The sequence below is a fragment of the Pseudomonas sp. VA159-2 genome (genome assembly GCF_024126635.1).
In the GTDB taxonomy this organism is placed as follows: Bacteria; Pseudomonadota; Gammaproteobacteria; order Pseudomonadales; family Pseudomonadaceae; genus Aquipseudomonas; species Aquipseudomonas muyukensis.
Genome location: NZ_JAMYBV010000011.1, coordinates 1 through 114,591 on the forward strand (window position 1 = coordinate 1; position 114,591 = coordinate 114,591).

At 64.4% G+C, this 114,591-nt stretch carries 100 protein-coding genes; 61 read left to right on the forward strand and 39 right to left on the reverse strand.

What is annotated here, in order from left to right; genetic code table 11:
* Positions 1-277: 277 nt before the first annotated feature.
* From NJG22_RS12860 to NJG22_RS12875, 4 genes are all read right to left on the reverse strand, one after another.
* Positions 278-1,036 carry a collagen-like protein gene (locus NJG22_RS12860; RefSeq protein ID WP_253094977.1) on the reverse strand — a complete coding sequence of 253 codons (759 nt, stop codon included), beginning with the start codon at positions 1,034-1,036 and terminating at the stop codon, positions 278-280.
* Positions 1,029-1,304 carry a DUF1145 domain-containing protein gene (locus NJG22_RS12865; protein ID WP_217853331.1) on the reverse strand — a complete coding sequence of 92 codons (276 nt, stop codon included), beginning with the start codon at positions 1,302-1,304 and terminating at the stop codon, positions 1,029-1,031. The genes NJG22_RS12860 and NJG22_RS12865 overlap by 8 nt, the downstream gene beginning before the upstream one ends.
* 100 nt (positions 1,305-1,404) lie before the next feature.
* Positions 1,405-2,124, reverse strand: coding sequence for an OmpA family protein (locus NJG22_RS12870; protein ID WP_253094978.1), 720 nt, complete (start codon positions 2,122-2,124; stop codon positions 1,405-1,407).
* A gap of 89 nt (positions 2,125-2,213) precedes the next feature.
* A complete protein-coding gene (locus NJG22_RS12875) occupies positions 2,214-2,906 on the reverse strand; it encodes an OmpA family protein (protein WP_253094980.1) in 693 nt (230 codons plus the stop codon).
* A gap of 160 nt (positions 2,907-3,066) precedes the next feature.
* On the opposite strand from NJG22_RS12875, the gene NJG22_RS12880 reads away from it, so the two are divergent.
* From NJG22_RS12880 to pdeM, 10 genes are all read left to right on the forward strand, one after another.
* Positions 3,067-3,561 (forward strand): DUF6231 family protein, encoded by a 495-nt coding sequence (locus NJG22_RS12880; protein ID WP_217853328.1) that lies wholly within the window; start codon positions 3,067-3,069, stop codon positions 3,559-3,561.
* Positions 3,562-3,565: 4 nt separating this feature from the next.
* Entirely contained in the window at positions 3,566-4,042 is a 477-nt protein-coding gene (locus tag NJG22_RS12885) for a YchJ family protein (protein WP_253094982.1), read from the forward strand.
* Positions 4,043-4,044: 2 nt separating this feature from the next.
* A complete protein-coding gene (locus NJG22_RS12890; RefSeq protein WP_253094984.1) occupies positions 4,045-4,521 on the forward strand; it encodes an LEA type 2 family protein in 477 nt (158 codons plus the stop codon).
* Positions 4,522-4,528: 7 nt separating this feature from the next.
* Entirely contained in the window at positions 4,529-4,732 is a 204-nt protein-coding gene (locus NJG22_RS12895; protein WP_217853325.1) for an SEC-C metal-binding domain-containing protein, read from the forward strand.
* Positions 4,733-4,903: 171 nt separating this feature from the next.
* Entirely contained in the window at positions 4,904-7,339 is a 2,436-nt protein-coding gene (locus tag NJG22_RS12900; protein ID WP_253094986.1) for a penicillin acylase family protein, read from the forward strand.
* A 150-nt stretch (positions 7,340-7,489) separates the two neighbouring features.
* Positions 7,490-8,506, forward strand: coding sequence for a ligase-associated DNA damage response exonuclease (locus NJG22_RS12905; protein ID WP_253094987.1), 1,017 nt, complete (start codon positions 7,490-7,492; stop codon positions 8,504-8,506).
* A complete protein-coding gene (locus NJG22_RS12910) occupies positions 8,503-10,161 on the forward strand; it encodes an ATP-dependent DNA ligase (RefSeq protein WP_253094988.1) in 1,659 nt (552 codons plus the stop codon). Before NJG22_RS12905 ends, NJG22_RS12910 begins: the two co-directional genes overlap by 4 nt.
* Positions 10,162-10,247: 86 nt before the next feature.
* Positions 10,248-11,363 (forward strand): succinylglutamate desuccinylase/aspartoacylase family protein, encoded by a 1,116-nt coding sequence (locus NJG22_RS12915; protein ID WP_253094989.1) that lies wholly within the window; start codon positions 10,248-10,250, stop codon positions 11,361-11,363.
* A gap of 64 nt (positions 11,364-11,427) precedes the next feature.
* The gene (locus tag NJG22_RS12920) at positions 11,428-13,896 is read left to right on the forward strand and encodes a ligase-associated DNA damage response DEXH box helicase (protein ID WP_253094990.1); all 2,469 of its coding nucleotides are present in this window, start codon (positions 11,428-11,430) and stop codon (positions 13,894-13,896) included.
* Complete coding sequence (gene pdeM, locus NJG22_RS12925; protein WP_253094991.1) at positions 13,884-14,540, forward strand: ligase-associated DNA damage response endonuclease PdeM; 657 nt, start codon at positions 13,884-13,886, stop codon at positions 14,538-14,540. The genes NJG22_RS12920 and pdeM overlap by 13 nt, the downstream gene beginning before the upstream one ends.
* Here the strand turns inward: pdeM and NJG22_RS12930 are convergent, their stop codons facing one another.
* Both NJG22_RS12930 and dcd read right to left on the reverse strand, forming a co-directional pair.
* Positions 14,541-14,780 (reverse strand): hypothetical protein, encoded by a 240-nt coding sequence (locus tag NJG22_RS12930; RefSeq protein WP_253094993.1) that lies wholly within the window; start codon positions 14,778-14,780, stop codon positions 14,541-14,543.
* A gap of 97 nt (positions 14,781-14,877) precedes the next feature.
* Positions 14,878-15,444, reverse strand: a complete 567-nt coding sequence (dcd, locus tag NJG22_RS12935) for a dCTP deaminase (RefSeq protein ID WP_050704036.1) — start codon at positions 15,442-15,444, stop codon at positions 14,878-14,880.
* A 329-nt stretch (positions 15,445-15,773) separates the two neighbouring features.
* Between dcd and NJG22_RS12940 the strand changes: the two genes are divergently transcribed.
* Entirely contained in the window at positions 15,774-15,983 is a 210-nt protein-coding gene (locus tag NJG22_RS12940; protein WP_003254922.1) for a cold-shock protein, read from the forward strand.
* A 138-nt stretch (positions 15,984-16,121) separates the two neighbouring features.
* Here NJG22_RS12940 and apbC read toward each other — a convergent pair whose 3' ends face one another.
* Positions 16,122-17,216: an iron-sulfur cluster carrier protein ApbC gene (gene apbC / locus NJG22_RS12945; protein ID WP_253094995.1), complete on the reverse strand. Its 1,095-nt coding sequence runs from the start codon at positions 17,214-17,216 to the stop codon at positions 16,122-16,124.
* Between the two features lie 158 nt (positions 17,217-17,374).
* On the opposite strand from apbC, the gene metG reads away from it, so the two are divergent.
* From metG to NJG22_RS12985, 8 genes are all read left to right on the forward strand, one after another.
* Positions 17,375-19,417 carry a methionine--tRNA ligase gene (gene metG, locus NJG22_RS12950; RefSeq protein ID WP_253094996.1) on the forward strand — a complete coding sequence of 681 codons (2,043 nt, stop codon included), beginning with the start codon at positions 17,375-17,377 and terminating at the stop codon, positions 19,415-19,417.
* Positions 19,418-19,502: 85 nt separating this feature from the next.
* Positions 19,503-20,030 (forward strand): Rnf-Nqr domain containing protein, encoded by a 528-nt coding sequence (locus NJG22_RS12955; protein ID WP_253094998.1) that lies wholly within the window; start codon positions 19,503-19,505, stop codon positions 20,028-20,030.
* Positions 20,027-20,779 carry an RnfABCDGE type electron transport complex subunit B gene (locus NJG22_RS12960; RefSeq protein WP_366518795.1) on the forward strand — a complete coding sequence of 251 codons (753 nt, stop codon included), beginning with the start codon at positions 20,027-20,029 and terminating at the stop codon, positions 20,777-20,779. Before NJG22_RS12955 ends, NJG22_RS12960 begins: the two co-directional genes overlap by 4 nt.
* Positions 20,766-21,737, forward strand: a complete 972-nt coding sequence (locus NJG22_RS12965; protein WP_253095000.1) for an RnfABCDGE type electron transport complex subunit D — start codon at positions 20,766-20,768, stop codon at positions 21,735-21,737. The genes NJG22_RS12960 and NJG22_RS12965 overlap by 14 nt, the downstream gene beginning before the upstream one ends.
* Entirely contained in the window at positions 21,734-22,336 is a 603-nt protein-coding gene (locus tag NJG22_RS12970; protein ID WP_253095002.1) for an RnfABCDGE type electron transport complex subunit G, read from the forward strand. The genes NJG22_RS12965 and NJG22_RS12970 overlap by 4 nt, the downstream gene beginning before the upstream one ends.
* Entirely contained in the window at positions 22,333-22,857 is a 525-nt protein-coding gene (locus NJG22_RS12975) for an Rnf-Nqr domain containing protein (protein ID WP_253095003.1), read from the forward strand. Before NJG22_RS12970 ends, NJG22_RS12975 begins: the two co-directional genes overlap by 4 nt.
* 4 nt (positions 22,858-22,861) lie before the next feature.
* Complete coding sequence (nth, locus tag NJG22_RS12980) at positions 22,862-23,500, forward strand: endonuclease III (protein WP_217853314.1); 639 nt, start codon at positions 22,862-22,864, stop codon at positions 23,498-23,500.
* Positions 23,501-23,604: 104 nt separating this feature from the next.
* Entirely contained in the window at positions 23,605-23,781 is a 177-nt protein-coding gene (locus NJG22_RS12985) for a PA3496 family putative envelope integrity protein (protein WP_217853313.1), read from the forward strand.
* Between the two features lie 40 nt (positions 23,782-23,821).
* On the opposite strand, the gene NJG22_RS12990 is transcribed toward NJG22_RS12985, so the two are convergent.
* Positions 23,822-24,448 (reverse strand): response regulator transcription factor, encoded by a 627-nt coding sequence (locus NJG22_RS12990; protein ID WP_217853312.1) that lies wholly within the window; start codon positions 24,446-24,448, stop codon positions 23,822-23,824.
* 365 nt (positions 24,449-24,813) lie between these two features.
* Between NJG22_RS12990 and NJG22_RS12995 the strand changes: the two genes are divergently transcribed.
* Positions 24,814-25,344 carry a hypothetical protein gene (locus NJG22_RS12995; protein ID WP_253095004.1) on the forward strand — a complete coding sequence of 177 codons (531 nt, stop codon included), beginning with the start codon at positions 24,814-24,816 and terminating at the stop codon, positions 25,342-25,344.
* A 54-nt stretch (positions 25,345-25,398) separates the two neighbouring features.
* On the opposite strand, the gene NJG22_RS13000 is transcribed toward NJG22_RS12995, so the two are convergent.
* A complete protein-coding gene (locus NJG22_RS13000; protein WP_217853310.1) occupies positions 25,399-26,616 on the reverse strand; it encodes an argininosuccinate synthase in 1,218 nt (405 codons plus the stop codon).
* Between the two features lie 134 nt (positions 26,617-26,750).
* Complete coding sequence (locus tag NJG22_RS13005) at positions 26,751-27,713, reverse strand: OmpA family protein (RefSeq protein WP_253095005.1); 963 nt, start codon at positions 27,711-27,713, stop codon at positions 26,751-26,753.
* A gap of 130 nt (positions 27,714-27,843) precedes the next feature.
* Between NJG22_RS13005 and pyrC the strand changes: the two genes are divergently transcribed.
* On the forward strand, positions 27,844-28,890 hold the full coding sequence (gene pyrC, locus NJG22_RS13010) for a dihydroorotase (protein ID WP_253095006.1): 1,047 nt from the start codon (positions 27,844-27,846) through the stop codon (positions 28,888-28,890).
* Positions 28,887-29,561: a ribonuclease T gene (gene rnt / locus NJG22_RS13015; RefSeq protein WP_217853307.1), complete on the forward strand. Its 675-nt coding sequence runs from the start codon at positions 28,887-28,889 to the stop codon at positions 29,559-29,561. Before pyrC ends, rnt begins: the two co-directional genes overlap by 4 nt.
* Before the next feature lie 158 nt (positions 29,562-29,719).
* Here the strand turns inward: rnt and NJG22_RS13020 are convergent, their stop codons facing one another.
* The gene (locus NJG22_RS13020) at positions 29,720-30,322 is read right to left on the reverse strand and encodes a peroxiredoxin (protein WP_009684560.1); all 603 of its coding nucleotides are present in this window, start codon (positions 30,320-30,322) and stop codon (positions 29,720-29,722) included.
* 215 nt (positions 30,323-30,537) lie between these two features.
* On the opposite strand from NJG22_RS13020, the gene NJG22_RS13025 reads away from it, so the two are divergent.
* Both NJG22_RS13025 and bfr read left to right on the forward strand, forming a co-directional pair.
* A complete protein-coding gene (locus tag NJG22_RS13025) occupies positions 30,538-30,759 on the forward strand; it encodes a bacterioferritin-associated ferredoxin (protein WP_011532520.1) in 222 nt (73 codons plus the stop codon).
* A 202-nt stretch (positions 30,760-30,961) separates the two neighbouring features.
* Complete coding sequence (gene bfr / locus NJG22_RS13030) at positions 30,962-31,435, forward strand: bacterioferritin (protein ID WP_217853306.1); 474 nt, start codon at positions 30,962-30,964, stop codon at positions 31,433-31,435.
* Positions 31,436-31,705: 270 nt separating this feature from the next.
* Here bfr and grxD read toward each other — a convergent pair whose 3' ends face one another.
* Both grxD and NJG22_RS13040 read right to left on the reverse strand, forming a co-directional pair.
* Positions 31,706-32,041, reverse strand: a complete 336-nt coding sequence (grxD, locus tag NJG22_RS13035; protein ID WP_027918973.1) for a Grx4 family monothiol glutaredoxin — start codon at positions 32,039-32,041, stop codon at positions 31,706-31,708.
* A gap of 91 nt (positions 32,042-32,132) precedes the next feature.
* Complete coding sequence (locus NJG22_RS13040) at positions 32,133-34,241, reverse strand: molybdopterin oxidoreductase family protein (protein WP_253095007.1); 2,109 nt, start codon at positions 34,239-34,241, stop codon at positions 32,133-32,135.
* Positions 34,242-34,605: 364 nt separating this feature from the next.
* Between NJG22_RS13040 and argF the strand changes: the two genes are divergently transcribed.
* Positions 34,606-35,526, forward strand: a complete 921-nt coding sequence (gene argF, locus NJG22_RS13045; protein ID WP_253095008.1) for an ornithine carbamoyltransferase — start codon at positions 34,606-34,608, stop codon at positions 35,524-35,526.
* On the forward strand, positions 35,523-36,632 hold the full coding sequence (locus NJG22_RS13050; RefSeq protein WP_253095010.1) for an ABC transporter ATP-binding protein: 1,110 nt from the start codon (positions 35,523-35,525) through the stop codon (positions 36,630-36,632). Before argF ends, NJG22_RS13050 begins: the two co-directional genes overlap by 4 nt.
* 88 nt (positions 36,633-36,720) lie before the next feature.
* On the opposite strand, the gene NJG22_RS13055 is transcribed toward NJG22_RS13050, so the two are convergent.
* A complete protein-coding gene (locus NJG22_RS13055) occupies positions 36,721-37,500 on the reverse strand; it encodes a PhzF family phenazine biosynthesis protein (protein ID WP_253095012.1) in 780 nt (259 codons plus the stop codon).
* A 99-nt stretch (positions 37,501-37,599) separates the two neighbouring features.
* Positions 37,600-38,070 carry a Cys-tRNA(Pro) deacylase gene (ybaK, locus tag NJG22_RS13060; protein WP_217853301.1) on the reverse strand — a complete coding sequence of 157 codons (471 nt, stop codon included), beginning with the start codon at positions 38,068-38,070 and terminating at the stop codon, positions 37,600-37,602.
* A 304-nt stretch (positions 38,071-38,374) separates the two neighbouring features.
* On the opposite strand from ybaK, the gene NJG22_RS13065 reads away from it, so the two are divergent.
* The 4 genes from NJG22_RS13065 (at position 38,375) to glpD (ending at position 43,500) form a co-directional block, all read left to right on the forward strand.
* Positions 38,375-39,226 carry an MIP/aquaporin family protein gene (locus tag NJG22_RS13065; protein WP_217853300.1) on the forward strand — a complete coding sequence of 284 codons (852 nt, stop codon included), beginning with the start codon at positions 38,375-38,377 and terminating at the stop codon, positions 39,224-39,226.
* Between the two features lie 78 nt (positions 39,227-39,304).
* Positions 39,305-40,804 carry a glycerol kinase GlpK gene (gene glpK, locus NJG22_RS13070; protein WP_253095014.1) on the forward strand — a complete coding sequence of 500 codons (1,500 nt, stop codon included), beginning with the start codon at positions 39,305-39,307 and terminating at the stop codon, positions 40,802-40,804.
* A gap of 153 nt (positions 40,805-40,957) precedes the next feature.
* The gene (glpR, locus tag NJG22_RS13075; protein WP_253095016.1) at positions 40,958-41,713 is read left to right on the forward strand and encodes a DNA-binding transcriptional repressor GlpR; all 756 of its coding nucleotides are present in this window, start codon (positions 40,958-40,960) and stop codon (positions 41,711-41,713) included.
* Between the two features lie 248 nt (positions 41,714-41,961).
* Positions 41,962-43,500, forward strand: coding sequence for a glycerol-3-phosphate dehydrogenase (gene glpD, locus NJG22_RS13080; protein WP_253095017.1), 1,539 nt, complete (start codon positions 41,962-41,964; stop codon positions 43,498-43,500).
* A gap of 20 nt (positions 43,501-43,520) precedes the next feature.
* Here the strand turns inward: glpD and NJG22_RS13085 are convergent, their stop codons facing one another.
* The gene (locus NJG22_RS13085; RefSeq protein WP_253095019.1) at positions 43,521-47,654 is read right to left on the reverse strand and encodes an NEL-type E3 ubiquitin ligase domain-containing protein; all 4,134 of its coding nucleotides are present in this window, start codon (positions 47,652-47,654) and stop codon (positions 43,521-43,523) included.
* A gap of 335 nt (positions 47,655-47,989) precedes the next feature.
* Between NJG22_RS13085 and NJG22_RS13090 the strand changes: the two genes are divergently transcribed.
* From NJG22_RS13090 to NJG22_RS13115, 6 genes are all read left to right on the forward strand, one after another.
* Positions 47,990-48,907 (forward strand): glutamate/aspartate ABC transporter substrate-binding protein, encoded by a 918-nt coding sequence (locus NJG22_RS13090; RefSeq protein WP_217853295.1) that lies wholly within the window; start codon positions 47,990-47,992, stop codon positions 48,905-48,907.
* A gap of 143 nt (positions 48,908-49,050) precedes the next feature.
* Positions 49,051-49,797 (forward strand): amino acid ABC transporter permease, encoded by a 747-nt coding sequence (locus NJG22_RS13095; protein ID WP_253095021.1) that lies wholly within the window; start codon positions 49,051-49,053, stop codon positions 49,795-49,797.
* Positions 49,798-50,469, forward strand: coding sequence for an ABC transporter permease subunit (locus NJG22_RS13100; RefSeq protein ID WP_253095023.1), 672 nt, complete (start codon positions 49,798-49,800; stop codon positions 50,467-50,469).
* Complete coding sequence (locus tag NJG22_RS13105; protein WP_038706667.1) at positions 50,466-51,200, forward strand: amino acid ABC transporter ATP-binding protein; 735 nt, start codon at positions 50,466-50,468, stop codon at positions 51,198-51,200. The genes NJG22_RS13100 and NJG22_RS13105 overlap by 4 nt, the downstream gene beginning before the upstream one ends.
* A 60-nt stretch (positions 51,201-51,260) precedes the next feature.
* Positions 51,261-53,165 (forward strand): ATP-binding protein, encoded by a 1,905-nt coding sequence (locus NJG22_RS13110; RefSeq protein ID WP_253095025.1) that lies wholly within the window; start codon positions 51,261-51,263, stop codon positions 53,163-53,165.
* Complete coding sequence (locus tag NJG22_RS13115) at positions 53,162-54,490, forward strand: sigma-54 dependent transcriptional regulator (protein ID WP_290444893.1); 1,329 nt, start codon at positions 53,162-53,164, stop codon at positions 54,488-54,490. Before NJG22_RS13110 ends, NJG22_RS13115 begins: the two co-directional genes overlap by 4 nt.
* A gap of 78 nt (positions 54,491-54,568) precedes the next feature.
* On the opposite strand, the gene NJG22_RS13120 is transcribed toward NJG22_RS13115, so the two are convergent.
* Positions 54,569-55,564, reverse strand: a complete 996-nt coding sequence (locus NJG22_RS13120) for an alpha/beta hydrolase (protein ID WP_253095027.1) — start codon at positions 55,562-55,564, stop codon at positions 54,569-54,571.
* 191 nt (positions 55,565-55,755) lie between these two features.
* Here NJG22_RS13120 and NJG22_RS13125 point away from each other — a divergent pair, with 191 nt between their 5' ends.
* Positions 55,756-61,188: a DUF6543 domain-containing protein gene (locus NJG22_RS13125; protein ID WP_253095029.1), complete on the forward strand. Its 5,433-nt coding sequence runs from the start codon at positions 55,756-55,758 to the stop codon at positions 61,186-61,188.
* A 116-nt stretch (positions 61,189-61,304) separates the two neighbouring features.
* Entirely contained in the window at positions 61,305-62,222 is a 918-nt protein-coding gene (gene metR, locus NJG22_RS13130) for a transcriptional regulator MetR (protein ID WP_134693470.1), read from the forward strand.
* On the opposite strand, the gene NJG22_RS13135 is transcribed toward metR, so the two are convergent.
* Both NJG22_RS13135 and NJG22_RS13140 read right to left on the reverse strand, forming a co-directional pair.
* Positions 62,206-62,619: an NUDIX domain-containing protein gene (locus tag NJG22_RS13135; RefSeq protein WP_253095031.1), complete on the reverse strand. Its 414-nt coding sequence runs from the start codon at positions 62,617-62,619 to the stop codon at positions 62,206-62,208. The two genes, metR and NJG22_RS13135, sit on opposite strands and share 17 nt — an antisense overlap.
* A 312-nt stretch (positions 62,620-62,931) precedes the next feature.
* Positions 62,932-63,189: a type B 50S ribosomal protein L31 gene (locus NJG22_RS13140; RefSeq protein ID WP_253095033.1), complete on the reverse strand. Its 258-nt coding sequence runs from the start codon at positions 63,187-63,189 to the stop codon at positions 62,932-62,934.
* A 181-nt stretch (positions 63,190-63,370) separates the two neighbouring features.
* Between NJG22_RS13140 and NJG22_RS13145 the strand changes: the two genes are divergently transcribed.
* Positions 63,371-64,990, forward strand: coding sequence for an FMN-binding glutamate synthase family protein (locus NJG22_RS13145; protein ID WP_253095035.1), 1,620 nt, complete (start codon positions 63,371-63,373; stop codon positions 64,988-64,990).
* Between the two features lie 145 nt (positions 64,991-65,135).
* Here the strand turns inward: NJG22_RS13145 and NJG22_RS13150 are convergent, their stop codons facing one another.
* Positions 65,136-66,554, reverse strand: a complete 1,419-nt coding sequence (locus NJG22_RS13150) for an amino acid permease (protein ID WP_253095037.1) — start codon at positions 66,552-66,554, stop codon at positions 65,136-65,138.
* Between the two features lie 425 nt (positions 66,555-66,979).
* Here NJG22_RS13150 and NJG22_RS13155 point away from each other — a divergent pair, with 425 nt between their 5' ends.
* The 3 genes from NJG22_RS13155 (at position 66,980) to NJG22_RS13165 (ending at position 71,534) form a co-directional block, all read left to right on the forward strand.
* On the forward strand, positions 66,980-70,099 hold the full coding sequence (locus tag NJG22_RS13155) for a transglycosylase domain-containing protein (protein ID WP_253095039.1): 3,120 nt from the start codon (positions 66,980-66,982) through the stop codon (positions 70,097-70,099).
* A 113-nt stretch (positions 70,100-70,212) separates the two neighbouring features.
* On the forward strand, positions 70,213-70,776 hold the full coding sequence (locus tag NJG22_RS13160) for a PadR family transcriptional regulator (RefSeq protein WP_253095041.1): 564 nt from the start codon (positions 70,213-70,215) through the stop codon (positions 70,774-70,776).
* Entirely contained in the window at positions 70,773-71,534 is a 762-nt protein-coding gene (locus NJG22_RS13165) for a siderophore-interacting protein (RefSeq protein ID WP_253095043.1), read from the forward strand. Before NJG22_RS13160 ends, NJG22_RS13165 begins: the two co-directional genes overlap by 4 nt.
* Positions 71,535-71,670: 136 nt before the next feature.
* Here the strand turns inward: NJG22_RS13165 and NJG22_RS13170 are convergent, their stop codons facing one another.
* Positions 71,671-72,303 carry a Pr6Pr family membrane protein gene (locus tag NJG22_RS13170; RefSeq protein ID WP_253095045.1) on the reverse strand — a complete coding sequence of 211 codons (633 nt, stop codon included), beginning with the start codon at positions 72,301-72,303 and terminating at the stop codon, positions 71,671-71,673.
* Positions 72,303-72,524 (reverse strand): VF530 family protein, encoded by a 222-nt coding sequence (locus NJG22_RS13175; protein WP_253095047.1) that lies wholly within the window; start codon positions 72,522-72,524, stop codon positions 72,303-72,305. Before NJG22_RS13175 ends, NJG22_RS13170 begins: the two co-directional genes overlap by 1 nt.
* 300 nt (positions 72,525-72,824) lie before the next feature.
* On the opposite strand from NJG22_RS13175, the gene NJG22_RS13180 reads away from it, so the two are divergent.
* The 7 genes from NJG22_RS13180 (at position 72,825) to cmoB (ending at position 83,992) form a co-directional block, all read left to right on the forward strand.
* Positions 72,825-74,876 (forward strand): TonB-dependent receptor, encoded by a 2,052-nt coding sequence (locus NJG22_RS13180; RefSeq protein ID WP_253095049.1) that lies wholly within the window; start codon positions 72,825-72,827, stop codon positions 74,874-74,876.
* A gap of 277 nt (positions 74,877-75,153) precedes the next feature.
* Entirely contained in the window at positions 75,154-76,500 is a 1,347-nt protein-coding gene (locus tag NJG22_RS13185; protein WP_253095050.1) for a carbohydrate porin, read from the forward strand.
* Between the two features lie 31 nt (positions 76,501-76,531).
* Positions 76,532-78,943, forward strand: a complete 2,412-nt coding sequence (locus tag NJG22_RS13190; protein WP_253095052.1) for a glucose/quinate/shikimate family membrane-bound PQQ-dependent dehydrogenase — start codon at positions 76,532-76,534, stop codon at positions 78,941-78,943.
* Between the two features lie 201 nt (positions 78,944-79,144).
* Positions 79,145-81,565: an endopeptidase La gene (gene lon / locus NJG22_RS13195; RefSeq protein ID WP_253095054.1), complete on the forward strand. Its 2,421-nt coding sequence runs from the start codon at positions 79,145-79,147 to the stop codon at positions 81,563-81,565.
* A 248-nt stretch (positions 81,566-81,813) separates the two neighbouring features.
* Positions 81,814-82,206: a protease inhibitor I42 family protein gene (locus NJG22_RS13200; RefSeq protein WP_253095056.1), complete on the forward strand. Its 393-nt coding sequence runs from the start codon at positions 81,814-81,816 to the stop codon at positions 82,204-82,206.
* An 89-nt stretch (positions 82,207-82,295) separates the two neighbouring features.
* Positions 82,296-83,039, forward strand: a complete 744-nt coding sequence (gene cmoA, locus NJG22_RS13205) for a carboxy-S-adenosyl-L-methionine synthase CmoA (protein ID WP_253095058.1) — start codon at positions 82,296-82,298, stop codon at positions 83,037-83,039.
* Complete coding sequence (gene cmoB, locus NJG22_RS13210) at positions 83,036-83,992, forward strand: tRNA 5-methoxyuridine(34)/uridine 5-oxyacetic acid(34) synthase CmoB (protein WP_217853274.1); 957 nt, start codon at positions 83,036-83,038, stop codon at positions 83,990-83,992. Before cmoA ends, cmoB begins: the two co-directional genes overlap by 4 nt.
* A gap of 69 nt (positions 83,993-84,061) precedes the next feature.
* Here cmoB and NJG22_RS13215 read toward each other — a convergent pair whose 3' ends face one another.
* Positions 84,062-84,265, reverse strand: coding sequence for a hypothetical protein (locus tag NJG22_RS13215; RefSeq protein ID WP_253095060.1), 204 nt, complete (start codon positions 84,263-84,265; stop codon positions 84,062-84,064).
* A gap of 318 nt (positions 84,266-84,583) precedes the next feature.
* Here NJG22_RS13215 and NJG22_RS13220 point away from each other — a divergent pair, with 318 nt between their 5' ends.
* Together NJG22_RS13220 and NJG22_RS13225 are read left to right on the forward strand one after the other, a co-directional pair.
* Positions 84,584-85,258 carry a heavy metal response regulator transcription factor gene (locus NJG22_RS13220; protein WP_253095062.1) on the forward strand — a complete coding sequence of 225 codons (675 nt, stop codon included), beginning with the start codon at positions 84,584-84,586 and terminating at the stop codon, positions 85,256-85,258.
* Positions 85,255-86,640, forward strand: a complete 1,386-nt coding sequence (locus tag NJG22_RS13225; protein ID WP_253095065.1) for a heavy metal sensor histidine kinase — start codon at positions 85,255-85,257, stop codon at positions 86,638-86,640. Before NJG22_RS13220 ends, NJG22_RS13225 begins: the two co-directional genes overlap by 4 nt.
* 75 nt (positions 86,641-86,715) lie before the next feature.
* Here NJG22_RS13225 and pdxJ read toward each other — a convergent pair whose 3' ends face one another.
* The 10 genes from pdxJ to rpoE form a co-directional block, all read right to left on the reverse strand.
* Complete coding sequence (pdxJ, locus tag NJG22_RS13230; protein ID WP_253095070.1) at positions 86,716-87,456, reverse strand: pyridoxine 5'-phosphate synthase; 741 nt, start codon at positions 87,454-87,456, stop codon at positions 86,716-86,718.
* Positions 87,457-87,500: 44 nt separating this feature from the next.
* Entirely contained in the window at positions 87,501-88,184 is a 684-nt protein-coding gene (gene recO / locus NJG22_RS13235) for a DNA repair protein RecO (RefSeq protein ID WP_253095074.1), read from the reverse strand.
* Positions 88,185-88,347: 163 nt separating this feature from the next.
* Positions 88,348-89,250, reverse strand: coding sequence for a GTPase Era (gene era / locus NJG22_RS13240; protein ID WP_028690122.1), 903 nt, complete (start codon positions 89,248-89,250; stop codon positions 88,348-88,350).
* Entirely contained in the window at positions 89,243-89,932 is a 690-nt protein-coding gene (gene rnc, locus NJG22_RS13245) for a ribonuclease III (protein ID WP_134693448.1), read from the reverse strand. The genes era and rnc overlap by 8 nt, the downstream gene beginning before the upstream one ends.
* Positions 89,933-90,093: 161 nt before the next feature.
* Complete coding sequence (gene lepB, locus NJG22_RS13250) at positions 90,094-90,948, reverse strand: signal peptidase I (protein WP_253095076.1); 855 nt, start codon at positions 90,946-90,948, stop codon at positions 90,094-90,096.
* 5 nt (positions 90,949-90,953) lie between these two features.
* The gene (lepA, locus tag NJG22_RS13255) at positions 90,954-92,753 is read right to left on the reverse strand and encodes a translation elongation factor 4 (protein ID WP_253095078.1); all 1,800 of its coding nucleotides are present in this window, start codon (positions 92,751-92,753) and stop codon (positions 90,954-90,956) included.
* A 285-nt stretch (positions 92,754-93,038) separates the two neighbouring features.
* Positions 93,039-94,472, reverse strand: coding sequence for a DegQ family serine endoprotease (locus NJG22_RS13260; protein ID WP_217853268.1), 1,434 nt, complete (start codon positions 94,470-94,472; stop codon positions 93,039-93,041).
* Between the two features lie 167 nt (positions 94,473-94,639).
* Positions 94,640-95,605, reverse strand: coding sequence for a MucB/RseB C-terminal domain-containing protein (locus NJG22_RS13265; RefSeq protein ID WP_253095080.1), 966 nt, complete (start codon positions 95,603-95,605; stop codon positions 94,640-94,642).
* 12 nt (positions 95,606-95,617) lie between these two features.
* Entirely contained in the window at positions 95,618-96,208 is a 591-nt protein-coding gene (locus NJG22_RS13270) for an RseA family anti-sigma factor (protein ID WP_253095082.1), read from the reverse strand.
* Positions 96,209-96,239: 31 nt separating this feature from the next.
* Entirely contained in the window at positions 96,240-96,821 is a 582-nt protein-coding gene (rpoE, locus tag NJG22_RS13275; RefSeq protein ID WP_010220971.1) for an RNA polymerase sigma factor RpoE, read from the reverse strand.
* A 437-nt stretch (positions 96,822-97,258) separates the two neighbouring features.
* Here rpoE and nadB point away from each other — a divergent pair, with 437 nt between their 5' ends.
* Positions 97,259-98,872, forward strand: a complete 1,614-nt coding sequence (gene nadB, locus NJG22_RS13280; protein WP_253095084.1) for an L-aspartate oxidase — start codon at positions 97,259-97,261, stop codon at positions 98,870-98,872.
* Positions 98,873-98,990: 118 nt separating this feature from the next.
* Here nadB and NJG22_RS13285 read toward each other — a convergent pair whose 3' ends face one another.
* Together NJG22_RS13285 and NJG22_RS13290 are read right to left on the reverse strand one after the other, a co-directional pair.
* Complete coding sequence (locus tag NJG22_RS13285; protein ID WP_253095085.1) at positions 98,991-99,446, reverse strand: protein YgfX; 456 nt, start codon at positions 99,444-99,446, stop codon at positions 98,991-98,993.
* On the reverse strand, positions 99,430-99,684 hold the full coding sequence (locus NJG22_RS13290; protein WP_134691421.1) for a succinate dehydrogenase assembly factor 2: 255 nt from the start codon (positions 99,682-99,684) through the stop codon (positions 99,430-99,432). Before NJG22_RS13290 ends, NJG22_RS13285 begins: the two co-directional genes overlap by 17 nt.
* A 133-nt stretch (positions 99,685-99,817) precedes the next feature.
* Here NJG22_RS13290 and NJG22_RS13295 point away from each other — a divergent pair, with 133 nt between their 5' ends.
* Complete coding sequence (locus tag NJG22_RS13295) at positions 99,818-100,759, forward strand: folate-binding protein YgfZ (RefSeq protein WP_253095088.1); 942 nt, start codon at positions 99,818-99,820, stop codon at positions 100,757-100,759.
* Positions 100,760-100,814: 55 nt separating this feature from the next.
* On the forward strand, positions 100,815-101,621 hold the full coding sequence (locus NJG22_RS13300; protein ID WP_253095090.1) for an HDOD domain-containing protein: 807 nt from the start codon (positions 100,815-100,817) through the stop codon (positions 101,619-101,621).
* A gap of 36 nt (positions 101,622-101,657) precedes the next feature.
* On the opposite strand, the gene NJG22_RS13305 is transcribed toward NJG22_RS13300, so the two are convergent.
* Entirely contained in the window at positions 101,658-103,037 is a 1,380-nt protein-coding gene (locus NJG22_RS13305; RefSeq protein WP_253095092.1) for a sensor histidine kinase, read from the reverse strand.
* Entirely contained in the window at positions 103,030-103,701 is a 672-nt protein-coding gene (locus NJG22_RS13310; RefSeq protein ID WP_217853260.1) for a response regulator, read from the reverse strand. Before NJG22_RS13310 ends, NJG22_RS13305 begins: the two co-directional genes overlap by 8 nt.
* A 201-nt stretch (positions 103,702-103,902) precedes the next feature.
* Between NJG22_RS13310 and NJG22_RS13315 the strand changes: the two genes are divergently transcribed.
* The 6 genes from NJG22_RS13315 to NJG22_RS13340 all read left to right on the forward strand — a co-directional run bounded on the left by NJG22_RS13315 (position 103,903) and on the right by NJG22_RS13340 (position 109,840).
* Positions 103,903-105,192, forward strand: a complete 1,290-nt coding sequence (locus NJG22_RS13315) for an OprD family porin (RefSeq protein ID WP_253095094.1) — start codon at positions 103,903-103,905, stop codon at positions 105,190-105,192.
* Between the two features lie 45 nt (positions 105,193-105,237).
* Positions 105,238-106,218: a tripartite tricarboxylate transporter substrate binding protein gene (locus NJG22_RS13320; RefSeq protein ID WP_217853258.1), complete on the forward strand. Its 981-nt coding sequence runs from the start codon at positions 105,238-105,240 to the stop codon at positions 106,216-106,218.
* 168 nt (positions 106,219-106,386) lie between these two features.
* Positions 106,387-106,845, forward strand: a complete 459-nt coding sequence (locus NJG22_RS13325) for a tripartite tricarboxylate transporter TctB family protein (RefSeq protein ID WP_253095096.1) — start codon at positions 106,387-106,389, stop codon at positions 106,843-106,845.
* 3 nt (positions 106,846-106,848) lie between these two features.
* Positions 106,849-108,363 carry a tripartite tricarboxylate transporter permease gene (locus NJG22_RS13330; RefSeq protein ID WP_253095098.1) on the forward strand — a complete coding sequence of 505 codons (1,515 nt, stop codon included), beginning with the start codon at positions 106,849-106,851 and terminating at the stop codon, positions 108,361-108,363.
* The gene (locus NJG22_RS13335) at positions 108,356-109,381 is read left to right on the forward strand and encodes an AbrB family transcriptional regulator (protein ID WP_253095100.1); all 1,026 of its coding nucleotides are present in this window, start codon (positions 108,356-108,358) and stop codon (positions 109,379-109,381) included. The genes NJG22_RS13330 and NJG22_RS13335 overlap by 8 nt, the downstream gene beginning before the upstream one ends.
* 93 nt (positions 109,382-109,474) lie before the next feature.
* The gene (locus NJG22_RS13340) at positions 109,475-109,840 is read left to right on the forward strand and encodes a thioredoxin family protein (protein WP_253095102.1); all 366 of its coding nucleotides are present in this window, start codon (positions 109,475-109,477) and stop codon (positions 109,838-109,840) included.
* A gap of 1 nt (position 109,841) precedes the next feature.
* Here the strand turns inward: NJG22_RS13340 and NJG22_RS13345 are convergent, their stop codons facing one another.
* The gene (locus NJG22_RS13345) at positions 109,842-111,713 is read right to left on the reverse strand and encodes an autotransporter outer membrane beta-barrel domain-containing protein (RefSeq protein ID WP_253095104.1); all 1,872 of its coding nucleotides are present in this window, start codon (positions 111,711-111,713) and stop codon (positions 109,842-109,844) included.
* A gap of 22 nt (positions 111,714-111,735) precedes the next feature.
* On the opposite strand from NJG22_RS13345, the gene NJG22_RS13350 reads away from it, so the two are divergent.
* Positions 111,736-111,999: a hypothetical protein gene (locus NJG22_RS13350; RefSeq protein WP_253095106.1), complete on the forward strand. Its 264-nt coding sequence runs from the start codon at positions 111,736-111,738 to the stop codon at positions 111,997-111,999.
* Between the two features lie 447 nt (positions 112,000-112,446).
* Here NJG22_RS13350 and NJG22_RS13355 read toward each other — a convergent pair whose 3' ends face one another.
* Positions 112,447-114,522 (reverse strand): hypothetical protein, encoded by a 2,076-nt coding sequence (locus NJG22_RS13355; RefSeq protein WP_253095108.1) that lies wholly within the window; start codon positions 114,520-114,522, stop codon positions 112,447-112,449.
* Between the last annotated feature and the right edge of the window lie 69 nt (positions 114,523-114,591).

The window sequence follows — 114,591 nt, forward strand, 5'->3', positions numbered from 1 at the left end:
TGCCCGTCAAGCGCTGGGGCCCAGGATGGGCCCTACAGCGCGGTCCTCCCGGGAGCAAGGCCGGAGTGAGGGAACCCCGGAGCGCAGCGTAGGGGCCGGATGAATGGAGCGAGGATTTTTTGGTGACTTTTTGATCCTTCAAAAAGTTACCCGCCGTAAGGGCGGAAAGGTGATTATGCGTCGCCATCACAAATGAATGCGTATACAACTACCAAAACCAACCAACTAACCAACTAACCAGTTAACCAACTAACCAAAAAACCCTATTCAAACCCATTCACAACCGCTGCAGAATCAACTCCCCGGAAGCCCCAGCCAACCCAGGCTGTCCGGCCTGCCCAGGCCGCCCATTGGCCCCCGCATCCGTGCTATAGACCAGACACCCCTTGCTGGCCCCACCCCGCCCCGCCTTGCCCGCAGCCCCCGGCTTACCCGGCGCACCGCCATCGAGCCGTACCACGATCCGCTCCTGGGCGAACCCCTCAGGCACGCTCAAGCGAATCCGCCCACCCGCAGCGCCATCATGGCCATTGCCCCCATCATCACCATTGGCCCCCCGGCTAGCCTGACCCCAGGTGCAACCACCCGGCGTGCCATTGGCGCCATCGAGCCCGAAATACCCAGGCGCCCCCGCCCCGCCCCGGGCATCGATGGCCACCCGCTCAGCCTCCAGCGCCTCCAGGCGCAGATCCAGGTTGCGCCCCGGCCGCGCCGCCCGCTCGTAGGTACCCGGCGCTCCCGGCGCGCTGAACTCGCTGCCTTCGGCCAGCGCCGCATGCGCCGCCACGATATTCAGCTCATGCTCGGCCGGGGCAATGGCAATGCGCGCATCACGCCCCAGTTCGAGCCGGTCGATCTTCAATTCAGTCAGGCTGGCCGGCAACAGCAAGGTCGCCGAATCGGCCACGCGCAACTGCTCTAGGTGCACGCTGGCCGACTTGTTGGGCAGGCGCAGCATCGAATGGGCGGCAACTTCAAGGCTCTCGGCCTGGGCCAGGGGGGCGGCCAATGCGGCCAACAACATCAATTTACGCATGGCTCGGCGCCTCCTGCGGCCGTGGGATGGACATGACGTGGAAAATGCCGGTCAGCAAGATCTGCAACCGATCGAACCAGCGATGGCTGCGCCCACGCAGGCTGCCATTGAAAAACAGCACCTCGAGCGCATGCAAGCCGAGCAGGAAAACGCCAGCGGCGTTGATCAGCAGGTTGAACGGCAAGGGCTGCGGCATGAACAGATTGACCAGCACCACCCACCAGAAAACCACCGTCAGGGCCTTGCCCAGGCCCAGGATGAACTTCATAGCCCCGCCCCCAAAGAATTGTTGTTATGTCGGCGCGGCCCGTTCGAGCGGGCCGTGCCGACAACAGTAACCCTACAGCTGGGGCTCGCGCCAGAGGGGCTCAGTTCAGGTGCAACTCCACCCGTCGGTTGTGCCCGCGGCCTTCGTCGGTGTCGTTGTCGGCCACCGGCTCCGCCTCGCCACGTCCCTGGCTGGTCACCTTGGTCGGTGCCAGGCCCTGGCTGATCAGGTATTCGGCCACACTGCTGGCACGCCGTTCGGACAGCTTCTGGTTGTAGCTGTCCGAGCCTACGCTGTCGGTGTGCCCGACCACCTTGACACGGGTCACGCTGGGATCGTTGAGCTTGGGCAACAGGCTGTGCAGCCGCTGCTGGGCGCCGCCGGTCAGCTCGGCGGAGTCGAAGGCGAACAGCACCTGGCCCTGGTCGTCCAGGGTGATCACTTCAGGTGTCGCCACAGGCGTCGGGGCCGGCGCCGATGCAGGGTACTGCGGCAACGGGCAGCCCATGTGATCGACCTGCGTCCCCGTCGGCGTGTCCGGGCAGCGGTCGCGGCGGTCGAAGACCCCATCACCATCCTCGTCGCCGTCCTGGGCGTAACAGATCAAACCACCGGCAATGGCCCCGGCAACACCGGCGCCGGCCGCCCAACTGGAACTCTCGATGGCGCCCAGGCCACCCCCGACCAGCCCGCCCAGCAGGCTGCAGATGGGCCAGGTCCTTTGATTGAGGGGCGCACTGCCGTCGCTGTGGGTGGCGCAACCTGCCAGCAGGCTGGTGGCCACTACCAGCGGCAGTGCCGCCTTCGACAAAACACGCATGGTGAATGCTCCTGTGTCACCGGCCGCTACCGGTCACACAGGAGTAAAGACGCGCCCGCGCCACTTCTCAAGGTACAGGCGCTACGCCATCAACGCTGGATCTTGATCTCGGTGCGGCGGTTCATCGCGCGGCCATCGGCCGTGGCGTTGTCGGCCACCGGCTGGGTCTCGCCGGCACCCACCACCGAAACGAAGCTGGCACGCGGCACACCGCTTTGCACCAAGTAGCTGGTCACCGACTGGGCGCGACGCTCGGAGAGCTTCTGGTTGTAGCTATCGGAGCCGACGCTGTCGGTATGGCCACTGACGCTCAAGCGGGCGCTGGGGGCCTCCTGCTTGAGGCGCGTGGCGACGGTGTTGAGGCGCTCCTTGTCGGTGGCGGTCAGGCGCGCCGAGTCGAACTCGAAGTGCACATCGCGAATGACGATGACTTCTTCCTTCTGCACCACGACTTCCTCGACCACCGGCGCAGGCGCAGGCGGGCAACCGTTGGCGTCGACCTGCACCCCGCGCGGCGTGCCCGGGCACTTGTCGCGGCTGTCCGGCACGCCATCGCCGTCTTCGTCGCCATCGCCATGGGCCCAGCAGTAGCCAGCCGCCAGGCCGCCACCGAGCAAGGCGCCCCAGCCGGCCCAGCTGGAACTCTCGATCGCGCCCAGGGCCGCGCCGCCCACACCCCCGACGGCAGCGCATTTCGGCCAGTCGGTTTTCTGCAAACCTGCACAACCAGTCAACACACTGGTGAGCAGAACCAGGGGTATCGCTGTGCGTACTATGCTCATCTTGTTGCTTCTCCTAGGGGGAATCGGTGCAAAACCGATGCTCTGGGAGTAAAGACCGCCGCTTCCCGCTCTGCCAGCAATAAGCCACGACGCGGCACGCCGCCTCTTTGCCGACACGGCGGGGGCCGTTAGTCTTGAGCGACCTGAACGAGGATTGGCAATGACCGACGCTTTCGCCCAACGCACCCCCCAACAGGCCCTGGCCGCCCTGCTCGAACGCTTCGCGCCGCGCCGCCTGCTGCTGGTGGGTACGCGCTTCCCGGCGCTCGACGCCTTCGCCGCGGCCCATCCACACAGCCACATCGAACTGGCCGCGCCCGGGCCCTTGCCTGCGGCGCTGGCCGGCCAGCGTTTCGACCTGGCGCTGCTGGTCGACTGCCTGGAGCACCTGCCCAAGCGCACCGGCCTGGAGCTGCTGGGCGGCATCCGCAACCTCAACGCCAGCCGGGTCGCGGTGCTTGCCGACCTCGCCGCCTGCGGCTGGCAGGCCACGGACTTCTTTGCCCTGGCCCTCTCGGCCAACGAAAAATTCCAGCGCGACGAGCAGGTGTTGAGCTTGTTCACCTATGATTTGCATGACTACAAACAGGTCCCGGACTGGCTCAACGCCAGGTTCTGGGCCAACCCGGAAAATTTTGGCAAGTACTGGTGGTGATTCAATGAGTGTCTCGGTCTGCCCTTGCGGCAGTGGCAACTTGCTCGACGCCTGCTGCGGGCATTATCACGGCGGCACCCCGGCGCCGGACGCCCAGGCCCTGATGCGCTCGCGCTACAGCGCCTATGTGCTGGGGTTGGTGGACTACCTGGTGGCCACCACCCTGCCGGCCCAGCAGGCCGACCTGGACCGCGCCGGCATTGCCGCCTGGAGCGCCCAGAGCACCTGGCTGGGGCTGGAGGTGGAAAGCGCCGAGGTGCTCGGCGGCCAGCCCGAACATGCCTTCGTCACCTTCACCGCGCGCTGGCACGACCAGCAGGGCGATCACCAGCACCGCGAGCGTTCGGCCTTCGTCCAGCACGCCGGGCGCTGGTACTTCATCGACCCGACGGTGCCCTTCAAGGCCGGGCGCAACGACCCCTGCCCCTGCGCCAGCGGGCAGAAGTTCAAGAAATGCTGCGCCAGTTACCTCGGTAGCTGACCATGCGCGCCCTGGCCCGCCTGCTCACCCTCGGCCTGCTACTGGCCTGGCTGGCGGGCTGCGCTAGCTGGGGCGGCGATGACTGGCGCGAGCCGCAGGTGCACCTGTTGCAGGTCGAGCCGGTCAAGCTGCGCCTGCACCAGCAAGCGTTCGTCCTGCACCTGCAGGTCGACAATCCCAATGGCGGCCGCCTGTTCATTCGCAACCTGGCCTATTCGGTCAAGCTCGGCGACCTGTTGCTGGCCGAGGACCAGGCCAGCCTCTGGCGCAGCGTCGGCGGCCATGCCCGGCGCACCTTCAAGATCACTGCGTACACCAACCTCTGGCAGCACCTCAAGCCGCTGGCCAAGCTGCTCAAGGGCGGGCAACCGGTGCAGTACCAACTGCGCGGCGAGCTGGCCACCGGGCTGATCGTGCATCGGGACCTGCACATGACGCAAAGGGGTGAGATAATCCCCGGCGATCTTCAACCGGAGTAACAGCGCAATGACCCAGCAACCCCATGTCCATGGCCCCGACTGCAACCACGATCACGACCACCAGCATGCTCATGATCACGGCCATGTGCACGGCCCGCACTGCAACCACGGCCACCAGGAGCCGGTGCGCAACGCCCTGAAGGACGTCGGCCGCAACGACCCTTGCCCATGCGGCAGCCAGAAGAAATTCAAGAAGTGCCACGGCGCCTGACCGACGCATCACCGCTCCCCGGCAAATGCCGCGGGAGCGGGCCTGCCCCACGCTCGACACGCCCCGCCACGACCGCTGGTAAATAAAGCTCCCCGGCACCTTGCACGGCGACTGCGCGCTCACTACCTTAGCGCCTTTCACAACCCCGCCACGCCCTGCAGGAGCCTAGTCATGGCCGCCCCCGTCCTTCCACCTTCGCGCCCCCACTTCGGCAACACCGCCGTGTTGCTCGGCATGCTCGCGCTCGCCGGTTGCCAACTGGGCGGGCAGCAGGACAGCGTGCCGCCGAGCACCGGCGTGCAGCCGCTCAAGGGCCTGGCGCAGAACGTCTCGGTGCGGCGCAACGCCATGGGCGCGGCGCTGATCGAAAGCAGCAACTTCCATGACGCACTGTTCAGCCTGGGCTACGTGCATGCCGGCGACCGCATCGGGCAGATGGTCGCCATGCGCCTGCTGGCCCAGGGCCGCCTGGCGGAACTGGCCGGCAGCGAGGCGCTGGAGATCGACCGCCTGATGCGTACGGCCAACCTCAAGCAGAACGCCGGGCAGCTCTATGCCGACGCCTCGCCGCGGCTCAAGCGCTTCTTCGAGGTGTATGCCCGCGGGGTCAACGCCTACCTGTTCCGCTACCGCGACAAGCTGCCGGTGGAGCTGGCCCGCAGCGGCTACCGCCTGGAGTACTGGAAGCCCGAGGATTCGGCGTTGATCTTCAGCCTGTATGCCTTCAGCCAATCGGTGAACCTGCAAGAAGAGCTGGCGGCCCTGACCCTGGCGCAGAAGGTCGGCGCCGACAAGCTGGCCTGGCTGCTGCCCGGCGCCCCCGACGAACCCCTGGCCGAGGCCGAGGTGGACAAGCTCAAGGGCCTGAACCTGGCCAGCCAGCTACCGGGCCTTGCCGCCCTGGCGGGCAGCGGCCAGCGCCTGGCCGACCTCGGCCTGCTCGGTGCCCCGGGCTCGTCCAACCTGGCCCTGGCCCCCCAGCGCAGCCGCAGCGGCAAGAGCCTGCTGGCCAGCGACAGCCGCGCCACCTGGGCCCTGAGCCCGGTGCAGATTCACACCGGCAAGTACCAGGTCGCCGGCCTGTCGCTACCCGGCCTGCCGATCGTGCTGGCCGGCTACAACGGCAAACTGGCCTGGAGCGCCAGCGCGGTAATGGCCGACAACCAGGACCTGTTCCTCGAACAAGTGCGCCGCCAGGGCAACCAGCTCAGCTACCTGGTCGACGGCAAGTGGCAGCCAGCCCGGGCGCGCAACGAAACCTTCTTCGTCCGCGGCCAGCGCCCGCAGCGCGAGGTGCTGTACGACACCCGCCACGGCACCCTGCTACCGGGCCATGGCAGCCTGGCACTGGCGCTGCACCTGCCGCATCTCAAGGACGACCGCAGCCTCGATGCGCTGTTCGACCTGACCCGCGCCAGCAACCTCGAGAAAGCCTTCGACAGCACCCGCGAGGTCGGCGCCGCGGCGCTCAACTTCGTCTTCGCCGAGCCGGGGCATATCGGCTGGCAGGTCAGCGGCCGCTACCCCAACCGCCGCGAAGGCCAGGGCCTGCTGCCCTCGCCGGGCTGGGACGGGCGTTACGACTGGGACGGCTTCGCCGACGCCATGCTCCACCCCTACGACCAGGACCCACCGGCCGGCTTCATCGGCCACGCCAACCAGCGCAGCCTGCCCAAGGGCTATGGCATGCAGTTGTCGAGCAGCTGGTACTACCCCGAGCGTGCCGAACGCCTGGCCCAGCTGGCCGGCAACGGCCGCCACGACAGCCGCAGCCTGATGGCGCTGCAGAACGACCAGGTAACGCCGCTGGCCGCCAAGCTCAAGCAGATGTTCGACGCCCCCGGCATGGCCCAGCCGCTCAAGCAGGCCATCGATGCCCTGCCCGCCGCCCAGCGCGACAAGGCCCGCGACGCCCTGGCCCGGCTCAAGGCCTTCGATGGCCGGTTGAGCCCGGTGTCGGCCGATGCCGCGCTGTATGAACTGTTCCTCCACGAGGTGACCCGGCAGACCTTCCTCGACGAACTGGGCCCGGAGTCCAGTCCGGCCTGGCAAGCGTTCGTCGGCAACGCACAGCTGTCCTACTCGGCCCAGGCCGACCACTTGCTGGGGCGCGAGGACAGCCCGTTCTGGGATGACCGTGGCACCGCGCAAAAGGAAGACAAACCGGCCATCCTGGCCCGCAGCCTGGCCGCCGCGATCGACACCGGCACCGCGCAACTGGGCGCCGACCGCCGCGCCTGGCAATGGGGCAAGCTGCACCAGTACCGTTGGCCGGCACCGAACTACCAGGGCCTGGGCGACAACCTGAAGCGCGCGCCGCTGGCCGCCGGTGGCGACTTCAGCACCCTGGCCCTGACCCCCTACGCCTGGGGCAGCCGCTTCGACACGCAACTGCCAGCCTCGGCGCGCATGATCGTCGACTTCGGCCAGGCCGAGCCGCTGCAAGTGCTGACCAGCAGCGGCCAATCCGGCAACCCGGCCAGCCGTCACTACAGCGATGGGCTGGAGGCCTGGTTCAAGGGGCGCTTCATGAGCCTGCCGCTGCAGCCGCAGAACTTCGCCAGGGCCTATGGCAACCAGCGCCTGACACTGACGCCAGGCCGCTAGGCAATCGCGAGAAGGCCGCCGCCACTGGCCGCGAAACCGCCGGTGGTAGCGGGCTTGTCCGGCGATCGAGCCGGTTCGGGTAGAAACCTGCCCGAACTTTCGCGCCCCCACGCCGCTCCCACGTTGTAGGCCCTAACCGATCCCTACACCATGGACCTCGTCATCGCCCGTCCCGAAGGCCTTTATTGCCCGCCCGGTGATTTCTACATCGACCCGTGGCGCCCTGTGGAGCGCGCGGTCATCACCCATGGCCATGGTGACCACGCGCGCACGGGCAATCGCCACTACCTGACCGCCACCCCTGGCGCGGGCGTCCTGCGCAGCCGCCTGGGCGCGGCGGTCGACCTGCAGACCTTGCCCTACGGCGAACCCCTGCTGCACCACGGCGTGACCCTGAGCCTGCATCCGGCCGGCCATGTGCTGGGCTCGGCCCAGGTACGCCTGGAATATCAAGGCCAGGTCTGGGTCGCCTCGGGCGACTACAAGGTCGAGCCCGACGGCACCTGTGCTGCGTTCGAGCCCGTGCGTTGCCACACATTCATTACCGAGTCGACCTTCGGCCTGCCCATCTACCGCTGGCCGCCGCAAACCGAGGTGTTCGCCGACATCGACGCCTGGTGGCGCGGCAATCGCGACCAAGGCAAGGCCAGCGTGCTGTTCTGCTACGCCTTCGGAAAAGCCCAGCGGATTCTCCACGGCCTGGATGCCAGCATCGGCCCAATCCTGGTCCACGGCGCGGTCGAACCGCTTAACCGGGTGTATCGCCAGGCCGGCATCGCGCTACCGCCCACCCAGTACGTCGGCGACTTGCCCCGCCAGGACCCTCAACTGCGCCAGGCCCTGGTGCTGGCACCGCCGTCTGCGGCCGGCAGCAACTGGATGAAACGCTTTGGTGAGTACAGCGACGGTTTCGCCAGCGGCTGGATGCGCTTGCGCGGCACGCGCCGCCGGCGCGGCGTCGACCGCGGTTTCGTGCTTTCCGACCATGCCGACTGGCCGGGCCTGCTCTGGGCCATCGAGCAGACCGGCGCCGAACGGGTGATGGTCACCCATGGTTCGGTGAACGTGCTGGTGCGCTACCTCTGCGAGCGGGGCCTGGATGCCCGCGGCTTCGTTACCGAATACGGCGAGGAAGATGACGCTACAGTGCCGGAGCCGAACCCATGAAGGCCTTCGCCGACCTCTACCTGCGCCTGGACGCGACCACCTCGAGCAACGCCAAGCTACAAGCCTTGCGTGACTACTTCGCGGCCGTCCCGCCGGGCGACGCGGCATGGGCAGTGTACTTCCTGGCCGGTGGCCGTCCCCGGCAACTGGTGCCCACCCGCCTGCTGCGCGAACTAGCCACGCGTCAAGCGAACCTGCCGGACTGGCTGTTCGAGGAAAGCTACCAGGCCGTGGGCGACCTGGCCGAAACCGTTTCACTGTTGCTGCCCGAGCAACCCCACCGTAACGACGACGGGCTGGCTGAGTGGGTCGAACAGCACCTGCTGCCGTTGCGCGGCCAACCCGCCGAAATACTTCACGAGCGCCTGCCTGCGCTCTGGGCAAAACTCGACCGGGCAAGCCTGATGCTGTGCCTGAAGCTGGTCACCGGCAGCTTGCGCGTCGGCGTCTCCAAGTTACTGGTGACCCGCGCCCTCGCGCAGTTGGCCGGGCTGGACAGCAAGCGCGTCGCGCAGCGCCTGGTGGGTTTTACCGACCTGGGCCATCGACCGACCGCGGACAGCTATCTGCGGCTGATCGCCGTGGAATCACCCGACGAGCACCAGCAACGCGGCGGCCAACCTTACCCGTTCTTCCTCGCCCACTCGCTGCAGGCGCCCTGCCAGCAGTTCGACGACCTGCTGGGTCCGCCCGAACAGTGGCAGATCGAATGGAAGTGGGACGGCATCCGCGCGCAAGTGGTCAAGCGCGATGGCCAACTGTGGATCTGGTCGCGCGGCGAGGAACTGGTGACCGAGCGCTTTCCCGAGCTGCACAGTCTGGCCGCGACCCTGCCCGACGGCGTGGTCCTCGACGGCGAGATTCTGGTCTGCAAACCCGCCCCCCTTGCGCAGGCCATCGCCGTGCAGCCCTTTGCCCTGCTGCAACAACGCCTTGGCCGCAAGCGCCTGGGCAAGCAGCTGCTGACTGAAGCTCCGGTGATCCTGCTGGCCTACGACCTGCTTGAGTGGCAAGGCGAAGATTGGCGCAACCGCCCCCTGCATGAGCGCCGTCAACAGCTCGAGCACCTGCTCGCGCAGTACCCATTGGCGGCGGTCCGGCTGTCGCCGTTGCTGACCGGCAAGGACTGGAACGACCTGGCCCACCAGCGCGAAGCGTCGCGCGCCCGGGGTGTCGAAGGCTTGATGCTCAAGCAGCGCGAGGCACTCTACGGGGTGGGCCGGACCAAGGACATGGGCCTGTGGTGGAAATGGAAAATCGACCCGTTCAGTGTCGATGCGGTGTTGATTTATGCCCAACGCGGCCATGGTCGTCGCGCTAGCCTGTACAGCGACTACACCTTCGCCGTGTGGGACGGCCCGGCCGGTGCGCCCGAACGCGCACTGGTGCCTTTCGCCAAGGCCTATTCAGGGTTGAGCGATGACGAAATGCGCCGAGTGGACGCGATCATCCGCAAGACCACGGTGCAAACCTTCGGCCCGGTACGCAGCGTGACGCCTACGCTGGTCTTCGAGCTGGGCTTCGAAGGCATCGCCCTGTCGAAGCGCCACAAGAGCGGCATCGCCGTGCGTTTTCCGCGGATGCTGCGCTGGCGCCACGACAAGCCCGTCGAGCAAGCCGATGACCTGGCGACATTGCAGGCACTGCTGGGCTGAACGCACGGCGAGGATGCGCTCGCCGTGAAGTTGTGCTTCTATCCATGATCCCAGCCCTTCTCGCAGACCGCTTCGTCAGGACTTCCATGCATCATTCGACCCACGAGCTGCTATCTCCCGTCCCCGGCGTCGCCCGCCAACTGCATAGTTTCCATTTCGGTCCGCGCGGTGGCGCCAAGGTTTACATCCAGGCATCGCTGCACGCCGACGAACTGCCGGGCATGCTGGTGGCCTGGCACCTCAAGCAGCGCTTGGGGGAACTGGAGCGTCAAGGCCGGCTGCTGCGTGAAATCATCCTGGTCCCGGTGGCCAACCCCGTGGGCCTGGAACAAGTGCTGCTGGATGCGCCCCTGGGCCGCTTCGAACTGCAAAGCGGCGAGAACTTCAACCGCCGCTTCGTCGACCTGTCCGACAACATAGGCGACCAGATCGAGGCCCATCTGAACCAGGATGCGGCGCACAACCTGGCGCTGATCCGCGAGTACCTGCGCCGCGGCCTGGACGCCCACCCCGCGCGCACGCCGCTGCAGTCCCTGCGCCTGACCTTGCAACGTTTGGCCTGCGACGCCGACATGGTGCTCGACCTGCACTGCGACTTCGAAGCCGTCGAGCACTTGTACACCACACCCGAAGCCTGGCCACAGGTCGAGCCCCTGGCCCGGTACCTGGGCGTGCAGGCCAGCCTGCTGGCCACGGACTCGGGCGGGCAGTCGTTCGACGAGTGCTTCAGCCTGGTCTGGTGGCAATTGCAACAACGCTTCGGCAAACGCTTCCCGATCCCCCAGGGCAGTGTCTCGGTGACTATCGAGCTGCGCGGCCAGGCGGACGTCAGCCATGCCCTGGCCACTCGCGACTGCCAGGCGATTGTGGATTTCCTCACCCACAGCGGCGTGATCGAAGGCCAGGCCGCCCCCTTGCCCGGCCTGCGTCACCCCGCCACGCCGCTGGCCGCCGTGGAACCGGTCACCGCGCCGCTGGGTGGCCTGCTGGTTTTCCATGCCAATCCTGGCCAATACCTCGAAGCCGGCCAGTTGATCGCCGAGGTCATCGATCCACTCAGCGACCGGGTGACGCCACTGCGCAATACCCACGCCGGGCTGCTGTATGCCCGCAGCATCCGACGCATGGCTACCGCGGGCATGGTTGTCGCCCATGTCGCCGGAGACCAGGTGTGCCGCAGCGGCTATTTGCTGGGCAACTGATCCGATAAAACCAAACGCCTCGGCAGGCGGTCACTAGAGGCACAGCCTGAGAGACCGCTAGCCGATGCCTGCCCGCACCGATCTTGCCAACGCCTGGTTCGCCGCACGCCACTGGACACCGTTCGCGTTCCAGCGGCGCCTCTGGGCGGCGGTCGGGCGCGGCGAGTCGGGCCTGCTGCATGCCAGCACCGGCGCAGGCAAGACCTATGCCGTCTGGTTGGCCGCGCTGCGCGCCTGGGCCCAGCCCGGCCCACGCCGCCAGCCGGTGCCCTTGCAGGTGCTGTGGATCACGCCGATGCGGGCCCTGGCGGCCGATACCGCCAGGGCGCTGCAGGCCCCGATTGACGAACTCCAGCTGCCCTGGAGCGTCGGCGTACGCAGTGGCGACACGGGCAGCGCCGAACGCGCCCGCCAAGCCAGGCGCCTGCCCAGCGTACTGATCACTACCCCCGAAAGCCTGACCCTGCTGCTGACGCGTGCCCAGGCCGAAACCGACTTCGCCGGGCTGAACATGGTGGTGGTGGATGAGTGGCATGAACTGCTGGGCAACAAACGTGGTGTGCAACTGCAACTGGCCCTGGCACGGCTGCGGCGCTGGCGGCCACACTTACTGGTGTGGGGTTTGTCCGCCACATTGGGCAACCTGCAACATGCCCAGGACGTACTGCTGCCGCAGGGCGGCCAGCTGATTCACGGGCGCCAAGACAAGCGGCTGCAGGTCGACACGCTGCTGCCCGCACAGCTGGAACGCTTTCCGTGGGCGGGGCACATGGGCTTGAAGATGCTGGAGCAGGTGGTCGCCGAACTGCAGGCCAGCACCAGCAGCCTGGTCTTTACCAACACCCGCGCGCAGGCTGAGCTCTGGTACCAGGCCTTGCTCGAGGCCCGGCCCGAATGGGCGGGGTTGATTGCCCTGCACCATGCCTCGCTGGCGCGATCGAGCCGCGACTGGGTGGAGCGCAGCCTCAAGCAGGGTAGGCTCAAGGCGGTGATCTGCACCTCCAGCCTGGACCTTGGGGTCGACTTCCTGCCAGTCGAACGCGTGCTGCAGATCGGTTCGGCCAAGGGCGTCGCCCGGTTGATGCAACGTGCCGGGCGCTCTGGCCATGCGCCGGGGCGGGCCTCGCGCATTACCCTGGTACCGACCCACAGCCTGGAGCTGGTGGAAGCGGCTGCGGCACGCAAAGCCCTGGCCGCCGGGCAAATCGAAGCGCGCTGCTCGCCGCGCCTGAGCATGGATGTGCTGGTCCAGCATCTGGTCAGCATGGCCCTGGGCAGCGGCTTTGAGCCAGAGCAACTGCTTGAGGAGGTCCGTAGCACCTGGGCGTTTCGCGACTTGCGTGACAGCCAATGGCAATGGGCGCTCGGCTTCGTCCGCCACGGCGGCAGCGCCCTGGGCGCCTACCCCGACTACCAGCGAGTCGAGGTCGGCGCCGACGGCATCTGGCGGGTGGCCAGCGAACGCCTGGCACGGCGCCACCGCATGGGCATCGGCACTATCGTCAGCGAGGCCAGCCTGCAATTGAAGTACTGGAGCAAGGGTGGCGCTGGCAAGCACCTGGGCAGCGTGGAGGAGGCATTCATCGCCCGCCTGCGGCCGGGCGATACCTTGGTGTTCGCAGGCCGGGTACTGGAACTGGTACGGGTGGAAAACATGACCGCCTACGTGCGTCGCAGCACCGCGCGCAAGGCCGCCGTAGCGCGCTGGAACGGCGGGCGCATGCCGCTATCGAGCGAGCTGGCCGAGGCCTTGGTCGGGCAGCTCGACGCGGCGGCGCAGGGTCGTTTCGAAGGGGAAGAGATGCGCTGCGCACAGCCGTTGCTGGCGCTACAGGCGCGCTGGTCGGCGCTGCCGACGCAAGATACGCTGCTGGCGGAAACCTTGTCCTCTCGGCAAGGCTCGCACCTGTTTCTCTATCCCTTCGCCGGCCGCATGGCCAACTTGGGACTGGCCAACCTGATCGCCTGGCGGGTGAGCCGCGAGCAACCGCTGTCGGTCTCCATCGCAGTCAATGACTATGGCTTCGAATTGCTCAGCCCCAGCCCTGTGGACTGGGCCAGCCAGCTGCCTGCGACACTGGACAGCGAACAGCTTCTGGACGATGTGCTGGCCAGCCTCAACGCCGGCGAAATGGCTTTGCGGCGCTTTCGCGAAATCGCCCAGATCGCCGGCCTGGTGTTCGGCGGCTATCCGGCTGCGCAGAAGAGCACACGGCAGATACAGGCCTCGAGCGGGCTGTTCTACGAGGTATTTCGCAAGCATGACGCCGATAACCTGTTGCTGGGCCAGGCCCGTGACGAAGTGCTGAACGAGGAGCTAGACATCGAGCGGCTGCGCCGGCAATTGCGCAAGATGGCTACCCAACGCCTGGTACTACGAGCCCTGCAACGCCCCGGCCCGCTGGCATTTGCCCTGTTGGTGGACGGCATGCGCGAAACCCTGACCACCGAGAAACTGGCCGACCGGATCGCGCGCATGGTCAACGAGCTGGAAAGAGCCGCGGCAAAAGAGGCCCAAGCATGCAACCGCTGACCATCGAACATTGCGGTGAGACCTTGTGGTTGCTACCGGACAAGGCGCTGTACTGGCCTGCACGCCAGGCGTTGCTGGTGGCCGATGTGCATATCGGCAAGGCTGCCAGCTACCGCGCCCTGCACCAGCCCGTGCCGCGCGGTACCACCCTTCAAACCCTCGAGCGCCTGGACAGGTTGTTGGCGAGCTGTGCGTGCTCGACGCTGATCATACTTGGCGACTTCCTGCATGCCCGTACAGGTCGCGCGGCAGCCACGCTCGCGGCCGTGCAAGGATGGCGAGAACGCCACCGGCAGTTGCAGATCGTCCTGGTCAGGGGCAATCACGACCTGCATGCCGGCGATCCGCCGGCCGCACTGCGCATCCAGGTGGAAAACCAGCCGTGGCCGCTAGGCCCCTTCGCCCTGCAGCACGAGCCACTGCCCCACGCAGAGCGCCCGGTGCTCGCCGGCCATGTCCACCCTGTGTTCGTCTTACGTGGCCGCGCACGGCAACGCCTGCGCCTGCCATGCTTCGTGGTCGGCCAGCAGGTGACGCTGCTGCCAGCATTTGGCGCATTCACCGGCGGCTACGCAGTGACGCCCAACGCCGGCGACCAGGTATACCTCGCGGCAGCGGGACAGGTCTGGCCGGTGACCGGCTGATCAGGCTACCGGTGCTGGCGGTGGCTCGTCGGGCAGGGTCGGCTCACCCGGCTCCATGGGCTGTTCGCCGGGGTCGCCAGGCTGAGGCGTGTCGGGATCGGGCTGGTGCGGCACGCCGCCGGCGTGCAATGGGATCGACGCATGGACAGTGGGGTGCGCCAACAGCGACCAGGCCAGCAATCCGATCTGGTTCGGCTGCAGGACGGCCAGCTTGGCGCTGATTGCGGGGTCGAGTTTCATAGGCAGCTCCTCACGAGAGCCGACGCGCTTCATGCGCGGCGGGACTGTCTTTGCTTGGAGTGCCGAACGGAGAAACAATTCCCCGCACTTGGTCGGCTCAGGTGCGCGGCAGGGTGACGCCGCGCTGGCCCTGGTACTTGCCGCCACGGTCCTTGTACGAAACTTCGCATGCTTCGTCGGACTGCAGGAACAGCATCTGCGCCACGCCTTCGTTGGCATAGATCTTCGCCGGCAGCGTGGTGGTGTTGGAGAACTCCAGGGTCACGTGGCCTTCCCACTCGGGCTCCAGCGGGGTGACGTTGACGATGATGCCGCAACGGGCATAGGTGCTCTTGCCCAGGCAGATGGTCAGCACGTCACGCGGGATGCGGAAGTACTCGACGGTGCGGGCCAGGGCGAAGGAGTTGGGCGGGATGATGCAGACGTCGCTCTTGATGTCGACGAAGCTGCCGGCATCGAAGTTCTTCGGATCGACGGTGGCCGAATTGATGTTGGTGAACACCTTGAATTCATCGGCGCAGCGCACGTCGTAGCCGTAGCTGGAGACGCCGAAGGAAATCACTCGGCTGTCCTGCTCGCCACGCACCTGGCGCTCGACGAAGGGTTCGATCATGCCGTGTTCCTGCGCCATGCGGCGAATCCACTTGTCCGATTTGATGCTCATGGCGGGGTGTCCTGAAAGAGTGCGGGGTGAAAAACCAGATGCGCATCTTACCGGTCCCGACGCCCAGGTTAAAGTTTCCTTGCCCGATCCCGCGCCGGACGGGGGCTGCACAGGCCGCCGATCCGAATTTCATCAAAGCGCTTCTTGGCCATTGGCAGGTTGTGGAAAGTGGGTTAAGGTGGCGCCACTGTGCTGCACGTGACACCGAGAATCTCTAGTTTGATGCACGATCCTGATCGGCCCATCGCTGAATTTTCTGCTCTCTTTGCGCTCAGTCCCGGTCAGGGTGTTTCCTGACCGTTATCAACTTTGTCCAAGGAGACAGAAAAATGTCCAACCGTCAATCCGGTGTTGTCAAGTGGTTCAACGATGAGAAGGGCTACGGCTTCATCACCCCTCAGTCGGGCGACGACCTGTTCGTGCACTTCAAAGCCATCCAAGCTGACGGCTTCAAAACCCTGAAAGAAGGCCAGGCTGTTACTTTCGTCGCTACCCGCGGCCAGAAAGGCATGCAGGCTGAAGAAGTTCAGATCGCCTAAGTCGATCTCGCTTTTTAGCTTTCAAAAAAACCCGCCTTCTGGCGGGTTTTTTTATGCCTGACCGAAACACATGCGCGGTCCTGTGGGAGCGGCCTTGTGCCGCGAAAGGGTCGCGACACAAGGCCGCTCCCACAGGGATCAGTCTTCGCTGATGGTGATGCTAGGCATCGCCGGCGCAGCCGCTTCCTGCAGCACAATCCGTGCACCCACCTGACGGGCCAACTCCTGGTAGACCATGGCAATCTGGCTCTCAGGCTCTGCAATCGCCGTCGGCTTGCCGCTGTCGGCCTGCTCGCGGATCAATATCGACAGCGGCAGCGAAGCCAGCAGCTCGACGCCGTACTGCGCCGCCAGCTTCTCGCCGCCGCCTGCACCGAACAGGTGCTCGGCATGACCGCAGTTCGAGCAGATGTGCACGGCCATGTTCTCCACCACGCCCAGCACCGGGATATTGACCTTGCGGAACATTTCCACGCCTTTTTTCGCATCCAGCAGCGCCAGGTCCTGAGGCGTGGTCACGATCACCGAACCTGCCACCGGCACTTTTTGCGCCAGGGTCAGCTGGATGTCGCCAGTGCCCGGCGGCATGTCGATCACCAGGTAGTCGAGGTCGTCCCAGGCGGTCTGGGTCACCAGTTGCAACAAGGCGCCGGACACCATCGGGCCGCGCCAGACCATCGGCGTGTTGTCGTCGGTGAGGAAGGCCATGGACATCACCTCGACGCCGTGGGCCTTGATCGGTACGAACCACTTCTGCTCGCGGATCTGCGGGCGGGTGCCTTCGGCGATACCGAACATCACGCCCTGGCTCGGGCCATAGATGTCGGCGTCGAGAATACCGACCCGGGCACCCTCACGGGCCAGGGCCAGGGCCAGGTTGGCCGCGGTGGTCGACTTGCCCACCCCGCCCTTGCCCGACGCCACGGCGATGACGTTCTTCACGTTGGCCATGGCCGGCACCTGGGCCTGGGCTTTGTGGGTAGCGACCACGCAGTCGATGCTCACCTGGGCCGAGGCGACCCCCTCCAGGTTCTCGATGGCGGTCTGCAGCACCTGGGCCCAGCCGCCCTTGAACAGGCCGGCGGCATAACCCAGTTGCAACTGCACCTTGACCTGCCCGCCGTGGATATCGATGGCGCGCACGCACCCGGCGCTGACCGGGTCCTGGTTCAGGTAGGGGTCGGTGTACTGGCGAAGCACGCCTTCGACGGCGGCACGGGTGACGGCACTCATGGAGGCTCCCATTGGCAAACGGAATACGAAACAGGCGCCTATGCTAACCCGTCAATCGTCAGCAGATGCGCACGCGGGGTGAAATAAATTCGCCAGCCCTTTATAGTGGCCGATCATCCTTATTTTTACCCCGTCGCCAGATAAGTAGCCGAGCCACCATGTCCGAGCCACGTCAGATTCTCGTCACCAGCGCCCTGCCCTACGCCAATGGATCCATCCACCTTGGCCATATGCTCGAGTACATCCAGACGGACATGTGGGTGCGCTTCCAGAAACTGCGCGGCAACCAGTGCATCTACGTGTGCGCCGACGACGCCCACGGCTCGGCCATCATGCTGCGCGCCGAGAAGGAAGGCATCACCCCCGAGCAGCTGATCGCCAACGTCCAGGCCGAGCATGCCGGCGACTTCGCCGACTTCCTGGTGGACTTCGACAACTTCCACTCCACGCACAGCGAGGAGAACCGCGAGCTGTCGAGCATGATCTACGGCCGCCTGCGTGATGCCGGCCACATCGCCACCCGCTCGGTCACCCAATACTTCGACCCTGAAAAGGGCATGTTCCTCGCCGACCGCTTCATCAAGGGCACCTGCCCCAAGTGCGCGGCCGAGGACCAGTACGGCGACAACTGCGAAAAATGCGGGGCCACCTACGCCCCGACCGAGCTGAAGAACCCCAAGTCGGCGATCTCCGGTGCCACCCCGGTGCTGCGCGACTCGCAGCACTTCTTCTTCAAGCTGCCGGACTTCCAGGCCATGTTGCAGCAGTGGACCCGCAGCGGCACCCTGCAGGACGCCGTAGCCAACAAGCTCGCCGAGTGGCTGGACGCCGGCCTGCAGGAATGGGACATCTCCCGTGACGCGCCGTATTTCGGCTTCGAAATCCCCGGCGAGCCGGGCAAGTACTTCTATGTGTGGCTGGACGCGCCAATCGGCTACATGGCCAGCTTCAAGAACCTCTGCGCACGCCGCCCGGAGCTGGACTTCGACGCATTCTGGAACGAAGGCTCGCAGGCCGAGCTGTACCATTTTATCGGCAAGGACATCGTCAACTTCCACGCCCTGTTCTGGCCAGCCATGCTCGAAGGCGCGGGTTTGCGCAAGCCGACCGCGGTCAATGTGCACGGCTACCTGACCGTCAACGGCGCGAAGATGTCCAAGTCGCGCGGTACCTTCATCAAGGCGCGCACCTACCTCGACCACCTGCAACCGGAATACCTGCGCTACTACTACGCCGCCAAGCTCGGCCGCGGCGTCGACGACCTCGACCTGAACCTCGAGGACTTCGTGCAGAAGGTCAACTCCGACCTGGTCGGCAAGGTGGTCAACATCGCCAGCCGCTGCGCCGGCTTCATCCACAAGGGCAATGACGGCCTGATGGTTGCGGGCGATGCCGCGCCAGAGCTGAGCGAAGCCTTCCTCGCCGCCGCGCCGTCGATTGCCGAGGCCTACGAAGGCCGCGATTTCGGCCGCGCCATGCGCGAAATCATGGCCCTGGCCGACCGCGCCAACGCCTGGATCGCCGACCAGGCGCCGTGGTCGCTGGCCAAGCAGGAAGGCAAGCAGGACGACGTCCAGGCCATCTGCGCCCAGGGCGTCAACCTGTTCCGCCAGCTGGTGATCTTCCTCAAACCGGTGCTGCCGCTGTTGGCCGCCGACGCCGAGGCCTTCCTCAATGTCGCGCCGCTGACCTGGAACGACCTGCAGTCGCGCCTGGAAAACCACAAGCTCAACCCGTTCAAGGCGCTGATGAGCCGCATCGAGCCGGCCAAGGTCGAAGCCATGGTCGCCGCCAGCAAGGAAGACCTGCTGGCCGCCGAAGCCAAGGCCGCCCCGGCAGGTAACGGCGAGCTGGCCAAGGATCCGCTGTCGGCCGAGATCGAGTTCGACACCTTCGCTGCGGTAGACCTGCGCGTGGCCCTGATCGTCAAGGCCGAGGCCGTACCCGGGGCCGACAAGCTGCTGCAACTGACGCTGGACATCGGCGACGAGCGCCGCAATGTGTTCTCGGGCATCAAGTCGGCCTACCCGGATCCGTCCCTGCTGGAAGGCCGGCTGACCATGATGGTGGCCAACCTCAAGCCCCGCAAGATGCGCTTCGGTATCTCCGAGGGCATGGTCATGGCCGCCGGCCCTGGCGGGGAGGAGATCTACCTGCTCAGCCCCGACAGCGGCGCCAAGCCTGGCCAGCGTATCAAGTAAGCTTTGCCCCGGCCACTGGCCGGGGCATTTGCATCGGCCGCGCGCTGCGGGATAATCAGGTTTTCCCGCAGAGCCCGGCATTTCCATGAGCGACTACGTTCTGGTCCTGGTCAGCGCCGCGCTGGTCAATCACCTGGCCCTGCCGGGCGAACCCGTCGCGCGTGCCCGCGTGCACCTGCTGGGGCTATGCAGCGGGCTGATGCTGCTGGCGCTGCCCATCGGGCTGCTGCTGCCGGCGGCATGGCGCGACCTGCAATTGCTCCTGTTCCTGCCGTTGCTGGGCGCCTTGGCCTGGGCACTGCCGACTTTGCTCGGCCGCTGGCGGCCCGATTGGCCCATGGACGGCCTGCGGCCGTTGCTGATGGGCAATGCCGTGGTGCTAGGCTTGCTGTTGCAGCTTGCCAGTGATGCCAGCAGCATCGGCCAGGCGCTGAGCTACAGCGTTGGCGCGGCACTGGGCTTCTGGCTGGCCCTGGTGCTGTTCGCCGACCTGCGCGTACGCAGTCGCCACCCTGACCTGCCACTGGCGCTGCGCGGGCTGCCGATCGAACTGATCGGTGCCGGGGTCATGGTCATGGCATTTTCCGGGTTCAACGGATTATTCACACAATGAGTCTGATACCACGCATCGATGCCCTGCTGCCGCAAACCCAATGCGGCAAATGTGGCCACGGCGGCTGCCGGCCCTATGCCGAAGGCCTGGCTGCGGGCGAAGCGATCAACAAATGCCCGCCCGGCGGCCGCGAGACCATCGCTGCCCTGGCCGCGCTGCTGCAGGTACCGGTGATCGCGCTCGACCCACAACGCCCACCGGGCCCCTCGCAGGTGGCATTCATTCGCGAAGCCGAATGCATTGGCTGCACCAAGTGCATCCAGGCCTGCCCGGTGGACGCCATCGTCGGCGCGGCCAAGTTGATGCATACCGTGATCGCCAGCGAGTGCACCGGTTGCGACCTGTGCCTGGCGCCCTGCCCCGTCGACTGCATCGACCTGTTACCGCTGCCGGCCAATGCTGTTCCCATCGTCGGCGACCTGGCCCACGGCGCCGAGCAACGCCTGGCGCGCAACCAGCGACGCGACCGCGCGCGCCAGCGCCACGAACAACGCCAGGCGCGCCAGCGCCGGGAGCAAGCCCTGCGCCAGGCGCAACGCCAGGCGCGGCAACAGCCTGTCGACAACGATGCCGCCCTCAAGCAGGCGAAGATTGCCGCGGCCATGAGTCGCGCTCAACTGAGCAAGGCCCGCAACGCCTTGGGCGCCACCCCCGAGGCGCAACAGCTCGCGCAACTCCAGGCTCTTGAGGCCGCCGCTGAGCAAGCGCGCCAGCACCTTGAAGCGCTGCAAGCCCATGCCAGTACCTGACCCGCGCCTGCGCAGCGCCATGAACCTGGTGCTGCTGGCCTGCTTGCCAGGCTTGCTGGTGCTGTTCTGGCTGCATGGCTGGGGGGTATTGATCAACCTGCTGCTGTGCGGCGCCGCCGCGTTGGCGACCGAAGCCCTATTGCTGCGCTGGCGCAGGCTGCCGGTAGCCGTGGCGCTCGGCGATGGCAGTGCGTGGGTCAGCGCCGTGCTGTTGACCGCGGCCCTGCCCGCCCAGGCACCCTGGTGGTTGCCTGTGGTTGCGGCGAGCGTCGCCATCGGCCTGGGCAAGCAAGCCTACGGCGGTGTCGGGCGCAATCCGTTCAACCCGGCGATGGTCGGCTACGTCTTCGTTCTGCTCAGTTTCCCGCTGCAGATGCACCACTGGCCTGGCCACACCCCGGGCCTGCTGGACAGCCTGCACCTGAGCTTTGCCGCCAGCGAACAGATCGACGCCTGGGCCAGCCCGACGGTCCTGGACGTGCTGCGCCACAACCGCAGCCTGACCGTCGACGAACTGTTCAGCACTCATACCGCTTTCGGGCACGTGGGTGGCAAAGGCGGCGAATGGGTCAACCTCGCCTTCCTGCTCGGCGGCCTGTTGCTGCTGCAGCGCAAGGTGTTCAGCTGGCACGCGCCGGTCGGCCTGCTCGGTGGGTTGCTGCTGTTCAGCCTGCTGGCCTGGAACGGCGCCGGGTCCGATTCCAACGGCTCCCCCCTGCTGCACCTGTTTTCCGGCTCGACCATGCTGGCGGCGTTCTTCATTGCCACCGAACCGGTCTCCGGTTGCAAGCGCCCGCTTGGCCGCTTGCTGTTCGGCTGCGGCGCCGGCCTGCTGATCTACCTGATTCGCACCTGGGGCGGCTTTGCCGACGGCACGGCATTCGCCATCTTGCTGATGAACCTGGCCGCGCCTGCCTTGGACCGCTTGGCAGAAGCCCGCGAGCGGGTGCGCGCATGAATGCCCGCTGGCGCAGCCAGCTGCTGCTGCTGGTGCTGATAACCGCACTGGCCTTGGCTGCCACGCTCACCTGGCGACACTGGACCGCCAGCCCGATCGCCGAAGCCACGCAGCAGTGGAAGGAACGGCAATGGCTGGCGGTGCTTCCCGCAGGCAGCTACGACAACCGTCCACTGGCCAATCCCTTGCCCCTGGCGCAACCGACACTGGCGCACAGCCGGCTGCTCGCCGCCTACCGTGCCAGCCTGGCCGGCATGCCGGTGGCTATCCTGCTGCACAGCAGCTTCCAGGGCTATGCCGGCCCAGTCGAGCTGGCGATCGCCATCGACAGCCAAGGCCGCCTGGTCGGCGTGCATGTGCTCAAGCAGCAGGAAAGCCCGGGGTTGGGCGACCAACTGGTTGACCCAACCCTGCATTGGCTGGAGCAGTTCACCGGCAAGACCCACGACCAAGCCTGGGCGATCAAGCGCGACCATGGCGTCTTCGACCAGATGGCGGGCGCCACGGTGACCTCGCGCGCGGTGATCGATGCGCTGCAAGATGCCTTGCGCTATTTCGACGCGCAGCGCCCGACACTGCTTGGCGAGGCGACCCCATGAGCTCACCGTGGTTTTTGCTGGCCGGCCTTGCACCGCTGCTAGGCGCCACCGCCAGCGCGGCCCAGGGTGCCGCCATCGGCTTGTGCGCGCTCGTGCTCGCAGGCCTGCATCAGGTACTGATGGCCCCTCTGCGCCGCCACCTCGACAGCGCCACCCTGCCCTGGGCCAACATCGTGCTGGTGAGCACCCTGACCAGCTGCCTGCTGCTGGGCCTGCGCGCCTGGGCCCTGCCCCTGGCCGTGCAACTGGGCCACTATCCCGCCCTGCTGGCCCTGAGCTGCCTGGCCATCGACCCGCTGCTGCCACAACGCAAGCGCTGGCGGGCACTGTGCATCGGCCTTGGCGGCCTGCTGGCAGCCTGCATCGCCTTGGGCGCCTGCCGGCAGCTGCTGGCCCAATCGCTTGGCCTGCATGTTGCCGAACTGGCGCCAGGCGCCTTGATACTCCTCGGTCTGCTACTGGGCTTGTACAATCACCTGCGCCCACGGATCCACCCCTCACGCCGTCAAGGAACCCGTTGACCCCATGAATGCCGCCAAACGCCTGGAGATCTTTCGCAGGCTGCATGAAGACAACCCCGATCCAAAGACCGAACTGGCCTACACCACTCCATTCGAACTGCTGATCGCCGTGATTCTTTCGGCCCAGGCTACCGATGTCGGGGTCAACAAGGCCACCGCCCGGCTGTACCCGGTGGCCAATACACCACAGGCGATCCATGCCCTGGGCGTGGAAGGCCTGAGCGAATACATCAAGACCATTGGCCTGTACAACAGCAAGGCCAAGAACGTCATCGAGACCTGCCGCCTGCTGGTCGAGCAACACGGCGGCGAGGTTCCGCAAACCCGCGAAGCACTCGAAGCGCTGCCAGGCGTTGGGCGCAAGACCGCGAACGTGGTCCTGAACACGGCTTTCCGCCAGCTGGCCATGGCCGTCGATACGCACATTTTCCGCGTGAGCAACCGCACCGGCATTGCCCCGGGCAAGACGGTGCTCGAGGTGGAAAAGAAACTGCTGAAGTTCGTCCCCCGCGATTACCTGCTCGATGCCCACCATTGGTTGATCCTGCACGGCCGCTATGTATGCCAGGCGCGCAAGCCACGGTGCGGGAGTTGCCGGATCGAAGACCTGTGCGAGTACAAGCACAAGACCTCGGACGATTGAGGCAATAGTGAATTACGCCCCGCAACGATTGAAAAAATCTTTTTTACCCGCTCTGCGAATCCCGTTATAAGGACGGCCAATGGCCCTTTGGCTTGGAGTGACGCATGAGCACCGATAAAGAAGACCTGGCTATCGACGAAGAATTCCAGAGCGTGGACGAAGACGAAGAGCCTCAGGCCGAACCGGCCAAGACCAACCTCAGCAAACGCCGCACCATCGACAACATGCTCGAAGAGCGGCGACTGCAGAGGCAACTGGCCGATTTCGACTACGACCTGTAACCCTGAAAAGCCTCCGCCATGGGGGCTTTTTCAATCACGCTCAGGCCAGGCCATGGCGCTGGGCCAACTCGATGAGGTCGACCAGGGAACGGGCATTGAGCTTGAGCAACAGTCGGGTCTTGTAGGTACTGACGGTCTTGTTGCTGAGGAACATGCTATCAGCGATTTCCTTGTTGCTTTTGCCCCGCGCCAGTTGCTGCAGCACCATCATCTCTCGCCCAGACAGACGCTCGACCATCTCGCTTTCCGTCGCGCCGCCGACACCGGAGCGCCCCTTGTGCAGCGCCTGGTTGGGGAAGTAGCTGTAGCCGGACAGCACCGCCTTGATTGCGCTGAGCAACTCGGTCAATTCCTGCTGCTTGCATACGTAACCCGCCGCCCCCGCCTGCATGCAGCGCATCGAGAAATGCCCCGGGGTCTGCGATGTCAGTACCAACACCTTGCTCGCCGGGCTCAGCAGGGCCAGCCGAGCTATCACCTCGAGCCCATCCAGCTTGGGGATCCCGATATCCAACACGACGATGTCCGGTAGATACTCCCGCGAAAGTTGCAGGGCATCCACACCATTGTCGCTCTCCGCCACCACCTCGTAACCATGCCGTTCCATCAGCATGCGTACGGCCAGGCGAATGACCGGGTGATCATCCACGATCAGCACTTTATTCATGCGATATCCATTGATTCGTTATTTTCAATTCGCCAGGCCACCTTAACCGACCTTGCCGCCGATTAGTTATGAAGTTCCCCTGACAGATACATCAAAAGAAGAGGACTACAACTATTGAGGATTAATCCTACGCACGTCTATTTCACAAAATGTAATAGATTCGCGCCTGAATTAACCGTCACAAAAATTAACAGCCCCGCCAATGGGATCCAAGTACCGACCCATTACATAGCTCGCAGGAAATTTCACTTATAGGCACAGGATAAAGGTTGAAGGAGATTCATTTCCAATAATGGAAGCGCCTCACACTGCTGTCGGGAAAAGAAACAACGTACAGATGAGCGACGCTCGACCGGATACTCATCATGAACCAAGAATCCCTTAGTCCCCTGACCCTTATCGCCGTGTTTGCCGGCGTCATCGAAGCCTCGGCACTGGCCTCCCTGCCCTTTCTCAGTGAGGAGAGCCAGAGTATCTACACCTGGTTTCTGGTGGGGTTTCCGTTTTTCCTGACGGTGTTGTTCTTCCTCACCCTCAACTTCAACACCGGCTCATTGTTCGCCCCCGAGAAACACGAGCCCGGTTCAAGTTGTCAGCCGCCCTCTTCTGCCTCCGGCCCAAGCGCCGAACAGGCAACGGCAACGCACAGCCCCACGATGCCCGCTGAAGCCATCAGGCCCTCCAGCCAAGATCAAGGCGCAATGATCATCGCCATCTCCGGCTCGGAAAGCCGCAAGATGATCGAAAACCATGTACTGCGCATGCTCGAGCGGCCACCGTCCTCGACGCGGCGCTGGGTCCTGTACAACCTGGATGCACGGGTATGCATTCACCTGTCGGTGGAACCTATGCTCGACAATGCTGCAACGGCATTCGACGGAGAACATCAAGCATGAGGCCCAGGCACAAAAAAACCCGGCACTGGCCGGGTTTTTTCTGCAACCGCCTGCTTAGAGCAGCGCACGCCCCTTGTTGGCAGCAATCCGCATGCGCAGGGCATTGAGCTTGATGAAGCCTGCGGCATCAGCCTGGTTGTAGGCCCCGCCGTCTTCCTCGAAGGTCGCGATGTTGGCGTCGAACAGCGAGTCGTCCGACTTGCGGCCGACGACGGTGACATTGCCTTTGTACAGCTTCAGGCGCACGACACCGTTCACGTTGACCTGGGAGGCGTCGATCATCTGCTGCAGCATCAGACGCTCCGGGCTCCACCAATAGCCGGTGTAGATCAGGCTGGCGTACTTCGGCATCAGCTCATCCTTAAGGTGAGCGACTTCGCGATCCAGGGTGATCGACTCGATGGCACGGTGGGCCTTGAGCATGATGGTGCCGCCCGGGGTCTCGTAGCAGCCGCGCGACTTCATGCCGACATAGCGGTTCTCGACGATGTCGAGGCGGCCAATGCCGTTGGCGCCGCCGATGCGGTTGAGGTCGGCCAGGACCGTGGCCGGGGTCTTCTCGACGCCGTCGATGGCGACGATATCACCGTTGCGATAGGTCAGCTCGATGTAGGTAGCCTGGTCCGGCGCGTTCTCCGGCGAGACGCTCCATTTCCACATGTCTTCCTCGTGCTCGGTCCAGGTATCTTCCAGGACGCCGCCTTCGTAGGAAATGTGCAGCAGGTTGGCGTCCATCGAGTACGGCGACTTCTTCTTGCCGTGGCGCTCGATCGGGATACCGTGCTTCTCGGCGTAGTCCATCAGCTTCTCGCGGGACAGCAGGTCCCATTCGCGCCATGGGGCGATGACCTTGACGCCGGGCTTGAGCGCATAGGCACCCAGCTCGAAGCGCACCTGGTCGTTGCCCTTGCCGGTTGCGCCGTGGGAAATGGCATCGGCGCCGGTTTCGTTGGCGATCTCGATCAGGCGCTTGGCGATCAGCGGGCGGGCGATGGAAGTACCCAGCAGGTACTCGCCTTCGTAGACGGTGTTGGCGCGGAACATCGGGAACACGAAATCACGCACGAATTCTTCGCGCAGGTCGTCGATGTAGATTTCTTTCACGCCCATTGCCTGGGCCTTGGCGCGGGCCGGCTCGACCTCCTCGCCCTGACCGAGGTCGGCGGTGAAAGTCACCACTTCACAGTTGTAGGTGTCCTGCAGCCACTTGAGAATCACCGAAGTATCAAGGCCGCCGGAATACGCCAATACGACCTTTTTTACGTCCGCCATGCCATCACTCCACGGGGTTGTACGGAAAGCCGACGATTCTACCGGCCTTGCCGAAAAATTTACAATGGGGCGACAGCTTGTGACGACAAAGCGACAGGAATTGTCGAGAGCGCGACCCGCGGTCGCACCCTGGATTATTTCCCTGGCGCGGGCTGCGCGGCCCCTGCCGGGACCGCGGGTGCAGCAGCAGGGGCTGCGGCCGGCGGGGCCTGCACCGGCGGCTGCTCGACGGGCTTGTCCACCGGTGTCACCCGGTCAAGCTGAATGTTGACTCGGCGGTTGCGCGCACGGTTGGCTGGGGTGTTGTTCTTGGCCAGTGGGTAGCGTTCGCCATGGAAGCGCACGGTGATCTGCTCGTCCGGCACGCCATGGGCCTTGAAATATTCGGCCACCGCCAGGGCCCGCCGCCGCGAGGTATCGCGATTGGTCAGGCGATTGCCGCTGTTGTCGGAGTGGCCATTGAGCTCGATGTGATTGACCGACGGATCGGCTTTCAGATAGTCGAGGATCACGTCCAGGCGCGCGCGCGCCGAGCTGTCCAGTTCGATGCCGCCACCGGGAAAGCCGACCTGGGTCTGGCGGATCTGGTCGTAGTTCATCGGCAGCAATTTGGCCGCGCAGAGCTGGTAGTCGCTGTAGGCCTTGGCAAAACTCACCGGCATCACATGCACCTCCATGGCCCGCCCGCCTTCACCGGCGTAGTTGCGCACCACGCTGCTGCGCCCATCGAGCAGGCCGTTGATCAGGCGACTGGCCTGCCCTTGGCTGGAGGTGAACAGCACACCACTGCGGGCCATGCGCACCGCACCCAGGTTGATATCGCCGCGCCCGGGCTGCCAGGGCGCCGCCGCGGCCAGCAGGGTGGCGGAGCCGGCCCCCAGCACGTTGCTGTCCGAGCGCAGCTGGAAAGTCGGCTGCTCACCGGCGCGGCGCACGAACTCACCGCTACCGAAACCGTCGATCGGCTGGATCAGGCGGCATTCGAACTGGTCCCCCTCGACTTTCCAGGCGACGTTCTCCACGCGGGTCTGGAAGGTCAATGCCCCAGCCGGCAGGCTGGCGACAAGGGTGAACAGGGCTAGGTAACGCTGGCGCACGGGCGGCTCCACAGATTCTGACGGCTTACCTCAAGGCTATCGGACGCCCGTGGGAAAACTTGATAGCCGTGCTCGACAAGGGGTTTTCCGGTAGCATTGAGGTCTGAGTTCGACCCGCCTGGAATTCCCAATGTCCGATCGCCTGACCCTCCTGCGCCCCGACGACTGGCACATCCATCTGCGCGATGGTGCCGTCCTGCCACATACCGTCGGTGACGTGGCGCGCACCTTTGCCCGTGCCATCATCATGCCCAACCTCGTGCCGCCGGTGCGCAACGCCGTCGAGGCTGGCGCCTACCGCGAGCGCATCCTTGCCGCCCGCCCGGCCGGCAGCCGCTTCGAGCCGCTGATGGTGCTGTACCTCACCGACCGCACCAGCCCCGAGGATGTCCGCGCGGCCAAGGCCAGCGGCTTTGTGTACGCCGCCAAACTGTACCCGGCCGGCGCCACCACCAACTCCGACTCGGGCGTGACCAGCATCGACAATATTTTCCCGGCGATCGAGGCCCTGGCCGAGACCGGCATGCCTTTGCTGGTGCACGGTGAAGTCACGCGCAGCGAGATCGACGTGTTCGACCGCGAGAAACGCTTCATCGACGAGCACATGCGCCGTCTGGTCGAGCGCTTCCCGACCCTCAAGGTGGTGTTCGAGCACATCACCACCGGCGACGCCGCGCAGTTCGTCAGCGAGGCCCCGGCCAACGTCGGCGCGACCATCACCGCCCAGCACCTGCTGTACAACCGCAACCACATGCTGGTCGGTGGCATTCGCCCGCACTTCTATTGCCTGCCGATCCTCAAGCGCAACACCCACCAGGTGGCGCTGCTGGACGCCGCCACCAGCGGCAACCCGAAGTTCTTCCTCGGTACCGATTCGGCCCCCCACGCCAAACACGCGAAAGAAGCCGCCTGCGGCTGCGCCGGCTGCTACACCGCCTATGCCGCGATCGAGCTGTACGCCGAGGCGTTCGAGCAGCGCAACGCGTTGGACAAGCTCGAAGGTTTCGCCAGCAAGCACGGCCCGGATTTCTACGGCCTGCCGCGCAACACCGACACGATCACCCTGGTGCGTGACGAGTGGACCGCGCCGGACAGCCTGCCGTTTGGTGATAACACCGTGATTCCGTTGCGCGCAGGTGAAAAGCTGCGCTGGCGCCTGCTGGAGGACAACGCGTGAGCGAAGACCTCTACGACGACGAACAGGACAGCCCGGTCAGCAGCGGCTCGCGGCACCCGATGGCCGAGCGTTTCCGCGGCTACCTGCCGGTGGTGGTGGACGTCGAGACTGGCGGTTTCAACAGCGCCACCGACGCCCTGCTGGAAATTGCCGCGGTCACCATCGGCATGGACGAGAAAGGCTTCCTGTTCCCCGAGCACACCTACTTCTACCGGGTCGAGCCGTTCGAGGGGGCCAACATCGAGGCCGCCGCGCTGGAGTTCACCGGGATCAAGCTGGACCACCCGTTGCGCATGGCCGTGGCCGAGGAAAGCGCGCTCACCGATATCTTCCGCGGTGTGCGCAAGGCATTGAAGGCCAACGGCTGCAAGCGGGCGATTCTGGTCGGTCACAACAGCAGCTTCGACCTGGGCTTTCTCAATGCGGCGGTGGCGCGCAACGACATCAAGCGCAACCCGTTCCACCCGTTCTCCAGCTTCGACACCGCCACCCTGGCCGGCCTCGCCTATGGCCAGACCGTGCTGGCGCGGGCCTGCCAAAGCGCCGACATCGACTTCGACGGCCGTGAGGCGCATTCGGCGCGCTACGACACCGAGAAGACCGCCGAGCTGTTCTGCGGCATCGTCAACCGCTGGAAAGAGATGGGCGGCTGGCGCGATTTCAACGATTGAACTCGCCCTCTGTAGGAGCCTTGCCGGCGAACACCGGCAGCGCCGGTGCCATCCACTGCGCTGGCTGGTTCGCCGGCAAGGCCGGCTCCTACAGGGTTAAACTTGACCGTTGGAATAAAAAAACCGGCCACCAGGGCCGGTTTTTTTACGCATGGCGATTACAGCTTGCCAGCGTTCTCGCTCAGGTAGGCGGCAACACCTTCCGGCGAAGCGTTCATGCCCTTGTCGCCTTTCTTCCAGTTGGCCGGGCAGACTTCGCCGTGCTCTTCGTGGAATTGCAGGGCGTCGACCAGGCGCAGCAGCTCGTCCATGTTACGGCCCAGCGGCAGGTCGTTGACGATCTGCGAACGAACGACACCGTTGGTGTCGATCAGGAAGGCGCCACGGAACGCCACGCCGCCTTCGGACTCGACGTCGTAGGCCTTGCAGATTTCGTGGGTCATGTCGGCCGCCAGGGTGTACTTGACCTGGCCGATGCCGCCGTTGTTGACCGGGGTGTTACGCCAGGCGTTGTGGGTGAAGTGCGAGTCGATCGACACGCCGATCACTTCCACGTTGCGGGCCTGGAAGTCCGGGATGCGGTGATCCAGGGCGATCAGCTCGGACGGGCAGACGAAGGTGAAGTCCAGCGGGTAGAAGAACACCAGGCCGTACTTGCCTTTGATGGCCGAGGCCAGGTTGAAGCTGTCGACGATTTCGCCGTTGCCCAGCACAGCCGGTACGGTGAAGTCAGGGGCTTTCTTGCCAACGAGTACGCTCATTCGATTTCTCCTGATGAGGGGTGAAGAAGCTTGCCCGGGCAGAACGCATTCCCCCGGATCCAGCAAAGGTTGACCATCATACACAGCTTTGCGTGACAGGCCGAATCTGTACCACCGGTCGCTCAAGCACGGCCCTTTCAGAAAGTGCTTTGACAAGCATTCTCATTACCATTACTCTCCAACCCATCGACTCAACCCCGCGATGGTCAGCCTTTATGTATGTGTGTCTTTGTGTCGGTGTCACCGACGGACAGATCCGCGATGCGATCTACGAAGGATGCTGCAGCTACAAGGAAGTTCGAGCCGCGACCAACGTCGCCAGCCAGTGTGGCAAATGTGCTTGCCTGGCCAAGCAGGTGGTGCGTGAAACGCTCACCGAACTGCAACTGAGCCAACAGGCCGTGCTGCCCTACCCTGTGGAATTCAACGCCGCCTGACCTGGCAGAATTCAAAGAACCGGACCTCGTGTCCGGTTTTTTTATGCCTTCAATTCAATAACTTAGCGCCCGAACGCGGTTCACAAACATTCTTATTCCTATTAATTTTCACTTATTATTCAATAACTTAGGTTTGACATGGATAGTAGTCGGGCTCAAACTTGATTTCATTGGCTCAACTTCCACAGGGCAGGACCCCATCATGAAAGGCGACGTAAGCGTCATCCAGCATCTCAACAAGATCCTCGGAAACGAGCTGGTCGCGATCAACCAGTACTTCCTGCATGCGCGCATGTATGAAGATTGGGGCCTGAACAAGCTGGGCAAGCTCGAGTACAAAGAGTCCATCACCGCGATGAAGGACGCTGACAAACTGATCAAGCGTATTCTCTTCCTCGAAGGCATCCCCAACGTCCAGGACCTGGGCAAGCTGATGATCGGCGAGCACACCAAGGAGATGCTCGAGTGCGACCTGAAGCTTGAGAAAAAGGCTCACGCCGACCTGAAAGCCGCCATCGCCCATTGCGAAACCGCTGGCGACTTCGGTTCCCGTGACCTGCTCGAAGATATCCTCGAGTCCGAGGAAGAGCACATCGACTGGCTGGAAACCCAACTGGGCCTGATCGACAAGATCACCCTGGAGAACTACCTGCAATCGCAGATGGGCGAAGAATAAGTTTTACCTCGGTCAGACAAAGCATCGCCAGCAGGTGATCGCGTAACCCTGGAGCGGCCTTGTGTCGCGAAAGGGCCGCGTAGCGGCCCCAGGATATCGGTACCATGCAAAATCGCCGGGGCTGCTTCGCAGCCCTTTCGCGACACAAGGCCGCTCCTACACAAGCCGCATGCAGCCGGCGAATTGTGGCCTAGCAATTGCTGACGATGTTTGGCCAACAAAAAGCCCCGCTATCGCGGGGCTTTTTGCGTGCTGGCGAAAAGACCTGAATCAGGCTTCGGAAGCCTTGGCCTTGGCGGCCGCTTCCTTGATCAGGGTCTGCAGCTCACCCTTTTCGAACATCTCCAGCATGATGTCGCTGCCACCGACCAGCTCACCGGCCACCCACAGTTGCGGGAAGGTCGGCCAGTTGGCGTACTTGGGCAGGTTGGCGCGGATTTCCGGGTTCTGCAGGATGTCGACATAGGCGAACTTCTCGCCACAACCCATCACAGCCTGCGAAGCACGGGCCGAGAAGCCGCACTGCGGGGCATTCGGCGAGCCTTTCATATAAAGCAGAACGGTGTTGTTGGCGATCTGCTCTTTGATTGTTTCGATGATATCCATGAAGCACCTCGGCTGAACTTTCCGACGTGATCGTCGGCACGGTGGCGCATTGTAACGGAAAGCCGAGCAGCGTGCTCGGCCTTGCCGTACATCAGGCGGCCTCCACCTGCACCGGTACGCCATTGAGCGCGGCATTGCCGGACACGCCGTCACGCAGGCGCTCATCGGTCAGGTCGTTGGCACTGACCCCAGGCAAGACGGTCGCCACCTGCAGACGCGCCCCTTGGCGGGCATGGCCAAAACCATGGGGCAGGCTGACCACCCCCGGCATCATGTCCTCGCTGGCCTGCACCTGCACCTCCAGCACCCCGGTGCGCGAGCGAACCCGCACGGTCTGGCCATCGTGCAGGTGTCGCTGGCGCAGGTCGTCCGGGTGCATCAGCAACTGGTGGCGCGGCTTGCCTTTGACCAGGCGCTGGAAGTTGTGCATCCAGGAATTGTTGCTGCGCACATGGCGACGGCCGATCAACAACAACTGGCCAACCTCCGGCGGCCGATATCGAGCAAGACGCTGCAGGTCATCGAGCAACACCTGCGGTGCGGCCTCGACCGCCTGGCTGGCAGTGCGCAGGCGGCCAGCCAGGTTCGGCTGCAACGGCCCAAGGTCCAGGCCATGGGGATGCCGCTCGAGCGTCTGTAGCGAGAGCTGCCAGGCCGAGCCGTCGCCATGACGCCCCCTACGCAGCGCCTGATCGATCATCTGCGCTGGCGGCAAGGTCGCTTTAAGCTCGAGCTGGGCGCGCGCGGCAAACGCCTTGGCCAGCCCCACGAAGATCTCCCAGTCGTGCAGCGCCCCCTCGGGCCTGGCCAGGATCGCCCGGTTGAAACGGGTGACGTTGCGCACGGCCAACAGGTTGAAGGTCGAGTCGTAGTGGTCGTTCTCCAGGGCCGAGGTCGACGGCAGGATCAGGTCGGCATGGCGCGTGGTCTCGTTGATGTACAAATCGATGCTGAGCATGAAGTCCAGGCCTGCCAGGGCTTGATCCAGCTGCCGGCCATTGGGCGTGGACAACACCGGGTTGCCGGCGACCGTGACCAAAGCCCGCACTTGCCCCTCGCCAGGCTCGAGAATTTCTTCAGCCAGGGCCGACACCGGCAGTTCGCCGCCATACTCGGGCAAGTCCGAGACGCGGCTGCGCCACTGGTCGAAGTGCCCGCCCGCGGTACTGGCCACCAGGTCCACCGCTGGCTCAGTACACAACGCGCCACCCACGCGGTCGAGGTTGCCGGTCACCAGGTTGATCAGCTGCACCAGCCAGTGACACAGCGTGCCAAAGGCCTGGGTCGACACCCCCATGCGGCCATAGCACACGGCCTTGTCGGCAGCGGCGAAATCGCGGGCCAACTGGCGGATAGCCTCGGCCGGGATGCCACAGCAAGCACTCATGGCATCGGCAGCGAACGGCGCCAGGGCGGCGCGCAGTTGTTCCAGGCCGCTGACCGGCAAATGCGTTCCACGGGCAAGGTCCTCGGCAAACAGGGTATGCAGCAGCCCCGCCAGCAGCGCCGCATCGCCACCGGGGCGGATGAACAGGTGCTGGTCGGCCAGCGCCGCCGTCTCGCTACGGCGCGGGTCCACCACCACCAGGCGCCCGCCCCTGGCCTGCAACGCCTTGAGCCGCTTCTCCACATCAGGGACCGTCATGATGCTGCCGTTGGAGGCCAACGGATTGCCGCCAAGGATCAGCATGAACTCGGTATGGTCGATGTCCGGGATCGGCAGCAGCAGGCCGTGGCCATACATCAGGTGGCTGGTCAGATGCTGCGGTAGCTGGTCGACCGAGGTCGCGGAAAAGCGGTTGCGCGTCTTGAGCAGGCCGAGGAAATAGTTGCTGTGGGTCATCAGGCCATAGTTGTGCACGCTGGGGTTGCCCTGGTACACCGCCACGCTATTGCGCCCGTGCGCCTGCTGCAGCGCCCACAACCGTTCGGCGGCCAATTCGAATGCCTGCTCCCAACTGATCGGTTGCCAGCTGTCGCCCACTCGCCGATGCGGCTGGCGCAAGCGGTCCGGGTCTTCCTGGATGTCCTGCAGGGCCACCGCCTTGGGGCAGATATGGCCACGGCTGAACGGGTCCTGCGGGTCTCCCTTGATCGAACTGATGCGCGCCCGGCCATCGGCCTCATGGCTGACTTCGATGCTCAGGCCGCAGATGGCCTCGCACAGGTGACAGGCTCGGTGATGCAGGGTCTTGGTCATGGCCGCCTCTGCCTTGTTGTTCTGGACGCTCGACTATGCGCCGCGCCATCGCGGCGTGCCAGCGCGCTTCGCCGCGTGAATCGGGCGACATCAGGCCGGCGATTCACGACAGCGGGTTTGCCAAAGCCGCGCCAAGCCGTGTACAACCTCTGTAGCAAATAAAAAACGGCTGCCTGCCAAAGGCTTACGACACCCTTTGAAACAGTGGCAGCGTTTCCCCTCTTGGTTTCAGGCGACATTTAATTATAGTATTGCGCCTTTCCCTATTCCGTCCGCCCCGTGCGGCTTACGCCGCAGGTCACCTCCGTTGTCAACAAAAACCATACGGTCGACCTGCAAAACGTTGCAGATAAGGTAGTCAATCATGAGCGCTAGGCACTTTCTCTCCCTGCTGGATTTCACCACCGACGAATTGCTCGGTGTGATCCGCCGAGGCATCGAGCTGAAGGACCTGCGCAAGCGTGGCGTGCTGTTCGAGCCGCTGAAGAACCGCGTGCTGGGGATGATCTTCGAGAAATCCTCGACCCGCACCCGGGTGTCGTTCGAAGCCGGCATGATCCAGCTCGGTGGCCAGGCCATCTTCCTGTCGCCGCGCGACACCCAGCTGGGCCGTGGCGAGCCGATCGCCGACAGTGCCATCGTGCTGTCGAGCATGGTCGACGCGGTGATGATCCGCACCCACGCCCACAGCACCCTGACCGAGTTTGCCGCCCATTCCAAGGTGCCGGTGATCAACGGCCTGTCCGATGAATCGCACCCCTGCCAATTGCTGGCCGACATGCAGACCTTCGTCGAGCATCGCGGCGCGATCCAGGGCAAGACCGTGGCGTGGATCGGCGATGGCTTCAACATGTGCAACTCGTATATCGAGGCGGCCCTGCAGTTCGACTTCCAACTGCGCATCGCCTGCCCGGAAGGCTACGACCCCGACCCACGCTTCCTGCAACTGGGCGGCGAGCGCGTGCAGATCGTCCGTGACCCCAAGCAAGCGGTGCGTGGCGCCCACCTGGTGACCACGGATGTCTGGACTTCCATGGGCCAGGAAGAGGAAACTGCACGGCGCCTGGCGCATTTCGCGCCTTACCAGGTCACCCGCGAACTGCTCGACCTGGCGGCACCCGACGCCCTGTTCATGCATTGCCTGCCCGCCCACCGCGGTGAGGAAATCAGCCAGGACCTGCTCGACGACCCCCGTTCGGTCGCCTGGGACGAGGCTGAAAACCGCCTGCATGCACAGAAGGCCCTTCTGGAATTCCTTGTAGAACCGGCTTACCACCACGCATGAGTCAATCCCTGCTGCTCAACCTGCGCGACCTCGCCTGTGGCTATGGCGACCAGCGCATCGTCCAGAACCTCAACCTGCACCTGAACGCAGGCGACATCGGTTGCCTGCTGGGCTCCTCGGGCTGCGGCAAGACCACCACCCTGCGCGCCATCGCCGGTTTCGAGCCGGTACACGAGGGCGAGATCCAACTGGCCGGCGAGGTCATCTCCCGCGCCGGCTTCACCTTGGCCCCGGAGAAGCGCCGGATCGGCATGGTGTTCCAGGACTACGCGCTGTTCCCCCACCTCACCGTGGCGCAGAACATCGCCTTCGGCATCGGCAAGCACCCCAAGCAGGCCGAAGTGGTCGAGGAAATGCTCGCCCTGGTCAAGCTCGACGGCCTCGGCGGGCGTTACCCGCACGAGCTGTCCGGCGGCCAGCAACAGCGCGTCGCCCTGGCCCGGGCATTGGCGCCGGAGCCGCAATTGCTGCTGCTCGACGAGCCTTTCTCCAACCTCGACGTCGAGCTGCGCAGACGCCTGAGCCACGAGGTGCGCGACATTCTCAAGAGCCGCGGCACCAGCGCCATCCTGGTTACCCACGACCAGGAAGAAGCCTTCGCCGTCAGCGACCATGTCGGGGTGTTCAAGGAGGGCCGCCTGGAGCAATGGGACACGCCCTACAACCTCTATCACGAGCCTCAAACGCCGTTCGTCGCCAGCTTCATCGGCCAGGGTTACTTCATCCGCGGCCAGATGAGCAGCCACGAGGCGGTAACCACCGAGCTCGGCGAGCTGCGTGGCAACCGCGCCTATACCATGGCCCCCGGCAGCTCGGTGGACGTGCTGCTGCGCCCCGACGACATCATCCACGCGCCCGACAGCACCTTGCGCGCGCAGGTCACCGGCAAGAGTTTTCTCGGTGCCTCGACCCTGTATCGCCTGCAGTTGCCCACCGGCAGCCAGCTCGAAGCGATCTTCCCCAGCCATAACGACCACCCGGTCGGCCAGGAGGTCGGCATTGCCGTGGCGGCCGATCACCTGGTGCTGTTCCCGGTGCCCGGCAGCGTTGCCGCGCAGTTGGCACGCCATGACAACGGGGTACGCCGGGTCAGCTCGGCGCCCTGACTCGTGTCATTGCCTGCAAGGCTGGCCCTACCAGACCGGGAGGCGCCAGCCTTGCAGGCGAAGCGAGCGACGCCATGCCCTGGATAGATCACAGCATCAGCGTGCCACTGGCCACCCGCCGGGCCATACCACCGATCTTCACCCGCGCCCCTTCCAGGCGGCAGAACAACTCCCCGCCCCTGGCCGAGCGCTGGAAGGCACGCAACTCGGACTTGCCCAGACGCGCCGCCCAGTACGGGATCAACGAACAGTGGGTCGATCCGGTAACCGGGTCCTCCGGGATGCCAATGCCGGGTGCGAAATAACGCGACACGAAATCATGTTGCTCGCCTGGGGCGGTGACGATCACCCCTAGCCCTGGCAAATCTGCCAGCGCCGCCATGTTCGGCGCACAGTCACGCACGGCCTGCTCCGAGGCCAGCACGACCATCAGCTCCTTGGTCTGGTACACCTCCTGCACCTCGCAACCCAAGGCCTCGGCCACCGCCAGCGGTTCTGCCAGCGGTTGCGGATCGATCCGCGGAAAGTCCAGCCACAGGTGCTCGCCTTCGCGGCTGACGCTCAGCGGACCGGAACGGCTCTGCAAGTCCAGGCGCGAGGCCGTTTCGCCATACACCTCGAACAACACGTGGGCGGTGGCCAGCGTGGCATGGCCGCACAGCGGCACCTCGGTGCTCGGGGTGAACCAGCGAATCCGGTAGCCCTGGTCTTCGGCCACCACGAAGGCGGTTTCGGCCAGGTTGTGCTCGGCGGCGATCTGCTGCATCAACCCGTCGTCGAGCCACTGTTCCAGGTGGTAGACCATGGCCGGATTGCCGGCGAAGGGGCGGTCACTGAACGCGTCGACCTGATGAAAATGCAGCTGCATGCCACGACTCCTGTGTTCGGCGAGAAAGGCCCAGAGCATGGAGTAATGCCCCGGGACCGAACAGTGACAGAGTCGTGGAATTTGAATCAGTACAGATGATCAGCCGCGGCCAATTTCGGCAAATTGCCCCTGGGTGTGGGTCGCCAGCACCGCTGCCGCCAGTTCCACCTCCAGGCCACGGCGCCCAGCGCTGACATGAATGGTTTCATATTGTTGCGCCGATTGATCGATGAAGGTGCGCAGGCGCTTCTTCTGGCCCAGCGGACTGATCCCACCCACCAGGTAGCCGGTGGCGCGCTGGGCGGCCTGGGGGTCGGCCATCTCGCATTTTTTCACCCCCGCCGCATGGGCCAGGGCTTTCAAATCGAGGCTGCCGACCACGGGCACCACCGCCACCAGCAACTCGCCTTTTTCGCTGCTGGCGAGCAAGGTCTTGAACACCTGTTGTGGGTCAAGACCGAGCTTTTCCGCGGCCTCCAGGCCATAGGAAGCGCTCTTCGGATCGTGTTCGTAGCTGTGCACGCGATGCTCGGCACGGGCTTTCTTCAACAGGTCCAGGGCGGGGGTCATGGCGGCTCCAGTGGCTCACAGGTCGGCGGCTACTTTAGGGCAAATCCATCACGCCAGCCAGCGCGAGCCCCAGGTTAGAGCAGCGGCCATGGATTCATGCCCAGGCCTGGCAGTCAGATTGTGGCCAGACGTTCATTTTCGACCTTTGACATCAGCGTTTCTTGTCTATATTTTTTCGTTTATGAATAAATGGTGCACTTATAAGGTGCACTTCCTGTACCCGCCCGTCGTCAATGGGGATTGATGCCGGGCATTTTGCTGTCGAGCGCCCAGCGCCTCACAACAACAAGAACCGAGGTCATACATGACGACTGCACTGCGACAACCGACATTATCCGCCCAATGCCTGGCCGAGTTCCTCGGCACCGCCCTGCTCATCTTCTTCGGCACCGGCTGTGTCGCCGCGCTCAAGGTCGCCGGCGCCAGCTTCGGCCTATGGGAGATCAGCATTATCTGGGGGGTCGGGGTGAGCATGGCGATCTACCTCACCGCCGGCGTTTCCGGCGCGCATCTGAACCCGGCAGTGAGCATCGCCCTGGCGCTGTTCGCCGGCTTCGACAAGCGCAAGCTGCCGTTCTACATGCTGGCCCAGGTCTGTGGCGCGTTCTGCGGCGCCGCGCTGGTGTACTTCCTGTACAGCAACCTGTTCTTCGATTTCGAACAGAGCCACGCCATGGTCCGTGGCAGCCAGGCCAGCCTCGAGCTGGCCTCGACCTTCTCCACCTACCCGCACCCGGCGCTGTCCACCGGCCAAGCCTTCCTGGTCGAGGTGATCATCACCGCCATTCTGATGGCCGTGATCATGGCCCTGACCGACGACAACAACGGTCTGCCACGGGGTGCCACCGCGCCCTTGCTGATTGGCCTGCTGATCGCCGTGATCGGCAGCGCCATGGGTCCGCTGACCGGCTTCGCGATGAACCCGGCACGTGACTTCGGCCCAAAACTGATGACATTCCTGGCCGGCTGGGGTGAAGTGGCCTTCACCGGCGGCCGCGATATTCCATACTTCCTGGTGCCGATCTTCGCACCGATTCTCGGCGCCAGCCTGGGTGCGGCCTTGTACCGCGGCCTGATTGCCCGCAACCTGCCGAGCGCGCACGCCGAAACAGCCCAGACAAACGATAATCCCCAGGGTGACACCCAGGTTTCCTGATGCCCACGCCGTGCCCGAGGCCAATCAGCCCGCACCGCCACGCCCTGACCTACTCCAATTTCTTGCAAGGCCATCGACATGACAGACACCCTGGACAAGAACTACATCATTGCCCTGGACCAAGGCACCACCAGTTCGCGGGCGATCATCTTCGACCGTGACGCCAACGTGGTCGGCACCTCCCAGCGCGAGTTCGCCCAGCACTACCCGCAGGCCGGCTGGGTCGAGCACGACCCAATGGAAATCTTCGCCACCCAGAGCGCCACCATGGTCGAGGCCCTGGCCCAGGCCGGCATCAGCCACGCCCAGGTCGCCGCCATCGGTATCACCAACCAGCGTGAAACCACGGTGGTATGGGACAAGGAAACCGGGCGCCCGGTGTACAACGCCATCGTCTGGCAGTGCCGGCGCAGCACCGAGATCTGCGCCCAGCTCAAGCGCGACGGCCACGAGCAGTACATTCGCCAAGCCACTGGCCTGGTCACCGACCCGTACTTCTCCGGCACCAAGCTCAAGTGGATCCTCGACAACGTCGAAGGCGTGCGCGAGCGTGCCGAACGTGGCGAGCTGCTGTTCGGCACCGTCGATACCTGGCTGATCTGGAAGTTCTCCGGCGGCAAGGTGCATGTCACCGACTACACCAACGCCTCGCGCACGCTGATGTTCAACATCCATACCCTGCAGTGGGACGAGAAGCTGCTCGATATCCTCGGTATTCCACGCCAGATGCTGCCTGAGGTCCGTCCGTCGTCCGAGGTCTATGGCAAGACCAAGAGCGGCATCGACATCGCCGGTATCGCCGGCGACCAGCAATCGGCGCTGTTCGGCCAGATGTGCGTCGAGCCAGGCCAGGCCAAGAACACCTACGGCACCGGTTGCTTCCTGCTGATGAACACCGGCGACAAGGCGGTCAAGTCGTCTCACGGCCTGCTCACCACCATCGCTTGCGGCCCGCGCGGCGAAGTGGCCTATGCCCTGGAAGGCGCGGTGTTCAACGGCGGCTCCACCGTGCAGTGGCTACGCGACGAACTGAAGATCGTCAACGACGCCTACGACACCGAGTACTTCGCCAGCAAGGTCAAGGACAGCAATGGCGTGTACCTGGTGCCAGCCTTCACCGGCCTCGGCGCGCCCTACTGGGACCCGTACGCCCGTGGCGCGCTGTTCGGCCTGACCCGCGGCGTCAAGGTCGATCACATCATTCGCGCAGCCCTGGAGTCGATTGCCTACCAGACCCGTGACGTGCTCGACGCCATGCAGCAGGATTGCGGCCAGCGCCTGTCGGAACTGCGCGTGGACGGTGGCGCGGTGGCCAACAACTTCCTCATGCAGTTCCAGGCCGACATCCTCGGCACCTGCGTCGAGCGCCCGAAAATGCGCGAAACCACTGCCCTTGGCGCCGCCTACCTGGCCGGCCTGGCCTGTGGCTTCTGGAGCGGCCTGGACGAGCTGCGCGACAAGGCGATCATCGAGCGCGAGTTCAGCCCGCAACTGGATGAAGCCGCCAAGGAGAAACTGTACAAGGGCTGGCGCAAGGCCGTGGACCGCACCCGCGACTGGGAAGACCACGACGCCTGAGGCTCGAGGTATACCGAGGCAAGCCCGCCCCCACCTGATCGGTGGTGGCAGCGGGCTTGCGGCGATGGCCCTTTAGGCAATTACCAGGCTGGTCCTACACCCCGAGCTACGGCATCATTGCAGAATTTGTCCGGCTGCCCCAAAGGACCGCCCATGAATCTGCCTCCTCGCCAACAACAAATCCTCGAGCTGGTCCGTGAACGCGGCTATGTCAGCATCGAGGAGATGGCGCAGCTGTTCGTCGTCACCCCGCAGACCATCCGCCGCGATATCAACCAGCTCGCCGAGGTCAACCTGCTGCGCCGCTACCACGGTGGCGCGGCCTACGACTCGAGCATCGAGAACACCGCCTACGCCATGCGCGCCGACCAGATGCGCGACGAAAAGCAGCGCATCGCCGAAGCCGTGGCCCAACAGATCCCCGACCATGCCTCGCTGTTCATCAATATCGGCACCACCACCGAGTCCATCGCCCGCGCCCTGCTCAACCACAGCCACCTGAAGGTCATCACCAACAACCTGCATGTGGCCGCGATCCTCGCCGCCAAGGACGACTTCGAGGTGCTGGTGGCGGGCGGCACGGTGCGCCGCGATGGCGGCGTGGTCGGCCAGGCCAGCGTCGACTTCATCAACCAGTTCAAGGTCGACTTCGCCGTGGTGGGCATCAGCGGCATCGATGAAGACGGCAGCCTGCTGGACTTCGACTACCAGGAAGTGCGCGTATCCCAGGCGATTATCACCAATGCCCGCCAGGTCATCCTCGCCGCGGACTCCAGCAAGTTCGGCCGCAATGCCATGGTACGCCTGGGCTCGATCAACCTGGTCGACTGCCTGGTGACCGACCAGGCTCCTTCGGCCGCCCTCAGCCAGTTGCTGAACCAGTACAAGATCCGGCTTGAGGTGGTGTGAGGGCCACTGAGCGCATGCCAAGGGCCGTTGGTCGACGGTGAGATCGTGCGCCGCCCGCACGGCGCTCGGTCTCCCCCCTGAAAATCTGAAACCGTTCACCTGTGCTTTTCACAAATGTTCATTTCCCTGTCATCCGATCAATTTTTTCTATAAAGACTGACTGGCAGCCGCCTGTTCATTGCGCTAGTATTTTCGAAAACGAACATCAATGTTCGCATTCGATGCGAATGCCCCAGGAGGCCTTGCCCGTGTCCCAGCCCGTTTCGTCCCAGCCCCCCCTGCACGACTGCTACGACCTCGCCGTGATCGGCGGTGGCATCAACGGCGTGGGCATCGCTGCCGATGCCGCCGGGCGTGGCCTCAAAGTGTTCCTTTGCGAAAAGGACGATCTGGCCCAGCACACCTCCTCGGCCAGCAGCAAGCTGATCCACGGTGGCCTGCGCTACCTGGAGCACTACGAGTTCCGCCTGGTGCGTGAAGCCCTGGCCGAGCGCGAAGTGCTGCTGGCCAAGGCGCCGCATATCGTCAAGCCGATGCGTTTCGTGCTGCCGCACCGCCCGCACCTGCGCCCGGCCTGGATGATTCGCGCCGGCCTGTTCCTCTACGATCACCTGGGCAAGCGCAAGCGCCTGGGCGCCTCGCGCAGCCTGCGCTTCGGCCCGGGCTACCCGCTCAAGCCGGCAATCACCCGCGGCTTCGAATATGCCGACTGTGCCGTCGACGATGCCCGTCTGGTGGTGCTCAATGCCATGGCCGCCCGGGAAAAAGGCGCCGACATCCACACCCGCACCCGTTGCCTGCGTGCCGAGCGCATCGACGGTCTGTGGCAGGTGGAACTGCAACACGCCGACGGCAGCCAGCAGACCATCCGTGCCCGCGCCCTGGTCAACGCAGCCGGCCCGTGGGTGGCCAGTTTCATCAAGGACGACCTCAAGCTCGATGCGCCGTACGGTATCCGCCTGATCCAGGGCAGCCACCTGATCGTGCCGCGCCTGTACGAAGGCGAACATGCCTACATTCTGCAGAACGAAGACCAGCGTATCGTTTTCTGCATCCCGTACCTGGAGCGCTTCACCTTGATTGGCACCACCGACCGCGAATACAGCGGCGACCCGGCCAAGGTGGCGATCACCGAGCAGGAGACCGACTATCTTCTACAGGTAGTCAATCAGCACTTTAACCATCAGCTCAGCCGCAGTGACATCCTGCACACCTACTCCGGCGTGCGCCCTTTGTGCAACGATGAATCGGACAACCCTTCGGCCATCACCCGCGACTACACCCTGGCGCTGTCGGCCAGTGAAGGCCAGGCACCGCTGCTGTCGGTATTTGGCGGCAAGCTCACCACCTACCGCAAGCTGGCCGAGTCGGCCATGGCCGAGCTCAAGCCACACTTTCCCCAGATGCGTGGAAGCTGGACCGCCAAGGCACCGCTACCGGGCGGCGAAAACATGACCACCGTGCAAGCGCTGATCGATGCCATGCTGGCGCGCTGCGGCTGGTTGCCGGTGGAAATAGCCAAACGCTGGGCACTCACCTATGGCTACCGCGTATGGCAGTTGCTCGATGGCGTGCAGGGGCCGGATGACCTGGGCCAGGCCATCGGCGGTGGGCTCTTCAGCCGGGAAGTGGAATACCTGTGCGGCCAGGAATGGGCGTGCGACGCCGACGATATCCTCTGGCGCCGCACCAAGCTGGGCTTGTTCACCAGCGCGAGTGAACAGCAAGTGCTCAAAGACTACATGCAACAGCGCCCGCAGCATCAGGCTCGCGTCCAGGCCGCCTGATCCTGCAGGCTTCGTAGCGCTCAGCCCTGTGATCGCTGGCGCGCCCAGGCTTCGGTGGTCAGGTTGCGCATCAATGCAAGCTCGTCTGCCTCGTGCTCGTGCATCAATGCCTGAGCACGCCGGGCGTAGTCGCTTTCCTGACCCAGGGTGGCCTGGGCCTCCAGCGATTCCAGGCGCTCATGGAAGGGCGCAGCCAGGGCCTGGAAACGTTCTGGGTAGGTGTCGCGCAGGTAGTTCTGCCAGTAAGGGCGCTGCACCAGCGCCTCGAGCATGGCCACCGACGTGTCCGCCCTCAGCACTTCCAGTTGCGCATGGCTCAGGTCGGCCAGGCTGACGTGGGCAAACGAGGCGAAATGCATCTGGACCGAGGAGGCCGGTAAATCGAGGGCGCTTGCCAGGCGGAAACGGTAGTAGAGCCGCGTTTCGATTTCGTCGACCTCGACCACTCGCTCCGCGCGCATGCGTTGCACATGACGTGCGGCAATTTCATCGAGCAGGTCCAGGCGGTGCAGCTGTCGACCCAGTCGCAAGAAGCGGGCTTCCCGTACGGCTACCGGTACGCCTTCGATTCCTTGATAGGCCAGGATGCCTACCTCCATCTGATTGAGCATCAACAGCAAGCGGTCATCGCAACTGCGGGGGGCATCCGCCTCGCGGAACAATTGCTCGCGCAATGCTTCGTTGTGTTCGCAGGCGTCGAGAATATGCCAGATACGACGACGATAATGACGAGGATGGGCTTCAAAATCCTCGCTCGCGGCAAAATCCGCAAGGAAACGAAACAACCCTGCCGATCCAGGCTCCTCCTGCAAGCGGTCCCAACTGGATTCGCGGCGGCTGCGTAGCGCTTCGTCGCGGCTGGTCACCCATGCAATGCGAGTCTGCGCATCCACTGGTTCATGCGCGTAGGACGCACCGCCCCGGGCCTCGGGCTGGGTGACCTCACGGGCCTCGTCGAGAAACGTCACGCTGCCTTCACTGAGCGGATTGTCATGCAAGTTGAGCCGTTGCAGACGTAGGCGCAACCCCCGCATTTCCCGCTGCAATTCGCTGATCCGGTTGTCACGAAGATCGATATGCGCACGCAATGCGACCCGCTGGTGGACCAGTTGCATATCGCTCTGTCCAGTGGCGCGCAAGCGCACGTCACGCACGTGCGGCAATGCAGAGAGGTCGGGCATGCCGTTGAGCGGGTTATAGTTGAGAATCAGCGTGTCGAGCAGTTGCAACCCTGCCAGACGGCGGCCGCCTGCCTCATCCAGGATGATCTGATTATTGCCCAGATCAACCCTTCTCAACTGGGTAAGCCCTTCGATGCCTTCAGGCACGCTGCTCAGCCGATTGCCGCTAAGATCGAGATCGACGACATTGGGAAACAACCTGAGGAACGAGGCGTCGATGCTCTGTAGCTGCATGTTGCGCAGCACCAGCCTGCGCACGTGCACGTAATCGACTCCCTCAGGCAAGCTGGGCAACGCATCGACCTGCTCGCCGTCTATGCTCAGCTCGTACTGGTCGTTTGCATCCACCAGCTTACGTCGCCAACTACGGCGCAGCGTATCGGCCACACGGCGACGGCGGATGGCGTCAATCGGCGTTTGCCAATCGGCCTGCCATTGGCGCAGGGACTCGCGCAGCTGGGTAAGCTGGCGCTGCAACATCTGATAGTGATCCCACAGGTTTTCACCGCGCTGGCGCACCGCATCCATGTAAGCTTCCAACTGCAGTTCACTCAGGGTAGGGAAAATCTGATGGATACCTCGCCGTATCGCCTGACGACTGCTTTCGCCTGCGCCGCTGAGCCGATAAGCCAGGCGTCCATCGGCAAAGCGGCGTGGCGCTCGTACGCCGGCCCCTTCAGGGACAAGGCCTATCAGCTTCGCGGCTTGCTCACGCTCCTTGGCTGCGATCTCGAGCACCGCATCGCGTAATTGAGCCACCTGCAGATCGGCATTATCCAGCGCTACCTTCTGGTCAGGTTCAAGGCACTGCAACACCGATTGAAGCAAGGAACCGCGGCTGCCTGTCGGTTGGCCAGCCAACGCGTAGTTCTGGTCATGCTTGATGATCACCTTCGTCTCGCTTGCCGCCTCGGCCTGGCTTGCGAACAACAAAAGACCTTCTGGACTACCCGAACGCAATTCGACACGTACCGAACTCGGCCAAGGCGCCTTGCGCTCGATCAGCCCCAATAACAGTTTTTCCCCATCAGCATTGAGCATCTTCGGCAACCGAATACCCAGGCAGGCCCGGTCAACCCGGCTGTCACGGACGTACCAACGCGCGCGTTCGGCCATCGCAAGCGGCACCTTCGATCCGCTAAGCAGTTGCTGCTGCAGCTCAGAACTGCTGTGGTCGATGATTTCCTGAGCGCCCCTGGGCGTCAAACCGGCGAAAGCCGCCATCAGTTTGGCGGGCCCAGGCGCAGGCGGCTCACGCATCTGCTGCAGCGCCTGCTCCAGTGCCGGGCCCCGCAGCTCGGGTTGCGTTGCCTGTAGTTCAAGACGCTCGTGCATGTCCAGCAGTCGGGCCGGCACTGCACCACGCTCAAGGTTCAACCGCCGCAGTTGGTCGATCTGCAGGCCGGTCGCATCCATCAGCACACGCCCCCTGGATGAATGCAAATGGTCGAAATGGCCGCCCGGCAAATCCTGCAGCAGCACCAACGGGTCGTCTTCGAGGGGCGGATAGTGCGGATTGCGCGTCAGCCTGAGCCCGCCTCCCGGTACCACCTTGGGCTCCAGCGCGTCCACCGACGCCAAGCGTTTGATGCCGTGAAGCACGCCGGCAGTCGCCCCCGCCAGCACCACCCCCTGGACAACGTTGAACAGATGATCCAACGCGCCCTGGCGATCACCCAGTCGCCAGTCCTGGTAGCCTTCATAGACCTCATCGAGCAACTGCACAGCATTGACCACCAACAGCAACTCGCCCACGACCGGCACCACGAACGCCGCCAAGCCCAGCAGCTCCAACCCTGCCGACTGCATCGCCTGCAAGCGCTTGTGCCTGCTCAAGCGGTCTTCTTCATCGGTAGGCACCGCGATGAAACGCGCATCATCATAAAGCCTGGCTTGGACCTGTGCCTGCGCATGGGCGAACACCTCGCCCTCAACCGGCAGGTTGCGCCCATCCAGCTCCAGCGGCTCTCCCGCCACCACACGCTTCTGTGCGCGCGACAGTGCCGCCTCGAAGCGCTGTCGATCCCGAGCCTTGACGAATCCGCGGATGAAGCGCTGGAACGACTTGTCTTGCAGGCGCGTCCCCATATCGGCATACAGCTCTTCCCACGAGTCGTAATGCCGCAGGCTTTTCTCCGGGTCGCCAGGTATCCAGGCGATCACTTCGTCGACGGGCGCATCCGGGGCAGGTAGCCATTGCAACGTGATGATCCCGACCATGCAGATGCCCAGCACATACAATTGGCGCGGGATCAGGGCGCCGCCCTGGTAGGCTGGCAGTGGCGGCCGCTCCAGCACGGGCAACAGGCGCTGCAAGTCCCGCTCGTCCAGTTGGCCTTTTATCCTTCCCTCGTACAGGGCCGCTTTCATTTGCGTGCGCAGGCTGTCCTGAAACAGCTGGTCGATGGCCTTGCGAGCCTGATCCGCCGGTTGGCCGCGGCCCGCCTTGGGTTGCAGCACGGTCTTGAGCAGCGCCTGGTACTGCCCACCAATGTCCAGCGTGCGGCTCAGGGTGACAAAACGCTCGTAAGACAGCTTCACCTTGACCTTTTTGGCGTCGACCAGGCGGGCCTTGCGCAGTAGCCAAGGTTCGGCCTCTTGCGCTTCAAAATTGTGCATCGCCGATGCAAGCAGCGACTGGCGGGTGGTATAGGTAATGGTCGGCCGGTGAAGCTTTGGCGCCGCCGACGGGAGCGGGAACTCTTCAGTGACCACCGTGAATGCCTGCCGCGAATCGACATGCGCCAGCCCGGCCTCGGCCAGAGCCTTTTCCAGCAACGGCGCGGCGAAGTCTTCAAGGCTCGGTATGCGGCTCAACACAAGGCGCAACTGGTCGGCAACCTGCTGCTGTGCATTCAACGCCTTTCGATAGGGCTCTAGATGTCGCGTTTGAGCCTCGCTCAGCCAAACGGGCAACTGCCGGGCGATCAAATGATCGACCGAGGCGCACGGGTAAGGGTTGGCAGACGGCATGGCGGTATCTCCTGGCTTGAAAGACGCAAGGACATCACGCGCGACGTCGACAACGGTGGTACTTATTGCGGCGCAGCGGCGCCCGACCATTCATTCGGATTACCGAACGATAAAAATGCCTGCGTTCGGAAACCCGGCCGCTTTCCAGTGGCATAGAAATAGTTATGAAAGAGGGATGCCCCGCAATTTCACGGCGTTATGATCGGCATCAGGGCTTGGCACGAGTCATGCTCTACACTTGGTAGCCGAATGCACCACGCTTCATGCTGTATTCGTTGAACGAAAGAGTCCGCCAACGGCTCCATAAAAAAAACAAACACGTCGAGGAAAATTTGATGCGCATCGTTCGTCAATTGCTGGGCGCCGCCATCGCGGCCGCTGTCATCGCATCGCCGGTCATGGCCGAAGAGCTCACCGGTACTCTGAAGAAGATCAAGGATTCGGGCACCATCACCCTGGGCCACCGCGACTCCTCCATTCCGTTCTCCTACCTGGCCGGCAAGCCAGAACCAGTAGGCTATTCCCACGACATCCAGCTGGCCGTCGTCGAAGCCCTGAAAAAGCAACTGGGCACCGACATCAAGGTCAAGTACAACCTGGTCACCTCGCAAACCCGCATCCCGCTGGTGCAGAACGGCACCGTGGACCTGGAGTGCGGCTCCACCACCAACAACGTCGAGCGCCAGCAGCAGGTCGGCTTCTCGGTGGGCATCTTCGAGGTCGGCACCCGCCTGCTGACCAAGGTCAAGGATGGCCAGCCGTCCTATAAGGACTTCGCCGACCTGGCCGGCAAGAACGTGGTGACCACCGCCGGCACCACCTCCGAGCGCATCCTCAAGGCGATGAACGCCGACAAGCAGATGAAGATGAACGTGATCTCGGCCAAAGACCACGGCGAAGCCTTCAACATGCTCGAAAGCGGCCGTGCCGTGGCCTTCATGATGGACGACGCCCTGCTGGCCGGTGAAATGGCCAAGGCCCGCAAGCCGTCCGACTGGGTCATCACCGGCACCCCGCAGTCGTACGAAATCTATGGCTGCATGGTGCGCAAGGAAGACGCGGCGTTCAAGAAAGCGGTCGACGAGGCCATCGTCGCCTACTTCAAGTCCGGTGAGGTCAACAAGAGCTACGACAAGTGGTTCCAGCAGCCGATCCCGCCAAAGGGCCTGAACCTGCAGTTCCCGATGAGCGACGAGCTGAAGAAGCTGATCGCCGAGCCGACCGACAAGGCCGCGGACGAGAAGAAGTCCTGACCGGCAAATAGTGGCCTGGCGCCCATCCGCGCGAATCGATCCGACAGGCCACTCATTAAGTGTCTAACCTTTCATCCGAGGGTGCCCTGCACCTTCGGATGCTCGAGAGTGCCCGTGAAACAATCGTCTGAGGGGAAATCCCGATGAATTACAACTGGGACTGGGGCGTGTTCTTCAAGTCCACCGGCGTGGGCAGCGAAACCTACCTGGACTGGTACATCACCGGTCTGGGCTGGACCATCGCCATTGCCGTCACCGCCTGGATCATCGCCTTGCTGCTGGGGTCGATCCTCGGCGTGATGCGTACCGTGCCCAACCGTCTGGTGTCAGGGATTGCCACCGCCTACGTGGAACTGTTCCGCAACGTGCCGCTGCTGGTGCAGCTGTTCATCTGGTACTTCCTGGTGCCGGACCTGCTGCCCGAGGGCTTGCAGGCGTGGTTCAAGCAGGACCTCAACCCGACCACCTCGGCGCTGATCAGCGTGGTCATCTGCCTGGGCCTGTTCACCGCCGCCCGTGTCTGCGAGCAGGTGCGCACCGGCATCCAGGCCCTGCCCCGCGGCCAGGAGTCAGCCGGGCGCGCAATGGGCTTCAGCCTGACCCAGATCTACATGAACGTACTGCTGCCCCAGGCCTACCGGATCATCATTCCGCCGCTCACCTCGGAATTTTTGAACGTGTTCAAGAACTCCTCGGTGGCCTCGCTGATCGGCCTGATGGAGCTGCTGGCGCAGACCAAGCAGACCGCCGAGTTTTCCGCCAACCTGTTCGAGGCGTTCACCCTGGCCACGCTGATCTACTTCACCCTGAACATGGGCCTGATGCTGCTGATGCGCATGGTCGAGAAGAAAGTCGCCGTGCCTGGCCTGATTTCCGTGGGGGGCAAGTAAATGGAAATGGATTTCAGCGAAATCATCCCCGCGCTGCCCGCCCTGTGGGACGGCATGCTGCTGACCCTGCAACTGATGGTCATGGGCGTGGTTGGCGGTATCGCCCTGGGCACCCTCCTGGCGTTGATGCGGCTGTCGTCGAGCAAGCTGCTGGCCAACGTCGCCGGCGCCTACGTCAACTACTTCCGCTCCATCCCACTGCTGCTGGTGATCACCTGGTTCTATCTGGCGGTGCCTTTCGTCCTGCGCTGGATCACCGGTGAAGACACCCCGGTGGGTGCGTTCACCTCCTGCGTGGTGGCGTTCATGATGTTCGAGGCGGCGTACTTCTGCGAGATCGTCCGCGCCGGCGTGCAATCGATCTCCAAAGGCCAGATGGGCGCCGCGCAAGCGCTGGGCATGAGCTACGGCCAGTGCATGCGCCTGATCATCCTGCCCCAGGCGTTTCGCAAGATGACCCCGCTGCTGCTGCAACAGAGCATCATCCTGTTCCAGGACACCTCGCTGGTCTACACCGTGGGCCTGGTCGACTTCCTCAATTCGGCTCGCGCCAACGGCGACATCATCGGGCGCTCCCACGAGTTCCTGATCTTCGCCGGTGTCATCTACTTCATCATCAGCTTCTCCGCTTCCTGGCTGGTCAAGCGCCTGCAAAAAAGGATCACCGTATGATTTCCATCAAGAACGTCAACAAGTGGTACGGGGACTTCCAGGTACTGACCGACTGCAGCACCGAGGTCAAGAAGGGTGAAGTGGTGGTGGTCTGCGGCCCTTCCGGCTCGGGCAAGTCGACCCTGATCAAGTGTGTCAACGCCCTGGAGCCGTTCCAGAAAGGCGACATCGTGGTCGACGGCACCTCCATCGCCGACCCGAAGACCAACCTGCCCAAGCTGCGCTCGCGGGTCGGCATGGTGTTCCAGCACTTCGAGCTGTTCCCGCACCTGAGCATCACCGAGAACCTGACCATCGCCCAGCGCAAGGTGCTCGGCCGCAGCGAGGCGGAAGCCACCAAGAAGGGCCTGGCCCTGCTCGACCGCGTCGGCCTCGGCGCCCACGCCAAGAAGCACCCCGGCCAGCTGTCGGGCGGCCAGCAGCAGCGCGTGGCGATCGCCCGCGCATTGTCGATGGACCCGATCGTCATGCTGTTCGACGAACCGACCTCGGCGCTGGACCCGGAAATGGTCAACGAAGTACTCGACGTGATGGTCGAACTCGCCCACGAAGGCATGACCATGATGTGCGTGACCCACGAGATGGGTTTTGCACGCAAGGTCGCCAACCGGGTGATCTTCATGGACAAGGGCAACATCATCGAGGACTGCCAGAAGGAAGACTTCTTCGGCAACCCCGAAGGCCGCCACGAGCGCACCCAGCACTTCCTCAGCAAGATCCTGCAACACTAAGCAGGCGCCGCTGCCCGGCCCAGCCGGGCAGCCGATGCTGGTGGTGACAAGGCCACTGTGATGAAATGCGACCCTTCGCTCCTTCGCCCTGCCCAGCCTGCCGTGAAATCCCGTCTGATCCGCCAATTGCTCGTCCCGCCCCTGGTCATCCTGCTGATGGTCGGTCTGGGCTTGGCCGGCTTCCTGATCAGCGAGAGCAACGGCATCCGCACCCTCAGCGAAACCGGCGAACGCCAGTTGGAGCTGCACGCGCGCACGGTCGAGAGCGAGATCAGCAAATACACCTACCTGCCCAGCCTGCTCGAGCTGGAAGACAGCGTTTCGCGCCTGCTCACCGACCCCGACGCCGGTGACCGCCAGGCCGTCAACGAATACCTCGAGGGCCTGAATCGGCGCAGCCGCAGCCGGGCGATCTTCGTCCTCGACACTTCCGGCCGGGTCCAGGCCACCAGCAACTGGCGCGATGCCGACTCGTTCCTTGGCGAAGACCTGGCCTTCCGTGCCTACTTCCAGGTTGCCGTGCGCGGCGAGCCAGGGCGTTTCTACGGCATCGGCAGCACCACCGGCGAGGCCGGCTACTACCTGGCCCATGGTCTGGAGGAGCACGGCAAGATCATTGGCGTGGCGGTGATCAAGGTACGCCTGGACACCCTCGAGGAGCGCTGGCAGCGCGCGCGCCTGGAAGCCTTCGTCAGCGACGAGAACGGCATCATCATCCTCTCCAGCGACCCCACGCGGCGGCTGAAGTCGGTGCGTCCGCTCAACCCGCAGATCAAGGAGCGCCTGGCGCGCAGCCTGCAGTACTACTGGTGGCCACTCAACGAACTGCAACCGCTGGCCCGGGAAACCCTGGCCGACGGCGTGGAAAAGCTCACCTTCCCGGCCAACAGCGAGACCGAGCACGGCAAGCAGCGCGAGGTGGCCTATCTGGCCCAGACCCGACGACTGGCCGACACGCCCTGGCACTTCACCCTCCTCACCCCGCTGCAGGACTTGCGCCGCGAATCGATGGTGCAGGGCATCCTGGTGGGTGTCGCCTTCGCCTTGCTGGCGATCCTGGCCATTGCCTGGAACGAGCGGCGCAAGGTGATCGCCACTCGCCTGGCGGCCCGTGAAGCACTGGAAGAGGCCAATAGCCAACTGGAACGCAAGATCACCGAACGCACCGCCGACCTGCGCGCCAGCAATGAACGCCTCAAGGGTCAGATTCGCGAACGCCGCCATGCCGAGCAAACCCTGCGCCATGCCCAGGACGAACTGGTCCAGGCGGGCAAATTGGCCGCCATCGGGCAGATGTCCACCAGCATCGCCCATGAGCTCAATCAACCACTGGCGGCGTTACGCACCTTGTCCGGCAACACCGTGCGCTTCCTCGAGCGCGGCGCCCTGGAAACCGCCAGCGCCAACCTGCGCACCATGAACGACCTGATCGACCGCATGGGCCGTATCACCGCCAGCCTGCGGTCGTTCGCCCGGCGCGGCGACGACAGCGGCCAGGCCTCGCTGGACAAGGCGGTGCAGGCCTCGCTGCAGGTACTGGGCAATCGCATCAGCGCCTGCCACCTGCAACTGCACGCGCAATTCGACGACCAGCAACTGGCCATCGACCAGACCCGCCTGGAGCAGATCCTGGTCAACCTGATCGGCAACGCCCTCGACGCCATGGCCACCCAGCCCCTGCCACAACTGTGGCTGGAGGGTGAGGCACAAGGCGACAAATACCGTCTGCGGGTGCGCGACAACGGCCACGGCATCGACGCCGAGGCGCGCAAGCACCTGTTCGAACCCTTCTTCACCACCAAACCGGGCGAGCACGGCCTGGGCCTGGGCCTGACCCTGTCGGCGAGCCTGGCCGCCGCCGCCAAAGGCACCCTGAGCGTCGAACACCCCGCCAGTGGCGGTACTGCGTTCGTCCTGGCCCTGCCCCTGGTCACGCCCCCTAGCGAACTGGCTGAACCCCTATGAACCAAGCGCCTCTTACCGTTCTGATCGTCGAAGACGACCCGCATGTGCTGCTCGGCTGCCAGCAGGCGCTGGCCCTGGAAGACATCGCCTGCGAAGGCGTCGGCAGCGCCGAGCAGGCCCTCGAGCGCATCGGCGACGACTTCGCCGGTATCGTGGTCAGCGATATCCGCCTGCCGGGCATCGATGGCCTGGAGCTGCTCAACCGCCTCAAGGCCCGCGACCGTAGCCTGCCGGTGGTGCTGATCACCGGCCATGGCGACATCGACATGGCAGTCGGCGCCATGCGCAACGGCGCCTACGACTTCATGGAGAAACCGTTCTCCCCGGAGCGCCTGGTCGACGTGGTACGCCGCGCCCTGGAACAACGCGGGCTGTCTCGCGAGGTATTCGCCCTGCGCCGCCAACTGGCCGAGCAAAGCAGCCTGGAAGGTCGCATCATCGGCCGCTCGCCAGCCATGGAGCAGTTGCGCGAATTGATCGCCAACGTCGCCGATACCTCGGCCAACGTGCTGATCGAAGGCGAGACCGGCACCGGCAAGGAGCTGGTCGCCCGCTGCCTGCACGATTTCAGCCGACGCCAGGGCCAGCCGTTCGTGGCGCTCAACTGCGGCGGCCTGCCGGAGAACCTGTTCGAGAGCGAGATCTTCGGCCACGAGGCCAACGCCTTCACCGGCGCCGGCAAGCGCCGCATCGGCAAGATCGAACACGCCAATGGCGGCACGCTGTTCCTCGACGAAGTCGAAAGCATGCCGGTCAACCTGCAGATCAAACTGCTACGCGTATTGCAGGAGCGCACCCTGGAGCGCCTGGGTTCGAACCAGAGCATCCCGGTGGACTGCCGGGTGATCGCCGCGACCAAGGCCGACCTCGCCACCCTTGGCCAGAGCGGCCAGTTCCGCAGCGATCTGTACTACCGGCTCAACGTTGTCACCCTCGAGCTGCCGCCGCTGCGCGAACGGCGCGAGGACATCCTGCAACTGTTCGAGCACTTCCTGCTGCAATCGGCGTTGCGCTTCGACCGCGAGGCGCCGGCCCTAGACAGCCAGACCCTGTCACAGCTAATGGCCCATGACTGGCCAGGCAACGTGCGCGAGCTGCGTAACGTTGCCGAACGCCACGCCCTGGGCCTGCCCGCATTCAAGAAGGGTTCCGGCGGCGGCGCCAGCCAGGGGCTGGGCTTCGCCGAGGCGGTGGAGGCGTTCGAACGCAACCTGCTCAGCGATGCCTTGCAACGCACCGGTGGCAACCTCAGCCAGGCCAGCCAGGAACTGGGCATGGCCAAGACCACGCTGTTTGACAAGGTGAAGAAGTACGGGCTTGGGTGAAAGCTTCGAATGCAAGAGGCCCCGCGACACCGGAAAAGCCGGTGCTATCCATCGGGCAACCCCGATACCACGCCCTTCTCAAAGCCCGGCGATATGAGTTACATCCTGCCTGTGCGCTTGCAGGTATGGCAGCACCGCCCCCAGCAACGGCGCCTTGAACGGCTCCTGGAAGCGGTGAGCCAGCCCTGGAATCAGTCGCAACTGGCTGCCCTGAATATGCGCCGCCAAGTGCACGCCATGCATCACCGGCAGCAACGGGTCGGCCGTGCCGTGCACCACCAGCGTCGGCACCCGCAGTTGGTTGAGCAACTCGACCCGGCTCGGCTCAGCCAGGATCGCCATGATCTGCCGCTTCACCCCGTCAGGGTTGAACGCCCGGTCATAAGCGTGCGCCGCCTGCTGGCGCAACACGGCGCGATCGTCACTGACCTGTGGGCTGCCCAGCGCCGCCAGCAGGTCGGCCTGCTGCTCGATCGCCACCTCGCGACTCGGCGCGCCGCGCCGCGCCAGCAATTGCACCAGCGCCGGGTTCGGCGCCGGCAGGCCGGCAGCCCCCGAGCTGGACATCACCAACGTCAAGCTACGCACCCGCTGCGGCGCCATGGCGGCGATGTGCTGGGCAATCATGCCGCCCATGCTGACGCCCAGCACATGAAATTGACGAATCTGCAGCGCGTCCATCAGGCGCACGCCGTCATTGGCCATGTCGGTCAGCGTGTAAGGCGCCGACACCGGCAACCCCAGCTTGTAGCGCAGCAACTCGACGGTCAGGTTGGCCGACGCCGGTAGCTGGTTCCAGCGCGACAGGCCGACATCGCGGTTGTCGTAGCGGATCACCCGAAAGCCCTGGAGGCACAGGGCCTCGACCACGTCGTCCGGCCAGTGGATCAACTGCCCACCCAGGCCCATCACCAACAGCAGGGCCGGGTCGCGCGGTGCACCGACGCTCTGGTAGACCAGGCTCAACTCACCCAGCTCGGCCCGTTGCACCGGCGCAAGAACGTCGCAGCGGCCCTCTGCAAAGCTTGCTGGCACGCTGCCCAATAGAAAGAAGAAAAGTAAAAACGCCCGCATGAAAGAAACACCAGAATGCAGATCCCCAGTAGAGCGCGAGTCTGATGAAATCAGTTCGGGCGCGCTGCCACAAAACCGTGACAATTTCGTGAACCCTGCCCAGTGGTCGCGTACATATCCCAGTACCTCAATCGTCTCCAGCAAAGCCTCTTCAATGCTCAGCCTACAACCACTGCATTGAAGGCGTCCGCATGCCAGATTCAACCCTCCCCTTTTTACCCTACACCCTCGATACCAGGTTGCTGCGCGCCCGCCTTGCCGATACGCCAGCGACACGCCGAGCCCTGGTCGAATGGCACAGCGCACGGCAAACCTTCAACCGCCTGCTGGCTCTGGCCCCCAGCGTGCGCCAGGTGATCAACGAGCTGTTGCACGACACCCTGGGCAGCGACCCGGAACACACAGGCCTGCGACTCAGGCAAGGCAGCCAGGCGCATTTCGTGAACCTCACCCAGCTGTGCCTGTTCGCTCACCACTACCCCACCCCAAGCGCTGACCTGGACGCACGCGCCAGCATAGAGGGCGACAACCGTAAAATTACCGAGCTAAGGCCTAGCGAGCTGTATACCCGCCTGGCTGGGCACGACCTGCCGGGGAGGCTGCGTGACCGCTGGAAGGCTTACTGGGGCGCCCGCGCGCAAGGCACCGCGTCGAGCCGGCTGGCATACGCCCAAAAACAGTACCGCGCGCATTTTCTGGCTACGCTGGAGGTCGCGCTGATTCAAGGCACGCTGGGCACCGAGCATCAGCGCGCGCTCCTGGGGCTGCTGGAAAACCCCGAATGGTTGATCCATGACAATCACCAGGTACTGATCGAACTGCCCTCCAGCCACCCCGGCGCGATCATCGTCAGCCTCGCGGATGAACCGCCCCAGGTGCTATACGATCCGTCCCAGCCCCAAGCTTTCACCGGCTACGCCACACGCGAAGCCCTCGAGGTAGTACTCGCCACCGCCGGGCACGAAGCGCTTTCCTACACCTCGGTCGACAGTATCAGCCTAGGTTTCACACCCTTGTTCGAACAGCTGGAAAGCCAACTGCTCGGCACCTTGGCTCAACAACCGGACGGTCGCCTCGAACACCACGCCGCCAGCAGCTTGAGCCCGGCCGAACACTTGGCGCAGTCATGGCGCAACAGCCAGGTCTTCGCCCAGCCCCCTGCCGATGATTGGGCGCAGCTGACGAACGACTCGCGGCCGTCCCTGTTCGATTTCGGCAACCTGGGATTGGAGTTGGCACCCGTGCAACGTAAACAGTTGATCAGTCGGCAACTCGATTTGCTGGATGCGCTGTCGGAGGACCGGTTTGCGCAATGCAAGCAATTGCAAGCGTCCATCGCCGACGCCCGCAACACCGCGCAGGTGCAGATCAGCACATTGACCTCATCAGCCAAATGGCACTCCGACGCCAAGCCCACCGCAGCCGGAGAAAGCCTGGTTCAGACGCATCGCGACGGGCTGCTCGCCCATGCCCGGCTCCAGCATGCGCTGGGACTACTGGATGCCCCACAACTCGGCTGGGTGCAATCGGTGCTCGACGGCAGCGGCAACGACGCAGTCGCCGCGCAGATCGAACTGCTGCCGCCCACGGAGGATGGCACTGACGCCAGCGCGGTGAAGTCCATCCTGGTGGGGGCGTTTGCGATCACCGCCAATACGGGCGCAAACACGTCAGATAAGCCTTCCGACGTGCTGCTTTACTGGCTTGGCGAACAGGGTGGGCTGTTGCGCTTCGAAGATCGCCAGCAACTGGAAACGAGCCTGAACGCCGGCATGCCGGTGGCACTCTCAGAGCTTGCCAAGGATGCTATCGCGCACACCCTCGACGCCGTACTCGCCGCTGGCCGCCAGGAAAAAAACGCAGTCCAGGAGAAGGCTGGGCTTGACGCCGTGGCGACGGCATTGCCGTGGCTGCGTGAAAAACTTGGCCTGAGCCTGCAAGTGCCTCGCCACGCAGCACGTGAAATTTCGCTAAGCCTGCGCGACGAGCAACAACAACTCATAGCTCGAACCAACGCTTCGCTGGGCAGTTTGGCAAAGATCCCCGCCACTCAACGCCAAGCGCTGCTGATACTGGTCAACGACTATCTCGCGGCGCTGCGCAACGCCCAAGCCTTGATTGCTCGTGATGTTCCTGAACGCCGCATTTTTTGCCAGCGCCTTGTCGAGAAACGTCTCAGACGCGATTTTGACGGACTCAACGGCCATGCGATCACCCTGGACTTGCCCGCAAGCGTTGCCCATGTCAAGGACTTGATCGTGGGCAGCGGCGCGCCGGGAACGCCGACCAAGCTTGTGCCCAAACCAAGTGAAGAGCGGGTGAGCCTGGCCCTGGAAACCCTGCTCCTGGACCAGATCGACGACAGCATGTTCAGCCGATTGGGGTTCATGCAACTGAACGTCACGCCTGCCGACGAAACGCTGCGCCAGGCCTTGCAAAGCGGTATCGACGCAACTTACCTGCGTGCACTGGCCCAGGAACTGGACCTTGCGCAACGCTATGAAAGCGAGATTATCGAGGCCTTCCAAGGTATCGATGAACCCGCATACAGCCATGCCTTCAGACGCGAATGCCTGGTCGAGCCCCATCGCCTGATCCTTCGGCTACAGAACCAGCTGTTCGGCATCAGCGGCCATCTGGATCGCAACGGCCAGGCCATGCTGGCGCAAGTGATCGATGCCCGCAGCAAGGCCGACTACCACGACAATGGCTACGACCTGCGCCTGTTGCCAGCGATGCTGACCAGCGGTGGCCCGGACACCGATGGACAACCTGTGTCCCTGGCGGGTATCACCTTCATCGAGGACCGAACCCGCAAGACCACCATACTCTATCGCCCCGACCACCCCAGTAGCCCGCTGCGCCAATTTCCCGACCTGGAATCGGCACGCCTGAGCCTGTTCGAAGGCAGTGTCGATAGCTGTGAACGCGACTACCTCGCCAATCGCGCGCTCAAAGGCAACCCCGCGGCCCATCGTTCGCGCCTGGATCAAGCCCACGCCCACCGGTTCAAAGGCATTATCGGTATCGGCATGCAGTGGCCGGCAACACGATCACTGGCGCAGTTGCAGCTCGACACGCACATGGGGCAATTGCTCGAAGCTCACCGTAGCAGTTCACGGAGCAATCTTGACGTACACCTGGAGAACCTGGCCGCGCAAGCCGGCAAACTCCTGATCGGCTTCAAGGTTGCCCTGGGCTTGATCCCCGGCCTTGGTCTGCCGGTCAGCCTCTATGACCTCTACAGCGCTTCCGTCGACCTGGTCAAGGCCATTGCCGAACAGGGTACTGCCGATGTTCTCGAGGCCATCCAGAACATATTTGTGAGCATCCTCGACATTGGCATGGACCTGCTCGGCGGGAGCGCCGCCATCAACACCGCCGGCCTACGTCGCTCGGTCAAACGCCACCAGCTCGGCAAGTTGCGCCTATCGCGCGCCACGCCAATGTCCGCAGACAACAGCGCTCAAAGCCCACTTGCGGGCCTGCAGGGCTATCAGATGACCGACCCCGTGTCCCTGGCAGGGCTGTCGGTGGGCAAGGAGGGCCGATACCGAGGCATCTATCGTCATGCTCAGAGCAACTACATCCAAGTACAAGGCCGCCAATACCAGGTGCTCTGGGACCAGACCAGCCATACCTGGGAACTGGCGGGCAATGCCAGCCACCGCTTCAAACGCGCCATTGCCCTGGACGAGCAGGGACAATGGGACACCCACCTGACGCTGTACGGCGTACATCGCCTCGGCGGCGGGGTCGGTGGCGGCCAGGTACTGGGACAGCTTGCCGATACGCTGGACCCGCTCTGGCCGGCTCCCATCAAGGAACGTCTCCCTCGTTGGTGGCGAGACCAGGCCTACCGCCGACACAACCGCTTGCGCGACAGCCTTCATCGAGACTTGCCTGAACTTCAGGCCAGAAGCGCGGCCATCAACCAGCGCATGCATCGCTCATTTGCCTTGCAGGATGCCCATGACGCATCCCTGAGCAACGCCCTGCAAACCTGTATCGAAGACGCCAAACGCCTGCATGCCGACTGCCTGGCGTTCACCGAGGTATCCAGCGGCCGACTCCGCCACGACGCGCAGGCCCAGGCCAACGATCTGGCAATGTTGATCTGCGATAGCCACAACCGCCTTAGCCAAATGGCCCAACGACGTATCAACGAAGCCTTGGATGACATTACCCGGCTACGTCAACAAGCCCGCGACAACGCCCACAAAATAGTGCCAGGCATGGATGCACAACGCGTCCTCGCCCTCTCCCACAAAGCCCTCGCGTTGCGCTCGAGCCTGTACAGTACTCGCAGCACGGCCCTGACCGAACTCGATGAACTGCGCCGGCAGGTCCAGGCCATGCGCACCTGGCGCCGCCAGATCAACCAGATAAGTGCACACCGTGAGGCGTTCCAGCATATCGACAGCGAACTGGCCAAGCTCACCGATCCTGTCTTGGACTACATGGACATCGGTCAGTTGCTGGGCTTGCTCACCCGGACACCCGAGAATCTCGACGGCACCTGGATCAACCTGCAGTACCTCATGCGTGATCCTCGCGCCGAACTCGATCGCACACTGTATGCCTTGCATCAACTGGCCAATACCCGGGCCAGTATGCGTCAGCGCAAAGCCATCCTGGACAGGTCGATCGAGCAGATCCGGCAATTCAAAAACCGCCTGCGCTACTGGAAAACCAGCTATTCCAGGTATTTCGATCAATCGTCGCTCGAGCGTTTCAGCAGCACGCTCGACGCCCACGAACGCCATGCCAGAACGTTGCAACCGAGTGCGCCAGCCACCCGGCCAAGCGTCAGAGCAGGGCGACAACAGCCCCGCGTGTTCGAGACCTCGCAGCAACATTACCTGATCGGTGAACCGGATCAGCAACAGCCCAATACCTACCGTATCACCGGAGTGAACGGACGCACCGAGATCTACCGCCAGGACGCTTCGGGTAAATTCACCCTCACCAACCCGGATACCAGCGATCTGCCCACCGTGCACCGCGCCACGCTGACACAGTTGCGCAGCGAAGCCACACGCCACCTCGATGAGCTGGACGCGTTCACCCGACAGGTCCGCCAGTACGCGGCGCAGAACATGGCGGGCACGAGCCTGGAAGACCTGATGCTGTTCAAGGTCGCCGACCTCGACTCCATGGCGACCCGCATTGCCGAGCAAGCGCCGCAAGACCCATTACTACTACGACTGCGCAGCGCTTCACGACAACTCACCGGACAGGGACGGACCCTGCGCATAGAGCAGATCATGAACACCCATGAGCCCAATGGCGGACAACTGGACTACCTGGTCGAGCAAGACGTCCTGGCCATCGAGAAAGTCGGCAGCCTGGTCGAACTGCGGCGTACCGCCGAAGGGCGCCGCGATTTCCTCCAGGAGTTCGTGATTCACGACAGGCGCCAGGAGCCCCCCCGCCCACTGTGGTATGCCCATGTGCATTTCAACAAGCCATCACCCGGGTTCGACGAGTTCGTCAAGGCACACCTGAAGACACCGGCCCAGCGCTACCTGGGTCAGGAATGGCAGGCAAGCCATATCGAACGTATCTGGCGAGGCGATCTAAGCCGCCCCCAGGCCCTGAAACATTTGGCCGGGCATTTTTAAGCGGCCACAGGGCATCGTGCAGATGCCCTTCTTTTTCCATACATCGACATCTGCTTTAACATGAGGGAAACTCAACACCGGCCTACGCTTACCCAAAGATTTCACCAGGAGTCACCGTGCTGGAAATCCGCCACTTGAAAACCCTTCATGCCTTGCGCGAAGCCGACAGCCTCGTGGAGGCCGCCGAACGCCTGCACCTGACCCAGTCGGCGCTGTCGCACCAGTTCAAGGAACTGGAAGAACGCCTGGGCCTGCCGCTGTTCGTGCGCAAGACCAAGCCGATCCGCTTCACCAGCGCCGGCCTGCGCCTGCTGCAACTGGCCGACGCCACCCTGCCGCTGCTACGCGGCGCCGAGCGCGACATCGCCCGCCTGGCCGGCGGCACCGCCGGACGCCTGCACATGGCCATCGAGTGCCACAGTTGCTTCCAGTGGTTGATGCCGACCATCGACCAGTTCCGCGACGCCTGGCCGGAGGTGGAACTGGACCTGGCCTCAGGCTTCGCCTTCGCCCCGCTGCCAGCCCTGGCCCGCGGCGACCTCGACCTGGTGGTGACCTCCGATCCGCTGGACCTGGCCGGCATCACCTATGTGCCGCTGTTCACCTACGAGGCCATGCTCGCCGTGGCCAACCAGCATGCGCTGGCCAGCAAGCCGTACATCGTGCCCCAGGACCTGCTCGACCAGACGTTGATCACCTACCCGGTGGAACGCGACCGCCTGGACATCTTCACTCGCTTCCTGGAACCGGCCGACATCGAGCCGGCCGCGGTGCGCACCTCGGAACTGACGGTGATGATGATGCAACTGGTGGCCAGCGGCCGTGGCGTGTGCGGCATGCCGCACTGGGCGCTGCACGAGTACAGCTCGCGGGGCTACGTGAAGGGCAAGCGCCTGGGCGAGAAAGGCCTGTTCGCCACGCTCTATGCGGCAGTGCGTACCGACATGCTCGATGCGCCGTACATGCGCGACTTCCTGCTGACCGCCAAGGACACCTCGTTCGCCACCCTCGACGGGGTCAGCGCGGTGCGCTGAGGCTGTCGCGCCACAACGGCAAGATCAGGTCGCGGGTCAGCGGGGCCAGGTTCAAGGTGCTGGCCTGGTCGGCGGCCAGCCAGGTCACTTCCTCGATTTCCGCGGCCGGGGCCACGGCAGCGAGGCAGTCGACGCGAAACAGCTCGGCGTTAACCTCGAAGCCCGGCTCGTTGGCGGCCGGGGCGCTGAACTGGCCCAGGTGCACAGCCTGGGCCGGGTCGACACGCAGGCCCAACTCCTCATGCAGCTCGCGCACCAGCGCCTGGGCCGGCGACTCACCCGCGTCGATCTTGCCGCCCGGCTGCATGAAGGCCTGGGTGCCGCGCTTGCGTACCAGCAGGGTACGGCCCTGGGCGTCGATGAGCAGGGCGGCGGCGATGTGGATGATCTTGGACATGACAGGCTCGTGATGGGATGGGGCGACGCAGGATACCTCGTTGCATCATTTCACACACCTTAGGCGCCAGCCTTGCTGGCGAACCCAGCGCCGCAGCCGGCAAGGCCTGCGCCTCGCCCGCGAACACTCCACGCTCCTGGTGTTCGTCAACAACCGGCGCCTGGGCGGGGTCTTGATTGCTGGGGCTGCCTTGCAGCCCTTTCGCGACACAAGGCCGCTCCTACAGGAACACGCCGTGCGGTCCCCTGTAGGAGCGGCCTTGTGTCGCGAAAGGGTCGCAAAGCGACCCCAGCAAGGCCAAGCGGTCCGCACTCAGCGCGTGGCCTGGAACCCGGCGAAGCGCTTGTTGAACCCGGCCACCCGCCCTTCCACGGTGGTCTTGCGCTGCTGCCCGGTATACACCGGATGCGAAGCGCTGGAGACATCCAACACCACGTACGGATAGGTCTGGCCGTCGCTGTGCACCTGGGTGCGGTCGGTGTCCACCGTCGAACCGATCAGGAAATACACATCGGCGGCCGTGTCGTGGAACAGTACCGGACGATACTCGGGATGGATGCCAGCTTTCATGATGCAATCTCCTGAAGATCAAATTGATACTTTATAACATACTACGACGCGAATGATTTTCGATACCCTAATTTTCATTTTTCCATTCCCCTGCACGCTGGCAAAGCGCCGCCCAACCGGGCTATGGTCGGGCTTTGCCCCAGGCCCCTGAGCCTGACCGCGCCATTCGCAAGGACCCCGTATGAGCCTGTCACTTCTCAGCCGTTACGCCTTTTTCGCCGCCTGCGTGCTGTTCACCCTCGCCAGCCTGCCATTCCTCGCCCACGACTGGCTGTGGCCCTTCGCCCTGACCACCGGGGTGCTCAGCCTGGTCGGCCTGTTCGACCTGCTGCAACAACGCCACGCGGTGCGCCGCAACTACCCGATCCTCGGCAATATCCGCTACCTGGTCGAAGGCATCCGCCCGGAGATCCGCCAGTACCTGCTGGAGTCCGACAGCGATGCGCTGCCCTTCTCCCGCGCCCAGCGCTCGCTGGTCTACGCCCGGGCCAAGAACGAAGCCTCGGACAAACCCTTCGGCACCCTGATCGATGTCTACGAGTCGGGCTTCGAATTCATCGGCCACTCCATGCGCCCGGCGCCGCTGGCCGACCCAGCCAGCTTCCGCGTGGTGGTCGGCGGCCCGCAGTGCAGCCAACCGTACTCGGCGTCGATCTTCAACATTTCCGCCATGAGTTTCGGCTCGCTCAGCGCCAACGCCATCCGCGCCCTCAACCAGGGCGCCAAGCTGGGCAACTTCCACCATGACACCGGCGAGGGCAGCATCAGCCCCTATCACCGCGAACACGGCGGCGACCTGGTCTGGGAGCTGGGCAGCGGCTACTTTGGCTGCCGTACCCCGGACGGGCGCTTCGACCCCGAGCGCTTCGCCAGCCAGGCGCAGAACCCGCAAGTACGGATGATCGAGATCAAGATGAGCCAAGGCGCCAAGCCCGGCCATGGCGGCATCCTGCCCAAGCACAAGGTGACCGAGGAAATCGCCGAGACCCGCGGCGTGATGATGGGCGAGGACTGCATTTCACCCTCGCGCCACAGCGCGTTCTCCACCCCCATCGAAATGATGCAGTTCATCGCCCAACTGCGTGAGCTGTCTGGCGGCAAGCCGGTGGGCTTCAAGTTCTGCCTGGGTCACCCGTGGGAATTCATGGGCATCGCCAAGGCCATGCTGGAGACCGGCATCCTCCCCGACTTCATCGTCGTCGACGGCAAGGAAGGCGGTACCGGCGCGGCCCCGGTGGAGTTTACCGACCATATCGGCGTGCCCCTGCGCGAAGGCCTGTTGTTCGTGCACAACACCCTGGTGGGCCTGAACCTGCGCGACAAGATCAAGCTCGGCGCCAGCGGCAAGATCGTCAGCGCCTTCGACATCGCCAGCGTGCTGGCCATCGGCGCCGACTGGGCCAACTCGGCGCGCGGCTTCATGTTCGCCATCGGCTGCATCCAGTCGCAGAGCTGCCACACTAACAAGTGCCCGACCGGCGTGGCCACCCAGGATGCCCTGCGCCAGCGCGCCTTGGTGGTGCCGGACAAGGCCCAGCGGGTACTGAACTTCCACCACAACACCCTGCGCGCCCTGGCCGAGATGCTTGCCGCGGCTGGCCTGGAGCACCCGGCGCAACTGGAGGCCAAGCACCTGGTGCGGCGGATCTCGGCCACCGAAATCAAGCTGTTCTCGCAGATGCACGTGTTCCTCAAGCCCGGCGAGTTGCTCACCGGCGAGGTCAATGGGCAGTTCTATTCGCGGATGTGGCAGCTGGCCCGGGCCGACAGCTTCGAGCCACACAGCGAGGTGGCGGCCTGATCGTTTTTTCGACAGATCACTGTAGGCGCCGGCCTTGCCGGCGAACACCGGCGCAGCCGGTGCCATTGGCCAGCAAGGCTGGCTCCTGCAGCGTGCAAGCCGACCCACAAAAACAAAGCCCCGGCACTGGCCGGGGCTTCGTTCATCAGGAGGCGGTACTCACCACGCCCTGGGCCTCTTTAGGCGCCAGGCGGAAGGTGTAGTACAGCGCCGTCAGCAGCACCAGGAACGCCGGGCCGATGTACAGCGCCACGCGGGTGTCCGGGAAGTACGCCATCAGCCCCACCACCAGCACCAGGAACGCCAGGGCCAGGTACGAGCTCAGCGGCCACAGCCACATGCAGTACTTCAGCGCGTTGCGCTCGGCGCTGCTCAGCCCGGCGCGGAACTTCAGCTGCGCCAGCAAGATCATCACCCAGGTCCAGATCGCGCCGAAGGTGGCGATCGAGGTCACCCAGACGAACACCTTCTCCGGCACCAGGTAGTTGGCCAGCACGCCCAGCAGCAGCGCGCCGATCGACAGCAGCAGCGCATTGCGCGGCACGCCGCTCTTCGAGGTGCGGGCGAAGGTGGCCGGGGCCTGGCCGTTCTGCGCCAGGCTGTAGAGCATGCGCCCGGTGCTGAAGATGCCGCCGTTGCACGACGACAGCGCGGCGGTGATCACCACGAAGTTGATGATGCCGGCGGCGGTCTTGATACCGAGGCGCTCGAAGGTCATGACGAACGGGCTGCCCTGGCTGCCGATCTCGTTCCACGGGTAGATCGACAGGATCACGAACAGCGCCCCCACGTAGAACAGCAGGATGCGCCAGAACACCGAGCCAATGGCCTGCGGGATGGTCTTCTGCGGGTTGCGTGCCTCACCGGCGGTCAGGCCGATCATTTCCACGCCCAGGTAGGCGAACATCACCATCTGCAGCGACATCAGCACGCCAGTCACGCCGTTGGGCATGAAGCCGCCGTTGCTCCACAGGTTGGAGATGCCCATGGCCACGCCGTCGTTACCGAAGCCGAAGGCGATGATGCCGATGCCGCCGAGCACCATGGCGATGATGGTGACGATCTTGATCAGGGCGAACCAGAACTCGAACTCACCGAACGCCTTGACCGCGATCAGGTTGATCGCGCCCATGCTGCCCAGGGCCATCAGCGCCCAGATCCAGCGCGGCACGTCGGGGAACCAGATGCCCATGTAGATGGCCACCGCGGTGATCTCGGCAACGCAGGTCACCAGCCACAGGAACCAGTAGTTCCAGCCGGTGAGAAAACCGGCCAGCGGGCCAAGGTAGTCTTGCGCGTAACGGCTGAAGGAGCCTGCGACCGGGTTGTGCACGGCCATCTCGCCGAGGGCGCGCATGATCACCAGGATGGCCAGGCCACCGATGATGTAGGACAGCATGATGGCGGGGCCGGCCATTTCGATGGCCTTGGCCGAACCGAGGAACAGACCGACGCCGATACAAGCGCCAAGGGCCATCAGACGGATGTGCCGTTCGCCCAGCTCGCGCTTGAGCGGGCCGCCTTGGGCGGACTCGCCATGGGCAGGGTGGTTGCCGACGGACATAGCAATACAACCTCATTTTGTTATTGGATTTGACCTTCGTGCAGCACCGGCCCGACCGATAGGCGGGGCGTCGTCACGCCAGGCGGCCTTGTGGGCCAACCCGTCCACCGGGCACGGGGCGCCGGCAGGTCGAAGGGGTCGAGCAGTATAGGAAGGCACCTGTAGGGCTTTTCACTATATAAAGCAGGAAATTTGGCGAGAATTCTCGGCCAAAAGCCCTGGCACGGAGGGGCATTTCGGCCTCGCTCCGCCCATGCACAGGAATGGGGCAGCTACCTTAACAACATTGCCGAAGAATGGAAGTCGCACCAAAGGCGCATTTTTTTACATAGCGATCCGATGCGTCCGACAATTTTTTCAACAAATCCGGCCACCGTCTAAGCTTCAGGCAAGCAACGCGAAAATACTTGGCCGGACTCAAGACTATGGGCGCACTGTGGCAATCGGAACCAACCAGAACGGAAGCACCCAAAGCACCTCAGGCTGAAGCCCCCTTGCCCAAGACCCCACGCCAGCGTCGCCTGTGGTGGCGGCTGATCTTGCTGATCCTGCTGGTGGCCATGGTCGCCGTGGGCTTTGCCGTCTATGACGAAGTCCAGACCTCGCGCGTGCAGTCCCGCGAATTCAGCCGCCTGGCCAGCACCCTGACCTACGCCCTGGAGCCCGGCCCCAGCGACGCCATCGTCTATCCCGGCGAGGGCCCGTTCGACAAGCGCCTGGGCTACAGCGCCCTGGGCGAGTTCCTGCCGCGGTTGCTCAAGCGCGATTACCTGATCAACCAGCAGGTACGCTTCTCCCCGGCGCTGATGAACTATGTCGAGCACGGCCTGTTCGTGCCCTACATCGAGAAGATCCAGGCCGGCCTGTCGATCACCGACTGCCGCGGCGACACGCTGTATCAGTACAACTACCCGCAGCACCTGTACCCGAACTTCGCGGCGATCCCGCCGGTGATGGTCAACAGCCTGCTGTTCATCGAGAACCGCGAGCTGCTCGACCCGAAGGACCCGCAGAACAACCCGGCGGTGGACTGGCCGCGCTTCGCCAAGGCTGCCTACAGCCAGGTGGCCAAGTACCTGGCCCTGCCCGGCCAGTCCGCCGGCGGCAGCACCCTGGCCACCCAGTTGGAGAAGTACCGCCACTCGCCGGACGGGCTGACCGTCTCCGGCGCCGAGAAGATCCGCCAGATGCTGTCGGCCAGCGTGCGGGCCTACCAGGGCGGGCCCGACACCACCGAGGCGCGCGAGCGCATCGTGCGCGACTACCTCAACAGCGTGCCGCTGTCGGCGGTGCCCGGCCATGGCGAGGTACATGGCATGGCCGAGGGGCTGCGGGTGTGGTACGGCGCCGACTTCGACCAGGTCAACCAGGCGCTCAATGGTACCGCCACCGATGACAAGAGCCTGGCCGAGCGTGGCCTGGCCCTGCGCCAGGTGCTGTCGCTGATGATCGCCCAGCGCCGCCCTTCGCATTACCTGTCCAAGGGCCGCCTGGAGCTGGCCGAGCTCACCGATTCGCACATTCGCGTGCTGGCGGCCAACGCCATCATCGACCGGCCCCTGGCCGACGCCGCCCTGGCCAGCAAGGCGGTGTACCGCGACTGGGTGGCGCAGCCGACCATCGTGCCGATCATCACCAACAAGGGCATCAGCCTGGCCCGCAACCGCCTGGCGGCCATGCTCAACCGCCCGCTGTACGACCTCGACCGCCTCGACCTGTCGGCCACCAGCACCCTGCAGGCCGACCTGCAGGTGCAGGTCAGCCAGTACCTGAAGAACCTCGCCGACCCCCAGTTCGCCGCGCAGATCGGCCTGATCGGTGAACGCCTGCTCACCGCCAAGACCACCGACCAGGTGAGCTACAGCTTCACCCTGTTCGAACGCACCGCCGACGGTTCGCGGGTGCGGGTGCAGACCGACAGCACCAACCAGCCCTTCGACATCAACGAAGGCAGCAAGCTGGAGCTGGGTTCCACCGCCAAGCTGCGGGTGCTCACCACCTACCTGGAGATTGTCGCCGAGCTGCACGACAAGTACGCCGGCAAGCCCGCCGCCGAGCTGAAGAAGGTGCCGGTGGCCGAGCTCGACCGCATCAGCCAATGGTCGCTGGAGTGGCTGAGCCTCAACGGCAAGAACCAGAGCCTGGATGCCATGCTCGACGCGGCGCTGGAGCGCAAGTACTCGGCCAACACCGGCGAGGCCTTCTTCACCGGCGGCGGCATGCATGTGTTCAACAACTTCCGCAAGGAAGACAACGGCCGCAACCCTACCCTCAAGGATGCCCTGCGCGAATCGATCAACCTGCCGTTCATCCGCCTGATGCGCGACATCGTGCGCTATGTCACCTACCAGCAGCCGTTCAACCGCGAGCCCCTGCTCAAGGACGACACCGACCCGCGCCGCCAGGAATACCTGGCGCGCTTCGCCGACCGCGAAGGCACCAACTACATGATGCGGTTCTGGAAGAAATACCAGCGCAAGACCTCGCAGCAACGCCTGGACACCTTCCTCGACAGCCTGCGGGTAACCCCGCAGCGCCTGGCCGCGGTGCACCGCTACCTGTTCCCCGAGGCCGGCCAGGAAACCTTCAACGCCTTCGTCCGCGCCCACAGCAAGGGCGACAAGCTGGCCGCGGCCAAGCTCACCGACGGCCGCCTGGTGGAGATGTACGATGCCTATGGCCCCGGCAAGTACGACCTGCCCGACCAGGGCTACATCGCCAAGGTCCACCCGCTGGACCTGTGGATGCTCGGCTACTTGCTGAAGAACCCCGGCGCCTCGCTCAAGGACACCCTCAACGCCAGCCGTTTCGAGCGCCAGGAAGTCTACGGCTGGCTGTTCAAGAGCCGCCACCAGGGCGCCCGCGACAGCCGCATCCGCACCATGGTCGAGATCGAGGCCTTCACCGACATCCACCAGCGCTGGAAACGCGTCGGCTACCCGTTCGACCACCTGGTGCCGTCGCTGGCCACCGCCATCGGCAGCTCCGGCGACCGCCCCGCCGCCCTTTCCGAGCTGGTGGGAATCATCCAGAACGACGGGGTACGCCTGCCGACCCTGCGCATCGACACCCTGCACTTCGCCCAAAACACGCCCTACGAGACCCAATTGATCAGCGACCCCGACCGCGGCCAGCGAATCCTCCCGGTGGAAGTGGCGCGGGCCCTCAAGGGCGCCATGTCGCAGGTGGTCGATGCCGGTACCGCGCGGCGCATCTCCGGCAGCTTCAAGCTGCACGACGGCACGCCGCTGGTGATGGGCGGCAAGACCGGCACCGGCGACAACCGCATCGAAAGCTTCGGCGCCGGCGGCCGGCTGATCGGTTCGCGCTCGCTGAACCGCACCGCCACCTTCGTGTTCTTCCTCGGCGACAACCACTTCGGCACCCTGACAGCGTTCGTCCCGGGGCGCTCGGCCGAGGCGTTCAAGTTCACTTCGGCGCTGCCGGTACAGGTGCTCAAGGGCATGGCACCGATCCTCATGCCTTACCTGGAGCCGGGCAACCCTAACGCCTGCAAGGCACCAGAGGTGGCCGCGCAGCCATGACGGCAGCTACCTATCGATTAATCAGATAGTAATAATTCGTATTCAAGGGCTTGTATTGAGATATATCTTGAGTAATATCTTGCGATATATCTCACCACCACGAGACCCGCACCATGCGCGACCATTCCTCCCATGATGTCCACGAGCGCCGCCACGGTCGTGGCGAGCGCGAGCACACCCGTGGCGAACGCGGCCCACGGGTATTCGCCCCAGGCGACCTGAAACTGCTGATGCTGGCGATGCTCGCCGAGCAGCCCGGCCACGGCTACGACCTGATCCGCCAGATCGAAAACCTCTTCGACGGCAGCTACAGCCCCAGCCCCGGTGTTATCTACCCGACCCTGAGCTACCTCGAGGAAGCCGAGCAGATCAGCGGCATCACCCAGGGCAGCAAGCGCCTCTACACCATCACCGACACCGGCCGTGCCGCGCTGACCGAACAGGCGACGGCACTGGAAGGCGTGCGCATGCGCCTGGAAGTGAGCAAGCGCGCCCTGCGCGGCCACGACCGGCCGGCGCAAATCCATGAGGCCGTCGGCAACCTGCGCCACGCCCTGCACATGCACAACGGGCGCTGGACGCCCGAAGAAATCGAGCGGGTACGTACCCTGCTCAACGACACCGCCAAGGCCATCGCCTCCGGGCCGGCCGCACCTGTTAAGGAAGACACCCCATGAGCGACAGCATCCACCGCGTCAACCACGAGATCCGCCAGCGCCGCCTCGACGTACTGCGGGTCACCGAGCTCACCCCGCGCATGCGCCGTATCACCCTCGGTGGCGCGGAACTGGCCGGTTTCACCAGCGTCGGCAGCGACGACCACGTCAAGCTGCTGTTCGCCGCCAATGCCGCAGAGCAAAAGGCCATCGACGCCCGCAACCTGGGCCGCGACGGCGGTGCCCGGCCGACCATGCGCGAGTACACGCCACGGCGCATCGACCTGCTGAACAACGAGCTGGACATCGACTTCGTGCTGCATGGCGACGGCCCGGCGTCCACCTGGGCGGCCCAGGCCGCGCCCGGCCAGACCCTGGACATCGCAGGCCCGCGGGCCTCGATGGTGGTGCCGGACATCTTCGACAGTTACCTGCTGATCGGCGATGAAACGGCGATCCCGGCCATCGCCCGGCGCCTCGATGAACTGCCGGCGGGCCGCCAGGTACTGGCGGTGATCCAGATCGAGGACGAACAGGAACGCCAACCGTTGCCGAGCAAGGCGCAGGTCGAGGTGATCTGGGTACGCCGGGACCAGGAAGATGTGCTGGACAAGGTCAAGCACCTGGCACTGCCCCAGGGCCGCCTGTATGCCTGGGTCGCGCTGGAAAAAGGCCTGACCCGCCAGGCCAAGGCGCTGCTGCTGGACAAGGGCGTTCAGGAAGAGGCCTTGAAAGCGGTCGCCTACTGGCGTGCCGACGGTACCGCTGACGACGAGTGATCGCCTGCGGCCATGCACCGCGCGCCAGCATGGCTGGCGCCTACAGCTCGCACACGGCGTAGGATCCAGCCTTGCTGGCGAACCAGGCAACGCGGTGCCTGGCACCGGCCATGCCGCTGTTCGCCCGCCAAGGCGCCTACGCCCGCCCGCGCCCCAGCCAGCGGTCCACGCCCAGCAACACCGCGGCGATGCCCCAGAACCCCGCCAACACCGCCAGCGCGTTCACCATCACCTGCCCATAGCCCAACCGCGCCACGTCCACGAACGGGTAGGGATACACCCCGATCTCATGCCCGCGCAGCAGCACGAAGGCGAAGTACAACGCCGGGTACAACGCCCAGGCCACCAGGTGCCAGAGCCGCAGCTGCCCCTTGGGTACCACGCGCCACCAATACACGACGAACAGCACCGGCATCACATCGTGCAGCAGCTCGTCCGCCAGCCATTGCCAACCCTGGGGCTGCCACAGGTGACGCAACAGCAGGCTGTAGGCCAGGGCCACCAAGACGATGCTGGCGGTGACGCCTGCACTGATCGCCGGGGACAGCCACCAGCGCCGCGCCGCCGATTCACGGCCAAACGCGGCCTGGCTCAGCACGGTCGCCACCAGGGTATTGGTCAGCACCGTGAAGAAGCAGAACAGGTTGACCAGCCCACCGAGCAGGCTGGCCTGCTCCTGCCAGCGCGCCAGCAGCACCAGGTACAGCTGGATCGCCAGCCCCGTCCAGCCCAGAACGGCAGCCAGGGTCAGCCAGGGGCGGCGTGGCATCAGCCTGTGCGCTGCAGCTTCACGTACAGCTGCTCGACCTTCTCCCGGGCCCAGGGGGTCTTGCGCAGGAAGGTCAGGCTCGACTTGATGGTCGGGTCGCTCTTGAAGCAGCGAATGTCGATGCGCTCGGCCAGGCCCTGCCATTGGTAGTGCGCCACCAGCTCGGTGAGGATCTGCTCGAGGGTCTTGCCGTGCAGCGCGTTGTGATTGGCCGTGCTCATGCCAGTGCTCCAGGTTCGGGAAGGTGCGCACCTTACACGAGTGTAGTGGGGTAGTGGCAGCTGCGGCCTGTACAACTGCGCCCTGTAGGAGCGGCCTTGTGTCGCGAAAGGGCTGCAAAGCAGCCCCGGCAATTGATGCGTAAACGCTGAAAGCCTGGGGCCGCTTTGCGGCCCTTTCGCGACACAAGGCCGCTCCTACAGACAGCTGTGCAGGCCACAAAGTACTGGCCAGTGGCAAACAGCTTGTGATGAAATGTTATACAGTAACAATTAACATTTCTGCCAAGGACCGTCACTTCCATGCGTCACATGCCGCTTCACCTCTCGCCCCTCGCCGTTGCGCTGTGGCTGGCCTCACCCGCCAGCCAAGCGGTCGAACTGCAACCCCAGGTCATCACCGCCAACCCCCTGGGCAACGCCCAGCTGGCCGCGCCGAGCACCGTGCTCGAGGGCGACGCCCTGCTGCAGCAACAGCAAGGCAGCCTGGGTGAAACCCTCAACAAACAACCCGGCGTCGCCTCCACCTGGTTCGGCCCTGGCGCCAGCCGCCCGGTGATCCGTGGCCTGGACGGCGACCGCATCCGGATCCTGCGCAACGGCGTCGGCGCCCTGGACGCCTCGTCGCTGTCCTACGACCACGCCGTGCCGCTGGACCCGGTCACCGTCGAGCGGGTCGAGATCGTGCGTGGTCCGGCCGCCCTGCTGTATGGCGGCAATGCCATCGGCGGTGTGGTCAACACCTTCGACAACCGCATCCCCGACGCGCCCATCGAGGGGATCCACGGCGCTGGCGAACTGCGCTACGGCGGCGCCGACACCACCCGCAGCAGCGCCGGCAAGCTGGAAGCCGGCAATGGCGCCTTCGCCCTGCACCTGGATGCCAACAGCCGCCAGTTCAACGACCTGCGCATCCCCGGCTATGCGCGCAGTTCGAAGGTGCGCGATGCCGACGAGCCCGGCCGCAAGCACCGCCTGGAAAACAGCGACGGCCGCCAGGACGGCGGCGCCATCGGTGGCGCCTACCACTGGGACCACGGCTATGCCGGCCTGTCCTACAGCCGCTACGACAGCAACTACGGCTCGGTGGCCGAACCCGGCGTGCGCCTGGACATGCAGCAGGATCACTACGGCTTCGCCTCGGAACTGCGCGACCTCGACGGCCCGTTCAGCTCGGTCAAGGTCGATGCCGGCTACACCGATTACCAGCACCGCGAGATCGAAAGCGGCGAGGTGCACACCACCTTCAAGAACAAAGGCTACGAAGCGCGTATCGAGGCCCGCCACCAGCCACTGGGGCCAGTGGAAGGGGTGATCGGCGCCCAGGTCAGCCGCAACGAGTTTTCCGCCCTGGGCGAGGAAGCCTTCGTCCCGCACACCGACACCGACAGCCTGGCGCTGTTCCTGCTCGAGCAATGGCAAGCCACCGAACGCCTGAACCTGAGCCTGGGCGCACGCCTGGAGCACACCCGTGTCGACCCCGACGCCAAGGGCAACGCCACCTTCGTCGGCGCCGACAGCGCCAGCAGCTTCAACGCCTTCAGCCTGTCGTCCGGCGCCGTGTACCAGCTCGACCCGGTATGGTCGCTGGCCGCCAACCTCGGCTACACCGAGCGCGCCCCGACCTTCTACGAGCTGTACGCCAACGGCGCCCACGTGGCCACCGGCGCCTACGAGATCGGCGACCCGAACCTGAACAAGGAAAAAGCCATTTCCACCGACCTGGCCCTGCGCTTCGACAATGGCACGCACAAAGGCAGTGTCGGCGTGTTCTACAGCCACTTTCGCAACTACATCGGCCTGATCGGCACCGGCAACCTGCGCGAGGGCCACGATCACGACCACGATGATCACGATCATGACCATGATCACGACCACGACCACGGCGACATCCCCGAATACGCCTACCAGGGCGTGCGCGCACGGTTCTATGGCATCGAGGCGCAGGACCGCTGGCAGCTGCTGGAGAACCGCTATGGCAGCTTTGCCCTGGAGCTGTCCGGCGACTACACCCGGGCCAAGAACCTCGACAGCGGCGAGCCGTTGCCGCGCATCGCCCCGCTGCGCCTGAACAGCGGCCTGGTGTGGACGCTGGACCGCTGGCAGGCGCGGGTCGACGTGCAGCATGCCGCCGGACAGCACCGCAAGCCGGCCAACGAGACCAGCACCGAGGGCTACACCACCCTGGGGGCGAGCGTCGGCTACCGCTTCGACATCGGCCACAGTGAATGGCTGGCGTTCGTGCGCGGCGAGAACCTCACCGACCAGACCGTGCGCTATGCCAGCTCGATCCTGCGCGATATCGCGCCGGCGCCGGGGCGCAGCGTGCAGGTCGGCTTGCGCACCTCGTTCTGATGACATCGCGGGGCAAGTCGCATCGGCGCACCGCCGCTCCCCCCGAGGCAGTGGCGGTGCGCCGATGCGACTTGCCCGGCGATGGGCCAGGTAACTGTTACCCCATCAGCAACAATCCCCTGCGACATTTTGTCTTTTTTTCTTACAACTTCCGCTATATCCTCCCCGTCGCAAGCTGAATCGCTTCACTTTCCATCCCAAGCAGCCATTTCCCTTCGAAGACCCGCGCTTCGTTGCGCTTGCCGTTTACTCAACAATCAAAAGATAGCGCTATCTCATGTTGCAACTGCCCATTACCCGTTATGCCGGCTTCGCCCTCGCCACCCTGATCGGCGGCCTGTCCCCCACCACCAGCGCCCACGAGCTGTTCGCCAAGGACTCACCGTGGATGCTCGGCGACTGGGGAGGTACTCGCAGCGATCTGTTGGAAAAAGGCTACGACTTCACCCTCGGCTACACCGGCGAGATGGGCAGCAACCTGCATGGCGGCTACAGCCACGATCGCACTGCGCGCTACAGCGACCAGTTCACCTTCGGCGTGAACATGGACCTGCAAAAGCTCCTCGGCTGGCATGACAGCGAGTTCCAGCTGACCCTCACCGAGCGCCACGGCGACAACATCAGCAACGACCGCATCAACGACCCACGGGTCGGCGGCTTTACCTCGGCCCAGGAAGTCTGGGGCCGCGGCGAAACCTGGCGGATCACCCAGATGTGGATCAAGCAGAAGTATTTCGACGGCGCCCTGGACGTGAAATTCGGCCGCTTCGGCGAGGGCGAGGACTTCAACAGCTTCCCCTGCGACTTCCAGAACCTGGCGTTCTGCGGCTCGCAGGTGGGCAACTGGGTCGGCGGCATCTGGTACAACTGGCCAGTCAGCCAATGGGCCCTGCGCGTGCGCTACAACCTGAACGAGCAGCTCTACGCCCAGGTCGGCGTGTTCGAGCAGAACCCCTCCAACCTGGAGAGCGGCAACGGTTTCAAGCTCAGCGGCAGCGGCACCCAGGGCGCGGTAATGCCGGTGGAACTGGTGTGGAGCCCACGGATCAATGATCTGAAAGGGGAATATCGCGCCGGCTACTACTACAGTAATGCCAAGGCACAGGATGTTCTCAAGGACAGCAACGGCCAGCCGGCCGCCATCAGTGGCGCCGCCTACCGCAGCAGCTCCAGCAAGCACGGCTTGTGGCTCGGCGCCCAGCAGCAGGTGACTGCGCAGGCGTCCGACCAGTCGCGCGGCCTGAGCCTGTTCGCCAATGCCACGGTGCACGACAAGAAGACCAATGCCATCGACAACTATGTTCAGGCCGGTTTGGTTTACAAGGGGCCCTTCGATGCCCGCGCCAAGGACGACATCGGTTTCGCCCTGGCTCGCGTGCACGTCAACCCCGGCTACCGCAAGAATGCCCGCCTGCACAACCAGGTCGCCCAGCAGGACGACTACGACAACCCCGGCTTCCTGCCGGTGCAGGACACCGAATACAGCGCCGAACTCTACTACGGCATCCATCTGGCCGACTGGCTCACCGTACGCCCGAACCTGCAGTACATCCGCCATCCGGGCGGGGTGTCGCAGGTCGACGACGCGTTGATCGGTGGCCTGAAGATCCAGAGCAGTTTCTAACCCGACCCTTTCACACTACGGAGAACAGACGATGAGCACTGACGGTGCCGAGAATGGAACCCGCTGGCTACCCCGCCTGCTGGGCGTGCTGCTGTTGCTGATGGGCCTGGCCCTGCTGGCCGGCGGCATCAAGCTGAGCCAGCTGGGTGGTTCGCTTTACTACCTGATCGCCGGTATTGGCTTCGCCCTATCCGGCGTCCTGCTGCTGGCCATGCGCCGCATCGCCCTGGGCCTGTACGGCCTGGTTCTGCTGGGCAGCACGGTCTGGGCGCTGCTGGAAGTCGGCCTGGACTGGTGGCAACTGGTGCCACGCCTGGCCATCTGGTTCGCCATCGGCGTGGTCCTGCTGCTGCCGTGGGCGCGTCGCCCGCTGGTAGGCCCGGCCGCGAAGCTCAACACCGCGCTGCTCAGCGTCGCCGTGGTCGCCTCTGGCGCCAGCGCCGTGGGCAGCCAGTTCACCCACCCGGGCGAAGTGTTCGGCGAGCTGGGCCGCGACAGCAGCGAGATGGCCAGCGCCGCGCCGTCGATGCCCGACGGCGAATGGCAGGCCTACGGGCGCACCGAGCACGGCGACCGCTACTCGCCGCTGCGCCAGATCACCCCGCAGAACGCCTACCGCCTGGAAGAAGCCTGGCGCATCCGCACCGGTGACCTGCCGACCGAGAACGACCCGGTGGAGCTGACCAACCAGAACACCCCGCTGAAGGTCAACGGCATGCTCTACGCCTGCACCGCCCACAGCAAGGTACTGGCCCTGGACCCGGACACCGGCGCCGAGATCTGGCGCTTCGACCCGCAGGTCAAGAGCCCGGTGGGCACCTTCAAGGGCTTCGCCCACATGACCTGCCGCGGCGTCTCGTACTATGACGAGAACAACTACGTCAGTCGCGACGGCCGCCCCGCGCCGAAAATCACCGATGCCGGCCTCGCCGTGGCCCAGGCCTGCCCGCGCCGGCTCTACCTGCCCACCGCCGACGCCCGCCTGATCGCCCTCAACGCCGACACCGGCAAGGTCTGCGAAGGGTTCGCCAACCAGGGCGTGATCGACCTCACCCGCGGCATCGGCCCGTTCACCGCCGGTGGCTACTATTCCACCTCGCCGGCGGCGATCACCCGTGACCTGGTGATCATCGGCGGCCACGTCACCGACAACGAATCGACCAACGAGCCGTCGGGCGTGATCCGCGCCTACGACGTGCACGACGGCCACCTGGTGTGGAACTGGGACAGCAACAACCCGGACGACACCAAGCCCCTGGCCGACGGCAAGCAGTACAGCCGCAACTCGGCCAACATGTGGTCGATCGCCAGCGTCGACGAAGACCTCGGCATGATCTACCTGCCGCTGGGCAACCAGACCCCCGACCAGTGGGGCGCCGACCGCACCCCGGGCGCCGAGAAGTACAGCGCCGGCATCGTCGCCCTGGACCTGGCCACCGGCAAGGCGCGCTGGAACTACCAGTTCACCCACCACGACCTGTGGGACATGGACGTCGGCAGCCAGCCAACCCTGGTTCACCTGAAGACCGACGACGGCGTCAAGCCGGCGGTCATCGTGCCGACCAAGCAGGGCAGCCTGTACGTGCTCGACCGCCGCGACGGCACGCCGATCGTGCCGATCCGCGAGATACCGGTACCGCAGGGCGCCGTCAAGGGTGACCACACCGCGCCGACCCAGGCGCGTTCCGACCTCAACCTGCTCGGCCCCGAACTGACCGAACAGGCCATGTGGGGCGCCACGCCGTTCGACCAGATGCTCTGCCGCATCCAGTTCCGCAGCCTGCGCTACGAAGGCCAGTACACCCCGCCGTCCGAACAGGGCAGCCTGGTCTACCCGGGCAACGTCGGCGTGTTCAACTGGGGCAGCGTGTCGGTCGACCCGGTGCGCCAGCTGCTGTTCACCTCGCCGAACTACATGGCCTTCGTGTCGAAGATGATCCCCCGCGAGCAGGTGGCCGAAGGCAGCAAGCGCGAAAGCGAGACCAGCGGCGTGCAGCCGAACGCCGGCGCGCCGTACGCGGTGACCATGCACCCGTTCATGTCGCCGCTGGGCATCCCCTGCCAGGCCCCGGCCTGGGGTTATGTGGCGGCCATCGACCTGTTCACCAACAAGGTGGTGTGGAAGCACAAGAACGGCACCACCCGCGACAGCACCCCGGTGCCGATCGGCATGCCGGTGGGCGTGCCGAGCATGGGCGGCTCGATCGTCACCGCCGGTGGCGTGGGCTTCCTCAGCGGCACCCTCGACCAGTACCTGCGCGCCTATGACACCGGCAACGGCAAGGAGCTGTGGAAAGCCCGCCTGCCGGCTGGCGGCCAGGCCACGCCGATGACCTACACCGGCAAGGACGGCAAGCAATACGTGCTGGTGACCGCGGGCGGCCATGGCTCGCTCGGCACCAAGATGGGCGACTACATCATCGCTTACAAATTAGCTGAGTAAACGCTGCCCCACAGGTACAGCCCTGTGGGAGCGGCCTTGCGTCGCGAAAGGGCCGCGAAGCGGCCCCGGCAATCCGTGCAGTGTTGCTGGAGTTCCGGGGCTGCGTTGCAGCCCTTTCGCGACGCAAGGCCGCTCCCACACCATTGAAACCTGCCCCGCCCCGCCCCATCTAAGCACCATAGCCATTCACGCAGGTGCCCCATGAGCGACCAGCAGGATTTCCCGGAACACCCCGACGAACACAGCGCAGTCGATCACCTCGATCCCGCGGCCGAACCCGGCCACCATCTCGCCCTGCCCGGCCAGCAGCTGCCGGAAAAGGTCTATGTGATCCCGATCCACAACCGCCCGTTCTTCCCCGCGCAGGTACTGCCGGTGATCGTCAACGAAGAACCCTGGGCCGAAACCCTCGACCTGGTCGCCAAGACCCCGCACCATTCGCTGGCGCTGTTCTTCATGGACACCCCGGCCGAAGACCACCGCCACTTCGACACCCAGGCCCTGCCCGAATACGGCACCCTGGTGAGGGTGCATCACGCCAGCCGCGAAGGCGGCAAGCTGCAGTTCGTCGCCCAGGGCCTGACCCGGGTGCGCATCCGCACCTGGCTCAAGCACCATCGCCCGCCCTACCTGGTCGAAGTGGAGTACCCGCGCCAGCCCGCCGAGCCCACCGACGAGGTGAAGGCCTACGGCATGGCCCTGATCAACGCGATCAAGGAGCTGCTGCCGCTCAACCCGCTGTACAGCGAAGAGTTGAAGAACTACCTCAACCGCTTCAGCCCCAACGACCCGTCGCCGCTCACCGACTTCGCCGCCGCCCTGACCTCGGCCACCGGCAACCAGTTGCAGGAAGTGCTCGACTGCGTGCCCATGCTCAAGCGCATGGAGAAGGTGCTGCCGATGTTGCGCAAGGAGGTCGAGGTCGCGCGCCTGCAGAACGAGATTTCCGCGGAGGTAAACCGGCAGATCGGCGAACATCAGCGTGAGTTCTTCCTCAAGGAACAGCTCAAGGTCATCCAGCAGGAACTCGGCCTGACCAAGGACGACCGCAGCGCCGACCTGGAGCAGTTCGAGCAGCGCCTGCAAGGCAAGACCCTGCCCGACCAGGCGCAAAAGCGCATCGACGAAGAAATGGGCAAGCTGGCCATCCTCGAGACCGGCTCGCCGGAGTACGCCGTCACCCGCAACTACCTCGAATGGGCCACCGCCCTGCCCTGGGGCGTGTACGGCAAGGACAAGCTCGATCTCAAGCACGCGCGCAAGGTGCTCGACCGCCACCACGCCGGGCTCGACGACATCAAGGCGCGTATCCTCGAGTTCCTCGCCGTCGGCGCCTGGAAGGGTGAGATCAGCGGTTCCATCGTGCTGCTGGTGGGCCCGCCCGGGGTGGGCAAGACCAGCATCGGCAAGTCCATCGCCGAATCCCTTGGCCGGCCGTTCTACCGTTTCAGTGTCGGCGGCATGCGCGACGAGGCCGAGATCAAGGGCCACCGCCGCACCTACATCGGCGCCCAGCCGGGCAAGCTGGTGCAGGCGCTGAAGGAGGTCGAGGTGATGAACCCGGTGATCATGCTCGACGAGATCGACAAGATGGGCCAGAGCTACCAGGGCGACCCGGCCTCGGCACTGCTGGAAACCCTCGACCCCGAGCAGAACGTCGACTTCCTCGACCACTACCTGGACCTGCGCCTGGACCTGTCCAAGGTCTTGTTCGTCTGTACCGCCAACACCCTCGACTCGATCCCCGGCCCATTGCTCGACCGCATGGAAGTGATCCGCCTGTCCGGCTATATCACCGAAGAGAAGCTGGCCATCGCCAAGCGCCACCTGTGGCCCAAGCAGCTGGACAAGGCCGGCGTGGCCAAGACCAGCCTGAGCATCAACGACGCCGCCCTGCGCGCGGTGATCGAGGGCTACGCCCGCGAGGCTGGCGTACGCCAGCTGGAAAAACAGCTGGGCAAGCTGGTGCGCAAGTCGGTGGTCAAGCTGTTGGAGGATCCCGACGCCAAGCTCAAGATCGCCGCCAAGGACCTCGAGCCCGCCCTGGGCATGCCGGTGTTCCGCAGCGAGCAGGTGCTGGCCGGCAAGGGCGTGATCACCGGCCTGGCCTGGACCAGCATGGGTGGCGCGACCCTGCCGATCGAGGCCACGCACATCCACAGCCTGAACCGCGGCCTCAAGCTCACCGGGCAGTTGGGGGAAGTGATGAAGGAATCGGCAGAAATCGCCTACAGCTACATCAGCTCGAACCTCAAGCAGTTCGGCGGTACGCCGGGTTACTTCAACGAAGCCTTCATTCACCTGCACGTACCCGAAGGCGCCACGCCCAAGGACGGCCCCAGCGCCGGGGTGACCATGGCCAGCGCCCTGCTGTCCCTGGCCCGCGATCAAGCGCCGAAAAAAGGCGTGGCCATGACCGGCGAGCTGACCTTGACCGGCCAGGTGCTGCCGATTGGCGGAGTACGCGAGAAAGTGATCGCCGCGCGGCGGCAGAAGATCTTCGAGCTGATCCTGCCTGAGGCCAACCGCGGTGATTTCGCCGAGCTGCCGGATTACTTGAAGGAAGGGCTGACCGTGCACTTCGCCAAGCGCTTCGCCGACGTCGCGAAGGTGCTGTTCTGATCACCCTGCCGGATGCGCCTGAGGGTTTGCACATCTCCCTGTAGGAGCGGCCTTGTGTCGCGAAAGGGCCGCAAAGCGGCCCCAGCTATCTCCAAGTGAGCCAGAGATCCTTGGGGCGCTGCGCACCCCTTTCGCGACACAAGGCCGCTCCTACAGGGATCGCGCGTGGCAATAGGGCGCCAACACTGCCATCACAAACTTTCACCGGCTTCGGTTATCCTCAGGCCATTCCAGCTTCAGGAGCCAACATGTCCCTACCTCGCCTGCTCGTTCCCGCCGCCCTTGCCTTGCTCGCCGCCTGCGCCCAGCAGCCACAACGTACTGTCGAACTGGACGGCGAAAGCGAATGCCCCAAGCGCCTGGTCGTCGGCCAGAGCATGACCCTCACCCTGCCCAGCAACCCCACCACCGGCTATCGCTGGCTGGTGCAGAACCCCGCCTCGGAGATCCTGCGCAGCCTCGGCCCCGAGGTGTACAACTCCCCTGAGCAAGCCGGCCTCGTCGGCAGCGGCGGATTGTCCACCTGGCGCTTCCAGGCCAAGGCCGCAGGCGAGGGCCACCTGATCCTGGTCTACCAGCAACCTTGGGCCCCGGAAGTGCGCCCGGTGCAGACCTTCGATTGCGCCATCCGCGTGCTGTGAACGGACGGCGCCGGTCAGCCAGTCATGCAAGCGCGCCGCGGTTTGGCTAGAATGCCGCCCCTGTAGATTGCCAGCCGCCTGGACCCACCGTGAGCAAACAACCCGACCGCCTATTCGCCCAACCCCTGGAGCAGGTGCCTGACTTCGTCTTCAACGAAGACGTGGTGCAGGTGTTCCCGGACATGATCAAGCGCTCGGTGCCCGGTTACCCGACCATCGTCGAGAACCTGGGCGTGCTGGCCGCGCGCTTCGCCCAGCCGCACTCGGCGCTGTACGACCTCGGCGCCTCGCTGGGCGCGGTGAGCCAGGCCCTGCGCCGGCACGTGCGCGCCGAGGGTTGCCGGGTGATCGCGGTGGACAACTCCGCGGCCATGGTCGAACGCTGCCGCCAGTACCTCACCGCCCAGGACTCGATGTTCCAGGAGCTGCTGGCGGTGCAGGTGGTCGAGGCCGACATTCTCAGCCTGCCCTTCGAGCCTGCCTCGGTGGTGGCGATGAACTTCACCCTGCAGTTCATCGCCCCCGAACAGCGCCTCGAGCTGCTCGGGCGCATCCGCCAGGCCCTGTTGCCCGGCGGCGCGCTGATCCTCTCGGAAAAACTGCGTTTCGCCGACGAGCAGCAACAGCAACTGCTCAACGACCTGCACCTGGACTTCAAGCGGGCCAATGGCTACAGCGAACTGGAAATTGCCCAGAAACGCAGCGCCATCGAGCACGTGATGAAGCCCGACACCCTGGAAACCCATCAGCAGCGCCTGCGCGCCGCCGGGTTCTCCAAGGTGGTGCCCTGGTTCCAATGCCTCAACTTCGCCTCGCTGATAGCCCTGCCATGATCGATCTGTCCCCCCTCGTCCGCCGCCTGGCGGGCACGCCCCTTGCCACCTGGTCCCAGGGCCTGCAGGCGCAACTCGCAACCAAGCTGGAAAAGGGCCACGGCGACCTCGATCGCTGGCGCGGCGCCCTCGAGGCACTGCCACGCCTGACGCCCAGCGAAATCGACCTGGTCGACGGGCTGCGCCTGGATTGCCCCTGCGACGATGCCACCCGGGCGCAGATGCGCCAGGCACTGATGGGCCTGTCGCCCTGGCGCAAGGGCCCGTTCGAGCTGTTTGGCGTGCATGTCGACACCGAATGGCGCTCGGACTGGAAATGGTCACGGGTCGCCCCGCACCTGGACCTCAAGGGCAAGCGCGTGCTCGACGTTGGCTGCGGCAATGGCTACTACCAGTGGCGCATGCTCGGTGCCGGCGCCGACATGGTCATCGGCGTCGACCCCAACTGGCTGTTCTTCTGCCAGTTCCAGGCGGTGCAGCAGTACCTGCCTGAGCTCCCGGCCTGGCACCTGCCGTTCGCCCTGGAGGAACTGCCGGCCAACCTCGAAGGCTTCGACACCGTGTTCTCCATGGGCGTGTTCTACCACCGTCGCTCGCCCATCGAGCACCTGTTGGCACTCAAGGACTGCCTGGTCAAGGGCGGCGAGCTGGTACTGGAAACCCTGGTGATCGAAGGTGACGAAAACCAGGTACTGGTGCCCGAGGACCGCTACGCACAGATGCGCAACGTGTGGTTCCTGCCGTCGGTACCGGCGCTGGAGCGCTGGCTGCGCCGCGCCGGCTTCAGCGATGTGCGCTGCGTCGACGTCAGCGTTACCAGCGTCGAGGAACAGCGCAGCACCGAGTGGATGCGCTACCAGTCCCTCGGCGACTTCCTCGACCCGGCCGACCACGGCAAGACCCTCGAAGGCCTGCCGGCACCGCGCCGCGCCACCCTGCTGGCGCGCAAATAAAAAAGGCGCCCCAAAGGGCGCCGCAAGCCCCCTGCGCCGTGGAGCTGTCGCGGCGCAGGGGTGTACGACTCAATCCTTGGCCAGCTCGCGGGCCTTCTCCTCGGCCTTGCGTTCGCGCTCGGCCACGGCCTGTTGCTGGTCGCCATGCAGGCGCGCCTGGTCATCGCGGAACGCCTGCCAGAATTGCTTCGAACGCTCCGCGCCACCCTCGGCGAAAACGCTGGTGCTGCCCAGGGCGAGGGTCGCCAGCAGCAGGTACTTGGTCAGGTTCATCGTGCTTGCCTCGTGCTAACCGTATCGACAGGGCCAGCATGCCAAGGCGCAGCTAACAGCAAGGTGAGCCAGACATTACAGTGCTGCAAGGTCAGGTGCATTCGCCAGCAAGGCTGGCTCCTACAGTGTTGCCGCCGATCCTGTAGGAGCCAGCCTTGCTGGCGAACGCGGCGGGCCCTGTCACCCAGATGACCCCCACATTACAAATACGCAATCCCCGCCGCTTGCCCATTCGCATCCAGTAACATCCCCAGCGCTTGACCCTGATGTCGCTACAGGGTCGAGAATCGTCCCCCTTTCTCCGAACCGAGCCCGAGCATGCGCCTACTGATCATCGAGGACGAACCGCGTACCGCCGACTACTTGCAGCAAGGCCTGCGCGAGAACGGCTATGTGGTCGACTGTGCCCACACCGGCACCGACGGCCTGCACCTGGCCCGTCAGCAGGCCTATGACCTGGTGATCCTCGACGTCAACCTGCCCGAGCTGGACGGCTGGGGCGTGTTGCAGCGCCTGCGCGCCGAGTCCGCCACGCGGATCATGATGCTCACCGCCCACGGCCGCCTGGCCGACCGGGTCAAGGGCCTGGACCTGGGCGCCGACGACTACCTGCTCAAGCCGTTCGAGTTCCCCGAGCTGCTGGCACGCATCCGCAGCCTGCTGCGGCGCAACGACCAGCACCTGCAGCCGAGCACGCTGAAGGTCGCCGACCTGGAGCTCGATCCCGGCCGTCACCGCGCCTGGCGCGGCGGCCAGCGCATCGACCTGACCGCCAAGGAGTTCGCCCTGCTGCACCTGCTGATGCGCCAGAGCGGCGAGGTGCTGTCACGCACGCAGATCATCTCGCTGGTGTGGGACATGAACTTCGACTGCGACACCAACGTGGTGGAAGTGTCGATCCGCCGCCTGCGGGCGAAGATCGACGACCCGTTCGAGGACAAGCTGATCCACACCCTGCGCGGCGTCGGCTATGTACTCGAGGCCCGCGCGTGAAGCGCTCGAGCCTGTCGCTGCGCCTGGGCCTGACCGTCACCCTGATGGGCGCGGCGCTGGTGCTGCTGCTCGCCACCCTGGCGGTGTTCGCCCTCGACCACGAACTGGACAGCCGCGCGCGCAAGGACCTGGCGCGCAAGATGCAGCAGGTCGAGCACAACCTGCGGGTCGACCTGCGCAGCGACGACCTCGGCGCCCGCGCCCACCCGCTGCTCGACCTGGTCATGGGCCATGACAACCTCAGCCTCAGCGTGCTGGCGGTCAACGGCCGCCACCCGGCCCTGCTCAGCCTGGGCCCGGCGTTGCAGTCGCAGCAGCTGCTGGCCCTGGATGCCGCCAACCGGCTGACCTTTCACGCCTGGCGCGACGGCGACGACAACCAGATCCTCACCGCCAGCCGCCTGATGCGCCTGCGCGACGACACCCCGGTCAAGGTGCTGATGTCGCTCAACCGCCGCGACGACAACAGCCTGCTGCAAGCCTACCTGCACTCGACCCTGCTGGCCCTGCCGCTGCTGCTGCTACTGATCGGCATCGCCGCCTGGAAGCTGGTGCAACGCGGCCTGCGACCACTGCGCCACTTTCGCCGGATCGCCGGGCAGGTCTCGGCCCACGACCTCGCCCACCGCCTGCCCGACAGCGGCCTGCCGGCGGAGCTGGCCGAGCTGGCCCGGGCCATCAACGTGATGCTCGACCGCCTCGACCAGGGCGTGCGCCAGCTGTCGCAGTTTTCCGATGACCTGGCCCATGAACTGCGCACACCGATCGGCAACCTGATGGGCAAGGCCCAGGTCACCCTGGCCCGCGAGCGCGATGGCGACAAGTACCGCGAGGCGCTGGAAGACAGCGTCGAGGAACTGACCCGGCTCAGCCGCATCATCAACGACATGCTGTTCCTCGCCCAGGTCAGCCAGCCGCAAACCCAGGTGGCGCTGGTGCCGGTGGCGCTGGCAGACGAGGTGGCCCGGGTCAGCGAGCTGTTCGCCTGCAGCGCCGAGCTCAAGGGGATTTCCCTGCACCTGCAAGGCTGGGGCACGGCGCTGGCCGACAAGCTTATGTTCCAGCGCGCCCTGTCCAACCTGCTGAGCAATGCGATACGCCATGGCCCGCAGGGCAAGCCGGTGGCCGTTGGCATCGAGCGGCAAGGCAACGAGATGGCCGTATGGGTAGAGAACCAGGGCACAGGTATCGGCGAGGCGCACCTGCCGCACCTGTTCGAGCGCTTCTACCGGGCAGGCGCCGGGCGTTCAAGGCTGGAGGGCGGCACCGGGCTGGGTTTGGCGATCGTGAAATCGATCATGCAGTTGCATGAGGGGCGCGTCGAGGTGAGCAGCCAGGCCGCTGGGCCGACGCGGTTTACCCTGGTCTTCAAGGCCGAGTGACGGCATGGCGGGACAAACCCGCTCCCACAAGGCGCAAACCACTGCTTGCGGGAGCGGGCTTGCCCCGCGACTGGCTTAGCGCGAGGCCGCGACGATCAGCGCTTTCATCTCGGCCACCGCGGCCTTGAAGCCGACGAACAGCGCATGGGCCACCAGCGCATGGCCGATGTTCAGCTCGTTGATGCCCTGGATTGCCGCCACCGCCTCGACGTTGTGGTAGTGCAGGCCATGGCCGGCATTGACGATCAGCCCTTGGCCGACGCCGAAGGCCACGCCATCCTTGATGCGCTGCAACTCGTCGGCCACTTCGCTCGGGGTTTGGGCATCGGCGTAGCGGCCAGTGTGCAACTCGATGGCGGGGGCGCCGACACGGCGCGAGGCCTCGATCTGCCGTTCGTCGGCGTCGATGAACAGCGACACCTCGGCGCCGGTGCGCGCGAGGCGCTCCACCGCGGCCTTGATCCGGGCTTCTTGGCCGGCAACGTCCAGGCCGCCTTCGGTGGTCAATTCCTGACGGGTTTCCGGCACCAGGCAAATGTGCGCCGGACGGATCTTCTCGGCGAACGCCATCATTTCTTCGGTGACGCCCATCTCGAAGTTCATGCGGGTCTGCAGCACGTCCTTGAGCAACAGCACGTCGCGCTCCTGGATATGCCGGCGGTCTTCGCGCAGGTGCACGGTGATGCCATCGGCACCCGCCTCCTCGGCGTCCAGGGCGGCCTTGACCGGGTCCGGATAGCGGGTGCCCCGGGCCTGGCGCAGGGTCGCCACGTGGTCGATGTTGACGCCGAGAAGCATGCGGTTGCTGTGAGTCACGAAGGGGCACTCCTGAGGGTTGAGGCCGACAGCATACGTGCTGATCAGCGCTTGCGAAACAGTTCCCGGCTGACCAGCGGCTTGGGCCCCAGGTGCACCGCCAGGGCCTGGCGCATCAGGCGCTTGGCGGCAAGCAACGTGCCGGGAGCCTCCCACTCGGCCTGGGCCAGGGCCAGCAGCTCGGCCCCCTTGAACAGGCCGGGCTGGAACAGCTCGACGCGCTCAAGGCCTGCGTCCACCTGCAAGCGGTACAGGCCATCGCCGACCACCGGCAGGCCGTTGGCGTCGTGATCCAGGGCGAAGGCATAGCCCAGCTCGTCCAGCAGGCGCCATTCGAACGAGCGCAGCAGCGGCTCCAGCGGCCGGCCGGCGGCCAGGGCCTGAAGGGTCAGGGTGTAGTGTTCGAACAGCGCCGGATGCGGCGCCTCGGCGGGCAGCAGGCGCATCAGCAGTTCGTTGAGGTAGAGGCCGCTGAACAACGCGTCGCCGTGCAGCCAGGCAGCGATACCGCTGCTGTCCAGGCGCCCGACGTTCTTCAGCTCGCCACGCCCGCGCAGCTCGACTTCCAGCGGCACGAACGGGCGCACCAAGCTGCCACCCTTGCCCCGCGCCCGGCGCAGCACCGCTCGCACTCGCCCCTGGGGGGTGAGGAAGTCCACCAGCGCGCTGGTTTCCTTGTAGGCGCGGCTGTGCAGCACGTAGGCGGGTTGGGCGGCTGGTTGTTCCATGACAATCTCTGAACCCAGGTTTGACGCCCCTCCTGTAGGAGCGGCCTTGTGTCGCGAAAGGGCCGCGCAGCGGCCCCTGGGATCTACGTATTAGTCGAGATCTGGGGGCCGCTGCGCAGCCCTTCGCGACACAAGGCCGCTCCTACAGGAGGGAGTACGGGGCTTACAGGTCGCCGTAGCCCAGCGAACGCAGGGCGCGCTCGTCGTCGGACCAGCCGCCTTTCACCTTGACCCAGAGGTTGAGCATGACCTTGGAGTCGAACAGCACTTCCATGTCCTTGCGCGCCTCGGAACCGATGCGCTTGATACGCTCGCCCTTGTCGCCGATGATGATTTTCTTCTGCCCGTCACGCTCGACCAGGATCAGCGCATGGATGTGCAGCACATGGCCCTGCTGCTTGAATTCCTCGATTTCCACGGTGATCTGGTACGGCAGCTCGGCACCGAGCTGGCGCATGATTTTCTCGCGTACCAGCTCGGCGGCGAGGAAACGGCTGCTGCGATCGGTGATCTGGTCTTCGGGGAAAAAGTGCTCGTTTTCCGGCAGGTGCTTGGCGATCTGGGCTTCCAGCGCTTCGAGGTTATGCCCCTGCTGCGCGGAAATCGGCATCACTTCGGCGTTCGGCAGTTGCTCCTGCAGCCATTGCAGGTGCGGGATCAGCTCGGCCTTCTCTTCCATGCGGTCGGTCTTGTTGACCGCGATGATCAGCGGGCCGGTCACGTACTGCACACGCTCCAGCACAAGCTGGTCCTCGTCGGTCCACTTGGTACGGTCGACCACGAAAATGACCACGTCGACGTCCTTCAGGGCCGCCGAGGCATTGCGGTTCATGTAGCGGTTCAGGGCCTTGTCGTTGGCCTTGTGCATGCCGGGGGTGTCGACGTAGATCGCCTGCACGTCACCTTCGGTCTTGATGCCGAGCATGTTGTGGCGGGTGGTCTGCGGCTTGCGCGAGGTGATCGCCAGCTTCTGCCCGAGGATGTGGTTGAGCAGCGTGGACTTGCCCACGTTGGGGCGACCGACGATGGCGACATAGCCGCAGCGGGTCGAAGTGTTCTCAGTCATTGCCATTCTCCACGCCCAGGGCGATCAATGCGGCGGCAGCGGCGACCTGCTCGGCGATACGCCGGCTGACGCCCTGCCCACGGCTTTTCTTGTTCAGCAGCACCACTTCGCATTCGACGAAGAAGGTCCGGCAGTGCGGTTCGCCCTGGATATCCACCACTTCGTAGCGCGGCAGGTCGCAGGCACGCGACTGCAGGAACTCCTGCAGGCGGGTCTTGGGGTCCTTGTTGGTGTCGACGAGCGTGAGGCCGTCGAACTCGTCGGTCAGCCAGGCCAGGATACGCTCGCGGGCGGTCTGCATGTCGGCGTCCTGGTAGATCGCACCGATCAGCGCCTCGAGGGCGTCGGCAAGGATCGACTCGCGACGGAAACCACCGCTCTTGAGCTCGCCCGAGCCCAGGCGCAGGTACTCGCCCAGGTCGAAGCCACGGGCCAGGCGGGCCAGGGTCTCACCCTTGACCAGGCGTGCGCGCAGGCGCGACAGCTGGCCTTCGCGGGCCTGTGGAAAGCGCTCGAACAGCGCCTCGCCGACCACGAAATTGAGGATGGCATCGCCGAGGAACTCCAGGCGCTCGTTATTGCGCCCGGCATAGCTGCGATGGGTCAGGGCCAGCAGCATCTGGTCCTGGTTCTTGAAGGTGTAGCCGAGCTTGCGCTCCAGGCGATCAAGGGAAGCACTCATGGGGCCACCCCGGCAATGTTCAACGCGTTGTTCAAATCAACATCCTGAAAGACGGTTTGACTGTGGTCCTGCGCCGGCAACGGCGAAAGCCCTCGCTCCCTGAGAACACAGCCTATGTCATAAATGCAAGCGGCGCCGTCCGTGGACAGCGCCGTCGTTACTCAATGGATCAGCCCGACCCGCGACAGGTTCGGGAAGTGGCTGAGTTTCGGCTCCGGCCAGCTCATCCAGACCGCGAAAGCCTTGCCGACGATATTGCGGTCCGGAACCATGCCGTGCAGTTCCTTGGGAATGTTCGGATCGTCCCAGAAACGGCTGTCGTTGGAGTTGTCGCGGTTGTCACCCATCATGAAGTAGTGACCCGCCGGCACGGTCCATTGCTGGTCCGGCGGCATGCGGTAGCGGGTCATTTCCTTGCGGATCAGGTGCTCGGCTTCGCCGAGTTTCTCCTTGTACAGCTCGGCGCTGCCCAGCGTGCCCGGCTCGCTGCCGACCAACTGCTCGGCAATCGACTGGCCGTTGACGAACAGGCGCTTGTCGCTGGTATAGCGGATCACGTCGCCCGGCAGGCCGACCACACGCTTGATGTAGTTGACGTTCGGGTCGCTGGGATAGCGGAATACCATCACATCCCCGCGCTGCGGGTCACCGACCTCGATGACCTTCTTGTCGATCACCGGCAGGCGGATGCCGTAGGAGAACTTGTTCACCAGGATGAAGTCGCCCACTTCCAGCGTCGGCTTCATCGAGCCCGACGGGATCTGGAACGGCTCCACCAGGAACGAGCGCAGCACCAGCACGATGAACAGCACCGGGAAGAACGACTTGCCGTATTCAACCAGCAAGGGCTCCTTGTTCAGGCGTTCGACCACGGCCAGTTCGGGCTGGCTGACGCTGCCCTGGTAGTTGGCGATCGCCGCGCGCCGGCGCGGGGCCAGGAACAGCAGGTCGAGCAGACCCAACAGACCGCAGACGGCAACGGCGATGACGAGCAACAGCGGGAAATTTAGCGACATAGGACCTAGCTATCCAACCTGAGCACGGCGAGGAAGGCTTCCTGTGGAATCTCCACGTTACCCACCTGTTTCATGCGTTTCTTACCGGCCTTCTGCTTCTCCAGCAGTTTCTTCTTACGGCTGACGTCACCACCGTAGCACTTGGCCAGTACGTTCTTTCTGAGCGCCTTGACGGTCGTCCGCGCGATGATCTGGCCGCCAATGGCTGCCTGGATCGCCACGTCGAACATTTGCCGAGGGATCAGTTCCTTCATTTTCTCGGTCAACGCACGGCCTTTGTAGGCCGCGTTGTCGCGGTGCACGATCAGCGCCAGGGCATCGACCTTGTCGCCGTTGATCAGCACATCCAGCTTGACCAGGTTGGCCGACTGGTAGCGGTCGAAATGGTAGTCCAGCGACGCGTAGCCGCGGCTGGTGGACTTGAGACGGTCGAAGAAGTCCAGCACCACCTCGTTCATCGGCATGTCATAGCGCACCTGCACCTGGCTGCCGAGGAACTGCATGTCGCGCTGCACGCCGCGTTTCTCGATGCACAGGGTGATGACGTTACCCAGGTGCTCCTGCGGCACCAGGATGGTCGCGGTGACGATCGGCTCGCGGAAGTCGGCGACCGCCGAGACGTCCGGCAGCTTCGATGGGTTGTCGACGACGATGGTTTCGCCGGTCTTGAGCTCGAGCTCGTAGATCACGCTTGGCGCGGTGGTGATCAGGTCCAGGTCGTATTCGCGCTCCAGGCGCTCCTGGATGATCTCCATGTGCAGCATGCCGAGGAAGCCGCAGCGGAAGCCGAAGCCCAGGGCGTCGGAGCTTTCCGGCATGTATTGCAGCGACGAGTCGTTCAGGGTCAGCTTCTGCAGGGCGTCGCGGAAGTCCTCGAAGTCGTCGGAGCTGACCGGGAACAGGCCGGCGTAGACCTGTGGCTGGATCTTCTTGAAGCCCGGCAGCACTTCGACTTCCGGGGTGTTGGACAGGGTCAGGGTGTCGCCCACCGGGGCGCCATGAATGTCCTTGATGCTGGCGATGATGAAGCCCACTTCACCGGCCTTCAGGTCGGCGGTCTGGGTGTGTTTCGGGGTGAACACACCGACGCTGTCGACCAGGTGCACCTTGCCGGTGGACTTGACCAGGATCTTGTCGCCTTTCTTGACGCGGCCGTGGCGCACGCGCACCAGCGAGACCACGCCCAGGTAGTTGTCGAACCAGGAGTCGATGATCAGCGCCTGCAGCGGCGCGTCGATCTCACCCTCTGGCGCGGGGATGGTCTGTACCAGGCGCTCGAGCACCTCGTCCACGCCCATGCCGCTCTTGGCGCTGCAAGCCACGGCGTCGGTGGCGTCGATGCCGATGATCTTCTCGATCTCGTCCTTGACGCGGTCCGGGTCGGCCTGGGGCAGGTCCATCTTGTTCAGCACCGGCATGACTTCCAGGCCCTGCTCGATGGCGGTGTAGCAGTTGGCCACGGACTGGGCCTCGACGCCTTGGCCTGCGTCGACCACCAGCAGCGCGCCTTCACAGGCCGCCAGCGAACGCGAGACTTCGTAGGTGAAGTCGACGTGGCCTGGGGTGTCGATGAAGTTCAGCTGGTAGACCTTGCCGTCCTGCGCCTTGTAGTTGAGCGTGACGCTGTGGGCCTTGATGGTGATGCCGCGTTCGCGCTCCAGGTCCATGGAGTCGAGGACCTGGGCTTCCATTTCGCGCGCCGACAGGCCACCGCACATCTGGATGAAACGGTCGGCCAGCGTCGACTTGCCATGGTCGATGTGGGCGATGATGGAGAAATTGCGGATATGACTCAAATCACTCACGGGTCAACACTCGAAAAGGCTGCGAGCCGGACGCCCGCCGAAAAATAGCCGGGAATTGTACCTCAAGCTGCGGGGATATGGGAGATTCCTCTATCAGTTGCGCCCGTGTTCGCCGGCAAGGCCGGCTCCTACAGCATTTGCAGCCTGCCCGGTCCCGTAGGAGCCAGCCTTGCTGGCGAAGCAGGCAACGCGATGGATGGATGACGCCCACCTGGAACAGGGGCTGATTGTTTGCTTTACGAAAAAAGGCAGCCGAAGCTGCCCTTTTCCTACCCTTTATCCCGCTTATTCAGCCAACTTGAAGGTAATGAAGCTGGCGCGCCCCTGACGCAGCACGCGCATCGACACCGAACGGTTCTTCGGCAGCTCCTTGGCGATTTCGGTGAACTGCTTGGCCGAGATGATCGCCTGGTTGTTCAGGTGGCTGATGACATCGCCCGGACGCAGGCCGATCAACGCTGCCGGGCCGTCCTGGACTTCCTTGATGACCACGCCGCCCTTGAGCTCCAGGGACTTTTTCTGCTCGGCCGTCAGGTCGGTGACCGAAACGCCAAGGCGATTGCTGCTGCGCTCGGCGCCACCCTGGCCGCCGGTGCCAATGTCGGCATCCTCTTCTGGCAAGGCACCAACGGTGATGTCGAGGTTCTGGCGTTTGCCGTTGCGGATGATCTCAAGCTTGGCCTTGGCGCCATCCTTGAGGCTGCCCACCAGGTGCGGCAAGTCGGCGGACATGACGATCGGCTGGCCGTTCATGCTCAGGATCACGTCGCCCACCTGCAGGCCGCCCTTGGCTGCCGGGCCGTCTTCCAGCACCTGGGCCACCAGCGCGCCGGCCGGCTTGTCCAGGCCGAACGACTCGGCCAGGTCCTTGTTGACCTCCTGGATCACCACGCCAAGCCAGCCGCGGCTGACCTTGCCGTCTTTTTTCAGCTGGTTGGACACATCCAGCGCCACGTCGATCGGGATGGCGAACGACAGGCCCATGAAGCCGCCGGAGCGGGTGAAGATCTGCGAGTTGATGCCCACCACCTCGCCTTTCATGTTGAACAGCGGGCCACCAGAGTTGCCCGGGTTGATGGCCACGTCGGTCTGGATGAACGGCACATAGGTGTCGTTGGGCAGGGTGCGCCCCTTGGCGCTGACGATGCCCTTGGTCACCGAGTGGTCGAAGCCGAACGGCGAACCGATGGCCAATACCCACTCACCGACCTTGAGTTTTTCCGAATCGCCCAGCTTGACGATCGGCAGGTTCTTGCCTTCGACCTTGAGCAGGGCCACGTCGGTGCGCGGGTCGGTGCCGACCAGCTTGGCCTGCAGCTCGCTGCGATCGGACAGGCGGACGATGATCTCGTCGGCGTCGGCGACCACGTGGTTGTTGGTCAGCACGTAGCCGTCGCTGGAAATGATGAAGCCCGAGCCCAGCGACTGGGCCTCACGCTGGCGGTCGCCGCGAGGCGAACGTGGTTGCTGCGGCATGTTGCGCTCGAAGAACTCGCGGAACATCGGCGGCAGGCCTTCGAGGTCGGGCATCTGCCCGGCGGCGACGCGGCGGTCCGGCAGCTTTTGCTTGGTACTGATGTTGACCACCGCCGGCGAGGCCTGCTCGACCAGGGTGGTGAAGTCCGGCAGGGACTCCTCGGCCTGGGCGCTGAGCACCTGGCCGAGCATGAGCACGGCGGCGAACATCGATAGGTAGGTTTTCAAGCGTGGTATTGACATACGGCTCCCGTCACAACGAGCGTAGTTAACAGTAAGGTCCCTGCAAACGCAGGAAAGGCCAGACTCCGAGAAGCCTGACCTATAGAAAATTTGCGGCTGGATTGCAAATGACAATGCTTTAATTTCATGTCAGCTCTGTGTAACAAGAGCTGTCAAAGGCTGTGCCGTCATTGCCGGGCCTGAACATCCTGGGCCCGCATCGACAGGGCGACGCGCTCGGCGGTACCCAACGGGATCTCCCCGACCACCGTGACCATCACCTTGCCTTTGGGGGTGTTCAGCCGTCGCGAAACGGCAACGGTCGGGCCCAGCTGGGCACGGGTGTCGACGCCGGACTCGTTGCCGATGGGTTCGAGGAACACCGAGAAGCGGGCCAGGCCGTCGTCGTACATCAGGCTGCTGACCGTGTGCTTGCTCGAGGGATCACGACGCTGCGCGCTGTTGACCAGCTCGAAACCCGGCGGCAGCCAGTCCGAGCGCCAGCCGGCGACGGCCAGGGCCGCATTGGAAGCGCCTCGTTCGACCGGCTTGCAGGCGGCGCTGGCCGTGAGGTCGGCGGCGCTGGGCGAGGTGTCTGTGTCCAGGCGGGTCATCTGGAAACGTTCGAGCAACTGGCCCTTGTCGTTGAGCATCAACGAGCGCAGCGGCAGGCCGGAACGGCGGTCCAGGTGCAATTCGAAGGCGTAGCGATGCTGGTCGCGCGGAGTCAGCGTGACGATCACCGCGTCGCGCCCGGCGACGCGTGACTTGCCCGCCACGCTCAGGTCGTACCAGCTCATCAGTTTCAGGGGATCGAGCACACGCGGCGCGGAATCGGGGGGCGTGCCCACACCGCTGGCCAGGTCGCCACTGACGCATTGCACCTTGCCATCGACCCGCACGATTTCCTGGGCCGAGCCGTCGAGCTGCAACAGCCGCTCGCTGACTTTGCCGTCCTGGACGCGATGCCAGATATCGTGGGTTGAAAAGCTGCCGTTGCGTTCGTAGACAAAGGCGCCCTGGTAACTCTGCGCCTGTTCGGCCCGTGCCAGCTTGTTCAGCCACTCGCTCGCCTCAGGCGAGGAGTTGGCTGCCAATGCCTGCACCGTCAGGCTGCTGCCGAGCAGCAGCGACAGGAGAGGTAGCGCGCGCATGATCCTCCTTACTTAGCGGTTTTCCAGGCTGGCGGCGCGAGCGTAGGGCAGTGCGGTCTCGTTGCCCTTGAGCGCGGACTCCTGGGCGTGCTGGCGCAGGTAGCCTGGCAGGCGCTGATCCCAGCCGGCCTGGTTCTGCAGCACACCGTTGGCCATCGGCCCGGTGGGTTGTTCACTGCCTTCACTATAGCCTGCCAGAACGGCCGGACCCTGTGCCTGCGGCATGCTCAGGCCCTGCTGGGCAGGCTGCTGGGCGGCAAGTTCGGCACCGCTGATCTCGTCCTGGTTGTAAAAGCGCACCCCGGCCAGCACGGCGACGGTCACCGAGGCGGCCACGGCCAGGCGGCCGATGCTGCGCCAAGGGCCCTGCTTGACCTTGGCCGGCACGGCCTCGTCGGCCAGCGCCGCAGACACCGCCGAGGCGATATCCAGCTTGGGCAGCAGCACTTCCTTGTGCATGGCAGCGCGGGCTACCTGGTAACGCGACCAGGTGGCACGGGTTTCGGCATCGTCGGCTGCGTTCAGCACGCGACGCAATTCAAGTTCGTCCGCTTCGTTATCCATCACCGCGGACAGCGATTCCTGCAAAGCTTCACGACTCATGGCGGTTCCTCTCTTGGCTGTCGCCGCTGTCTCAGGTTTCCTGCAACAAAGGTTGCAGGGCTTTGTCTATGGCCTCCCGAGCGCGGAAGATTCGAGAGCGCACGGTACCCACCGGACATTGCATGACACTGGCAATGTCTTCGTAACTCAGTCCATCGAACTCGCGCAGCGTCAATGCTGTACGCAGGTCTTCCGGCAGTTGCTGGATGGTGCGATGGACAGTGCCTTCGATTTCATCCCGCAACAACGCGCGCTCTGGGGACTCGAGATCCTTGAGACCATGATCGCCGTCGTAAAACTCCGCATCCTCGGAGCTCACATCGCTGTCTGGTGGCCGTCTTCCACGGGATACCAGGTAGTTCTTCGCCGTGTTGATGGCGATGCGGTACAGCCAGGTATAGAACGCACTGTCACCGCGAAAATTCCCAAGCGCCCGGTACGCCTTGATGAAGGCTTCCTGCGCCACGTCCTGCGCTTCATGGGTGTCGTGAACAAAACGCACGATCAACCCGAGAATCTTGTGCTGATACTTCAGCACCAACAGATCGAACGCTCGCCTGTCGCCGCGTTGCACACGCTCGACAAGCTGCTGATCCTCTTCCTGGGTTAGCATGAACACTCCTCGGTGGTCTCGAAGGAGCGTTGCAATAGCCATCGTTCAGGCTTGCAACCATAGACTCGGGCTTTGCGCAAAAGTTCTCCCCTCCAAGCAAGTTTCCTGCGGCCCTTGGTCGGCTCGCAAGGAAGACGCAGCGCGGTCACGGCCGGCTGCGTCGATAATCTGGTCTCATGTACGCAGGTGTCAGCCCAAGATAGAGCTGCCGCCCTGCATCGCCTCGGCAAACTGTGAGGTATGGGCAGCCTTCATAGGATTTCCCAGGGTATCGGAAAGTTCCACGAAGATCGTCGTAACCTGCGCAAGCGCCATTGGAAATCAGGCACCTGGGGCTGCTATAAAGGCATCCCGGTCTGCTTTCACGATAGTTTCACAGTGCCATCTGCGCTCGACTATTGTGCCGTGCCCCCTCCAAAGATTACTAGTGTCCCGACATGAGCCAACAATTCCAACATGATGTCCTGGTGATCGGCAGTGGTGCCGCCGGTCTCAGCCTGGCACTGAACCTTCCTGGCCACCTGCGCATCGCCGTGCTGAGCAAGGGCGACCTGGCCAACGGTTCGACCTTCTGGGCCCAGGGCGGCGTCGCCGCGGTGCTCGACGACACCGATACCGTGCAGTCCCATGTCGAGGACACCCTCAACGCCGGCGGCGGCCTGTGCCATGAAGACGCCGTGCGTTTCACCGTCGAGCACAGCCGCGAGGCCATCCAGTGGCTGATCGAGCAGGGCGTGCCGTTCACCCGCGACGAACACCACAGTGTCGACGACGGTGGCTTCGAGTTCCACCTCACCCGCGAGGGCGGGCATAGCCACCGGCGCATCATCCATGCCGCCGACGCCACTGGCGCGGCGATTTTCAAGACCCTGCTCGACCAGGCCCGTCAGCGTCCGAACATCGAGTTGCTGGAGCAGCGCGTGGCGGTCGACCTGATCACCGAGCGGCGCCTGGGCCTTGCGGGCGAGCGTTGCCTGGGCGCCTACGTGCTCAACCGCAACAGCGGCGAAGTCGACACCTTTGGCGCGCGCTTCACCGTGCTGGCCACCGGCGGCGCGGCCAAGGTCTACCTCTATACCAGCAACCCCGATGGTGCCTGTGGCGATGGCATCGCCATGGCCTGGCGCGCCGGCTGTAGGGTTGCCAACCTTGAGTTCAACCAGTTCCACCCCACCTGCCTGTACCACCCGCAAGCCAAGAGCTTTCTGATAACCGAGGCCCTGCGCGGCGAGGGGGCGCTGCTGCGCCTGCCCAATGGCGAGCGCTTCATGCCCCGTTTCGACCCCCGTGAAGAACTGGCGCCACGGGATATCGTCGCCCGCGCCATCGACCACGAGATGAAGCGCCTGGGCGTGGACTGCGTATACCTGGACATCAGCCACAAACCGGCTGATTTCATCAAGAGCCACTTCCCCACGGTGCATGAACGCTGCCTGGCCTTCGGCATCGACATCACCCGCCAGCCGATCCCGGTGGTGCCCGCGGCCCACTACACCTGCGGCGGGGTGATGGTCGACGCGCGCGGCCACACCGACGTGCCTGGCCTGTACGCCATTGGCGAAACCAGTTTTACCGGCCTGCATGGCGCCAACCGCATGGCCAGCAACTCGCTGCTCGAGTGTTTCGTCTATGGCCGCGCGGCGGCCGCCGACATCGAGGCGCACCTGGCAGCGGTGGCGATGCCGCACGCCCTGCCCTGCTGGGACGCAAGCCAGGTCACCGACTCGGACGAGGACGTGATCATCGCGCACAACTGGGACGAATTGCGGCGGTTCATGTGGGACTATGTCGGCATCGTGCGCACCAGCAAGCGCCTGCAACGCGCCGAACACCGGGTGCGCCTGCTGCTGGACGAAATCGATGAGTTCTACAGCAACTACAAGGTCAGCCGCGACCTCATCGAGCTGCGCAACCTGGCCCAGGTGGCCGAGCTGATGATCCGTTCGGCGATGCAGCGCAAGGAGAGCCGAGGGTTGCACTACACCCTGGATTACCCTGGCATGCTGCCCGAGGCCATGGACACCGTCCTCACGCCCACCCTCGTCTCGTAGGCGCCCGCCTTGCCGGCGAAGCAGACACCGCGGTGCATGGCACCGGCTGCGCCGGTGTTCGCCGGCAAGCCGGCGCCTACGGGGGATCATGCCAGGGGCCGGGGGCCATGCTCGCACCTCATCCCGATACCTCGGCCCAGCGCCGCCGGCTGTACTTCAGCCGCACCCGCAAGCGCCGATGCGCCTCCTGCCCCAACGCATCCCCTGGGATGCACTGCGCCTCGCTCCACCATCGGCCCTGGCGCACGAAGCGCAACACCACCAGCCCCGGCAACGCGACACTGTCACGGCACAAACGCACCGCCTGCCAGCCGCGCGCGCGGCTGTACAGGCGCCAACCACGCGTATCACGGCGCAAGCCGGTAATGGCCTGGGGATGGCTCAGCAGGATGCGACGGGGGATGGCCCAGCAGGCGTGGGCAAGGCAGGCGAGCGCCAGCAGGCAGCGCAGCCAGGCCGGCAAGGTGATTACCGCGAGGGTCGCCAGCGCCAGCGCCAAGCTGGCCAGGTAGGCCGTCAGCAGCCGGCGCGAGCCCTGCCAACGGCACTCGAATACTTCACTTGGGCTGGACACGGTCCAGGATGATGCGGACCATGCGTTGCAGCTCCGGATCTTCCGACTCGGTGCGCTCCATGAACCAGCCGAACATGTCCTGGTCTTCGCAGGTCAGCAGGCGACGGTACAGCTCGCGGTCGGTTTCGCTCAGGCTCGGGTAGACTTCCTGGGTGAAGGGGACCAGCAGCACGTCCAGTTCCAGCATGCCACGGCGGCTATGCCAGAAAAGCCGGTTGAGTTCAGTTTGTTCGACCATGGGGCCCTCCTCGAGTGGGCGCGCAGTATACCGCGCGGCGAACGAAGCGGCACAAGGCGTTGGTCTAGTCACCTACCTATTTTGTTACTGGCGTTCTATGATGGCCGCCAGTCTCTAGCTACCGCGATGACCCATGGCCGATTCCGCTTTCTTCTGTTCCCTCACCCATGAGGGCATCCTCGCCGTCCGCGGCTCCGACGCCGGCAAGTTCCTGCAAGGCCAGCTGACCTGCAACATCAATTACCTCAGCGACGATCATGCCGGCCTTGGCGCCCGCTGCATGGTCAAGGGCCGCATGCAGTCGAGCTTCCGTATCCTGCCCGAGGGCAACGGCTACCTGCTGGCCATGGCCGGCGAGCTGCTCGAGGCGCAACTGGCCGACCTGAAGAAGTACGCGGTGTTCTCCAAGGCCACCCTGGCCGACGAAAGCGCGGCCTGGGCGCGCTTCGGCCTGCAGCAAGGCGACAGTGCGCTTCGGGCACTGGGCCTGGCGGTGCCAGGCGAAGCCGGCGCTACCGTTCGCCATGAAGGCTTGATCGCCGTGACCGCCTCCACCGACCGCGTCGAACTTTGGGTACCCGCCGACCAGGCCGCCAGCGTCGCTGAGAAACTCGCGGCGCTGCTGCCCGCGGCTACGCTCAACGACTGGCTGCTGGGCCAGGTCCGCGCCGGCATCGGCCAGGTGATGGGCCCGACCCGCGAGCTGTTCATCCCACAGATGATCAACCTGCAAGCGGTCGATGGGGTCAGTTTCAAGAAAGGTTGCTATACCGGCCAGGAAATCGTCGCCCGCATGCAGTACCTGGGCAAGCTCAAACGCCGCCAATACCGCCTGGCGCTGGCCGAGACAGCGGTACCCGAGCCGGGCGCCGAGATTTTCTCGCCCACCCATGGCTCGTCGGTCGGCGAGGTGGTGATCGCTGCCAGCAGCGGCCATGCCGTCGAACTGCTGGCCGTGCTCAGCGCCGAGGCGGTCGCCGATGACAACCTGCACCTGGGCAGCCTGGAAGGCCCGCGCCTGACCTTGCTCGACCTGCCTTACGAACTGGACCGCGACCGGGAAATCCAGCGCTGACCAGCCCGCCCCGTGGTAACAGCGGGGCTGCACCACCATTGCCGTAGAGACGTTCATGAACAAGCTGGCCGAAATGGTCCAGGCGCAATTGCTCGCCGCCATCGACAAGGACGACCTGGTCCTGCCGACCCTGCCGGAAGTCGCCCTGAGCATCCGCGAAGCCGCCGAGGACAGCGATATCAGCGTGTCGGCCCTGAGCAAGGTGATCGGCCGGGATGCCGCGCTGTCGGCGCGCCTGATCAAGGTAGTCAACAGCCCGCTGATGCGCGCGGCGGTAGAGGTCACCGACCTGCACACCGCCATCACCCGCCTGGGCATCAACTACAGCTGCAACCTGGCCATCGGCCTGGTGATCGAGCAGATCTTCCATGCCCGGGCCCCGGCGGTAGAGCAAAAACTGCGTGATATATGGGCCAACAGCCTGGAAGTTGCAGGCATCAGCTATGAACTGTGCCGCCGCTACACCCAACTCAAGCCAGACCAGGCCACCCTCGGCGGCCTGGTCCACCAGATCGGCGCCCTGCCGGTGCTTATCTATGCCGAGGAGCACAACGAGCTGCTCTCCGACCCGGTCTGCTTGCACTTCGTGATCGAGCAGATCCAGCCGGTACTGGGCGACAAGATCCTCAGTGCCTGGGAATTTCCCGAACAGTTGATCACCCTGCCCGGCCAGGTGCAGGACCTGGACCGACGCACCGACCAGATCGACTACATCGACATCGTGCAGATCGCCCGCTGCATCAGCCAGCGCGGGCGCAGCCGGCCATTGGCGGCGTTGCCGGCCTATCGACACCTGGGGCTGCCGTTCGGTACCGAACTGGATATGCAAGAATTGCTCGATGCGCGCAGCCTGTTGCGTTGAACCGTCCGCCAGCGAGGCGGCCCAGTAGGCGCGGCTTCAGTCGGCGATGAAGCTCACCCGCACCTTCAACCCGCCCCGCTCGCCGTCATGCAAGCTGATCTGCGCCAGGTGCGCCCGGCAGATCTCGCCGACGATCGCCAGGCCCAAGCCGCTGCCCTGCGCGCTGCGCCGGTAGAAGCGCTCGAACACCCGCTCGCGCTCGGCCTCGGGAATCCCCGGCCCGTCGTCCTCGACCTCAAGCACTGCCGGCGCCAGCACCCGCAAGATCACATCGCCGCCCGGCGGGGTGTGCGCCAGGGCGTTGTCCACCAGGTTGCTGAGCAGCTCGTTGAGCAGGGTCGGCTCGCCCTTGAGCCACACCGGCGCCTCGGCCTCCAACGCCAGGGCCACGCCGCGGGCGTGGGCCAGCGGCGCCATGGCCATGCCCAGCTCGCGGGCCAGCTGGCTCAGGTCCAGGCGTTGGGCGCCGCCTTCGGCGATGGCGCGGGCGCCGTTCTCCACGCGCGCCATCGACAGCAACTGGTTGGCCAGGTGGGTCAGGCGGTCGGTGCCCTGGGCGGCGGCTTCCAGGGTGCTGCGCCATTCGCCTGGCTCGCGTGAACGCAAGCCCAGCTCGACACGCGCCTTGAGCGCCGCCAGCGGCGTGCGCAGCTCATGGGCGGCGTCGGCGATGAACTGCGCCTGGCGCTCGAACTGGCCGCGCAAGCGCTCGGTGAAATGGTTCAAGGCCCGTACCAGTGGCCCCAGTTCGCGCTGCACCTGCACCACCGGCAAGGCACGCAGGTCGTCCGGCTGACGCTCTTCCACCGCCGTGCGCAGGCGCTCCAGCGGACGCAGCGCGGCGCTGACCGCGAACCACACCATCACCAGCGCGCCGAGGGCCAGCATGCCCAGGCGCAACAGGGTGTCGGCCATCAGGCCCCGGGCCATGCGCACCCGCGCCTCTTCGGTCTCGGCCACGCGAATTTCGGCCATGCCGTTCATGTTCGGCTCGCTGACCGCCTTGAGCAGGCTGACCACGCGCACGTCCTGGCCGAGGTAGGTGGCGTTGTAGAAGCGCGCCAGGGCCGGGTAGTCGTCGGTGCGCGGCGTGCCCGGCGGTGGCGGTGGCAGGTGCTCGTAGCCGGAGATCAGCTTCTGCTGGATGTCCAGCACCTGGTAATAGATGCGCCCGGCGCTGTCGTAGGCGAAGGTATCCAGGGCCACGTAGGGCACATCCGCGCTGAGGGTGCCGTCGCGCTGCGACAAGCCGGCGGCGATGGTCCGGGCCGAGGCCAGCAGGGTGCGGTCGTAGGCGGTGTCGGCGGCTTCGCGGCCGTTCCAGTAGGCGCTCAGGCCGCTGGCCAGCATCAGCACCACCAACAGCAGCGCCAGGTTGCCCAGCAAGCGCCCGCGCAGGCTGCCGTTGTCACGCATCGCGGTGCTCGAGCAGGTAGCCCAGGCCGCGGAAGGTGACGATGTGCACCGGCTGGCCGTCGAGCTTCTTGCGCAGGCGGTGGATGTATATCTCGATGGCGTCGGGGCTGGCCTCCTCGTCCAGGCCGAATACCTGGGCGGCCAGTTGCTCCTTGCTCATCACCCGCCCTGGCCGGGCGATCAGCGCCTCGAGCACGCTCTGTTCGCGCTGGGTCAGGGTCAACGGCGCGTCCTCGAGGGTAAAACGCCGGGTATCCAGGTCGTAGACCAGCGGCCCGCAGCGCTGCTGGCGCTCGCCACCCAGCACGCTGCGGCGCAACAGCGCCTTGACCCGCGCCTCCAGCTCGGTCAGCTCGAAGGGCTTGGCCAGGTAGTCGTCGGCGCCCAGGTTCAGGCCATGCACGCGGTCCTTCACATCGCTGCGCGCGGTCAGCATCAGCACCGGCAAGGTCTTGCCGCGCCCGCGCAGGCGCGCCAGCACCTCGAAGCCGTCCAGCCGCGGCAGGCCCACATCGAGCACCGCCACGGCGTAGTCCTCGCTGGCCAGGGCCAGGTCGGCGGCCACGCCATCGTGCAGCACATCCACGGTCAAGCCCTGGCTCTTGAGGGCCTGGGCCACGCTTTCGGCCAGTTGCAGGTGGTCTTCGACCAGCAACACTCGCATCGGATTCTCCCTGCCCGGCATGGGCCTTTTGCGCGGAGTGTACCGCCGTGGCGAGGCCTGTGAAGCCCTCGCGAGAAACCTTTCACGCTGAAAGGTTAGCGAAAGGTTGGTTACCTAGCATCGCACCACGGTCGCCCCGCGCGCCGGCAAAAAGCACCAGCAAGGTGCAACACATAAGAACAATAAATGGAGTCACCGACGATGCTGTCCATGCAGCCGCAGGCGTTCGCGCCTACCCGTTCGTTCGCCGCCCGACCTTGCGCCCTCGCCAGCGCCTTCGCCCTTGCCGGTGTCGCGCCCATGAGCCAGGCCGCCTTCTTCGAAGACAGCACGGCCACCTTCGAAACCCGCAACATGTACTTCAACCGCGACTTTCGCGACGGCACCAGCGCGCAGCAATCCAAGCGCGACGAATGGGCCCAGGGTTTCATGCTCAACTTCGAGTCCGGCTACACCGAGGGCACCGTGGGCTTCGGCCTGGACGCGCTGGGCATGCTCGGGGTCAAGCTCGACTCCAGCAAGGACCGCACCGACACCGGCCTGCTGCCGACCCACGACAACGGCAAGGCTGCCGACGAGTACGCCAAGCTCGGCCTGACCGGCAAGGTCAAGGTCTCGCAGACCGAACTGAAAATCGGCACGCTGATTCCCGAGCTGCCCACCTTGCAGCCCAACGACGGGCGCATCCTGCCGCAGACCTTCGAAGGCGGCTTGATTACCTCGAAGCAAATCAAGGGCCTGACCTTCACCGGTGCGCGCCTGGAAAAAGCCAAGGACCGCAACGACACCAACTGGGAAGACCTGGCGCTGAACAACAAGAACAGCCGCTTTGGCGGTACCTTCAGCGCCGACCACTTCGACACCGGCGGCCTCGACTACCAGTTCACCGACCGCATCACCGCCAGCTACCACTTCGCCCAGCTCGACGACATCTACCGCCAGCACTTCATCGGCATGCTCGCCACCCAGCCCTGGGGCCCGGGCACCTTCGGCGCCGACCTGCGCCTGGCGATCAGCGACGATGCCGGCGCGGCCAAGGCCGGGCGCATCGACAACACCACCTTCAACGGCATGCTCAGCTACAGCCTGGGCGGGCACAAGGTCAGCGGCGCCTGGCAGCAGTTGTCCGGCGACAGCGCCTTCCCCTACGTCGATGGCGCCGACCCCTACCTAGTCAACTTCGTCCAGATCAACGACTTCGCAGGCGCCGACGAACGCTCCTGGCAAGCGCGCTACGACTACAACTTCGCCGCCCTGGGCATCCCCGGCCTGACCTTCATGGCCCGCTACCTCAGTGGCGACAACGTCAGCCGCGCCGCCGGGGGCGAGGGCAAGGAATGGGAACGCAACACCGAACTGAAGTACGTGGTACAAAGCGGCCCGTTGAAAAACGTCGCCGTGCGCCTGCGCAACGCCACCTTCCGCTCCAACTTCGCCCGCGACGCGGACGAGGTGCGGCTGCTGGTGAGCTACAGCGTGGCCCTGTGGTAAGCCACTAGCGGTAATCCATAACAACAACGCTCACGGAGTTAGACGATGACCTTTTCACTGCGCCGCCTCGTCCTCGCCACCGGTTGCCTGCTGTTGGCTGGCAACGCCCTGGCCGCGGAACCGAAACGCCCCGAATGCATCGCCCCGGCCTCGCCCGGCGGCGGTTTCGACCTGACCTGCAAGCTGGTGCAAAGCGCCCTGGTCAACGAGAAGATCCTCAGCAAGCCGATGCGGGTCACCTACATGCCCGGTGGCGTCGGCGCGGTGGCCTACAACGCAGTGGTCGCCCAGCGCCCGGCCGATGCCGGTACTTTGGTGGCCTGGTCCAGCGGTTCGCTGCTGAACCTGGCCCAGGGCAAGTTCGGCCGTTTCGACGAGAACGCGGTGAAGTGGCTGGCGGCGGTCGGCACCAGCTATGGCGCCATTGCGGTGAAAAGCGACTCGCCCTACAAGACCCTCGACGACCTGGTGGCAGCGCTGAAGAAGGACCCGAGCAAGGTGGTGATCGGCTCGGGCGGTACCGTCGGCAGCCAGGACTGGATGCAGACCGCGCTGATCGCCAAGGCCGCCGGGATCAACCCGCGCGACCTGCGCTACGTGGCCCTGGAAGGCGGCGGCGAGATCGCCACGGCGCTGCTGGGCGGGCATATCCAGGTGGGTTCCACCGACATCTCCGACTCCATGCCGCATATCCAGAGCGGCAGCATGCGCATCCTCGCGGTGTTCGCCGAGAACCGCCTGGACGAGCCGGAGATGAAAGACATCCCCACCGCCAAGGAGCAGGGCTACGACATCGTCTGGCCGGTGGTACGCGGTTTCTACCTGGGGCCGAAGGTCAGCGACGAGGACTACGCCTGGTGGAAGGCCTCGTTCGACAAGCTGCTGGCCTCGGAAGACTTCGCCAAGCTGCGTGACCAGCGCGAGCTGTTCCCGTTCGCCATGACCGGCGAAGAACTGGACGGCTATGTGAAGAAGCAGGTGGCGGACTACAAGGCGCTGGCCCGGGAATTCGGGCTGATCCAGTAAACCTCCCACGATCTTTGTAGGAGCGGCCTTGTGTCGCGAAAGGGCTGCGCAGCGGCCCCAGGATGTCAGCTTCGCAGCACGTATTGCCGGGGCTGCTTTGCAGCCCTTTCGCGACACAAGGCCGCTCCTACAGGGGCGCGTGTCATGCCGAACCATGAGGATTCTTCCATGATCCTGCAACGTATTTTTGCCCTGGCCCTGCTGGCGCTGTGCGCCGTGCTGGCGGTGATGGCCTGGCCCTACCAGGCCGCGTTTTCCTATGAACCGGTGGGCCCGCGCGCCTACCCGCTGCTGATGCTCGGCCTGATGGGCCTGGGCCTGCTGTACCTGGCGATCCGCCCCACGCCCATCGTGCGCAAGGACGACGAGCCGGAGCTGGACCGCGAGACCTTGGTCAAGATCGCCGCCTGCGTCGGCCTGCTGATCGTCTTCGCCGCCACCTTCGAGGCCCTGGGCTTCATCCTAAGCGCGGTGCTGGTCGGCATCCCCATGGCCCGCCTGTATGGCGGACGCTGGTTGCACAGCGCCATTGTGGTGATCGGCATGAGCGTCTTTCTCTACTGGCTGTTCGACCGCGTGATGGACGTGCCCCTGCCCCTCGGCCTGCTCGACGTACTGGAGAACTGACACATGGATACCTTGAGCTACCTCGGCCAGGGCTTCGGCGTCGCCTTGAGCCCATACAACCTGGTCACCGCCCTCACCGGCACCCTGATCGGCACCGTGGTCGGCCTGCTGCCGGGCCTGGGCCCGATCAACGGCGTGGCCCTGCTGATCCCCATTGCCTTCGCCCTCGGTTTGCCGCCGGAGTCGGCGCTGATCCTGCTGGCCGCGGTGTACCTGGGCTGCGAATACGGCGGGCGCATCAGCTCGATCCTGCTGAACATCCCCGGCGAAGCCTCCACCGTGATGACCACCCTCGACGGCTACCCCATGGCCCGCCAGGGCCTGGCCGGCGTGGCCCTGTCGCTGTCGGCCTGGAGCTCGTTCATCGGCGCGCTGATCGCCACCTGCGGCATGGTGCTGTTCGCCCCGCTGCTGGCGAAATGGGCAATCGCCTTCGGCCCGGCGGAGTACTTCGTGCTGATGGTGTTCGCCATCGTCGCCCTGGGCGGCATGGCCGGCGACAAGCCGCTGAAGACCTTCATCGCCGCGCTGATCGGGCTGTTCCTGTCGGCGGTGGGCATCGACGCCAACAGCGGCGTGTACCGCTTCACCGGCGACAGCGTGCACCTGGCCGACGGCATCCAGTTCGTGGTGCTGGTGCTGGGGCTGTTCTCCATCAGCGAGATCCTGTTGCTGCTGGAAAAGACCCATCACGGCCATATCGCGGTCAAGGCCACCGGGCGCATGCTGTTCAACTTCAAGGAAGCGGCGTCGGTGTTCTTCGTCAACATCCGCTGCGGCCTGCTCGGCTTCTTCATGGGCGTGCTGCCCGGCGCCGGCGCGACCCTGGCCAGTGCCGTGGCCTACATGACCGAGAAACGCATGGCCGGCGACAAGGGCAACTTTGGCAAGGGCGACGCCCGTGGCCTGGCCGCCCCGGAAACCGCCATCGGCGCCTCCTGCTGCGGCGCCCTGGTGCCGATGCTGACCTTGGGCGTGCCAGGTTCCGGCACCACCGCGGTGATGATCGGCGCGCTGACCCTGTACAACATCACCCCCGGCCCGCTGCTGTTCGAACAGCAGCCGGACATCGTCTGGGGCCTGATCGCCTCGTTGTTCATCGCCAACATCATGCTGGTGATCCTGAACATCCCGATGATCCGCATCTTCACCCGCATCCTCGCCGTGCCGAACTGGGCGCTGGTGCCGGTGATCGCGATCATCACCGCGATCGGCGTGTACGCCGTGCATGCCACCACGTTCGACCTGTTCCTGATGGTCGGCATCGGCATCATGGGCTACATCCTGCGCAAGCTGGACTTCCCGCTGTCGCCGATCCTGCTCGGGTTCATCCTCGGCGGGCTGATGGAGCAGAACCTGCGCCGCGCCCTGTCGATCTCCAACGGCGAGCTGGGCATCCTCTGGTCGAGCCCGATCAGCATGGGCGTGTGGGTGCTGGTGGCGTGCATGCTGAGCCTGCCGCTGCTGCGCATCTGGCGCAAACGGGCCCAGCAACGCCGGGCCGTGGCCGATGCCTGACCGGTCGTTGCCGCTGTTCTGGGCCACCGGGCTGGTCGGCCTGGCGGGTGGCTTTGCCGCCAGCCAGGTCGGCTGGCCCTTGCCGTGGATGGTCGGTGCGCTGCTGGCGATCATCCTGGTGCGCTGCCTGACGCCCTGGCAGCTCAGCGAGATCCCCAACGGCCGCAAGTGCGGCCAGTGGATCATCGGCATCGGCATCGGCCTGCACTTCACCCCGGCGGTGATCGAGCAGGTCGCCGAGCACTTCGCGCTGATCGTCTTCGGCGCGCTGTTCACCACGCTGTCCAGCGTGATCAGCGTGTGGCTGCTGCGGCGCACCGGCGAGGACCGCGCCACGGCGTTCTTCGCCAGCATGCCCGGTGGTTCGGGCGAGATGGTCAACCTCGGTGCGCGCAACGGCGCGGTGCTCAGCCAGGTGGCCGCGGCGCAGAGCCTGCGGGTGCTGGCGGTGGTGCTGTGCGTGCCGGCGCTGTTCAAGGTGTTGCTGGGCGATGGCGTGCCGCTGAATCATGCTGGTAGTGTCAGTTGGGGCTGGCTGGCCCTGATCGCGCCGTTGGGCGTTGCCGTGGCGCTGCTCTGGCAACGCCTGCGCCAGCCCAACCCCTGGCTGTTCGGGCCATTGCTGGTAGCCGCCACGGTGAGCCTTGCCGGCAATCTGCAGATTGGCTTGCCCAACGGCGCCAGTCAGATCGGCCAGTGGCTGATCGGCAGCGGCCTGGCCTGCCACTTCAACCGCGCGTTCTTCCGCCGCGCGCCGTCGTTCCTTGGCCGTACCTTGCTGGCCACCGCGCTGTGCATGCTGATTGCCGCGGCTGCGGCGTGGGGGTTGAGCCGGCTGACGCAGCTGGATCTGCGTTCGCTGACCCTGGGCATGATGCCGGGAGGGATTGCCGAGATGAGCCTGACGGCCGAAACTTTGCAACTGTCGGTGCCGTTGGTGACCGCGCTGCAGGTGATGCGCTTGTTGTTCGTGCTGTTTCTGGCCGAGCCGTTGTTTCGACGCTGGAATGCGGGGTAAAAGTGGGGGTCAACAGACTGGTATTTTTACCAGTTTCGCGGATTGATACAGAGGCGTTGAATGGGGCTCTTCTAGTATGTCGGAGCATCCCATATGGCCATGGTTTCGTTAACCGATCTGCTAGCACTGGTCGAATTGCTAACACAGGATCACCCTAAACCTACCCTGCTGCTGATCCACTCCGACCAATGCCCGCCCTGCAAGCAGCTTTATCCAAAGCTGGTGAAATTGGCCAAGCAAGGACAGGATTATGAGTTCCATTCATTCAACGTGGACATATGCGACCCCCACTGGATGAACTGCATGCTGACCCTGCTATTCAACAAGTGGGGAGTAAAGTACCTGCCTACACAGGTACTGCTCGCCAGCGGCAAAGACCCCAAGGTACTCGCCACCACCAAGATCGAGACCATCGAGCACGAACTCGCGTTGCTCAAAAAGCCAACGCTAGCGGCTTGAGTCAGAACGCGTAACGCAGGCCCACGCTGCCACTGCGGTCCATTCTGATCTTGCTGGCGTGGCTGGTCTCCACTTCGCCATACACCTGCAGCTGCCTGGATACCGACCAGGCAACCCCTGCCCCCAGCTCGGCACGCGAACCGGACAGGTCATTGTTGAACACGTTGTTGTTGACCTGCACTTCGTTGCGCTGGGCGAACTCGTGGGCATAGGCCGCCTTGACGTAAGGCTGCAGCATGCCGCCACCATCCAGCGGCAGGGTCTTGCCGACGATGGCGCCGACCTTGCCCATCAGCGACTTGGCCGTATCGCCCTCGGCACGCAGGCCATTGCTGAACGAATAGTCCTTGCCGGCCACCACCGCACTGGCCACCTGGGCGAACGGCTCGATGAAGTAGCCATCGCTGAGCTTGATATGCTTGCCTACCTCGACCGACCCGCTCAGGCCATGGGTATCGTAGTCGCCCTTGGCACGGGAATGGTCGCTCATGCCGACCGTGGCATGGTTCTGGTAGCGGTTGTACTTGACCACGGTGTCGACGTAATAGCCCGTCTCGCGGTCCAGCCAGGTGGCGTAGCCGCCCACGTAGTAGCTGTCGACCTTGCCCGAGGAGCCATAATCCAGGTTCAGGTCGGAGCGGCTGCTGCCCACCAGTGCCCCCAGCAACCAGTCGCTGTCGCCCAGTTGCATGTCGGCACCGAAGCTCATGCCGCGCTGGTTCTGCTGGTAACCGGTGCCCGTGCCGCCACTGGCGACGTTGTACTGGTTGCCGTAGGCACGCATCCACAGCCCGGCATTGCGGCCTTCGCTGTAGCGCAACTCGCCCATGCGGCTGCGCAGCGAGCTCAGCTCGCCATAGGCCACGGTGATCGGGGTGTTGAACAGGGCCATGGCGGTCATGGTGATCGGCGCCACGGTGCGGGTTTCGCGGTTCAGTACCCAGTCGGTGCCGTCCTGTGCCAATTCGTAGGAATACGCCCCCACATCGACACGCTCGCGATCATTGAGCAGATGGAATTGCGCGCCGCCGTCCGCCGTGCTGACCAGGCGCATGTTCTCGACCGTGGCTTCCTGGCCGTTGCTGGCCACCAACAGACCATGGTTGCCGCTGGAGGTGCCGGTAACGATCAGCTGGTCAGCCTCACCGCTGACGAAATCACCGGTCAGGTGGAAGTTACCGTTACCGGACAGGTTGCCCACGCTCAGCGTATGGAAGCTGCCACTGCCCCCAAGCACCACGGTGCCATTGTCGACATCCAGGTCATTGACGTTGCTGTTGCCAGTGAGCGTCCAGTGAGATGCATCGCTGATCGACAGCCGCCCGACCTGGGTTGCCACGCCCTCGAAACTGGAGCCGCCGGCCAACGACAGCGACTGCAGGTTCTGCACATTGCCCTTGAGTGCGCTGCCATTGGACAACGCCGCACGCACTGTGCTGCTGGCGTCGGCAGAAATACTGCCTTCGAGCGCTGCCTGATCGAGCGCCATATCCAATGTTGCGCCGTCGCTCGCCTGTACAGCGCCTTTCATCGCGCTGCCGTTACGCAACGCCACTTGGGTGCTACTGCCGGAGCCGGCGGTGATATTGCCTTGCAGCGTCGCTCGGTCGAGCGTCAGGTCAAGCTTCGCAGCGTTACCGACTTGCAGGTTGCCTGCCATCGCCGAGGTTTCGACCGACATCGTCGTCGTCGCCCGGTCCTGAACGTCCAGCAGCATGCCATTGCCGGCATGCAAGGTCGCACCATTGCGCAGGGTAATGCCGGCGACGGTATCGGTGCCGACCTGGATGGCCGAACCTGCTTGCCCGGTTACCGACGTACCATCCAGGGTCAGGTTTGGAGCGGTAGGGGTAGCGGCAGATTCGCGACGCAACTCGACCCCTAGGTTGCCCCCCGTGATCGAGCCTCCGGTGACTTGGGCCGAGCCCCCCGAGAGCAATAGCCCCCTGCCCGCCGAGTGGTTTGCCGTAACCACGGTGCCATTCATCGACACCGTGCTGTCGGCGGTAACCCGAACGCCAATGCCAGCACCCGTGATGCTGCCGCCATTCACCGTGGCACTCGATGGGAGGTTGTTCAACCTGGCCACTGACAAACCGGTACTGCCGGTTGAGACCAGCGTGGCATTGTTCAGTATCGCCTGGCTGCCGAACAGTTGAACCGCCGTCAGGTTGCCGCCGGAAATCGTAGCGCCATCGGCATTGAGCGTTGATCGATTGGCGGTAATATCCAGGGCCTGTGCCCCTGGTGTCATATTGAGTGTCGAACTGTTTTGCAGAATATAGTTTTCAGCCAGTTCACCGGCACCCACAGTTCTTGTTTCCCCCACAAGAACGGCCGCATGAGCCTGAATACCAGAAAACAATAAAGTAAAGGCAAATACCTTGGCGGTATTTCTTGAGCGGGCATTACGCGACATTGACTTGTATTGATTCATGGATAAGTGCCGTTGCTGATTCACAAGACCTGAAGTCAACAGACCACAGAATTTAGGCGGTATATCCTATGTAGGGAAATAGAAAAAATATGTAGGAATTTTCCTCACCTGCTGACTTACAAGGTTAACGGCATGCCGCAGAAAGCAAGCATGCCGTTAACGCTTTGCGTTACGCAGCGGGCAGGCAGCTGGCACTACCATTAAAGGTCAATACATAACGCACAGCCGACGGCCGAGAATCCTCTTCCAGGTTTCCAGTAGCCCGTTCGATATGCCACTGCGCAATGATCGAGCCTCGCGTGATATGGCTCCCTGGTGCGGCCGGATCTTCGAAGAAGGCCCGAGGCAGAAGTTCTCTGGAGAGCGTGATCAGCCCTGTGCGTGCCTGAGTTGCGTCGACGGTGACGTTCAACGAATGTGTGTTGGTCGGCAGCGGCGTGGTTCCAAAATCATCCCGGCTGAGCGTCAGGGTGACGGTGATATCATCGCGCTCCTGCAAGATACCGACAGGCTCCCTGATTTGCAGACTCACACCATTCTGAATGGGTTCGACACCCTGGCAGTTCAAGCGCCCAAGTGCCGCACCCGGCCCAGGTTCCTGAGTGGTGCCCCCCACTCGGCCAGTGAAGTTGGCCAGGGTAGTAATGCCGATGGTGAGGAATGTCACCTCCACCGAACCATTAGGTGCGTCTTGGAAGTTACCCGTGGTTGCCGACTCACGAACCCGGTAACCAATGGCAGCCGTGCCGTTGCTTCCATTTTCAAGGAAAGCCTGCGGAATAGGAACTTCAATAGTTGGCCCCGGCTCGTTACCTGCAATCGTGTAGGTAAAGGTATTCGTCGGGTTTCCATACCAAAGTTCATAGACATGCCCAGCAGCAGTTAAATCAATCGGTGTGAGTATCCAGAATGCATTGTCTCCAGGCCGAATAAAGCCGGTTACGCCGGAAGGCCGGCCAACGGCGGCCGGTGGTGTCAACGTGGTGGGGTCGACAACCAGTTGACTCAGGTCCACCACCACGACTGTGGGGTTATCCGGCTCCACCGGTACGGCTCCGTCACGCAGCACCTGGTAGTTCAAAGTAGCGTTAGTCCGAGGGCTGCCAATGGCGCCAAAATCGGCCCCGGAAAATGTCGCCCGATCAAGCGGCCAGCTGAACTGGCGACGGGCTACCACCCCATTCAGATCAAGGGTCATGATGATGACATCGCCATTGCGCAAGGTCGCATTCGCTGGAACGATCCCCTCCACGCCCCGATCGCGATCCGGAATAAACACGGGCGAAGCCATCACCGGTGCCAACAGGTTTTCAGGTGCCTGCACCATACTGATCGTCACGCTGACTTCGATCGACGAGTCCGTGCGATTTCCGGCTCGGTCCGTAAATCGCACGACCAGCTTGCCTGTGTACCCTTCAGGCAGGCCGCTGCGAATTGTGGCCATGTCGATCCTGACCAGGAAGGGATCGCCTGCGTCTCCCGGGGGTACATTCCCAGCGAGCAGAGGCGTGGCATGGCCAACTACATAAATCTGAAAAGTATCGCCTGGGAAATAATCGACGGGGCGAATAGCATTGACCTCGAACCCATCATTGTCCTCCAGATAACGCAGGTCGAACACACCGTTTTTGGTGGTATCGACAAATTCCAGAGCATCAGGGTTAGCACCTTCCGCGGGATCGATGAGGTCGAGCGTCACGATCTGCTTCGGTGAAGAGTTGCTGTTACCGGTATCGGTATTGATAACAGTATAGTGGATGACTTTCAGCCCATCCCCCCCCACCCGCAGGCTGGTATAAGGAATGACGAAAGCGCCAGGAATATCGGAATCCTGGGTAGGGTAATCGAACCGATAGGTATAGGGGAATGATTCGCCGTTAACGACTTCAGTGCCATTGATTACAGGCATGTCATTTACATAGGCCAGGAAGATATCGAACGATCCTGCAATGCCCTCCGTATCTCCCCAAGCTTTTGGACGCACGGGGTCATTAGGGTTAGCTCTTGGGTAGGCTAACTGCATGAAGAGCCCATCTAAACGCGAAGTAAGAGGAAAAAGGTTTTCCTTGCCATCGGCTGCGGGCAAAAGCACATTGGGAAGCTCAAAATCATCCAACGTATCATCCGCTTGAATACCAATACCTGAGGGCCGAAGACTCTTATTATAGCTATCTACTTCAGCGCGAACTTTTGCCAACGCTTCCGAATACCGGACCTTCTTGCTGATTTTCTCGAAACTTGTCATCGTCTTGCTCCAGAATATAAACTGTAGACAACAGATCGCCGTCCGCCGCACCCAGGCACGTCGCTCAGC

What these genes read in the sequence shown, in the direction of transcription:
- NJG22_RS12875 (WP_253094980.1), bottom strand. Translation starts at nt 2,906, where the DNA reads ATGAGCATAGTACGCACAGCGATACCCCTGGTTCTGCTCACCAGTGTG.
- NJG22_RS13090 (WP_217853295.1), top strand. Translation starts at nt 47,990, where the DNA reads ATGCGCATCGTTCGTCAATTGCTGGGCGCCGCCATCGCGGCCGCTGTC.
- NJG22_RS12880 (WP_217853328.1), top strand. Translation starts at nt 3,067, where the DNA reads ATGACCGACGCTTTCGCCCAACGCACCCCCCAACAGGCCCTGGCCGCC.
- NJG22_RS12870 (WP_253094978.1), bottom strand. Translation starts at nt 2,124, where the DNA reads ATGCGTGTTTTGTCGAAGGCGGCACTGCCGCTGGTAGTGGCCACCAGC.
- NJG22_RS12975 (WP_253095003.1), top strand. Translation starts at nt 22,333, where the DNA reads ATGAGCTCACCGTGGTTTTTGCTGGCCGGCCTTGCACCGCTGCTAGGC.
- metG (WP_253094996.1), top strand. Translation starts at nt 17,375, where the DNA reads ATGTCCGAGCCACGTCAGATTCTCGTCACCAGCGCCCTGCCCTACGCC.
- NJG22_RS13170 (WP_253095045.1), bottom strand. Translation starts at nt 72,303, where the DNA reads ATGCCACGCCGCCCCTGGCTGACCCTGGCTGCCGTTCTGGGCTGGACG.
- NJG22_RS13330 (WP_253095098.1), top strand. Translation starts at nt 106,849, where the DNA reads ATGGATACCTTGAGCTACCTCGGCCAGGGCTTCGGCGTCGCCTTGAGC.
- apbC (WP_253094995.1), bottom strand. Translation starts at nt 17,216, where the DNA reads ATGAGTGCCGTCACCCGTGCCGCCGTCGAAGGCGTGCTTCGCCAGTAC.
- recO (WP_253095074.1), bottom strand. Translation starts at nt 88,184, where the DNA reads ATGGAACAACCAGCCGCCCAACCCGCCTACGTGCTGCACAGCCGCGCC.
- NJG22_RS13175 (WP_253095047.1), bottom strand. Translation starts at nt 72,524, where the DNA reads ATGAGCACGGCCAATCACAACGCGCTGCACGGCAAGACCCTCGAGCAG.
- NJG22_RS13040 (WP_253095007.1), bottom strand. Translation starts at nt 34,241, where the DNA reads ATGACCAAGACCCTGCATCACCGAGCCTGTCACCTGTGCGAGGCCATC.
- NJG22_RS13085 (WP_253095019.1), bottom strand. Translation starts at nt 47,654, where the DNA reads ATGCCGTCTGCCAACCCTTACCCGTGCGCCTCGGTCGATCATTTGATC.
- NJG22_RS13055 (WP_253095012.1), bottom strand. Translation starts at nt 37,500, where the DNA reads ATGCAGCTGCATTTTCATCAGGTCGACGCGTTCAGTGACCGCCCCTTC.
- NJG22_RS13290 (WP_134691421.1), bottom strand. Translation starts at nt 99,684, where the DNA reads ATGGTCGAACAAACTGAACTCAACCGGCTTTTCTGGCATAGCCGCCGT.
- NJG22_RS13115 (WP_290444893.1), top strand. Translation starts at nt 53,162, where the DNA reads ATGAACCAAGCGCCTCTTACCGTTCTGATCGTCGAAGACGACCCGCAT.
- NJG22_RS13140 (WP_253095033.1), bottom strand. Translation starts at nt 63,189, where the DNA reads ATGAAAGCTGGCATCCATCCCGAGTATCGTCCGGTACTGTTCCACGAC.
- NJG22_RS13185 (WP_253095050.1), top strand. Translation starts at nt 75,154, where the DNA reads ATGTTGCAACTGCCCATTACCCGTTATGCCGGCTTCGCCCTCGCCACC.
- NJG22_RS13105 (WP_038706667.1), top strand. Translation starts at nt 50,466, where the DNA reads ATGATTTCCATCAAGAACGTCAACAAGTGGTACGGGGACTTCCAGGTA.
- NJG22_RS13335 (WP_253095100.1), top strand. Translation starts at nt 108,356, where the DNA reads ATGCCTGACCGGTCGTTGCCGCTGTTCTGGGCCACCGGGCTGGTCGGC.
- nadB (WP_253095084.1), top strand. Translation starts at nt 97,259, where the DNA reads ATGAGCCAACAATTCCAACATGATGTCCTGGTGATCGGCAGTGGTGCC.
- dcd (WP_050704036.1), bottom strand. Translation starts at nt 15,444, where the DNA reads ATGAGCATCAAATCGGACAAGTGGATTCGCCGCATGGCGCAGGAACAC.
- NJG22_RS12955 (WP_253094998.1), top strand. Translation starts at nt 19,503, where the DNA reads ATGAGCGACTACGTTCTGGTCCTGGTCAGCGCCGCGCTGGTCAATCAC.
- NJG22_RS13310 (WP_217853260.1), bottom strand. Translation starts at nt 103,701, where the DNA reads ATGCGAGTGTTGCTGGTCGAAGACCACCTGCAACTGGCCGAAAGCGTG.
- NJG22_RS13100 (WP_253095023.1), top strand. Translation starts at nt 49,798, where the DNA reads ATGGAAATGGATTTCAGCGAAATCATCCCCGCGCTGCCCGCCCTGTGG.
- NJG22_RS12970 (WP_253095002.1), top strand. Translation starts at nt 21,734, where the DNA reads ATGAATGCCCGCTGGCGCAGCCAGCTGCTGCTGCTGGTGCTGATAACC.
- NJG22_RS13190 (WP_253095052.1), top strand. Translation starts at nt 76,532, where the DNA reads ATGAGCACTGACGGTGCCGAGAATGGAACCCGCTGGCTACCCCGCCTG.
- NJG22_RS12940 (WP_003254922.1), top strand. Translation starts at nt 15,774, where the DNA reads ATGTCCAACCGTCAATCCGGTGTTGTCAAGTGGTTCAACGATGAGAAG.
- NJG22_RS13180 (WP_253095049.1), top strand. Translation starts at nt 72,825, where the DNA reads ATGCGTCACATGCCGCTTCACCTCTCGCCCCTCGCCGTTGCGCTGTGG.
- NJG22_RS13200 (WP_253095056.1), top strand. Translation starts at nt 81,814, where the DNA reads ATGTCCCTACCTCGCCTGCTCGTTCCCGCCGCCCTTGCCTTGCTCGCC.
- glpR (WP_253095016.1), top strand. Translation starts at nt 40,958, where the DNA reads ATGAATCTGCCTCCTCGCCAACAACAAATCCTCGAGCTGGTCCGTGAA.
- NJG22_RS13120 (WP_253095027.1), bottom strand. Translation starts at nt 55,564, where the DNA reads ATGCGGGCGTTTTTACTTTTCTTCTTTCTATTGGGCAGCGTGCCAGCA.
- NJG22_RS12930 (WP_253094993.1), bottom strand. Translation starts at nt 14,780, where the DNA reads ATGAAACTCGACCCCGCAATCAGCGCCAAGCTGGCCGTCCTGCAGCCG.
- NJG22_RS13155 (WP_253095039.1), top strand. Translation starts at nt 66,980, where the DNA reads ATGGGCGCACTGTGGCAATCGGAACCAACCAGAACGGAAGCACCCAAA.
- NJG22_RS13265 (WP_253095080.1), bottom strand. Translation starts at nt 95,605, where the DNA reads ATGCGCGCGCTACCTCTCCTGTCGCTGCTGCTCGGCAGCAGCCTGACG.
- NJG22_RS13295 (WP_253095088.1), top strand. Translation starts at nt 99,818, where the DNA reads ATGGCCGATTCCGCTTTCTTCTGTTCCCTCACCCATGAGGGCATCCTC.
- NJG22_RS13145 (WP_253095035.1), top strand. Translation starts at nt 63,371, where the DNA reads ATGAGCCTGTCACTTCTCAGCCGTTACGCCTTTTTCGCCGCCTGCGTG.
- NJG22_RS12985 (WP_217853313.1), top strand. Translation starts at nt 23,605, where the DNA reads ATGAGCACCGATAAAGAAGACCTGGCTATCGACGAAGAATTCCAGAGC.
- NJG22_RS13020 (WP_009684560.1), bottom strand. Translation starts at nt 30,322, where the DNA reads ATGAGCGTACTCGTTGGCAAGAAAGCCCCTGACTTCACCGTACCGGCT.
- lepB (WP_253095076.1), bottom strand. Translation starts at nt 90,948, where the DNA reads ATGTCGCTAAATTTCCCGCTGTTGCTCGTCATCGCCGTTGCCGTCTGC.
- NJG22_RS13320 (WP_217853258.1), top strand. Translation starts at nt 105,238, where the DNA reads ATGACCTTTTCACTGCGCCGCCTCGTCCTCGCCACCGGTTGCCTGCTG.
- NJG22_RS13025 (WP_011532520.1), top strand. Translation starts at nt 30,538, where the DNA reads ATGTATGTGTGTCTTTGTGTCGGTGTCACCGACGGACAGATCCGCGAT.
- bfr (WP_217853306.1), top strand. Translation starts at nt 30,962, where the DNA reads ATGAAAGGCGACGTAAGCGTCATCCAGCATCTCAACAAGATCCTCGGA.
- NJG22_RS12995 (WP_253095004.1), top strand. Translation starts at nt 24,814, where the DNA reads ATGAACCAAGAATCCCTTAGTCCCCTGACCCTTATCGCCGTGTTTGCC.
- NJG22_RS13305 (WP_253095092.1), bottom strand. Translation starts at nt 103,037, where the DNA reads ATGCGTGACAACGGCAGCCTGCGCGGGCGCTTGCTGGGCAACCTGGCG.
- pyrC (WP_253095006.1), top strand. Translation starts at nt 27,844, where the DNA reads ATGTCCGATCGCCTGACCCTCCTGCGCCCCGACGACTGGCACATCCAT.
- NJG22_RS13270 (WP_253095082.1), bottom strand. Translation starts at nt 96,208, where the DNA reads ATGAGTCGTGAAGCTTTGCAGGAATCGCTGTCCGCGGTGATGGATAAC.
- NJG22_RS12885 (WP_253094982.1), top strand. Translation starts at nt 3,566, where the DNA reads ATGAGTGTCTCGGTCTGCCCTTGCGGCAGTGGCAACTTGCTCGACGCC.
- NJG22_RS13315 (WP_253095094.1), top strand. Translation starts at nt 103,903, where the DNA reads ATGCTGTCCATGCAGCCGCAGGCGTTCGCGCCTACCCGTTCGTTCGCC.
- NJG22_RS13160 (WP_253095041.1), top strand. Translation starts at nt 70,213, where the DNA reads ATGCGCGACCATTCCTCCCATGATGTCCACGAGCGCCGCCACGGTCGT.
- lon (WP_253095054.1), top strand. Translation starts at nt 79,145, where the DNA reads ATGAGCGACCAGCAGGATTTCCCGGAACACCCCGACGAACACAGCGCA.
- NJG22_RS13125 (WP_253095029.1), top strand. Translation starts at nt 55,756, where the DNA reads ATGCCAGATTCAACCCTCCCCTTTTTACCCTACACCCTCGATACCAGG.
- rpoE (WP_010220971.1), bottom strand. Translation starts at nt 96,821, where the DNA reads ATGCTAACCCAGGAAGAGGATCAGCAGCTTGTCGAGCGTGTGCAACGC.
- argF (WP_253095008.1), top strand. Translation starts at nt 34,606, where the DNA reads ATGAGCGCTAGGCACTTTCTCTCCCTGCTGGATTTCACCACCGACGAA.
- NJG22_RS12905 (WP_253094987.1), top strand. Translation starts at nt 7,490, where the DNA reads ATGGACCTCGTCATCGCCCGTCCCGAAGGCCTTTATTGCCCGCCCGGT.
- glpK (WP_253095014.1), top strand. Translation starts at nt 39,305, where the DNA reads ATGACAGACACCCTGGACAAGAACTACATCATTGCCCTGGACCAAGGC.
- nth (WP_217853314.1), top strand. Translation starts at nt 22,862, where the DNA reads ATGAATGCCGCCAAACGCCTGGAGATCTTTCGCAGGCTGCATGAAGAC.
- NJG22_RS12860 (WP_253094977.1), bottom strand. Translation starts at nt 1,036, where the DNA reads ATGCGTAAATTGATGTTGTTGGCCGCATTGGCCGCCCCCCTGGCCCAG.
- NJG22_RS12895 (WP_217853325.1), top strand. Translation starts at nt 4,529, where the DNA reads ATGACCCAGCAACCCCATGTCCATGGCCCCGACTGCAACCACGATCAC.
- NJG22_RS13065 (WP_217853300.1), top strand. Translation starts at nt 38,375, where the DNA reads ATGACGACTGCACTGCGACAACCGACATTATCCGCCCAATGCCTGGCC.
- NJG22_RS13325 (WP_253095096.1), top strand. Translation starts at nt 106,387, where the DNA reads ATGATCCTGCAACGTATTTTTGCCCTGGCCCTGCTGGCGCTGTGCGCC.
- NJG22_RS13135 (WP_253095031.1), bottom strand. Translation starts at nt 62,619, where the DNA reads ATGTCCAAGATCATCCACATCGCCGCCGCCCTGCTCATCGACGCCCAG.
- NJG22_RS12960 (WP_366518795.1), top strand. Translation starts at nt 20,027, where the DNA reads ATGAGTCTGATACCACGCATCGATGCCCTGCTGCCGCAAACCCAATGC.
- NJG22_RS12915 (WP_253094989.1), top strand. Translation starts at nt 10,248, where the DNA reads ATGCATCATTCGACCCACGAGCTGCTATCTCCCGTCCCCGGCGTCGCC.
- NJG22_RS13340 (WP_253095102.1), top strand. Translation starts at nt 109,475, where the DNA reads ATGGCCATGGTTTCGTTAACCGATCTGCTAGCACTGGTCGAATTGCTA.
- NJG22_RS13220 (WP_253095062.1), top strand. Translation starts at nt 84,584, where the DNA reads ATGCGCCTACTGATCATCGAGGACGAACCGCGTACCGCCGACTACTTG.
- NJG22_RS13300 (WP_253095090.1), top strand. Translation starts at nt 100,815, where the DNA reads ATGAACAAGCTGGCCGAAATGGTCCAGGCGCAATTGCTCGCCGCCATC.
- NJG22_RS13095 (WP_253095021.1), top strand. Translation starts at nt 49,051, where the DNA reads ATGAATTACAACTGGGACTGGGGCGTGTTCTTCAAGTCCACCGGCGTG.
- ybaK (WP_217853301.1), bottom strand. Translation starts at nt 38,070, where the DNA reads ATGACCCCCGCCCTGGACCTGTTGAAGAAAGCCCGTGCCGAGCATCGC.
- grxD (WP_027918973.1), bottom strand. Translation starts at nt 32,041, where the DNA reads ATGGATATCATCGAAACAATCAAAGAGCAGATCGCCAACAACACCGTT.
- NJG22_RS13110 (WP_253095025.1), top strand. Translation starts at nt 51,261, where the DNA reads ATGAAATGCGACCCTTCGCTCCTTCGCCCTGCCCAGCCTGCCGTGAAA.
- NJG22_RS13150 (WP_253095037.1), bottom strand. Translation starts at nt 66,554, where the DNA reads ATGTCCGTCGGCAACCACCCTGCCCATGGCGAGTCCGCCCAAGGCGGC.
- NJG22_RS12965 (WP_253095000.1), top strand. Translation starts at nt 20,766, where the DNA reads ATGCCAGTACCTGACCCGCGCCTGCGCAGCGCCATGAACCTGGTGCTG.
- NJG22_RS12865 (WP_217853331.1), bottom strand. Translation starts at nt 1,304, where the DNA reads ATGAAGTTCATCCTGGGCCTGGGCAAGGCCCTGACGGTGGTTTTCTGG.
- NJG22_RS12990 (WP_217853312.1), bottom strand. Translation starts at nt 24,448, where the DNA reads ATGAATAAAGTGCTGATCGTGGATGATCACCCGGTCATTCGCCTGGCC.
- NJG22_RS13165 (WP_253095043.1), top strand. Translation starts at nt 70,773, where the DNA reads ATGAGCGACAGCATCCACCGCGTCAACCACGAGATCCGCCAGCGCCGC.
- NJG22_RS13000 (WP_217853310.1), bottom strand. Translation starts at nt 26,616, where the DNA reads ATGGCGGACGTAAAAAAGGTCGTATTGGCGTATTCCGGCGGCCTTGAT.
- rnc (WP_134693448.1), bottom strand. Translation starts at nt 89,932, where the DNA reads ATGAGTGCTTCCCTTGATCGCCTGGAGCGCAAGCTCGGCTACACCTTC.
- pdeM (WP_253094991.1), top strand. Translation starts at nt 13,884, where the DNA reads ATGCAACCGCTGACCATCGAACATTGCGGTGAGACCTTGTGGTTGCTA.
- cmoB (WP_217853274.1), top strand. Translation starts at nt 83,036, where the DNA reads ATGATCGATCTGTCCCCCCTCGTCCGCCGCCTGGCGGGCACGCCCCTT.
- era (WP_028690122.1), bottom strand. Translation starts at nt 89,250, where the DNA reads ATGACTGAGAACACTTCGACCCGCTGCGGCTATGTCGCCATCGTCGGT.
- NJG22_RS12900 (WP_253094986.1), top strand. Translation starts at nt 4,904, where the DNA reads ATGGCCGCCCCCGTCCTTCCACCTTCGCGCCCCCACTTCGGCAACACC.
- NJG22_RS13215 (WP_253095060.1), bottom strand. Translation starts at nt 84,265, where the DNA reads ATGAACCTGACCAAGTACCTGCTGCTGGCGACCCTCGCCCTGGGCAGC.
- NJG22_RS13260 (WP_217853268.1), bottom strand. Translation starts at nt 94,472, where the DNA reads ATGTCAATACCACGCTTGAAAACCTACCTATCGATGTTCGCCGCCGTG.
- NJG22_RS12910 (WP_253094988.1), top strand. Translation starts at nt 8,503, where the DNA reads ATGAAGGCCTTCGCCGACCTCTACCTGCGCCTGGACGCGACCACCTCG.
- NJG22_RS12890 (WP_253094984.1), top strand. Translation starts at nt 4,045, where the DNA reads ATGCGCGCCCTGGCCCGCCTGCTCACCCTCGGCCTGCTACTGGCCTGG.
- NJG22_RS12920 (WP_253094990.1), top strand. Translation starts at nt 11,428, where the DNA reads ATGCCTGCCCGCACCGATCTTGCCAACGCCTGGTTCGCCGCACGCCAC.
- NJG22_RS13355 (WP_253095108.1), bottom strand. Translation starts at nt 114,522, where the DNA reads ATGACAAGTTTCGAGAAAATCAGCAAGAAGGTCCGGTATTCGGAAGCG.
- NJG22_RS13050 (WP_253095010.1), top strand. Translation starts at nt 35,523, where the DNA reads ATGAGTCAATCCCTGCTGCTCAACCTGCGCGACCTCGCCTGTGGCTAT.